We start from the raw sequence: 112,082 nt of genomic DNA, 5'->3' as shown, positions 1-112,082 counted from the left end.
GCGGGGTGGTCAGCTTCGCCAACTGCTGCCAGCCGATTCCCGGCGACGAGATCATGGGCTACCACACCGCCGGCAAGGGCGTGGTGGTGCACCGCATGGATTGCCCGAACCTGGCCGAGTTCCGCAAGTCGCCCGAGCGCTGGGTGCCGATCGACTGGGATCCGAACGTCACCGGCGACTACGACGCCTCGCTGATCGTCGACGTGGAGAACCATACCGGCGTGCTGGCGCAGCTGGCCGCGGCGGTGGCGCAGAGCCAGTCCAACATCGAACGGGTCGACTACCTGGACCGCGACGTGAACGCCGCGCAGCTGCGCTTCGCCATCCAGGTCCGCGACCGCAACCACCTGGCCGAGGTGATCCGCCGCCTGCGCCGGCTCAATGTCGTGCAGGGCGTGCGCCGGCAGTAGCGCGCTGCGGATGGTGCCCGGAAGTCGATGCCTGGCTTGCGCCTTTCCCCCCTCCCTTTCGTACGCAGTGCGACGGGGAGGGCCGGGGAGGGTGCTCTTGCTCAGCACCGCCACACCGATGCGACGCCACCACCCGGCCGCCGCAGCCGAACGACGCTAAAATCCCGCTCCAGCCTCCCGCTTCCCGGAACCACTCATGGCCCAGATCATCCAGACCGAACATGCCCCCGCCGCCATCGGCCCCTATTCCCAGGCCGTGCGCAGCGGCAACACCGTGTACTTCTCCGGGCAGATACCGCTGGTGCCGGCCACCGGCGAGGTGGTCGAGGGCGACATCAGCGCGCAGGCACGGCAGGTGTTCGACAACCTCAGGGCGGTGGCCGAGGCCGCCGGCGGCTCGCTGGACCGGATCGTGCGCCTGGGCCTGTACCTGACCGACCTGTCGCAGTTCGCCGCGGTCAACGCAGTGATGCAGGAATATTTCTCCGCGCCGTTCCCGGCGCGCTCGACCATCGGCGTCTCCGCGCTGCCCAAGGGCGTGGCGTTCGAGGCCGATGCGGTGATGGTGCTCGACTGATCCGGCTGGCGCGCGCGTGAGGGCGACCCGGCAGGCCGCGCCCGCACTGGCCGGTGGCGCCACGCCGGTGTCGGCGCTGCGCGGCGTCGGCGCCAGCGTTGCCGAGAAGCTGGCCGCGCGCGGCCTGGCCACGGTCCAGGACCTGTGGCTGCACCTGCCGCTGCGCTACGAGGACCGCACCCGGCTGACCCCGATCCGCGACCTGCGCGCGGGCATGCCGGCGCAGGTAGAGGGCACGGTCGAAGCGGTCGAGCGCGGTTTCCGCTACCGGCCGGTGCTCCGCGTCGCCGTCGGCGACGGCTCGCGCGCCACGCTGGTGCTGCGCTTCTTCCATTTCCGCGCCGCGCAGGTGGCGCAGTTCCGGCCCGGCGTGCGCCTGCGCTGCTTCGGCACGCCGCGTCCCGGCCAGCACGGGCTGGAGATCGTGCATCCCAACTACCGGGTGCTGGGCGAGGACGAGGCGGCGGCGCTGGGCGATTCGCTCGATCCGGTCTATCCGGCGATCGAGGGCGTGGGCCCGGCGACGCTGCGGCGGCTGATCGGGCAGGCGCTGGACCTGCTGCCCGACGCGGCTGCGCTGGAGCTGTTGCCGGCGTCGTTGCCGGGCCTCGCCGGCCTGCCGGGCCTGCGCGAGTCGCTGCTGGCCCTGCACCGGCCACCGCCCGACGCCGACCTGGCTGCGCTGGCCGCCGGCACCCACCCGGCGCAGCGTCGCCTGGCGCTGGAGGAACTGCTGGCCCACCACCTGAGCCTGCGCCGGCAGCGGCTGGCGCAGCAGCAACTCAGCGCGCGTGCGCTCGATGGACCCGGCAAGCTGGCGCGACGGCTGCAGCAGGGCCTTCCGTTCAAGCTCACCGGTGCCCAGCAGCGCGTATTCGCGCAGGTCCGCGCCGACCTGGCCCTGCCCGTGCCGATGCAGCGGCTGGTGCAGGGCGACGTCGGTTCCGGCAAGACCGTGGTCGCCGCGCTGGCGGCGACCCTGGCGGTGGAACGCGGCTGCCAGGTTGCGCTGGCCGCGCCGACCGAACTGCTGGCCGAGCAGCACCTGGCCAACCTGCGCACGTGGCTGGAGCCGCTGGGCATCCGCGTGGCCTGGCTGGCTGGCAAGGTCACCGGCAAGGCGCGCGCGGCGGCGCTGGCGGAGGTGGCCTCCGGCACGGCCCAGGTCGTGGTCGGCACCCATGCGCTGATGCAGGAGGGCGTGGCCTTCCACGACCTGGCCCTGGTGATCGTCGACGAGCAGCACCGCTTCGGCGTGCAGCAGCGCCTGGCGCTGCGCGACAAGGGACCCGCGCACGGCCACGTGCCGCACCAGCTGGTGATGACCGCCACGCCGATCCCGCGCACCCTGGCGATGACCGCCTATGCCGACCTGGACGTGTCGGCGATCGACGAGCTGCCGCCGGGACGCACGCCGGTGCAGACCGTGGCGGTGAGCGCCGAGCGCCGGCCCGAACTGGTCGAGCGCATCCGTGCCGCCTGTGCGGAGAGTCGGCAGGCGTACTGGGTATGCACCCTGATCGAGGAGCAGGAGGACGACGGCAAGCCGGGGCAGGGCATGCGCCTGCAGGCACAGGCGGCCGAACGCACCTTCGAGCAGCTCTCGCAGCAGTTGCCCGGGGTGCGCGTGGGCCTGGTCCACGGCCGGATGAAGGCGTCCGAGAAGCAGGCGACCATGCGTGCGTTCAAGGACGGTGCGCTCGGCCTGCTGGTCGCCACCACGGTGATCGAGGTCGGGGTGGACGTGCCCAACGCGTCGCTGATGATCGTGGAGAACGCCGAGCGCCTGGGCCTGGCGCAGCTGCACCAGCTGCGCGGGCGCGTCGGCCGCGGCGCGGCGGCGTCCAGCTGCGTGCTGCTGTACCAGCCGCCGCTGTCGCAGATGGCGCGGCAGCGGCTGGAGGTATTGCGCCAGACCAACGACGGTTTCGTCATCGCCGAGAAGGACCTGGAGTTGCGCGGCCCGGGCGAGCTGCTCGGTACCCGCCAGACCGGCCTGGCCGCGTTCCGCATCGCCGACCTGGCGCGCGACGCGGGCCTTCTGCCGCAGGTGCACGCGGCGGCCGACCGGCTGCTGGCGCAGGCGCCAGAACTGGCCGACCGGGTGGTCGCGCGCTGGGTCGGCGGCGCAACGCGTTACGCGGCGGCCTGACAGTTTTCCCACAACCAGGCGCGTAGAGCTTCCCGGCAACCGCAAGTCCCGCAAGCCTGCGATGGCAACGGCAACGGCAACCGCAACCGCAACCGCAACCGCAACCGCAACTGCAACTGCAACCGCCAAAGCGCCGGATGTGGTTGGCTTCGTGCTGAGCCGCGGCAGGCCGGGAGTATTGCGGTCGTCTCGGCGGCACATCCGTGTGCCGACTCGCCGACGCGGCCATCCCTGGCCGCTGCCGCAATACTCCCGGCCCGCCACGTCTCCGGGAGCTTTGGCGTCGTGGCTCCGTTCGCAGCCGACAGCCGCAAGCCTGGGCTTTTGTAGGAGCGGGCATGACCGCGACGCGACGCCGTCGGCCCAGGCGACGCCCTCGTGATTCCGACGCCCGTGTCGCGGTCATGCCCGCTCCTACAGAAGGCAGTGCCGTCTGGGTGGGCCTGGGAGGAGTGCTTTTGCCTTTGCCGTTGCTCTTCCGATCGAAGCCACATCCTCAAAGTTCCCGAGGCCGTCGTGCCCAGGGGGTCTGGCGCAAGCAGCACAGGGATGTGCTGCGTTCGCGACTCGGAGGCAGGACGCCGGAGCGGAGCGATGCGCCAGACCCCCTGGGCACGGCGGCCCCGTCCGAAGCCGATGCTTTTCGCTTCAAACCGCAACGGTCAGTTCCTCCGAAGCCGACACCCCGCCACCGTTTGCCGTACAGGCCCGGAATGGCGACACTGGCCGGCCGTTCGAGAGCGAGTGAGGCATGAGCGAGAAGATCCCGCTGCTGATCGATACCGACCCCGGCGTCGACGACGCGCTGGCGCTGCTGATGGCGTTCCACTCCGAGGCCCACGAGGTCGTCGGACTGACCATCGCCGCCGGCAACGTCGGCCTGGACCACACCGTGCGCAACGCGCTGAAGCTGCGCGAGGTGGTCGCCCGGCCCGACGTGCCGGTGTTCCCGGGTTGCGACGGCCCGCTGGTCCACGTCCAGCGCGAGGACGCTGCGCACGTGCACGGTCGCGACGGCTTCGGCGACATCGGCTACCCGGATCCGGCCGGCGCGGCCGCCGACGAGCATGCCGCGCTGGCGATCCTGCGCCTGTCGCACGAGCACGCCGGCCGCCTGCTGCTGGTCGCGCTCGGGCCGCTGACCAACCTGGCCCTGGCCCTGCGCCTGGACCCGACCCTGCCGCAGCGGGTGGCCCGGCTGGTGGTGATGGGCGGAGCGGTCACCGCCCACGGCAACATCACCCCGGTGGCCGAGTTCAACGTCGGCTTCGACCCGGAGGCGGCCCACGTGGTCCTGTCCGGCTTCCCGAAGTACGACCTGGCCGACTGGGAGGCGACCCTCGCCCACGGCCTCCACCATCGCCAGGCCGAGGAGTGGCTGGCGGCGGATTCGCCGCGGGCCCGGTTCTACGAGGCCATCTCCCGGCAGACCCGGCTGTGGTCGGAGGACCGCCGCGGCGAGCTGTGGCATTCGGCCGATGCCCTGGCCATGGCCTGGGCGCTGGAGCCGGAGGGGGCGCTGGAACTGGCCGAGCGGCCGCTGGCGGTGGAGACGGAGGGACGGCTGGCGCGGGGCCTGACCGCCGTGGACTGGAACCGGCAGACCGGGGCCGCCGACAACGCCCGGATCCTGTTGCGCTATGACCAGGCCCGGTTCGAGGCCCGGGTCCAGGCGGCGCTGGCCGCTGCCTGACCGGGCCAGGTCCCCGGCCTTGCGCCGGGATGGGGCGGCGGCTAGAATGCCGGGCTCTGTTCCGTCAACTACTTACGGTGTGCGCCATGAAGGCCGGCATCCATCCCGATTACCGCGAAGTCGTCTTCCACGACGTCACCTCCGATTTCAAGTTCCTGACCCGTTCGACCATGGCCGGCGGCAGCAAGGAAACCGTGAAGTGGGAAGACGGCAACGAATACCCGCTGGTGAAGATCGAAATCTCCTCGGCCTCGCACCCGTTCTACACGGGCAAGCACAAGGTCATGGACACCAGCGGCCGCATCGACAAGTTCCAGCGCCGCTACGCGCGCTGAGCCTCGCCTGATACGCCGTCCTCGCGGGCGGCGCAGCGAAGACGCCGGAACGGCCGCGCTTGCGCGGCCGTTCTTCTGTGCCGTTCTGTCATGCGCGTTGACCGCGAATCCGCGGTTGTTCTGTCGTGCACGCCGGCCGCGCTTTGCGCGGCCATTTCGTCGTGCGCGGCGCTCGCACGGCACTACGACTTCTGTCCGAGGGATTCTGGACGGTGGGGTATGCGATAATTCCGGGGCTTCGCGGCCACGGCCGCGGACTCCCTCGCAACCGCATCGAGCGCAACCGCGCGACGTGCGACGCCTACCCCACAGAGGAGCGCACACCGTGTCCAATCTCGACCAGGTCACGTTGAATGCCGGCGACAAGTCGGTGGCCCTGCCGGTGCTTAAACCGACCCTGGGCAACGACTGCATCGACATTTCGAAGCTGACCAAGGAAACCGGGCTTTTCACCTACGATTCCGGTTTCACCGCCACGGCCAGCTGCAAGTCGGCCATCACCTACATCGACGGCGACAACGGCGTGCTGCTGTACCGGGGCTACCCGATCGAGCAGCTGGCCAATCAGTCGACCTTCCTCGAGGTGGCCTACCTGCTGATGAACGGCGAGCTGCCGAGCAGGACCGAGTTCGACAAGTTCGAACACGAGGTCACGCACCACACGATGATGCACGAGTCGCTGAAGAACTTTCTTCAGGGCTTCAACTACGACGCGCACCCGATGGCCATGCTGGCCGGCACCGTGGCCTCGCTGTCGGCGTTCTACCACGACACCCTGGACCTCAACGATCCGGAACAGCGCCGCCAGGCCGCGATCCGCCTGATCGCCAAGGTGCCGACCCTGGCCGCCGCCTGCTACCGCTATTCGATCGGCTGGCCGTCGCGCTATCCGCGCAACAACCTGGACTACGTCAGCCGCTTCCTGCACATGATGTTCGAGGTGCCGAGCGAGCCGCTGGAACTGAACCCGGTGGTGGCCAAGGCGCTGGACCTGCTGTTCATCCTGCACGCCGACCACGAGCAGAACGCCTCGACCTCGACCGTGCGCCTGGTCGGCTCGACCGGCGCGAACCCGTACGCGTGTATTGCGGCCGGCATCACCGCGCTGTGGGGCCCGGCGCACGGCGGCGCCAACGAGGCGGTGCTGAAGATGCTCGAGGAGATCGGCACCCCGGACAAGGTCGAGTCTGCCATTGCCAAGGCCAAGGACAAGGAGTCGGGCTTCCGCCTGATGGGCTTCGGTCACCGGGTCTACAAGAACTTCGACCCGCGCGCCAAGATCATCCGCGAGATGACCCACAAGGTGCTGGGCGAGCTGGGGGTGAACGACCCGCTGCTGGAAGTGGCGATGAAGCTGGAAGAGGCGGCGCTGAAGGACGAGTACTTCATCCAGCGCAAGCTCTACCCGAACGTCGACTTCTACAGCGGCATCATCTACAAGGCGCTGAAGATCCCGACCGAGATGTTCACGGTGATGTTTGCCATCGGCCGCACCGCCGGCTGGGTGGCGCACTGGCTGGAGCAGCAGGTCGACCCGGAAGCCAAGATCGGCCGCCCGCGCCAGATCTACACCGGCTACGACGTGCGCGACTACCGCGGCATCGACCAGCGCTGAGGCGCGGTACCGCTGCCGATACGAAGGAAACGCCCCGCCTGCGCGGGGCGTTTCCTTTTTTGGTGCCCGTCCACTTCCCTTGCAGGAACCGGCCTTGCGGCGACAGGGCGCTGCCTGCACGGCGCGACGTCCCCATGTTTCCGGCACCGCGTCGCCGACTGCCGTCGGCTCCTGCAAGCAAGGCGTGAAAGCCGCGGGCGTGGTGCCGTTGCTGTTCTGTAGGAGCTGGCTTCAGCCGGCGACACGACGCCGTCGGCACAGGCGTCGTCCCCATGTTTCCGACGCCCGTGTCGCCGACTGAAGTCGGCTCCTACAAGGAGCCTTCGTAGCCGGCGATCTCGTCCTCGGCCAGCAGCTGCCGCAGCTGCGCCAGCGAGGCGCGGCGCATCGGCCGCTCGTCCACCGCCGACAGCGGCGCCTGGCGCAGCGCCTGCAGCGGCAGCACGGTCACGTCGAAGGCCAGGTCCTCGGCGCTGAACACCCATACCGGCAGGTCGGCCCGGCGCTCGCGGTCCAGGCGCAGCTGGCGCGTGCGCGACTCGGCCGGGATGCCGTGCCCGTCGAGGAAGCGCGCCACCGCCTCGGCGTCGTCGGTGTAGGCGTGCAGCAGCACCGGCGAGGTGGCGTCGGCGGTGCCTTCCAGCACCGGCCCGACCAGGCGCGGCTCGAAGCCGGCCAGGAACTCCAGCGCCCGCGCCGCGGCCTCGCGCCGCTGCCGCAGCGCACGCGACTGGCTGTCGCCCAGGAACAGGCGCTGGTACTCGCGCAGCGCCTCCTCGATCTCGCGGTTGCGCGGCAGCGAAGCGTCGTCGTGGATGCCCAGGCGGGCGGCGGCCTTGAGCTTGGCCTGGTGGAAGTCGCGGATGCCGCCCTCGGCCATCAGCCGGGCGGCCTCATGGGCCAGGCGCCGCCGCCTCTCCCGGGTCCGCGTCTCGGCATGCTGGCGGGCGCGGTGCATGGCGGCACTCCCGGGTGGACCCGGAAGCGAATGTAGCGCATCGGCGTGAGCGGTCAATCACCCCGCGCCGGGCCCGGAAACGGCCGGGCTCAGAAGATGTCGAACGCGCCCTCGTCGTCCTGCTCGGGGCCGAGGAAGTCGAGGTTGTTGCGCATGCGGTCCAGGTCTTCGACCTTCACGTACTCGGCCAGGCCGCCGCCTTCGGTGGACATGCGGCCGCTGCCGTCGACGTAGACCTTGACCATGCCGGCCGGTGGCTCGTTGGCCGCGATCGGCTGGCCCTCGAGCGCCACCCGCATGTAGTCGATCCAGATCGGCAGCGCGGCGCGGCCGCCGTACTCGCGGTAGCCCAGCGAGCGGAAGTCGTCGCGGCCGACCCAGACCGTGGTCGCCAGGGGGCCGCCGAAGCCGGAGAACCAGGCGTCGCGGTGGTCGTTGGTCGAGCCGGTCTTGCCGCCGACGTCCTCGCGCCCGAGCACCTTGGCCGCGGTGCCGGTGCCGCGCTGGACCACGTCGCGCATCATCGACACCAGCTGGTAGGCGGTGCGCTCGTCGATCGCGCGCGGCGCGACCTTGCCGGCCGGGACCGGCGCGGCCGGCAGGATGGCGGTGGTGGTCTCCGCCGGGGAGGCTGCCGGGGTTGCGGCCGGCGCGGGCGCCGGCGCGCCGAAGTTGAAGCCGTCCACGACCTGCGGAGTGGTCGCCGTGCCCGTGGAGCCGGCGAAGCCGCCGCAGCTGCGGCACGCCACCGCGGGGGTCTCCTTGAACAGCACCTGGCCGCTGCGGTCGCGCACCTCGTCGATGAACCAGGGATCCACCCGCGAGCCGCCGTTGGCGAACACCGCGTAGCCGCGGGCGACCGACAGCGGGGTCAGCGAGGCGGTGCCCAGCGACATCGACAGGTTGGGCGGCAGCTCGGCCTCGTCGAAGCCGAACTGGGCAATGTAGGTGCGGGCGAAGTTGACCCCGATCGCGTCCAGCATGCGCACCGACACCAGGTTGCGCGATTGCACCAGCGCCTCGCGCAGTCGCATCGGTCCGCGGAAGCCGCCGCCGTCGTTCTGCGGCGCCCAGGTGTTGCCGCGGCGGTCGCGGAACACGACCGGGGCGTCGAGCACGATCGAGGCCGGGTTGAAGCCCTTCTCGAACGATGCCGCATAGATGAAGGGCTTGAAGCTGGAGCCGGGCTGGCGCCGCGCCTGGGTGGCGCGGTTGAACATGTTGCCGGCGAAGCTGTAGCCGCCGACCAGCGCGCGCAACGCGCCGCTGTCGGCGTCCAGCGAGACCAGCGCGGCCTGGCCGCGCGGAACCTGGTCTAGCAGGTACTCGCCCTCCTTCTCGCCGCGCCGGACCCGGACCACGTCGCCGCGCTTGAGCAGGGCGGCCGGGCTCTTGCCGGTCCAGCGCGAGGCGGCCGCGGGCAGGGTGACGCTGGCGCCGTTGGCCAGCACGACCCGGGCGCTGCCGTCGGCGGCGGTACCGGCGACCAACGCCGGCAGCAGCGGGCCCTGCGACGAGGTCCCGGCCAGGGCCTTGGCCAGGGTGGCATCGTCGGCGTCGGCGGCCACCTCGGCCTGGCGCTCTACCCCGTGCCAGCCGTGGCGGTGGTCGTACAGGTGCAGGCCGTCGCGCACTGCCTTGTCCGCCGCCGCCTGCAGCTCCGACAGGATGGTGGTGGTCACGTGGTAGCCACGGGTGACCGCCTCGGGCCCGTAGCGGGCGATCATTTCCTGGCGGACCATTTCGGCCAGGTACGGCGCGGACACCTCGACCGGCGGCTCGTGCGGAGTGGCGTGCATCGGCACCGCCTTGGCCGCGGCGGCCTCGGCCGCGCTGACGAAGCGCAGCTCGGCCATGCGGTCGAGGATGTAGTCGCGGCGGATCTTGGCGCGCTCGGGGTTGCTGATCGGGTTGCCGCTGGATGGGAACTTGGGGATGCCGGCCAGCGAGGCCATCTCGTCCAGGCTCAGCTCGTCCAGCTTCTTGCCGTAGTAGTACTCGGCCGCGGCGGCCACGCCATAGGCGCGGTTGCCGAAGAAGCTCTTGTTGAGGTACAGGGCCAGGATCTCGTCCTTGCTCAGCGCCCGCTCCATCTTCATCGCCAGCAGCATCTCGGCCAGCTTGCGCTGGTAGCTGTACTCGGAGCTCAGGAAGAACTGGCGGGCGACCTGCTGGGTGATGGTCGAGCCGCCGGGGACGCGCTTGTCGTCGGTGGTGGCCAGCAGCCAGATCGCCCGGGACACACCCTTGTAGTCGACCCCGCCGTGCTCGTAGAAACGGGCGTCCTCGATGGCGATGAAGGCCTGGCGCAGGCGCTCGGGGACCTCCCCGATGGCGACCGGGTAACGGCGGTTCTCGCCGAAAACGGCCATCAGCCGGCCGTCGGCCGTATAGACGTACAGCGGCTCCTGCAGCTCGACCTCGCGCAGCGACTCGACCTCCGGCAGGCGCGAGGAAAGCACGACGTAGAGGGTTCCCAGGCCGATGGCGGCGAGCAGGGCCAGGCCTGCGGAGGCGATCAGCGCCCAGCGCAGCAGGCGGCGGAGACGGGGCATCGAGGAGGGGTCCGATTGCAGATTTCGCGGCCGCAGAGTATAGATGAGCCAAGGACATTGGCAGGGGGTGTCCGGGGGACAAGTAAGGGGGCGAAGGCCAAGGCCACCCGTGACAGGCATCCCAGCCTGCACATGGGGGTGTTGCCAAGCCTGAAAAAACCGTTATCTAATGCGCGGGCACAGGTAGTTCAGCCAAGTGCCCGTCGGCAGGGGAGAAACCGTGGGGCTCATCCCGAAAAGTACGTCGCCGCTGATCGGCGTCGACATCAGCTCGACTGCGGTCAAGCTGCTGCAGCTGTCGCGCAGCGGCAACCGCTACCGCGTGGAGCATTACGCGGTCGAGCCGTTGCCGCCCAACGCGGTGGTCGAGAAGAACATCGTCGAGGTCGAGGCGGTGGGCGAAGCCATTCGCCGCGCCGTCAACCGGTCCGGCACCAAGGCCAGGAACGCCGCCGCAGCGGTGGCCGGCTCGGCGGTGATCACCAAGATCATCCCGATGCCGTCCGAGCTGGACGAGAACGACATGGAAGCCCAGGTCGAGCTCGAGGCGGTCAACTACATCCCGTACCCGATCGAGGAAGTGAACCTCGACTTCGAGGTGCTCGGGCCGATGCCCAGCAACCCGGAGATGGTCCAGGTGCTGCTGGCGGCTTCGCGTTCGGAGAACGTGGAGCTGCGCGAGTCGGCGCTGGAGCTGGGCGGCCTGGCCGCCAAGGTGATGGACGTGGAGGCCTTCGCGGTCGAGAACGCCTTCGCCCTGATCGCCGACGAGCTGCCGGTGGGCCGCGACGGCGTGGTCGCCCTGGTCGACATCGGCGCGACCATGACCACCCTGAACGTCCTGCGTGGCGGCCGCAGCCTGTACAGCCGCGAGCAGGTGTTCGGCGGCAAGCAGCTCACCGACGAGGTCATGCGCCGCTATGGCCTGACCTACGAGGAAGCCGGCCAGGCCAAGCGCCAGGGCGGCCTGCCCGAGACCTACGAGGTCGAGGTGCTGGAGCCGTTCAAGGAAGCCACCGTCCAGCAGATCAGCCGCCTGCTGCAGTTCTTCTACGCCGGCAGCGAGTTCAACCGGGTCGACCACATCGTGCTCGCCGGCGGTTGCGCCTCCATCGCCGGCCTGCCGGAGATGGTGGAGGAACAGCTGGGCGTGCCGACCCAGGTCGCCAACCCGCTGGCGCAGATGACCCTCGGCCCGCGCGTGCAGGCGCACGCCCTGGCCCAGGACGCGCCGGCGCTGATGATCGCCACCGGCCTGGCCCTGAGGAGCTTCGACTGATGGCACGGATCAATCTTCTGCCGTGGCGCGCCGAACGCCGCAAGCAGCGCCAGCGCGAGTTCCAGGGGATGCTGGGCCTGGCCGCACTCGCGGGCGTGCTGCTTTCTTTCCTGGTCTGGTTCTACTTCGACCGGCAGATCAGTGGCCAGCACGAGCGCAACGCGTTCCTGCAGACCGAGATCGCCAAGGTCAAGCTGCAGAACGAGGAGATCAAGGAACTCGACGCCAAGAAGGACCGACTGCTGGCGCGCAAGAAGGTGATCGAGGAACTGCAGGCCAACCGCTCGCAGATGGTGCACCTGTTCGATTCGCTGGTGCGCACCATCCCCGATGGCGTGACCCTGAACTCGATCAAGCAGGAAGGCGACGTGCTGACCCTGCAGGGCAACGCGCAATCCAACGCCCGGGTCAGCGCCTACATGCGCAACCTGGAAGTGTCGGGCTGGATGACCAAGCCGGACCTGTCGATCATCGAGGTCAAGAGGGGCGACAGGAACGCGCCCGCGCCGACCAGCGCCAGCCGCGTGTTGCCCTATACCTTCAGCCTGAAGGTGCAGCTGGCCAATCCGAGCGCGGCCACCGCGGAAGGCGTGGTGCCGGCGATCGACCCTGCCGCAGCGGAGGCGGAAGCGGCAGCGGCTTCCGTACCGGAACAGGCCGCGCCGGAGGGGGCCCCGGCTGCCACGCCGGCGGTGGAATCGGCCGAACCTGCACCTTCCCAGCCTGAACAGCAGCAACCGGCCGCGCAGCAGACCGAGGGGAGGCCGGCGTCATGAGCCAGAAGAAGAAAGTCAAACTCAGCGACCTGGACTTCAACAACATCGGTGGCTGGCCGCAGCAGGCGAAGATCGTCTTCTGCGTGCTGCTGGCGGCGTTCATCCTGATCATGGCCTACCTGCTGTCGATCCGCGGCAAGGTCGATGAGCTGCGCGGGCTGGAGAGCCAGGAATCCACGCTGCGCAGGCAGTTCGAGGACGAACAGGGCAAGGCCGCCAACCTCGAGCCGCTGCGCCAGCAGCTGGCGCAGATGGAGCAGGTCCTGCAGCAGATGTTGCGGCAGCTGCCCAGCAAGACCGAGATGCCGGACCTGATCATCGACATCTCACAGACCGCGCTGTCCAGCGGCCTGGCCAACGAGCTGTTCCAGCCCGGTCCGGAAACGCCCAAGGAGTTCTACGCCGAGAAGCCGATCGCGCTGCGCATGGTCGGCAACTACCACCAGTTCGGCGCCTTCGTCAGCGGCGTGGCCTCGCTGCCACGCGTGGTGATCCTGACCATGCACGACATCCAGCTGCAGCCGAAGGGCGGCGGGCCCATCACCCGGGGCGGGGCGCTGGAACTGTCCGGTACGGTGAAGACCTACCGTTATCTGGACGAACTGGAGATCGCCGAGCAGGAGAAGGCGTCACAAGGTGGCGCGGGCACGGGAGGCGGCGCATGAGCATGGACCGGAACCGTAGCGCCCTCGCGGTGCGCTGGCTCGCAGCATCGTTCCTGGTGCTGGCACTGGGCGCGTGCGGACGCAGCGTGAGCAGCACGCCTGGCGACGCGCCGAACCTGGAGAAGTGGGTGGCGGATGTGCGCGCGCGTCCTGCGCCGCCGCTGGATCCGCTGCCGGTGATGCAGCAGTTCGAGACCTTCGAATACGCCGCCCAGGACATGCGCGATCCGTTCAGCGACGCCTGGAACAACCCGGACGGCGGCGCGGGCCTGCGCCCGGATCCCAACCGGCGCAAGGAACCGCTCGAGCAGTACCCGCTGGACAGCCTGGACATGGTCGGCACGATCGGTACCGGCAGCGGGCTGATCGCGCTGGTGATGGCGCCGGACCGCGTCACCCACCGGATCCGTCCCGGCGCCTACCTGGGGCAGAGCGACGGTCGCGTGACCTCGGTGCGGGAAGACAGGATCGAACTGGTTGAACTGGTGCCCGATGGTGCGGGCGGTTGGCTGGAACGTCCGGCCTCCATCGCGCTCGAAGATCAATGATTAGGGGATAGCACGATGACCTTTTCCAATGCCCAGAGCCTGCGCACCCAGCGGCGCCCGGCGATCATCCGGGCCTGCGGCCTGGGGCTCGCGCTGGCCCTGACCATGCCTTGCCTTGCCGCGAGCGCGGCACCGCCCGGAACGCAGTCCGCAGCGACCGCCCAGTCGAAGCTGTCGCATGTCGACTTCAAGCGCGGTGACGGCGGCGCGGGCCGGCTGGTCCTGCGCTTCGAGGGCGAGGGCGTGGCCCCCGACCTGCGCAACCAGGACGGCAGCGTGGTGGTGGACGTGGCCAACGCCACCCTGCCGGCCGAGCTGCAGCGTTCGCTCAACGTGGTCGACTTCGCCACGCCGGTGCAGCGCATCGACGCCAAGCCGTATGCCGGCGGCACCCAGCTGGTGCTGAGCACCCGCGGCGCCTACGAGTCGCTGGCCTACCAGACCGGCAACGAATACGTGGTCGAGATCTCGCCGCGCGCGACCGCGGCCCTCGGTGCGGTCAACGCCGGGACCGTCGCCCGCGCCCAGGCACAGGCCGGCAAGCAGGGCTATTCCGGGCGCCCGGTGACCTTCAACTTCCAGGACGTGCCGGTGCGCACGGTCCTGCAGCTGATCGCCGAAGAGTCCAACCTGAACATCGTCGCCTCGGACACGGTGCAGGGCAACGTGACCCTGCGCCTGGTCAACGTGCCCTGGGACCAGGCGATGGACATCGTCCTGCGCGCCAAGGGCCTGGACAAGCGTCGCGATGGCAGCGTGATCTGGGTCGCGCCGCAGCCGGAACTGGCCGCGTTCGAGAAGGCCAGGGAAGACGCGCGCATCGACCTGGAGAACCGCGTCGACCTGATTACCGACTACATCCAGGTGAACTACCACAGCGCCGCGGCCATCTTCAAGGCACTGACCGAGGCCAGGGGCATCGGTGGCCAGGGCGGCGGCGGCGGTGGTGGCGGTGAGCAGGAGAACGGCTTCCTCACGCAGCGTGGTCGTATCGTTGCCGACGAGCGCACCAACACCCTGATGATCAGCGACATTCCGAAGAAGGTCGCGCAGATGCGCGAACTGATCAACGTGATCGATCGCCCGGTCGACCAGGTGCTGATCGAGAGCCGCATTGTCATCGCCACCGACAGCTTCGCCCGCGATCTGGGCGCGCGCTTCGGCATCCAGGGTCGCGAGATCGGCAACAACTACCGGGTGATCAGCGGCTCGCTCGAGAACAACACCAACATCATCGAGAACAACGAGTACGAGATCCCGGGCGGCCTGAATTTCAACCTGCCGGCGACCACCGCCAACGGCGTCAATGTCGGCGCGCTGGCCTACACCCTGCTGGGCGCCAACTTCGCAATCGACATCGAGCTGTCCGCCCTGCAGCAGGAAGGCCGCGGCGAGGTGCTGTCCAATCCGCGCGTGGTCACCTCCAACCAGCGCGAAGCGGTCATCCGCCAGGGCCGCGAGGTCGGTTACGTGACCCTGACCGGTGGTGGCACCACGGGCGCGGTCACCCCGAACGTGCAGTTCAAGGACGTCGTCCTGGAGCTGAAGGTCACCCCGACGATCACCAGTGACGACCGTGTATTCATGGCCGTCCACGTCACCAAGGACGAGGTGCTGCGCTACATCGACACCAGCATCGGCCAGGTCCCGGAGATCGCCACCCGCGAGATCAATACCGCGGTGCTGGTCGACGACGGCCAGACCGTGGTGATCGGCGGTGTGTACGAGTTCACCGACGCCAACAGCGTGTCCAAGGTGCCGTTCCTGGGCGACGTGCCGTTCCTCGGCGCGCTGTTCAAGAAGAAGAGCCGCAGCAAGGAGAAGGCCGAGCTGCTGATCTTCCTGACCCCGAAGGTGATGCGGGTCGAGAAGCGGGCCTGAGCCCCGACCGGCGGCTGCAATCGCACGACAAACGACGGGGCCTGCGGGCCCCGTCGGCTTTTCCGGCCGCCGTTCATCCGGGCAGGGAACTCGGCATCCGCCCATGGGTCAGAATGCCGCCATGGATACCCAGCCTCCCCAGACCCCCACTGCCCCCGAGCCCGCCGCCGGCGACCTGCACGCCGCCTTCGGCGCCCTGCGCGAGAACCTCGCCGCCGCCATCGTCGGCCAGGCAGCGCTGGTCGAGCGTCTGCTCATCGCCCTGCTGGCCGACGGCCACCTGCTGGTCGAGGGCGCGCCCGGCCTGGCCAAGACCACCGCGATCCGCACCCTGGCCGCGCACCTGGAGGCGGATTTCGCCCGGGTCCAGTTCACCCCGGACCTGTTGCCGGCCGACCTGACCGGCACCGAGGTCTGGCGCCCGCAGGAAGGCCGCTTCGAGTTCCAGCCCGGCCCGGTGTTCCACCCGCTGCTGCTGGCCGACGAGATCAATCGCGCCCCGGCCAAGGTCCAGTCCGCGCTGCTGGAGGCGATGGGCGAGCGCCAGGTCACCGTCGGCCGCCACACCTACGCGCTGCCGCCGCTGTTTCTGGTGATGGCCACCCAGAACCCGATCGAGCAGGAAGGCACCTTCCCGCTGCCGGAGGCGCAACTGGACCGCTTCCTGATGCACGTGCGCATCGGCTATCCCGACGCGGGCGTGGAAACCGAGATCCTCAGGCTGGCGCGCGAGCGTGCGCGGCAGACCCTGCACGCGCCGTCGGTACCGGCCGAGCGGATGCCGCAGGCCCAGGTCTTCGCCGCGCGCGAACAGGTCCTGGACCTGCACGTGGCGCCGGCGCTGGAGCGCTACCTGGTCGAACTGGTGCTGGCCTCGCGCGAAGCCGGCCGCTACGACGCCGCGCTCGCGCGGCGCATCGCCTGGGGTGCCAGCCCGCGCGGCTCGATCGCGCTGGAGCGCTGCGCCCGCGCCCGTGCCTGGCTGGCCGGACGCGATTTCGTGACTCCCGACGACGTGCGCGCGGTGGCGCCCGATGTGCTCCGCCACCGCGTGCTGCCCAGCTATGAGGCACTGGCCGAGGGCTGGGACGGCGACCGCCTGGTCGCCGCGCTGCTGGACCGGGTGCCGCCGCCGTGACCGCGCGCGGCCCGGCGACCGCCGTGGCCGATGCCGCGCAGGAAGGCATCGTGCCGACCCTGGCCGAACTGGTCGCGTTGCGCGCCCAGGTGCAGCGCGCGCCGCAGCCGCGCCGCGGCCGGCATGGTGTGCATGGCCCGGCACCGTCCCACCTGCGCGGCCGTGGCATGGAATACGCCGAATCCCGCGAATACACGATTGGCGACGACGTGCGCCGGATGGACTGGCGGCTGACCGCGCGCAGCGGTCGCGCCCATACCAAGCTGTTCCAGGCCGAGCGCGAGCGGCTGACCCTGCTGGTCGCCGATACCGCGCCGGCGCTGTACTTCGGCACGCGCGTGCGCTTCAAGTCGGTGCAGGCGGCGCGCGCCGGCGCGGTGGCGGTGTGGTCGGCGCTGAAAGCCGGCGACCGGATCGCCGCACTGCGCGGCGGCGAGCCGGCGATCCCGCCGGCCACCGGGCTGCGCGGAGCGATGCGCGTGCTCGATGCGCTGGCGCGCTGGTACGCGAGGCCGCCGCAGGACGACGCCGGGCTGGAAGTCGCGCTCGAACATGCCCAGCGCCTGCTGCGCCCCGGCGCGCAGCTGCTGGTGCTGGCCGACGCGGCCAGCGCGGTGCAGGTGCCGGCGTTGCGCTGGACCGCGCTGGCGCGCCACCACCAGGCCACGCTGGTGCTGCTGCAGGATCCGCTGGAAACCGCGCCGCCGCGACACGAGCTCGCGTTCCGCGCTGGCGCGCGGCGCCTGCAGCTGGCGCTGGATCGCCCCCGTGTGCGCGAGCACTGGAACGACGCGTTCGTGGCCCCGGCGCAGGAACTGTCGCGCACGCTGCCCGCGCTGGGCTGGCAGGTGCGGCTGCTGTCGAGCGATGCCGATTCCAGCGACTGGCTGCGTCCGCAGGATGCGGCGACCGCCGCGGAAGACGCGGCCGGCGCCACCCGGTCGACGGCGGCGGGTTGAGGGAGCGCGCATGGATCCGACCCGCCTGCCGCTGCGCGACGTGCACCTGCCGTCGTCGCCGTCCTGGTGGCCCCCGGCGCCCGGCTGGTGGTGGCTGGGCGCGGCGGTCGCGCTGGCGCTGCTGGCCTGGGCGGGTTGGCGCGCATGGCGCCGCGCGCGCCGCCGCCGCTGGGCGCGCTGGTTCGATGCCGGCAGCGCGCACGGAACCTTGCCCGAGCGCCTGGCGGCGATGTCGGCCCTGCTGCGCCGGGCGGCGCGGCGGCGACAGGCCGGCGCCGAACTGTTGCAGGGCCCGGCATGGCTGCAGTTCCTGGACGGCGGCCGAGGCAGCGCCTTCAGCGCGGGTGCGGGCCGCGTGCTGCTCGAGGGCGGCTTCCGTCCGCAACTCGACCCGGACGAGTTCGCCGCCGCGCAGGCATTGGCGCGCGCGCGCTTCCTCGAACTGATGGAAGGGCGGCGATGAGCGCGTGGTGGACAGCGTGGCAGGAAGGCTTCGCCGGTTTCGCCTGGCCGTGGGCCTGGGCGCTGCTGCCGCTGCCACTGCTGGTGCGGCTGCTGCTGCCGGCACGGCGCAGCAGCGCGCCGGCCCTGCGCGTGCCCTGGGGTGCGCGCCTGGACGGCGTGGCCGATGGCGGCATCGACGGCATCCGCGGCGCATGGCTGCTGCCGGTGCTGGCCTGGGTGCTGCTGTGCGCCGCCGCCGCGCGCCCGCAGCAGCTGGGCCAGGCGCAGGTCCCGCCGCGCGAGGCGCGGCAGATGCTGCTGGCGGTCGACCTGTCCGGCAGCATGAGCGAGAACGACATGGAACTCGGCGGCCGGCCGGTGGACCGGCTGACCGCGGCCAAGGCGGTGATCGCCGACTTCCTCGGCCGCCGCGCCGGTGACCGCGTCGGCCTGCTGGTGTTCGGCCAGCGCGCCTACATGCTCACCCCGCTCACCCTGGACCGCGATTCGGTGCGCCTGCAGCTGCGCGACAGCGTCGCCGGCCTGGCCGGGCGCGAGACCGCGCTGGGCGATGCGATCGGCCTGGCGGTCAAGCGCCTGCGCGAACAACCCGAGGGCCAGCGCGTGCTGATCCTGCTCACCGACGGCGTCAACACCGCCGGCGTGCTCGATCCGGTCAAGGCCGCCGAACTGGCCGCCGCCGAAGGCGTCCGCGTGCACACCATCGCCTTCGGTGGCGGCGGTGCGGCGTTCTCGCTGTTCGGCATCCCGGTCCCGATCCAGGGCGGCGAAGAAGTGGACGAGGACACCCTGCGCAAGGTCGCGGAGATGACCGGCGGCCGCTTCTTCCGCGCCCGTGACACCGGCCAGCTGGCCGGCATCTATGCCGAACTCGACCGGCTGGAACCGGTGGCGGTGGCCGCCGCGCCGGTGCGGCCGCGGATCGAGCGCTATCCGTGGCCGCTGGCCGCTGCGCTGGTGCTGGCGATCGTGGCGTTTCCGCTGGCGCGGACCGGCGCGCGGAGGCAAGCCGCATGAGTGCCTGGCTGCCGCACTGGCTGCAGTGGCCGGAACTGCACTTCCTGCGTCCGCTCTGGCTGTGGGCGCTGCTGGCGTTGCCGCTGCTGTGGCTGCTGTGGCGCCGCCGGCGCCGGCAGGGCTGGCGCGACGCGGTCGATCCGCACCTGCTGCCGCACCTGCTCGAGCCCGCGCGCGGCCGCGGCGGACTGCGCCTGGCTGGCGTCGCGCTGGCCTGGACGCTGGCGGTCGTCGCCCTCGCCGGACCGGGCTGGCGCCAGGAGGAGCGTCCGCACTGGGAGTCGCGCGCACCGCTGGTGGTGGCGCTGGACCTGTCGTCCTCGATCCTCGCGCCGGACATGGCGCCCACGCGCCTGGCCCAGGCCCGGGCCAAGATCGCCACGCTGCTGCGCGAGCGCCAGGGTGGCGAGGTCGGGCTGGTCGCCTGGGCCGAGGACGCGTACACGGTCGCCCCGCTCACCGCCGATGCCGGCAACATCGCCCTGTTCCTCGACGCGCTAGCGCCGGACGTGATGCCGGTGGACGGCCACCGCCCGGAGCGCGCGATCACCCACGCGGCCACCCTGCTGCACCAGGCCGGCTTCGAGCGCGGCGACATCCTGCTGGTCACCGGCCACGCCGACGCGGCGGCAAGGAACATCGCCGCGGCGGTGGCCGGGCAGGGCTACCGCATCTCGGTGCTGGGGCTGGGCAGCGCGGCCGGTGCGGAGTACCAGGACCGCGCCGGCATGGCGCAGCCGGTCCGCCTCGACGAAGCCTCGCTGCGCGCGCTGGCCGGCGCCGGCGGTGGGCGTTACGTAAAACTGGGCGTGGACGATGCCGACCTGCGCGCGCTGGGCGTGCTCGATCCGGCAGCCGAGGTCGCCGCCGAACGCGGCGGCGGACAGCGCGTCTGGTTGGACCAGGGCTACTGGCTGCTGCCGCCCCTGCTGCTGCTGGCCGCGCTGGCGTTCCGCCGCGGCGCCGGCGTGCTGGCCGCGTTGCCGCTGGCGCTGCTGCTGTCGCTGCCCGCGCCGGCGCGGGCGGCCGACGCCGAGGGCGGCTGGTGGCGACGCGCCGACCAGCAGGCGCAGCAGCGCATCGAGCAGGGCGTGGATGCCTACCGCGAGGGCGATTTCGCCGCGGCCGAGCAGGCGTTCGCCGGTGCCGGCGCGCGCGGCGCCGAGGCCCAGTACAACCTCGGCAACGCGCTGGCCCGCCAGGGGCGCTACGACGAGGCGATCGAAGCCTACGACCGCGCGCTGCAGCAGGCGCCCGGCATGGAGGACGCCATCGCCAACCGCAAGGTGGTCGAAGCCGCGCGCCAGCGGCAACCGCCGCAGGGCGGGCAGGGCCCGCAGGACCCGCGGAACCGGGATGGAAGCGGCCAACAGGATTCGCAGGACGGCCAGGACACGCCATCCTCGCCGGCGCAGGACCCGTCCTCGTCGGGCGAAGGCGAAAATCCGCAGCAGGAGCCCGGTCGGCCGGATACGCGCCAGCCGTCGTCGCAGGCCGGCGATCCGCCGCAGCCCGAGGACGCGCAGGCGCGCGAGCGCCAGGAGCAGGCCGACCGCGAACAGCGCGAGCGCATGCAGCGTGCGCTGCAGGGCCAGGAGGAAGAGCAGCCGCAGGAACAGCAGGCGCGCGACGCCGGCGAGGATGCGCAGGCGCGGGAACAGCGGCAGGCGCGCGAAGCCTGGCTGCGGCGGGTGCCGGACGATCCGGGCGGGCTGCTGCGCGCCAAGTTCCGGCTCGAACACGAACGCCGCCAGCGGGAAGGACGATGAGCGCGAACGGCATGTTTTCCAGGGGTGGTGTGGATGAGTCGGTGCTTGCGTCGCCACGTCCGCACCGCCGTGCCCCCACTCACCCGTCGTCCCCGCGCAGGCGGGGATCCAGTGACTTCGATCCACCCCTGCCGCAGCCAACTCGAAGGCACCCGCTGACCAGCCATTCGGCTGTGGAAAAAACGCTTCCCGCGTCCGCGCGGATGGCGGGGTTTGTCCGGACCCTTCCTGGCGCGCGTCGTACACGTGGGGCGGCCGGGGAACGGATGGCGCGGGTGCTGTGGCTGCTGCTTGCCTGCCTGGCCGCTGCGCTGCCGGCGCACGCCGAGACCCGCGCCTGGCTGGACCGCAACGTGGTCGCGCCGGGCGAGGCGGTGACCCTCAACATCGAGACCGACCAGCCCGGCGCCGCACCGGACTACACGCCACTGCAGGCCGACTTCGAGCTCGGTCCGCCCTACCGCAGCAGCACCGGCGGCAACCGGACCCTGTTCGGCGTGGCCCTGACCCCGCGCCGTGAGGGCGCGCTGGACGTGCCGGCGGTCAGGGTCGGCAGCGAGCGCACCGCGCCGCTGAAGCTGAGCGTGTCGGCGCGCGCGCCGGCAGCGGTGCCGCGCGGCGACGTGTTCCTCGAATCGCGGGTGGACGATCCCTCGCCCTACGTGCAGCAGAGCGTCGGCCTCACCGTCCGGCTGCACTACGCCACGCCGCTGCTCTCGGGCGAACTGACCCAGGACGCGCCGGATGGCGCCTCGCTGCAGCGCACCGGCGAGGACGTGCAGAGCAGCCGCGAGATCGGCGGCCGCCGCTACCGGGTGGTCGAGCGCCGCTACCTGCTGGTGCCCGAGCGCAGCGGACCGCTGGAGGTGCCGGCGCCGCGTTTCCGCGGCCAGGGCGCAGGCGGCTTCTTCGACGATTTCTTCGGCACCGACCGCCGCCTGTCGGCCGATGGTGCGGCGCAGTTGCTGCAGGTGCGCGCCCAGCCCGATGGCGCGCCGCAGCCGTGGCTGCCGCTGCGCGACCTGCGCCTGCGCTACCAGGCCGAGCCCTCGCAGGCGCGCGCCGGCGCGGCGGTGGAGATCGTGGTGGAAGCGGTGGCGCAGGGCGCGACCGCGGCGCAGTTCCCGGAGATCCCGGCGCCGCAGGTGGACGGCGCGCAGGTGTTCGCAGAACGCGCCGAGAGCACCGAGCGGTTCGTCGACGGCGGCCCGCAGGTGACCGTGGTGCGCCGCTTCTCGGTGGTGCCGCTGCAGGCCGGCGCGCTGCGCGTGCCAGGGCCGCGGATGTGGTGGTGGGATACCGCCGCCGGCCGGCCGCAGGTGGCGGCCTTGCCCGACCTGCAGCTGGAGGTCGCCGCAGCCGCGGCCGATGCCGCGCCCGGCGTGGGGGACAATCCGTCGCCTGCTCCCGCATCGGCTTCCGCCGATGCGCTGGCGCCCGATCCGGTCCCGGTGCCCGGTGCGGCGTCGCCGCGACTGTGGCTGTGGCTGGCGGCGGTGTTCGCGCTGCTGTGGCTGGCCACCCTGGCCGGGCTGCTTTGGTCGCGGCGCGCGCGCCGGAGCGCGGCGGCGGCAGGTCCGTCCGCGTCGCATGCGGCGGCGCGGCCGACCGTGCCCGACCTGCGGCGCACGCTCGACGCGGGCACGTTCGACGAGGCGGTGCGCCTGCTGCAGCGGATGGCCTCGCCGCCGGCGGCGGACCTCGACGAGGTGATCGCGCGGTTGCAGGATCCGGCGCAGCGGCAGGCGCTGGAAGCCATGCGACGCGCGCTGTGGGCCGGCGAGGGCGAGCCGGCGGCCGCGCGCGCGGCACTGCGCGCCGCGTTCCGCGAAGGCCCGCGCTGGCAGGCGCCAGCACGCGGGGAGGCGTCGCCGCTGCCGCCACTGTATCCGCCGCGCTGAGGCGCCGCGCGCCGGTTTGCTAAGCTGCCGCCTGCTTCGAATCCGGGAAAACACCGCATGACCGCGACCGCACGCCGCCCCTGGCCGATGCCGTGGAAGATGGGCCTGGGCTTCGGCCTGGGCCTGGTGCTGGGGCTGCTGGTCCACCTGACGGCCGGCGCGGATGCAGCCTGGGTGCAGGCATTCACCAACTGGGTGACCACCCCGGCCTCGCGCCTGTTCCTCAACCTGATCTTCATGCTGATCGTGCCGCTGCTGTTCTCGGCGCTGGTGATGGGCATCGCCGAGATGGGCGACATCCGCGCGCTCGGCCGGATCGGCTGGAAGACCCTGGCCTACACCGTGGTCCTGTCCAGCATCGCGGTGCTGCTGGGCCTGGTGCTGGTGAACCTGCTCGAGCCGGGCGCCGGCGTGGACCCGGCGCTGGCGCAGCAGCTGCTGGTGCAGAACGCCGACCGCAGCCGCGAGATCGTGGCCAGCGTCGACTCCCAGCCGCGCGGCATGGACATGCTGCTGTCGATCGTGCCCAGCAACGTGGTCGACGCCGCCTCGAGCAATGCGTCGATCCTGGCGCTGATGTTCTTCGCGGTGATGTTCGGCGTTGGCATGGTGATGACTGCCGATGCGAAGGTGGCCACGCTCAAGCGCGGCATCGAGGGCATTTTCGAGATCTCGATGACCCTGATCGGCCTGGTGATCCGCCTGGCGCCGTACGCGGTGTTCTGCTTCATGTTCAACCTGGCGGCGATCTTCGGCTTCGACCTGCTGCTGCGGCTGGGGGCGTACGTGGGCGTGGTGGTGCTGGCGCTGGCGCTGCACATGTTCGGCACCTATTCGATCGCGGTGCGGATGGTCGGGCGTTCGCCGCTGAAGTTCTTCCGCGACATCCAGGAAGCGGCGGTGATGGCGTTCTCCACCGCCTCCAGCAACGCGACCCTGCCGACGGCGTTGCGTGTGGCCGACCAGATGGGCCTGCCGCAGAAGGTCTCGCGCTTCGTGCTGACCGTGGGCGCCACCGCCAACCAGAACGGCACTGCGCTGTTCGAGGGCGTGACGGTGATCTTCCTGGCCCAGTTCTTCGGCGTGGACCTGACCCTGGGCCAGCAGTTCATGGTGATGCTGGTGTGCATCCTCGGCGGCATCGGCACTGCCGGTGTGCCATCGGGCTCGCTGCCGGTGGTGGCGCTGATCTGCGCGATGGTCGGTGTCGACCCGATCGGCATCGGCCTGATCCTGGGCGTGAACCATTTCCTGGACATGTGCCGGACCACGCTCAACGTCAGCGGCGACCTGACCCTGGCCACGCTGGTGGCGCACCGGGAAATGGACGACGTGCCGGGCGAGAAGCCGGTGGCTGCACCGGTTTAGTCCAGCCTGGGTCGCGGCAGCGTCGCCACGGCGCTGCATGGTGCGTTCTTCGTCGAGCATTGACCGCAACCGCAACCGCAACCGCAACCGCAACCGCAACCGCAACCGCAACCGCAACCGCAACCGCAAGGTCAAAAGCGCCGGGTGTAGTCGGCTTCGGGCTGAGCCGCGGCGAGCCGGGAGTATTGCGGTCGTCTCGACGGCACATCCATGTGCCGACTCGCCGACGCGGCCATCCATGGCCGCTGCCGCAATACTCCCGGCCCGCCACGTCTTCCGGGAGCTTCCGGGTCGTGGCTCCGTTCACAGGCGATGAGCAGGGCAAAGCTTTTTGTAGGAGCGGGCATGACCGCGACCCGACGCCGTCGGCCCAGGCGACACCCTCGTGATTCCGACGCCCGTGTCGCGGTCATGCCCGCTCCTACAGAAGGCAGCGCCGTCGTGGGTTTACCCCCTTCCTTTCGCCGCAGGCGAAGGGGAGGGTCGGGGAGGGGTGCTTTTGCCGTTGCTCGTCCGATCGAAGCCACGACCTACAAGCCACCCGAGGCCGTCGTGCCCAAGGGGTCTGGCGCAAGCAGCACAGGGATGTGCTGCGGTCGCGACTCGGAGGCAGGACGCCGCAGCGGAGCGATGCGCCAGACCCCCTGGGCACGACGGGCCCTTCCGAAGCCGCCCACCCCCGCCGCCTTGCTTCTGCCGTTGCCTCGCTTCCGGAATCAGGAACCAGCCCCAAACCGTTACATCCAAAACCTAGAGACGGACATTCCCGGGGAAAATGGCGCCTGGAACGGCACAGGAGGCATTTTTCCGTCCGTCCGGCGGGACAGGAGCGGACAAGGGATGGGACAATGGGCGGCCCGCAGCGCCGCGGGTGCCCTGAAGACCACGCCGACCGCACATGACGACGCCTACCCGCCGCCAGCTGGCCAACGCCATCCGTTTCCTCGCCGCCGACGCGGTCGAAGCCGCCAAGTCCGGCCATCCCGGCATGCCGATGGGCATGGCCGACATCGCCGAAGTGCTGTGGAACGACTACCTGCGGCACAACCCGTCCGATCCGCACTGGGCCGACCGCGACCGCTTCGTGCTGTCCAACGGCCACGGTTCGATGCTGCACTACGCGCTGCTGCACCTGAGCGGCTACGACCTGCCGATCGAGGAGCTCAAGCGCTTCCGCCAGCTGCACAGCAAGACCGCCGGCCATCCCGAGCGCTACGAGACCCCGGGCGTGGAGACCACCACCGGACCGCTGGGCCAGGGCCTGGCCAACGCGGTGGGCTTCGCCCTGGCCGAGAAGCTGCTGGCGCAGCGCTACAACCGTCCCGATTTCGATGTCGTCGACCACCGCACCTGGGTGTTCATGGGCGACGGCTGCCTGATGGAGGGCGTCTCCCACGAGGCCGCTTCGCTGGCCGGCACCTGGGGCCTGGGCAAGCTGACCGCGTTCTGGGACGACAACGGCATCTCCATCGACGGCGAGGTGCACGACTGGTTCACCGACGACACCCCGGCGCGCTTCGAGGCCTACGGCTGGCACGTGGTACGTGGTGTCGACGGCCACGATCCGGAGGCGATCAAGGCCGCGATCGACGCGGCGCTGGCGGTGGACGACAAGCCCAGCCTGATCTGCTGCAAGACCATCATCGGCTTCGGCGCCCCGCACAAGGCCGGCAAGGAGGAGTCGCACGGCTCGCCGCTGGGCAAGGACGAACTGGAAGGCGCGCGCCAGGCGCTGGATTGGCCGTACCCGGCGTTCGAGGTGCCGCAGGCGATCTACGACGGCTGGCGCGGCAACGCCGGCCAGCAGCGCCAGGCGCAGTGGCAGCAGCAGTTCGACCGCTACGCGGCACAGCATCCGGAGGCGGCGGCCGAGCTGTCGCGCCGGCTGCGTGGCGAACTGCCGGAAGGGTTCGTGGAGCAGGCCGATGCGTTCGTCGCCAAGGTCCAGGCCGAGGCTCCGACCATCGCCTCGCGCAAGGCCTCGCAGAACACGATCCAGGCCTTTGCCCCGCTGTTGCCGGAACTGGTCGGCGGTTCGGCCGACCTGGCCCCGTCCAACCTCACCCAGTGGAAGGCCAGCAAGTCGGTCACCGCGGCCGACCCGGACGCCAACTACGTGCACTATGGCGTGCGCGAGTTCGGCATGAGCGCGATCGCCAACGGCATCGCCCTGCACGGCGGCTTCCTGCCGTTCGACGCGACCTTCCTGGTGTTCTCCGACTACGCGCGCAACGCGGTGCGGATGAGCGCGCTGATCCCGGCGCACGTGATCCACGTCTACACCCACGACTCCATCGGCCTGGGCGAGGACGGCCCGACCCACCAGCCGGTCGAGCACCTGGCCACGCTGCGCTACATCCCCAACAACGACGTGTGGCGTCCCTGCGACGCGGTCGAGTCGGCGGTGGCGTGGAAGGCGGCGGTGGTGCGCCAGGACGGCCCGAGCTGCCTGGTGTTCAGCCGCCAGAACCTGCCGCACCAGCCGCGCAGCGAGGAGCAGGTCAAGCTGATCGAGCGCGGCGGCTACGTGCTGGCCGACGCCGAGGGCGGCGCGCCGGACGTGATCCTGATCGGCACCGGTTCGGAACTGTCGCTGGCGGTGGAGGCCAAGCAGGTGCTGGACGCGGCTGGCCTGCGCACGCGCGTGGTGTCGATGCCGTCGACCGACGTGTTCGACCGCCAGGACGCGGCCTACCGCGAGTCGGTGCTGCCGAAGTCCGTGCGCAAGCGCGTGGCGGTGGAGGCGGGCGTGACCGGCTTCTGGCACAAGTACGTCGGCCTGGACGGGGCGGTGGTCGGCCTGGACCGCTTCGGCGCCTCGGCCCCGGCCGGCGACCTGTACAAGTACTTCGGCATCACCGCCGACAAGGTGGTGGAGGCGGCGAAGGCGCTTTGAAGGCCGGTCCGGGTTCATCGGCCAGCCCGTCGTCCCGCCGAACGACGGGACCCAAGGCCTTTAAGCCTTCAGCGACTTCGAAAGACACCGGGTCCCGGCGTTCGCCGGGACGACGGTGCTATCCGGGCCCCTGCGCGAGCCGGCATTCGGCAAGGGCGAAGCGCTTCACCGGGCGACGGGGTGATTGCCGTCGCACCGGCACCGTTGGTCGCGTCACCAGCCGCCCGTACGACCGGCAAGGCGTGACAGCGGAGCAAGGCTCCTTGCGCGCGGGCAGTTGCGACCGCGCTCACTCCCTGCCGTAGCGCGCGACCAGTTCGGCGTCGATCGGCGAGATGTCCTCGGGCAGTTCGTCGGCCGCCCAGAAGCCGACGGCCGAGATCTCCGTCGTCGGCATGAACGCGACCGGCTCATGGACGGATGCGGCGAAGAGCAGGCCGGCAAGCACCTGCACGCCGCCTTCCGGCCGCGGGCGTTCGAGAAGCAGGTGGGCCAGCGGGCGCAGTCCATGGCCGGCCTGGCCGGACTCTTCGCGCAGTTCGCGCAACGCGCATTCCTCCGCGCGCTCGCCCGCGTCGATCCAGCCGCCGGGGAGTTCCCACACCGCGCGGCGCGCGTTGCGGACCAGCAGCACGCGCGTTTCGTGGCGGGCGATGACCAGTGCGAACGCGGCGGCCTGCGCCGCGGCGTCGCCAGGCGGGTGCACGGCCACCAGCCGCTCTCCGCGCTCGTTCACCACCGGGAGGCGGTGAGTGCCGCGGCGTTCCACCGTCCCGGCCGGCTCAGCGGACGCCGTTGGCGTCGTGCTTGCTGCCGCCGCGGCAGCGCGGCGAGTCGGGTACGTCCGCGCCCGTGTCCCATTCGGCCGGCGTGTAGGTGTGCAGGCCCAGCGCATGGACCTGCTGCATCAGCCCCCCCAGCGCCGCATAGGCGGCCTGGTGCCGCTGCAGCGCGCGCTTGCCCTCGAACGCGGCGCTGACGATCACCGCCTTGTAGTGGGTCTCGGTGCCGCGGCTGTGCATGTGGCTCTCGTCGAGCACTTCGAGGTGGAGCGGCTCCAGGACGGACAGGGCGTCGCGGATCTGGTCGGCGCGGGTGGCCATGGCGGCGGCATGCCTGTGTTCGGGACTTCGAAGGACATGGTAGCGCCGGCGGCCGGATTCAATGCGACGGTCCATGCGCGCAGCCTGTTCTGGGTCAGGGCAGGGGCGCGTCGCCGCGCAGCACCGGATACGGATTGACCGCGGTGCCTTCCCACCAGCGCCGCTCCGGGCCGAGCACGAAGATCGCGAAGTGCAGGTGCGGCGCATCGGCGCTGGCGTTGCCGGTGGCGCCCACGTAGCCGATCACCTGGCCGCGGCGCAGGGCCTGGCCTTCGTGCAGGCCTTCGGCGTAGCGCTGCAGGTGTGCGTAGTAGTAGGCCAGGCGTCCGCTCGGCTCGAACTGGTAGACGGTCAGGCCGCCGCGCTCGCTGTCGAACAGCTTCTCGACGGTGCCGTCGGCCACGGCCAGGACGGGGGTGCCGGCCGGCGCCATGATGTCGATCGCATCATGGAGGCGGCCCTGGCTGCGCGCGTCGGTGAAGGTGTCCTGCAGCTGTTCGATGGCGACACCCTGCACCGGCAGCAGCAGCGGCGGGGCGTGCGCCTGGGTGCCGGGCGCGGGCATGGCCGGCGCTGGAGGGACGATGGCCGGCGCCGCGCGGACGGCGGCGGGCGGCGGCGTGGCGTGCTGCGCCGCTTCGACCGGCTCGCGCCCGTCCACCGGCGGCGGATCCGCGTCGACCCCGCTCGGCACAACCCGGACCAGCGCCAGCGACTCGCCGTCGGCGCCGAAGAACACCAGCACGCCCAGCGCCGCGAGCACGCACAGCATCAGGGCCAGCAGCAGCTTCATCCATCCGCTCCTTTGCGCATCTCGGCGGCGCGGCTCATTCCTGCAGGATCACCGGCACGCTCGCATCCACCGCCGCGGCCACGTCCAGCGCGTCCCAGTTGGTCAGGCGGATGCAGCCGTGGGACTGCCGCTTGCCCACTCCGCGCGGCTCCGGCGTGCCGTGGATGCCGTAGTGCGGCTTGGACAGGTCGATCCACACCGGCCCGACCGGGTTGTTAGGTCCCGGGGCCAGCGTGGCCTTGCCATGGGTAGGGTCGGCGTCCCAGAACAGGTCCGGGTTGTAGTGGAAGGTGGGATCGCGCACCACCGCCAGGATCTTCCACTCGCCCACCGGAAGTGGATCGCGTTCGCTGCCGGTGGAGGCGGGATACTGGGCCAGGATCCGGCCGTCGCCGTCGAGCAGGCGCAGCACCGATTCGGTGCGGTCGACCACCAGTTGCGCCGCCTTGCCCTCCGGCGGCGCGGCGCGCACCGCCGGCACCTTGAGCACGCTGCCGGCGCGTCCGAAATCCGCGTCCGGATTGAGCCGGCGCAGCAGTTCCGGACTGGCGTGGAAGCGTTCGCCGAGCGCTTCGGCCAGCGACGCGTAGCCGAGCGCGTCGAGCCGCGCCTTCTCCAGCATGTCGTTTGGCAATTCGGCATACGGGCCGGCGATGTCGGCCTCGGTAAGCGTGTGCTCGTCCAGGACCGGCGCGGTGTCGCGTTCCAGCGCTTCCCAGGTCGCCTCGTCCGGCTCGCCGGTGACGGGCAGGTCGTGCGCGGCCTGGAAGCCGCGCAACGCGCGCCGCTGGTTGGAGCCGGCCATCGCGTCGATCTCGCCGGGGGAGAAGCGCGCACGATCCAGCAGCACCTGCAGGCGCAGCAGGGCGCCTTCGCCCTCGCGCACGCTGCGGTCGTCCGCGGCGGCGGCCAGTGTCGGCGCCGCGGAGGGAGCCGGCGGTGGAGGTGCGGCCCAGGCTGCCGCCGCGGCGAAAGACAAGAACAGGACGAAGGCGTACCGGCAGAGTGGCATGGCGGACTCCGGATGAACGTGCCGCCAAGCTGCGCAGGCGCGCGCCGACCCGGCGTGAAGACGCGCCGGCGCCATTCAGCGGAATCGGTGTGGCGTGACGCGCCGCTGGCGCTTTCCCCTGACCCCAGCCCTCTGCCCCGAAAGCGGAGGAGAGGGGGCAAAAGCTTCGCCGCAGGCAAAGGGTAGGGCTGGGGAGGGGTGCCTTAGTCTTTGCTGGTTCGATCGAAGTTGCGATCCCAAAGCATCCGAGGCCGCCGTGTCCTGGGGTTCTGGCGCAAGCAGCACATGGATGTGCTGCGTTCGCGACTCGGAGGCAGGACGCCGGAGTGGAGCGATGCGCCAGAACCCCAGGACACGGCGGCCCCCTCCGGAGCCAGCGCTCTTGCTCCAAGCCGCAAAAGCCAGGTAGTAGTCCCGACGCGGTGTCGCCCGCAAGGCGGACTCCTGGAAGCAAAGTCACTGGATTCCCGCCTGCGCGGGAATGACGGCTATAGGAGGATGCGAGGTGAGAGCTGTCCGTCGCGAAGCGGGTCGAAGTCGCAGGTTCCGGCACAATTCCGATGAAGCCCAAGTCGCCCCGCCTGCGCCGCGGGATTCCCGCCGGCCGCCGTTTCAGCCGGTTTCGCGGCGGCTGCCGGCCAGCGCCAGTCGCAGCAGCCGCGCCTGCAGCCAGTCGTCCGCGCCGCGCGGCGCCTGCAGCTGCATGCGCTGCATGGCCTCGGGGTCGGCGGCCGGCGGCGCGGCCAGGGCCTGCAGCACCGTGCGCAGTTTCGCCGCGCGCGAGCCGGTGCGCGCCTGCAGCCACGCCAGCGCGCGCACCAGCCGCTGCTCGACCGGAGTGAAATCGCTGCCCAGCGGATAGTCGGGCAAGGTGCCGTCGGCGCGGAACGGCGCTAGCGACTCGGCCAGCCGCTGCGGCGTGTTCCGTTCCCAGTGCGCGGGCGCGGCGAAGTCCTTGCGGAGCTTGCCGTTGGCGGTGGCCTCGTCGAGCAGCTGCCGGCGGAAGCGCGCGTCGGCGATGCCGGCCATCGCCACCACGCAGTCCTCGTCGCTGCGGTGGCGCAGGTCGGCGATACCGTATTCGTTCACGTACAGGTCGCGCAGGTGGCGCGGGATGGTGGCGTGGCCGTAGTTCCAGCGCACGTTGGATTCCGTCCGGCCGCCCGACTCGCGCACCGCGCGGAACATCAGCGCAGAGCGCGCGTCCGGCAGCGCATGGGCCATGGCCACGAAGTTGTACTGGCCGCCGACGCCGGAGACCACGCGCCCGTCCTCCAGCGCGTCGGACACCGCCGCGCCCAGCGCGGTGGCCATCATGCAGCTGTTGAAGAAGCGCGCCTCGCGGCGCTGCAGGCGCTCCAGGCCTTCGTCGTTGCCGTACAGCTGGTTGATCTCGCGGATCCGGCGCATGCCGATGGCGCGGCACTGCTCCTCCGGCAGGCCGCGCAGCCAGGCATAGAAGTCAGGCGAGCCCAGGTAGAACGCGCCATGCAGGTATTCGCCGTCGCGCTGCAGCCGTGCCTGGTCACCGAGGTTGGCGGTGCCGTCGGCCAGCCGCTGCATCAGCGCCGGGTCGTCGACCACCTTGCGCCGGATCACGCCGGCCTCGACCAGGTGCTTGAAGCCCTCGTTGATCATCTCGCTGCAGCCGTACAGGCCGGTCTCGAAAGGGTCCAGGCCGCCGCTCTCCAGTACCGCAGGATGTCGTTCCAGTTCAGGGTCCAGCGCCGCCAGCGCCCGGCGGTAGCGCGCGTTGTCGGCGTGCCGCAGCACCAGCGCGTGGCACAGCGCGTCGGCCAGCGCGCCGATGCCGATCTGCAGGGTGCCGCCGTCGCGCACCAGCGCGCTGGCGTACAGGCCGATGGCGTAGTCGGCGTCGGCCACCGGCTGCCGCGGCAGGCCGAACAGGCGCGGGTGCGGGCCAGGCGGCTCGACCACCACGTCGAAGAAGCCGTCCGGCGCCAGCGCGGTGCCGCCCAGCCAGGGCAGCCGCGGGTCGATCTCGGCCACCAGCAGCGGCCGCGGCAGGCCGCGCGCCCGGTGCGCGTCGACGGTGTCCTGGGTGATGTCGTTGTTGCAGGAGAACGACAGCCGTTCGCCGTCGGGCTCGCGCGCCATCTTCTGCACGATCAGGTTGAGTTCGCGGTGGGCCAGCGCGTCGGCGACGTGGGTGTAGTTGAGGCTGGCGTAGCGCTGCTGGATCTGCGCCGAGCCGAGCAGCGCGCCGGACTGCAGGTAGAACTCCTCGACCTCGACGTGGCCCGGCAGCGCATCGCGCTTCATCGCCTGCACGTAGGCCAGGCGCGGGAAGTCGTCGCCGAAGTGGCGCTGCAGGAACGGCTCCAGGAAGCGCGCCTGCAGGCCCTTGCCCGGCACGGGCGGGTCCAGCGACAGCGCGGTGTACAGGCGCAGCGGCCGCGCCGGGTCGTCCTCGATGCGCGCGTACAGCGCGTTGAGCAGGCGGTGCGGCTTGCCCAGCCCCAGCGGCGCGCCGACGCGCAGGTCCGGCGGCAACCGGGCGAGCACGTGCTCCAGGGCCGCCTCCAAGTCGGTGAAGTGCCTGGCCATGGCGGCAGCTTAAGCCATGGCGTGGCCGCGGCCGTGAGGGGATGTTGACAGGAGCGTGGGAGGCGAGGTGACGGGGGATGCGCGGTGCGGGGATCGGAAACGAGGGTGTTGCCGCGGATGGGCGTGGTCTGTGGGTGGATGGCTGCGTCATGCGCGCCGCCCACGGGGCGTCACCGCAGAGGCGGCGTATCCCAATCGCGGTGATCCTCCAGCCGGACGGAGTCCGTATCGCTGGCGATGATCGACAGATCGTCGGCACCGGCCTGGCGCAGGTGCCGGCGAATCGCGTCACGTGCCGGCGCGTCCCATTCGCCGCGCCATGCGCAATGCTTCGGATCCGCGACCGCGGAGTGGTAGCCGAGGTTGCCGGCGGCGCCGAGCGCCCGGTAGATCTCGGCGCCCGCCAGCGCGCCGAGGTGGCCGGCGCGTGCGCCGAGCCAGTCGATGTGCGGATTGTCCAGGACCAGCAGGCCGCGTGGCGCGACCAGGCCCACGACCTGGTGCTGGTCGGTCGCCAGCGTGTCCACCGCTTCGGCGAAAGCGCCGAACGCGTCGCCCAGCCAGGGCTGTTCGCCATAGGCGCTGTGCGGGGGCTGCGCGCCGGTGCCGGCCACCCCGCGCCAGACCGGCACGCCGCCGGATCCGGATTCGATGGGCATGGTCAGCGCCACCCGCTGGTCGAACGCCCCGGCCGCGAGCGCGCCCTTGCCGAATCGCGAACATCCGGCGACCGCGACCGCATCGGCGCGCAGCAGGCGCTGGTCCGATTGCGCGATGACGTCGAGCAGGCGGCTGATGCCCCAGGCCCAGGCCATCAGCGTGCCCGTCGACCGCACCTCGTCTCCGTACAGGTCGAAGAACGCGCCTCGTCTTGCGCGTCCGCTGCCGGTCTCGGCGCCGATCGCGGTCGGCAGGTAGTCGATCCGCGCCACGCCTTCGCTGGCCAGCAGCCGCGGGTCGATGCCGCCGATCCCACCCACTACCACGATCGCCGGATGCGGCCCGGGGCCGTCAGGCAGGTGCAGCACGGCGCTGAAGGTCTCGCGCCTGCCACGGTAGTCCACGGTCACGTCGATGCGATCGGGGTATACGTTGCCGGTCACGCTGTCCGGAGCCGTTCCCTTCCGCCCGTATACCTGATCTTCCAGCGTCCGCAGCGTTTGCTGGCGCTGGCAGCGCCACTGCTCGCGGGCCGCGATCCGGGTGCCGTCGGGGCCGGCGAACGGGTCCGGCAGGTTCGCCTGCACCGCCGTGGCGGGAGGCGAGGTCGCGCAGTCCATGCCCTCGTTCTCGTGGGCGGAGGCGTAAGGCGCACGCGCGTCTTCCAGGCCGTCGCCACCGGCCGCCATGGTCGCGTGCGGGGCTGCGCCGCACGCCATCGCCAACAGGCACAACAGGGCCGGGTACCGTCTGCGCGCGCCGCTCTCGACAACCATGTGCCTGCTCCATCGAAATCCGCGGCGCGATCATGCCAGCGGCGGCGGCCGTCGCCCACCGGGGGGCGGCCGGATGCGGTGTGCCGCTCACTGCTCCAGCATGTCCCGGGCAGAATAGCCGTCGCCGCGACACTTCCCTTGCCGGCGACCATGAAGCGGCCTTCGCCGCGATAGTGCACGTCCGAGCGGAACTTCCAGCCTGCGCCGGTGGCAGGCAAGGCCACGTCAATCCAGTACGTGCACCACGTCGGCCAGCCGCCGCACCTCGTCGGGATGATGGCTGACATAGAGCATCGGCAGGCGCACCTCGTCGCGCACGCGCTGCAGGTAGGGGATCAGTTCCTCGCGGCGCGCCGGGTCCAGCGCGGTGAGCGGTTCGTCGAACAGCAGGATCGCCGGCTGCGACAGAAGCGCGCGGCCGATCGCCACGCGCTGCGCCTCGCCGCCGGACAGGTTGGCGGTGCGCCGCGCCAGCAGGTGGCCGATGCCGAGCAGTTCCACCACCGCGTCGAAGCCGAAGCGGGCCTGGGCGTCGCCATGGCGGCCGTAGCGCAGGTTGCGGCGCACGTCCAGGTGCGGGAACAGGCGCGCGTCCTGGAACACGTAGCCGATCCGGCGGCGGTGGGCGGGCACGTCGATGCCGCGTGCACTGTCGTACAACACACGGTCGTCGATGCGGATGTGCCCGGATTCCGGCCGCACCAGGCCGGCGATGGCGTTGAGCACGGTGGTCTTGCCCGCTCCCGAGGGTCCGGCCAGCGCGACCACGCGCGCCTGCTCCTCGATGCGCACGTGGCGGCGGAAACCGCCGCGGCGCAGCTGCAGGTCCAGGCTCAGCACGCGCCGACTCCGCTGGCGGTCATGCCCGATCCCGAAGCACCGCGACCGGCGACGATCCGACGGACGCCGGCAGGCGCAACGACGCATCGGGCGCGGCGGTGCCCGGACATGGGAAGCAGCGGCCTCATTCCTCCTCCTCCGCGCTGCGCTGCCGCCGCACCAGCCATTCCGACAGCAGCAACGCGCCGAGCGAGATGAACAACGACACCACCGCCAGCCGCCAGATGCCGGCCTCGCCGCCGGGCACCTGCAGCAGGCCGTAGATCGCCGCCGACAGGGTCTGGGTTTCGCCGGGGATGGCGGAGACGAAGGTGATGGTCGCGCCGAACTCGCCCAGCGCCTTGGCGAAGGCCAGCGCCGCGCCGGCGACCAGGCCGGGCCAGGCCAGCGGCAGGGTGATGGTGAGGAACACGCGCCACGGCGCGGCGCCGAGCGTGGCGGCGGCCTGCTCGAGCCGGCGGTCCACGTTCTCGATCGACAGCCGGATCGCCCGCACCATCAGCGGGAAGCCCATCACCGCGCAGGCCAGCGCGGCGCCGGTCCAGCGGAAGGCGAGGGTGATCCCCAGGGTGTCATACAGCCAGCGCCCGATCGGTCCCTGGTTGCCGAACAGCACCAGCAGGGCGAAGCCCATCACCACCGGCGGCAGCACCAGCGGCAGGTGCACCAGCGCGTCGAGCAGCGCCTTGCCGGGAAAGCGGCGCCGCGCCAGCAACCAGGCCACGGCCACGCCGAACGGCAGGCTGGCCAGCGCGGCGACCGTGGCCACCTTCAGGCTGAGCCCGATGGCGGTCAGTTCCTCGGGCGAGAACCACGTCGTCGCCACGCCGCCGCCTCAGTCGAGCACGTCGAAGCCGCGCTGGGTGAAGATCGCGCGCGCCGGCGGCGAGGCCAGCCAGCGCACGAAGTCGCGCGCCGGCTCCGGCGCACCGCGCAGCGCCGCCACCGGGTAGACGATCGGCGGATGGCTGTCCTCGGAGAACGTGGCGACCACGCGCACGCGCGGTTCGGCCTTGGCATCGGAGGCGTAGACGATGCCCAGCGGCGTCTCGCCGCGCGCCACCAGCATCAGCGCGGCGCGCACGCTTTCCGATTCGGCGAGGCGGGTCTTCACGCCATCCCACTGCCCGAGCGATTCGAGCGCGGCGCGGGCGTACTTGCCGGCCGGCACCGTCGCGGTCTGGCCTACGGCCAGGCGGCCATCTCCCAGCGCCGACGCGATCGATCCCGGCTTCGCCGGATCGACTTTCGCGGTGCTCGCCTGCGGCGCGACCAGCACCAGCCGGTTGCCGAGCAGGTTGCGGCGGCTGCCGGTGTCGACGAGGTTGCGTTGCTGCAGGTAGTCCATCCAGTCCAGGTCGGCCGAGATGAACACCTGCGCCGGTGCGCCCTGTTCGATCTGCCGCGCCAGTGCCGAACTGGCCGCGTAGGAAATCCGCACCGGCGTGCCGGTGGCCTGCTGGTAGGCGGCAGCCGCCTCGTCCAGCGACTCCTTGAGGCTGGCGGCGGCGAACACAGTCAGCGGCGCGTCGTCCGCGGCGCGGGCGGCGGCGGGCAACAGCGCCGCGCCGGCGAGCAGGAGGGGGATCGAGAGGCGAAGCAGGATCGCGGTGAAGGTGGGCATGTCGTCGTTCTCCGGTGGGGCGGCGTTACGGCGAAAGCACGGTGATGCGTTCGATCTGGCGGATCCCGCGCGCCGGCCGGCTGTCCTCGGGTACGACCAGGCGCAGCGGACCGGCGGCGGCGTCCAGCGGTTGTCCATCGCAGCGGTCGACCAGGAACACCTGGCGGTTGCCCAGGCTCGGGTCGAGTTCGCCCAGCGAGAACGTCACCCGGTAGCCGTCGCGCGCGACCACCTCGACCCGGCGGCCCAGCTGCGCACCGCCGCGCAGCGGCGCGTCCGGCATGGCGCCGGCCTGGCGCAGCAGGTCGACCAGGGCCACGCCGGTGCAGTCCAGGGCCTGGCCATGGGCGGTCGCCTCGACGCGGGCCTGGGCCAGCCCCGCACGCGCCTGCGCTTCCAGCGGGATCTCCACCGAGGGTGGCGGCGCAGGCGTGTCGGCGCCGGGCGCGTGCGCATGCTGCGCGGCCACGGGTCCGGCAGCCAACGACGCCAGCAGCAGCAGGCGAGCGCGGCGCCGCAGCGTGGCGGACGGGTGGAATGGTTGAGCGGGATGGACAGGCATGGGCGATCCTCCGTGGTTATCCATTGCCGCCCAACGCGGCGTTGAGCGTGGCCGCCAGGTGCGCGCCGGCCAGGCGCAGTTGCCGTTCGGCAATCGGCAGGTGCGCATCGACGTACGCCTCGTCGATCACGTGGCCGCGCGGATAGAAGCCCGGCGCGGCCACCACGCGGCAGGACTGCTCGGCCCACAGCCGCGGCGCGTCGGCCGGCATCGGCGAGACCGGTGGCGGCGCCGGCAGCGCGCGCAGCCGCGCCAGCCAGGCATCCTCGTCCAGGCGCCGGGCGTTGAGCAGGCCGCTGTCCCACAGCGAGTGCATGTTGCTGCCCTTGTTGCGGTAGTTGACCTGGTAGTCGTTGCCGCCGCGGTCATGGGCGTGGCCGGCGTGCAGCGGCTGGTGCACGTCGCCGACGAAGTGGACCACGAACTTCAGCGCTTGGCGGCGCTCGGCATCGGTGCGCCCGGGGTCGGCCAGGATCGCGGTCTGTTTCTCCAGCGCGGCGACCACGCAGTCGCCGCGTGGGCAGTCGCGTGCGGCGTCGTAGCCGCAGCCGTCGCCGTCGAGGTTGACGTAATGCCAGCGCGCCGAGCGCCTGCCCAGGCCGGGATCGCTGCTGCGCAGTTCGTCGGCCCAGTTGGCGATGCCGGGCAGGGTGGGTTCGGGTTCGCCCGCGAGCAGGCGGGCGACGGTGGCGCGTGCCTGCGGGGTCAGGTCGGGTTCGGCCAGGCGCGCGACCAGGCGATGGCCCAGCGGTCCCCAGGCCTGCGCGGGCAACGCCAGTGCCAGGGCGAGGGGCAGCGACAGCAGGATGGCCAGGCGGCGCCGGCGCGCGCCTGCGTGCCGTGTCGTGCCGCCGGACGCGGGGGTGGGAGTGGAAGCGGTCATGCCGGCACTGTAACCGACGCGCCGCGGCCACTCCCGCGCCGGCTCAGAACTTCAGGACGTAGGCGGCGCCGTACACCAGCGGGTCGATGTTGGCGGTGCCCAGGTGGGCGCCGTCGACGCGGACCCGGCTGTCGATGTCGATCCAGCGCAGGTCGACCCGGATCGCGCCGCGCGCGTTGATGCGGAAGTCCAGGCCGGCGTGCGCGGCCAGGCCCCACGACGAGCCGAGCGACAGGTCGGTGCCGGCCAGCGCGCCGCGCGTTTCCTCGCTGAAGAAGGTGGTGTAGTTCAGGCCCAGGCCCAGCACCGGCGAGACCACGCCTGCGTCGTTGAAGTGGTATTGCAGGCTGACCGTCGGCGGCAGATGTTTGGTGCTGCCGACCCGGCCGATGCCGTCGACCGAGATGTCGTGCTCGAACGGCCAGGCGGCCAGCACTTCCAGGCCGAGGTTGTCGCGCAGGAAGTACTCGAAGGTCAGGCTCGGGCGGGCGTTGCTGCCGATCGACAGCGGCAGGGTGCCGCCGGCCAGGGCGCCGTTGTCGGACTTCGGATCGACCTGGTGCAGGCCGAAGCCGAGGGTCCAGTCGCCGGCGGACTGGGCCGCGGCGGGCAGGGCGGTGCCCGCCGCGACGGCGGCCAGGAGGGCGATCAGGTGCTTCCGTTTCATTGGCAACTCGCTTGCGTGTGGGGAGTGGCGCCAGTGTCCGGCGACGCCGCGACACGCGCCTTGATTGCAGTCAAGGCCGCTGCGCCCGGCCCGTGGCCGCGGGTGGGCCGGTGCTAGAATGGCGGCCCCTTTCCATCCACCACGGGCCGCGCCGGATGCGGCCGTCAGGAGTCAGGATTCATGGCGATCAAGGTTGGCATCAACGGTTTCGGCCGCATCGGCCGCAACGTGCTGCGCTCGGCGGTGCAGAACTTCGGCGACGACATCGAGATCGTCGCGATCAACGACCTGCTCGAGCCGGACTATCTGGCCTACATGCTGCAGTACGATTCCGTGCACGGCCGCTTCAAGGGCGAGGTGCAGGTCGAGGGCAACACGCTGGTGGTCAACGGCAAGAAGATCCGCCTGACCCAGGAACGCGATCCGGCCAACCTGAAGTGGGACGAGGTCGGCGCCGAAGTCGTCATCGAGTCCACCGGCCTGTTCCTGGACAAGGCCACCGCGCAGAAGCACCTGGACGCCGGCGCCAAGAAGGTGATCCTGTCGGCCCCGTCCAAGGACGACACGCCGATGTTCGTCTACGGCGTCAACGACAAGACCTACAACGGCGAGGCGATCGTCTCCAACGCCTCGTGCACCACCAACTGCCTGGCGCCGCTGGCCAAGGTGATCCACGACAAGTGGGGCATCAAGCGCGGCCTGATGACCACCGTGCACGCCGCCACCGCCACCCAGAAGACCGTCGACGGCCCGTCCAACAAGGACTGGCGCGGCGGCCGCGGCATCCTCGAGAACATCATCCCGTCCAGCACCGGCGCGGCCAAGGCGGTCGGCGTGGTGATCCCGTCGCTGAACAAGAAGCTGACCGGCATGAGCTTCCGCGTGCCGACCTCGGACGTGTCGGTGGTCGACCTGACCGCGGAACTCGAAAACCCGGCGACCTACGAGGAGATCAAGGCCGAGATCAAGGCGCAGAGCGAAGGCGCGCTGAAGGGCATCCTCGGCTACACCGAGGACAAGGTGGTGGCCACCGATTTCGTCGGCGACACCCGCACCTCGATCTTCGACGCCGACGCCGGCATCCAGCTGGACCCGACCTTCGTCAAGCTGGTGGCCTGGTACGACAACGAGTGGGGCTACTCCAACAAGTGCCTGGAGATGGTCCGCGTGGTTGCCGGCAAGTAAGCGGCGGCAAACAGGCATCGGACAGTCGTGACGGAAAGGGCGCCCCACGGGCGCCCTTTTCTGTAGGAGCCGACTTCAGTCGGCGACACGGGCGTCGGGGTTGCGGGGGCGTCGCCTGTGCCGACGGCGTCGGGTCGCCGACTGAAGTCGGCTCCTACAACGACCCCGGGCGCCGGGACCCCGCGCCGAACTGCGAGTGCCGCACGCCGCACGCGGCCGCCGACACCTTGCAACCCGGCCATGCATCGCCGACGCTGCCGACGCCAAGCCGTTGCCGGGCACGACCGGCGACCGCTGCGGAAACGGACGGACGGGGGGCGGGATGGACGGACTGGTGGGGTTCCTGGTGCTGGTCGGGCTGGCGCTGCTGGCGATGCCGGTGCTGCTGGTCGTCGCTCTGGTGTCGCTGTCTTCGCTGAAGGGGCGGGTGGCGGCGCTGGAGGGCGCACTCGCCGAACTCCGCCTTGCCACCGCACGCCCGGCGCCGGCACGTGCCCGGGACGAGGCGGCCCGGCCTCCGGCCGATGCCCCCGCGGCCGGCGTCGGCCCGGCGCAGGACGATGCGGCGCCGACGCTGTCCGAGTTGATGCGGACGCAACCGCCGGCACGACCCGTCTCCGCCGCATCGTCGCCTGCCTCCTCGGTGCACGCTCCTGCAATGCACGAACCCGCAGTGCACCAGCCCGCGGCATCCTCCGCCGGTCAGCCGTCCGATACCGGGTCCGCCCCGCCTGCGGGCGGCGCCGCGACCGGTGCGGCCGCTTCCACGCCGCCGCCGCTGCCGCCGCCGCCAAACGCACGGCCGTGGCGCGAGGATGCCCCCGGTACGCCCGACACGGGCGCCGCCCTGCTGCGCACGGTCAAGCGCTGGTTCACCGTCGGCAACGTGCCGGTCAAGATCGGCATGCTGGTGCTGCTGGCCGGCGTCGCGGCGCTGCTCAAGTACGCCAGCGACCAGGGCCTGTTCTCGCTGCCGCTGGAACTGCGCCTGGCCGGCGTGGCCGCCGTCGCGCTGGCCGCGCTCGCCTTCGCCTGGCGCCGGCGCCAGAGCAACCGGGTGTTCGCGCTGAGCCTGCAGGGTGGCGCGATCGGCGTGCTGCTGCTGACCGTGTATGCGGCGTTCAAGCTGTACGGCGTGCTGCCCGCCGGCGCGGCGTTCGCGCTGAGCGGGCTGCTGGTGGCCGGGATGGGCCTGCTGGCGGTGCTGCAGGACGCCAAGGCGCTGGCGGTGTTCGCGCTGCTGGCCGGCTTCCTCGCCCCGCTGTGGCTGTCGACCGGCAGCGGCAACCACGTGGCGCTGTTCTCGTACTACGCGCTGCTCAACGCGGCGATCGTGGCGATCGCCTGGTTCCGCGCCTGGCGCATCCTCAACCTGCTCGGTTTCGTGTTCACCTTCGGCATCGGCACGCTGTGGGGCGTATACGACTACCGGCCGGAGCAGTATGCGAGCACCCAGCCGTTCCTGGCGTTGTTCTTCGCCTTCTACCTGCTGGTGCCGATCCTGTTCGCGCGGCGCCAGCCGGAAGGACGGCGCGACTTCATCGACGGCTGCCTGGTGTTCGGCACGCCGCTGGTCGCGTTCGCATTGCAGGCGGGGCTGATGGAGGGCGTGCTGGCCGACGGCGACCGCCTGCCGCTGGCGCTGTGCGCGCTGGGCCTGGGCGTGCTGTATGCGGGACTGGCCTGGGCGTTGCTGCGCCGCGCCGGCTACGCGGTGCTGGGCCAATCGCACGCGATCCTGGCCGTGGGCTTCGCCACCCTGGCTGTGCCGCTGGCGCTGTCGGCGCGCGCCACTGCCAGCGCGTTCGCGCTGGAGGGTGCCGGCCTGTTCTGGCTGGGCCTGCGCCAGGGCCGCGGGTTGCCGCAGTTCGCCGGCGCCGCGCTGCAGCTGCTGGCGGCGTGCGCGCTGCTGGCCGGGCTGCTCGACCACGCCGGCGGCGATGCGCGTCCGCTGTTCAACCCGACCGCGATGGGTGCGCTGCTGATCGCGCTGGCCGGCCTGGCCAGCGCCTGGGCCGCACGCGCGCATGGCATGACTGGCAGCGCGCTGGCGTTCTACCTGTGGGGCCTGGCCTGGTGGAGCGGCAACGGCGTTCACGAGATCGACCGCTTCGTCGCCGCCGATGCACGTCCGGATGCGCTGCTCGCCTTCGCCGCGGCCAGCGGCTGGATCGCGGCAGAGGTGCACCGCTGGCGTCCGGCGCGCGCACTGGCGGCAACGGTGTTCGCCGCGTTTGCGTTGGCGATGCCGCTGGCGCTGTGGCAGGACGCCGTGCACGCGCATCCGTTCGGCGGCGGCTGGGGGGCGGCCGCGTGGGCGCTGTTCGCGGTGCTGGGCCTGCGCAGCCTGTGGTGCCTGCGCGACGACGACGACGGCGGCACGGCCGGCCTGGCGCAGTTCGCCTGGTGGCTGCTGTGGCCGCTGTCGCTGTCGCTGTGGGCCTCCTGGCTGGCGACCGACGCCGGCCTCGCGCAGGGCTGGCGCGTGGCCCTGCTGGCGTTGCCGTGGCTGGCGCTGGCCGCGCTGGCGCTGCGGCGCTGGCCGTGGCTCGCGTTCCCGCGCGACGCCGGCGCCGTCGCCGGCCTGCGCACGCCGCTGCTGGGCGTGGTCTTCGCATTGATCGCGACCGGCTGGCTGCTGGCATTGGCGCTGGCGGCGTCGCCGGCGCCGCTGCCGTGGTTGCCGCTGCTCAATCCGGCCGAACTGGCGCAGCTGATCGCGCTGGCGCTCGCCGCCGTCTGGCTGTGGTCGGCGCACTCGCCCGCGACGCTGTCGCAGTTGCGCACCGGCGTGGTCGCGCTGGGCGGCTTCCTGCTGCTGAGCGCGAGCACGCTGCGCAGCGTGCATCACTGGGGTGGCATCGACTGGAACCCGGAGCTGCTCTCCACCAGCCTGGCCCAGACCAGCCTGACCGTGGTCTGGAGCGTGCTCGGCGTGATCGGCTGGATCGTCGGCTCGCGCCGCGGCCGGCGCGGGCTGTGGCTGGCCGGCGCGGTGCTGATGGGCGTGGTCCTGGCCAAGCTGCTGCTGGTCGACCGCCAGCACCTGGGCGGCGTACTCGGTATCGTCTCGTTCATCGCCTATGGCGTGTTGTGCACCATCGTCGGCTACCTGGCGCCGGCGCCGCCGCGCACGCACGACGACCCACTGGAGGAAGGACGGACATGAAGCCAGCGGACATGAGACCGGCGCACATGAGGCTGGAACGATGGCTGGGTCTGCTGCTGGTGTTGCTGGCGCTGCCGTCGATGGCGGCGCTGGCCGGCAGCCGCGACGACTACGCGCGGCAGTGGCCGCTGGTACTGGGCCAGGACGAGAGCGGCGCCTACCGGGTGGAGCTGGGCGAGGCGGTGTACCGCAGTGCCAGCCAGGCCGCGTTGGGCGACATCGAGGTGTTCAACGCCGACGGCCAGCCGTTGCCGGCGGCGCTGCTGTCGCCGGCGCAGCCGCTGGCGCAACCGCCGCGCACGCTGGCACTGCCGTGGTTCCCGCTGCCCGCGGTCGATCCGGCCGCCGGTGGCGGCGACCTGCGCCTGGTCGCCGAGCGCGACCAGGACGGCGGCATCGTCCGCATCGAGGCCGGGATCGAGCCGCGCGACGGCGCGGTCGCGGCGCCGGGGCAGTGGCTGGTCGACGCCAGCCGCCTGCGCGAGCCGGTGCGCGCGCTGCTGCTGGAATGGGAGCGGCCGCAGCAGTCGCTGCAGGTGCGCTACCGGGTCGAGGGCAGCAACGACCTGCGCCGGTGGCGCACGCTCAATGAAGGCACCACGTTGCTGGACCTGGAGCGCGGCGGCGAACGCCTGGTCCAGGGCCGGATCGTGCTGGACGGGCAGGCGCGCTACCTGCGCCTGCTGCCATTGCGCCCGGGCCTGGTGCCGGCGCTCACCGGGGTGATCGCCGAGCTGGCACCGCCGCCGCCCGATGCCCGCTGGGAATGGGTGGAGATCGCCGGGCAGCGGCGCAGCGAGGGCGGCCGCGACTATTTCGAATATGTCCTGCCCGGGCGCTTCCCGGTGGAGCGCGCCGACGTGCGCCTGCCCGGCAACAGCGCGGTGCAGTGGACCCTGCACAGCCGCGAGGATGCGCGCGGGTCGTGGCTGTGGCGCGCCGGGCCGTGGATGGCGTTCCAGGTCGGCGGTAGCGGCGACGGGGGCGCGGACCATTCCGAGCCGAAGCCGTTGGCTTCGATGGTGCGCGACCGCCACTGGCGGCTGAGCGCGGGCAGTCCGGTCGGCGACGTGGTGCCGGTGCTGCGCCTGGGCTACCGCCCGGAGGTGGTGGTGTTCCTGGCGCAGGGATCGCCGCCGTTCGCGCTGGCAGCCGGCAGTGCCAACGCCAGCCGCGCCGAGGCGCCGATCCCGGCGCTGCTGGAAGCGCTGCGCCGCCAGCGCGGCGCCGGCTGGCAGCCAGCACCCGCCTATCTGGCCGACGCGGTGGAGGAACTGGCCGGCGAGCGCGCGCTGCAGCCGCAGCGGCAGGTCGACTGGAAGAGCCTGCTGCTGTGGGGCCTGCTGATCGGCGGCGCGGTGCTGGTCGCCGCGCTGGGCCTGAGCCTGCTGCGCCAGCGTCCTTCCGCGGACTGAGCCACCGGCGGGTTTGCCGCGCCGGCGCATGGGCGGGACAATGCCGGTCCGCGCCGTCGCGGCCGCTGGCCGCGCAGCCACGCCCCTTCCCCAACGCAACGAGCCAGAACCATGTCCATCGTCCGCATGACCGACCTCGACCTTGCCGGCAAGCGCGTGCTGATCCGGCAGGACCTCAACGTCCCGATCGAAGGCGGAAAAATCACCTCCGAACAGCGCATCACCGCCTCGGTGCCGACGCTGAAGCTGGCCCTGGAGAAGGGCGCGGCGGTGATGGTCACCTCGCATCTGGGCCGGCCGAAGGAAGGCGTGTGGAGCGAGGCCGATTCGCTGGCGCCGGTGGCCGCGCGCCTGTCCGAACTGCTGGGCGTTGAGGTGCCGCTGGTCAAGGACTGGGTGGACGGCGTGGAGGTGCAGCCAGGCCGGATCGTGCTGCTCGAGAACTGCCGCATGAACCTCGGCGAGGGCAAGGACGACGAGGCGCTCTCGCGGAAGTACGCGGCGCTGTGCGACGTGTTCGTGATGGACGCGTTCGGCACCGCGCACCGCGCCCAGGCTTCGACCCACGGCGTGATCCGTTTCGCTCCGGTCGCCGCCGGCGGCCCGCTGCTGATGGCCGAGCTCGACGCGCTGGACAAGGCGCTGGCCAACCCGGCGCGCCCGCTGCTGGCGATCGTGGCCGGAAGCAAGGTCTCGACCAAGCTGGAACTGCTCACCAGCCTGGTCGGCAAGGTCGACCAGCTGATCGTCGGCGGCGGCATCGCCAACACCTTCATCGCCGCGGCCGGGCACGGCGTGGGCAAGTCGCTGTACGAGGCCGATCTGCTCGACACCGCGCGCGAGATCGACGCCGATGCGAAGGTGCGCGGCGCGCAGATCCCGCTGCCGGTGGACGTGGTGGTGGCCAGGGAGTTCAAGGCCGATTCCCCGGCCGAGGTGAAGCCGGTCGACGCGGTCGGCGCCGACGACCTGGTCCTGGACATCGGTCCGCGCACCGCGGCGCAGTATGCCGAGCTGATCGCGGCCGCCGGCACGGTGGTGTGGAACGGTCCGGTCGGCGTGTTCGAGTTCGACGCGTTCGGCAAGGGCACCGAGACCCTGGCCCGCGCGATCGCCGGCTCGAAGGCGTTCTCCATCGCCGGCGGCGGCGACACGCTGGCGGCGGTGGACAAGTACGGCATCGCCGACCAGGTCAGTTACATCTCCACCGGCGGCGGTGCGTTCCTCGAGTTCCTCGAGGGCAAGACCCTGCCGGCGGTGGCGGCGCTGGAAGCACGCGGCATGTAGGAGCGGGCATGACCGCGACCCGGGCGTCGGAACCATTGGGGGCGTCGCCTGTGCCGACGGCGTCGGTGTCGCGGACTGAAGTCCGCTCCTACAAGAGCAACAGCGCGACGGCTTTCTTGTGTGTGTAGGAGCGGGCATGACCGCGACCCGGGCGTCGGAACCATGGGGGAGTCGCCTGTGCCGACGTCGTCGGTGTCGCGGACTCAAGTCCGCTCCTACAACCGCAAGGATCGCGGCCGGCGCGCACTGCGCCGGCCTGCGCTCAGCGGTGCAGGTCGCCCGCCGCTTCGGGCTGGTAGCGGACCGACTTCACCCGCAGCTTCAGGGTGCGGCCGCCAGGGACCTCCCAGTCGATCGACTGGCCGACCGACAGGCCGAGCAGGGCGCTGCCGACCGGCGCCAGGACCGAGACGCGTCCGCGCTCGACGTCGGCCTCGTTCGGATACACCAGGGTCAGCACGTGGTTCTCGCCGCTGGCGATGTCCTCGCACTCGACCTGCGAATGCATGGTCACCACGTCGGCGGGGATGCGCTCGGGTGGCAGCACCTCGGCGCGGTTGAGTTCGTCCATCAGCGCGAGCGCCGCCGGGTGGCGGCTCAGCACCGGGGAGTCGAGCAGGGCTTCGAGCCGGGCCAGGTCGCGGCTGGAGATGATCAGGGACGGCGGCAGGCCGCTGGCGGGTTGGGTGGGCATGGTGCTCCTCTCACGGGTGGGTGCGCGCCGGGCGCGCATGAAGAAAAAGGCGGCGCGTTTCCGCGTCCGCCCCGGGTCGACTGGTTGTGGGAACACCGTAGCCCGTAACGGGCGGGGGTTCAACCGCATCGGGCCGCCGCGTTCAGGCCCAGTCGCCGCGCGGCGGTGGCGGTGTGGCGGCCGGCTGCACCGGGGCGCCGGGCCTGCCCTCGTCGGGCGAGGCGACCGGCGAGAGCAGCCCCGGCGGCAGGTCGCGGAACACCTGCGCCAGCCGCGCCAGGAAGCCGGCCATGGCCGAGCTGCGCCGCCAGACCATGGCGATGCTGCGGCTGGGGTGCGAGTCGGCAAAGCGCAGCAGGTGGATGTTGTCCGAGCGCGCCACCGGCGGCTTCACTGCCAGGGTCGGCAGCAGGGTCACGCCGACGTTGGCGGCGACCATCTGCCGCAGCGTCTCCAGGCTGGTGGCGCGGAACTCGGTCTTCTCGTGCGCGCCGGACAGGCGGCACACGTCCAGCGCCTGCTCGCGCAGGCAGTGGCCGTCCTCCAGCAGCAGCAGGCGCTGTTCGGACAGCTCGTCCAGGGTCAGCGTGGCGCGCCGCGCCAGCGGATGGTTCTCCGGGACCGCCAGCACGAACGGCTCCTCGAACAGGAACTCGGCGTGCAACTGCTCGTCGTGGACGGGCAGGGCCAGTACCGCCGCGTCGAGCTTGCCGTCGCGCAGGCGGGTAAGCAGTTCGTCGCTCTTCTCCTCCACCAGCAGCAGTTCCAGCTGCGGGAAGCGGGCGCGCACCCGCGGCACCACGTGCGGCAGCAGATAGGGAGCGAGCGTGGGGAAGATGCCCAGCCGCACCGTGCCGGCCTCCGGATCCTGGCTGCGGCGCGCGGCCTCCTTCATCTGCTCGACCTCGGCCACGATCCGGCGCGCGCGCTCGGCGGCCTCGCGGCCGGCGGGGGTCAGCATCACCCTGCGCGGCGCGCGTTCGACCAGCGGCACCCCCAGCTCGTCCTCCAGCTTGCGGATCTGGGTGGAGAGCGTGGGCTGGCTGACATAGCAGGCCGCGGCGGCGCGGCCGAAATGCTTGTGGTCGGCCAGGGCCACCAGGTACTTGAGGTCGCGCAGGTTCATCGCATTCCCTCCCGCCGGATCGCGCCGCCTCCCGGAACGCCGAAAGGCGGACGCGGGTCCACCCTAGCGCTTTCAGGCGGCTTCCGCGACCGGCTCGGCTTCCGGCGCCGAAGCGCGGATCAGGTGGTCGAACGCGGCCAGCGCGGCCTTGGAGCCCTCGCCCATCGCGATCACGATCTGCTTGTACGGCACGGTGGTGCAGTCGCCGGCGGCGAACACGCCCGGCACGCTGGTCTGGCCGCGGTCGTCGACCACGATCTCGCCGCGCGGGCTCAGTTCCACGGTGCCCTTGAGCCATTCGGTGTTGGGCAGCAGGCCGATCTGCACGAACACGCCTTCCAGCTCGAGCCGGTGCGCGTCGTGGCCGACGCGGTCGGTGTAGACCAGGCCGGTGACCTTGTGCCCGTCGCCCAGCACTTCGGTGGTCTGCGCGCTGGTGACGATGCGCACGTTCGGCAGGCTGCGCAGCTTGCGCTGCAGGACCTCGTCGGCGCGCAGCTTCGCATCGAACTCGACCAGGGTGACGTGGGCGACGATGCCGGCCAGGTCGATCGCCGCCTCCACGCCGGAGTTGCCGCCGCCGATCACCGCCACCCGCTTGCCCTTGAACAGCGGGCCGTCGCAGTGCGGGCAGTAGGCCACGCCCTTGTTGCGGTATTCGTTCTCGCCGGGCACGCCCATCTGCCGCCAGCGCGCGCCGGTGGACAGGACCACGGTCTTCGACTTCAGCGAGGCGCCATTGGCCAGCCTGATTTCGACCAGGCCGTCGGCGCCGGCCGGCACCAGCGCGGTGGCGCGCTGCAGGTTCATCACGTCCACGTCGTATTCGCGCACGTGCTGCTCCAGCGCCGCGGCCAGTTTCGGGCCCTCGGTGTGCGGCACCGAGATGAAGTTCTCGATCGCCATCGTGTCCAGCACCTGGCCGCCGAAGCGCTCGGCCGCCACGCCGGTGCGGATGCCCTTGCGCGCGGCGTAGACCGCCGCCGCGGCGCCGGCCGGGCCGCCGCCGACCACCAGCACGTCGAACATGGCCTTCCTGGCGATCTTCTCCGCCTCGCGCTTCTCCGCGCCGCTGTCGAGCCTGGCCACGATCTCCTCCAGGCCCATGCGCCCGGCGCCGAACATCCGGCCGTTGAGGAACACGGTCGGCACCGACATCACCTGGCGTGCCTCGACCTCGTCCTGGAACAGCGCGCCGTCGATGGCCACGTGCCTGACCTTCGGGTTGAGCACCGCCATCAGGTTCAGCGCCTGGACCACATCCGGGCAGTTCTGGCAGGACAGCGAGAAGTAGCTCTCGAACACGAACTCGCCGTCGAGCGACTTCACCTGCTCGATCACCTCGGCTGCGGCCTTGGACGGATGCCCGCCGGCCTGCAGCAGGGCCAGCACCAGCGAGGTGAACTCGTGGCCCATCGGCAGGCCGGCGAAACGCAGCGAGATGTCGTGGCCGGGGCTGGTCACGGCGAACGACGGCTTGCGCTCGGCATCGTCGCGGCGCGCTTCCAGGGTGATCTTCGCCGACAGGGCCTCGATGTCCTGCAGCAGGGCGAGCATCTGCGCCGAGGCGTCGCCGTCGTCGAGCGAGGCGACCAGGTGCACCGGGCGGGTCAGGCGTTCCAGGTAGGCCTGGAGCTGGGTCTTGAGGCTGTCGTCCAACATGGCGGGAACTCCTGGGGGAGGGTACTAGCGGAAATCAGCACTTTCCCAGTCGTTCCCGCGAAGGCCGGAACCCAGCGCCTTTGACTTTCGATGGCTTGAAGTCACTGGGTTCCCGCCTTCGCGGGAACGACGGCGGCTGTTCAGGCGTTTCTCGATGGCGTCGCTGCCGCAACGGCCGGCAAGCCGGTCCCGCTGCGCCCTGCGGGCAGGGCACCGTGCTGCATGGGAGTGGATGGAAGCCGACGCGGCCTGCGTGGCGTGCCGCATGGCGCGGCGGCTGCGTGGGAGCGATGGCTTCCAGCCACTCCCATCCCCGTCCGGGGATGGGAGTGCCGTCCTTCCCGGCGGGCCGGGAGGGCGGGGCGGAACTCAGATCTTGCCGACCAGGTCCAGCGACGGGGCGATGGTCTGGGCGCCTTCCTTCCACTTGGCCGGGCACACCTGGCCCGGGTTGGCGGCGACGAACTGGGCGGCCTTGAGCTTGCGCAGGGTCTCGCTGACGTCGCGGGCAATGGCGTTGTCGTGGATTTCCAGGGTCTTGACCACGCCTTCCGGGTTGATGATGAAGGTGCCGCGCAGGGCCAGGCCCTCTTCGTCGATGTGCACGCCGAAGGCGCGGGTCAGCTGATGGGTCGGGTCGCCGACCAGCGGGAACTGGGCCTTGCCGACCGCCGGGGAGGTCTCGTGCCACACCTTGTGCGAGAAGTGGGTGTCGGTGGTCACGATGTAGACCTCGGCACCGGCCTGCTGGAACTCGGCGTAGTTGTTGGCGGCGTCCTCGACCTCGGTCGGGCAGTTGAAGGTGAAGGCGGCCGGCATGAAGATCACGACCGACCACTTGCCCTTCAGGCTGGCGTCGGTGACTTCGATGAACTCGCCGTTCTGGAAGGCGGTGGCCTTGAACGGCTTGACCGTGGTGTTGATCAGGGACATGGGGAAGGTCCTCTTGGGGTGGTGGAAGCGAGGCCGCCATCCTAGGCGGTCACGATAGACAGATCAAATCGATTAAAGGGATTAAATAGATAGTCATTGACTATCGATAATCAAGGTTCAATCTTTGGTGCAGCGCCGCAGCAGTGGCACCCGCCACTGGTTTGGTCCATCGTCCAGCCCGCATGAGCATCTCCGCCGACTCCGATTCCCGCCTCGACGCGCTGCTGCGCGAAGCCGCCGCCCGGATCGGGCGCGGCGATGCCGAGCCGTTGCTGGTCCACGCGCTGGGCGTGGACCGCGCCTGGCTGTTCGCCCACGCCACCGATCCGGTCGACGCCGGGGCCGCAGGCCGCTTCCGGGCCCTGGTCGAGCGCCGCGCCGCCGGCGAGCCGGTGGCCTACCTGACCGGGCGGCGCGGGTTCTGGACCCTGGACCTGGAAGTCACGCCCGACACCCTGATCCCGCGCCCGGAGACCGAACTGCTGGTGGAACTGGCGTTGGCGCGGGTCGGGCCGGACCAGCCGGTGCGGATCGCCGACCTGGGCACCGGCAGCGGCGCCATCGCCCTGGCCCTGGCCAGCGAGCGGCCAGCGGCGGCGGTGGTCGCCACCGACGTGAGCAAGGCGACCCTGGCGGTGGCGGTGCGCAACGCGCAGGCGCACGCGCTGGACAACGTATGGTTCCGCCGTGGCGACTGGACCGAAGCCTTGGGCAACGACCGTTTCGACCTGATCGCCAGCAACCCGCCCTACATCGCCGAGGGCGACCCGCACCTGGCCGAGGGCGACCTGCGCCACGAGCCGCCGCGCGCGCTGTCCTCAGGGGCCGACGGGCTGGACGCGATCCGCACGATCGCCCTTGCCGCACCGCGGCACCTGGTTCCCGGCGGCTGGCTGCTGCTCGAGCACGGCCTGGAGCAGGGGCCGGCGGTGCGCGCGCTGCTGGAGCAGGCGGGGCTGGTCGAGGTGGAAACCGTGCGCGACCTCGAGCTGCGCGACCGCGTCACCCTCGGCCGCCTGCCGCTGTAGGAGCCGGGCTTGTCTTCGATCCGGCGTTGACGGCACAGGCGACGCCCTCAGGATCCCGACGCCCGTGTCGCCGACTGAAGTCGGCTCCTACAGGAGCGGTCGCGCTGCGGCTGTTGTAGGAGCCGGGTTCAGCCGGCGACACGACGCCGCCGGCCCAGGCGACGCCCTCGTATTCCCGACGCCCGTGTCACCAGCCATCTGGGCATCGGCACCGGTGCGGTGGCTTTCCCGGGCAGGTGCCTCCCGCGGGCCAGGCTGCGGTCGGATCATCGAGGCGGCGGTGCCGGCGGATCTGCGCCGGCAAATTCGCGCATCCGGCCGTCCGTGGCGCCTGCGCTAGAATCGGCCGTTCATCCGCAGCGAGCCCCGGCATGCGCACGCTCTATCCCGAGATCGAACCGTTCGACACCGGCACCCTCAAGGTCGACGGCCGCCACGAGCTCTACTACGAACAGTGCGGCAACCCGGACGGCAAGCCGGTGGTGCTGCTGCACGGCGGCCCGGGCGGCGGCTGCAGCGCGAAGATGCGCCGCTTCCACGATCCGGCGAAGTACCGGATCGTGCTGTTCGACCAGCGCGGCGCCGGCCGCTCGACTCCGCACGCGGACCTGGTCGACAACACCACCTGGGACCTGGTCGCCGACATCGAGAAGCTGCGCGGCAAGCTCGGCATCGAGCGCTGGCAGGTGTTCGGCGGCAGCTGGGGCTCGACCCTGGCGCTGGCCTACGCCGAAACCCATCCGCAGCGGGTGGCCGAACTGGTCCTGCGCGGCATCTTCATGCTGCGCCGCTGGGAGCTGGAGTGGTTCTACCAGGAAGGCGCCAACCGCCTGTTCCCGGATGCGTGGGAGCACTACCTCGCGGCGATCCCGCCGGTGGAGCGCCACGACCTGATCTCGGCCTTCCACCGCCGCCTGACCAGCGAGGACGAGGCCACCCGGCTGGCCGCGGCCAAGGCCTGGAGCGTGTGGGAGGGGGCGACCAGTTTCCTGCACGTGGACGCCGACTTCGTCGACAGCCACCAGGACCCGCACTTCGCCCTGGCCTTCGCCCGGATCGAGAACCACTACTTCGTCAACGGCGGTTTCTTCGAGGTCGAGGACCAGCTGCTGCGCGACGTGCACCGCATCGCCGGCATTCCCGGCGTGATCGTGCACGGCCGCTACGACGTGGTCTGCCCGCTGCAGAACGCCTGGGAACTGCACAAGGCCTGGCCGGCCTCGAAGCTGGAAATCAGCCCGGCATCGGGGCATTCGGCGTTCGAACCGGAGAACGTCGACGCCCTGGTGCGCGCCACCGACGCCTTCGCGCTGTAGGAGCCGGGTTCAGCCGGCGACACGGGCGTCGGGACCATGAAGGAGTCGCCTGTGCCTGCGTGGCGTGTCGCCGGCTGAAGCCAGCTCCTACAAAAGCGCAGGCCGTCCCTGTAGGAGCCCACTTCAGTGGGCGACACGGGCGTCGGGATCATGCAGAAGTCGCCTGCACCGACGGCATCGATCGTCGGCCGGAGCACGTCTCCTACAACGGCGGCGTGGGCAGCGGCGCCTGTTCCGGCGGCAACTCGGCCGGCACCGGCTGCGGGTACTGCAGCATCGGAAACAGCGTGGGCTGCGCCTGCGGCGATGCCGCAGGCTTGCCCGGGCGCTCGATCTGCTCGGGCAGGAAGCGGTCGAGCACGGCGAAGAAGCGCTTGTAGAAGTTCGGGTCCTGCAGCGTCGCACTGCCGACCTTGACCAGCGAGTCCTCGCTGGAGCCGATTGGCAGCGACACCGAGCCCAGCGCGCTCACGCCGAGGCTGGCGTTGGTGTTGCTCCGGCGCAGCGCGTAGCGGTCCTGCACCGCGTTGACGAAGACCAGAGTCTGCTGGTCGCCGCGCGTCTGCGGCATGCACACCGCGCGGAATTCGACCTGCTCGTGGCTCTCGTCCTGCTGGAAATACTTGCGCGCCTCGACCACGTCGGCTTCGGCGCGTCCGACCACGAAGCCCTGGCTCAGCAGTGCGCGGCGCGCGGCCTCGCAGGCCTGCCGCGGCGAATGGTCGAGGCTGCGCGAGTACGTATTGGAGGAATCGAACGCCTCGTACACGCTGGGGGTGGACTTGCTGCCGCCGCCGAACGAGCAGCCGCCCAGGGTGGCGACCAGCAGCAGGGGCAGGAGGATCGGGCGCGTGGCGGGCATCGGGAGGGGGGAGCGAGGCATCCGGTCGAGTATGCCGGATCGCGCCGGACCTGCACGACCGGGACTGGTACCGGTTACAGTGCGGCCGGTCACGGATTCATTCGCCGCTCAGGCAACGGCGAAGCCCGGCTCCAGCATTTGCAGCAGCCGCGCCAGGCGCCGCGCCCAGGCGAGCTGCCCGGCTTCGTCGGCGATCAGGTCCTGGCGGATCTCCAGTTCCACGTGCGGCAGGCCGCGCGATTCGCCGTGCACCGGGATCGCGTAGTCGCTGGTATCGCTGACCGAATAGGGCTGGTTGTCGCCGACCACCAGGTCGCCCTCGGCCTGCAGCGCGTCGCGCAGGGCGTGCGCCAGGCGCGCGTCGCGGTGGTAGAGCACGCCGCAGTGCCAGGGCCGCGCCATCCCGCTCATTTTCGGGGTGAAGCTGTGCAGGGTGACGAGCAGGGTCGGGCGCCGCGTCGCGCTGCGCAGGTCCAGCGCCTCGACGATCTTGGCGTGGTAGGGCAGGAATATCTCCAGCACGCGCGCGGTGCGCGCCTCCGGCGCGAGCCCGGCATTGGCCGGCACGGCGGTGCCGTCGCTGGCGATGACTATGGAGGTCGGCGAATCCAGCGGCCGGTTGCAGTCGATCACCAGCCGCGAGTAGGTCTGCAGGATGGTCCAGGCGTCGAGCAGTCGCGCCAGCTGCCGGGCGGTGCCGGCGACGCCGATGTCCCAGCCGATGTGGCGGTCGATCGCGCCCGGCGGCAGGCCCAGGTCGCCGAGCGCGCGCGGGACCGCCTGGCCGGCGTGGTCGGCGGTGAACAGCCAGGGCGATGCGCCCTCGGGGTTCAGCAGCTCGAACGGCGGCGGATCGCCGGCCTGCAGCAGCGGCGCGGCGGCGGCGTGGCTGTCAGCGCCCACGCGGGCTGCCGTCCAGGTTGTGGTCGATCATCCACAGGCCGGCCCAGAGCTTGGCGTCCAGCTCGTAGCCCTGCTCCAGCTTGCGCGCCAGCCAGGCGGCGGCCTCGGCGCGCGGCACCTCGTGCACGGTGATGTCCTCGCTGGCGTCGCCGCCGCCGGCGCCGACCTTGCGCAGGCCGGTGGCGCGGACGAAGGCGATCTTCTCGCTGCTGGCGCCGGAGGAGGTGGGGCCGGTCATCAGCACCTCGGCGTGCCCGGCGGTCCAGCCGGTTTCCTCTTCCAGCTCGCGGATCGAGGACTGCTCGATCGACTCGCCGGCGTCGATGTCGCCGACCAGCCCGGCCGGCATCTCGATCGTGCGCGCCTGCAGCGGAATGCGGAACTGCTCGACGAACAGCACGCGGTCATCCGGGGTGACGGCGATGATGATCGCGGCCAGTCCGCCGGGATGGGTGCGCTCGGAGTACTCCCAGGTGCCGCGCACCACCATGCGCTGGTAGCGGCCTTCGTAGACGGTGCGGGGTGGATTGGAATCGGGGTCGTCGGCCATGGGCCAATGCTAAGCGGGAAACGGTGACGGAGGCGCGTCGGCGGCGCCGTCGGCGTCCAGCCCGGCCGCGGTGCGCAGGCGGCGCCGGGTCATCGGGCCGAAGCGCAGGGTCGCGGCCAGCGCGTCGAGCATCTCCGGGTCGGCCTCGGCGCGCGCGGCGACCGGGTCGTCGTAGCCGAGCGGGGCGTCGCAGGCGATCGTGGTCAGCTGCCGCCACAGCAGCGCGTGCTCGCGCTGCTCGCGCAGGCGGACGGCGACCTGGGCGGCGCCGCGCAGGCGCAGGAACGCGACCTCGTCGACCCGCTCCAGCAGCGCGTCGAGGCTGCCGAAGTGGGCCAGCAGCACCGCCGCGGTCTTGGCGCCGACGCCGCCGACGCCGGGGATGTTGTCGACCGCGTCGCCGGTCAGCGCCAGGTAGTCGGCGATCTGGTGGGCGTGCACGCCGTGCCGCGCCTTGACCCCGGCCGCGTTCCAGCGCTGGGCGCGGGCGTAGTCCCACTGCTCGTCGTGCTCGCCCAGCAGCTGCGACAGGTCCTTGTCGGCGGAGACGATGATCCCGCGGTAGCCGGCCGGCCGGGCCCGGTACAGGGCGCTGCCGATCAGGTCGTCGGCCTCGTAGTCGGGGTCGGCCAGCACCGCCAGCCCGAGTGCGGCGCACAGTGCCTTGCAGTGCGCGAACTGGCGCTTGAGCTCCTCCGGCGCCGGCTCGCGGTTGGCCTTGTAGGCCGGATAGATGCGGTTGCGGAAACAGCTGTCCAGCGCCTCGTCGAAGGCGATGGCGATGTGCCGTGGCCGCTCGCGCTCGAGCAGGTCGAGCAGGAAGCGGGCGAAGCCGTGCACGGCGTTGGTCGGCCAGCCGTGGGCGTCGCGGAACTCGTCGGGCATCGAGTGCCAGGCGCGGAACACGTACAGGCTGGCGTCGACCAGGTGCAGCGACGGTTGCGCCGCCGCCGGGCCGGGCGCGACGGCGGCGTCGCCGGCGGTCACGGCGCCCAGTCCGCCAGCAGCGTGCGTGGGTCCGGGCGCTCGCGCTCGGGCACGTCCTGCAGCGGCGTGCCGATGTGGACGAAGCCGACCACCCGCTCGTGGCCGGCCAGCCCCAGCACGCGCGCGACCTCCGGGTCGTAGGCCATCCACGCGGTCAGCCATTGCGCGCCGAAGCCCAGCGCCTGCGCGGCCTGGAGCAGGGCGAAGCAGACGCAGCCGGCGCTCAGCAGCTGCTCCTGCTCGGGCACCTTGTGCCCGGCCTGCAGGCGGGCGACCACCGCCACCACCAGCGGCGCGTGCGAAAAGCGCTGGCGGTCCTTGTCGATCTGGTGGGGAGCCGCTTGCGGATCGCGCTGCAGCGCCCGCTCGGCGAGGAATGCGCCGAGCGCGTGGCGGGCATCGCCGGCGATGCGCAGGAAGCGGAACGGCACCAGCTTGCCGTGGTCGGGCACGCGCACTGCCGAGGCCAGCATGCGCAGCAGCGTGGCCTCGTCCGGGCCGGGTTCGCCCAGCTGCATCGAGGGCACCGAGCGCCGCTGGTCGAGGGCTTGCAGGGCCGAAAGTGTGCGCATAATCTCAAATCGCTCAAGTCCGGCCGCGGCGTGCCGACAGGTGGGAAGTATAGGCGCCCACCCCCCGCACGCTCCGGGACAGGGACGGACCTGGCCTGCACACGCGGTTCATGTGCGCGCCTTAAATTCACAGGCCGATGCAGACACCGCCCTTCGTAGACGAACTGCCCAGCCGCAACCTGGACCTGCTCAACCAGGTCCGGGAGAGCATCCTGTTGCCGCTGGCCGATGTGTTCGCCGCCGAACTGGACGGGGTGGGCGCCGGCCTGTTCCAGCTGGCCGACAAGGCGCCGCCGGCGCTGCAGAAGGACTACCTGGACGCGATCCAGGAACTGCGCCGCGAGCGTGAGTCGCTGATCGCCCGCTTCCGCGCGCACCTGGCGAAGGCCTGGCAGGCGCTGGAGGCCGGACGCCCGCTGTCGGTCGAGCGCACCCTGTCGCGCGGCAATGACCTGACCCTGGTCGCCGACGCCGAGCTGGAAGTGCGGCTGGCGGTGCGCAACCTGGCCGGCGCGATCCAGCAGCAGTGGCGGCCGGAGCTGATGCGGCTGGACCGCTACCTGGGCTTCATCGCTGGCGGCCTGCGCCTGGACGGCGACAGCAACCCGATCGGCCCCGAGCACCTGGGCGTGGCGGTATACGCCGCCGTCTCCGCGACCCGGCTGGCGCCGCGCGCGCAGCTGGCCGCCGTGCGCGTGTGCGAGCCGGGCATGGTCGAACGGGTGGGCGTGCTCTACGAGGCGCTGGAACAGCAGCTGCAGGCCATCGCCCGCACCACCGAGCTGGCCGAAGGTCGCGCGCGCCGGCGCGCGATCCCCGGCCTGGCCGGTCCCGGGCGCGAGGACACGCCGGACTGGATCACCCGCTTCTTCAGCCAGTGGCAGGGCGGCCAGCGCGCAGCGCAGGCGGCCAGCGCGATCGACGTGCACGCCCGCGCCGACCACGAACTGCTGCCGGCCGAACTGCACCGCCTGCTGCAGGGCGCGCGCGACGATGGGAACGCCGCCGCGGCCGGCGAGCTCCGCGCCCTGTCGCCGCGCGAACTGGCGTCGGCGCTGTCACTGCTGCAGACCACCGCGCAGGCCGGCTTCGACGAGATAGAACGCGGCGGCGACCTGCGCGCCGGCCTGCGCCGCGAGATCCTGGCCCACGCGGCGATGCTCGGCGTCGGTCCGGGGTCGGCGCGCATCGACCCGGCCGACGCCGACACCCTGGACCTGGTGGCGATGCTGTTCCAGGCCATGCTGGGCGAATCGCAGCTGCGGGCCGACCTGCGCCCGGTGCTCGGCCAGCTGCTGGTGCCGGTGGCCAAGGTCGCGCTGCAGGATCCGCGCCTGTTCGTGCGCGACAGCCATCCGGTGCGGCGCCTGCTGAACATGCTGGCCGACGCCTGCGACGGCAACCCGGGCGAGACCGCCGCCGAGCTGGCGCTGCTGGCCCAGGTGCAGGCAACCGCGACGCGCGTGGTGCGCGACTTCGACGAGCACCTGGGCGTGTTCCTGCAGGCCGAGTCGGAATTCGGCGCCTACTTCGAGCAGTACCGGCGCCGGGTGGAGATCGCCGAGCGCCGCGCGGCCGAACTGCAGCGGGCCGAGGAACGGCGCCTGGCGGCGCGTGCCTGCGCCGGCGAGGGGGTGGCCTCGCGCCTGGACGGACGCGAACTGCCGGCGGTGATCGAAGGATTCCTGCGGCGGCCGTGGGCAAGGCACGTGGAGCGCATCGCCCTGCGCGAAGGCGTCGCCGGGAGCTCGGGGGTGGCCGCAGCGATGGCCCTGGCCGACGGTCTGCTGGCCGCCATCGACGCCTCGCCGCGCATTGCCGAGCCGTGGCTCGAGGCGCACCGGCCGGCGCTGCAGCGGCTCTACGCCGAGGCGGGACTGTCCCCGGCGGCGGCGGAAGCGGCCGCCGCGACCCTGGTCGACGTGCTGCGTGGCCGCCAGGCCGCCGACGCGCCGGCACCGGAGCTTCCGCCGGAGCCGGCGCCGCCCGCGGTCGAGCCGGAGGCGGCGTCGCTGCTGCCCGAAGAGCCCGCCGAGCAGATCGGGTTCGACATCGATACGGCCGAGTATTTCCAGGCCCTGCCGCTGGGCACCTGGCTGGACTTCATCGACCGCTACGGCCAGGTGCAGCCGGGCAAGCTGGCCTGGGTCAGCCCGATCTCCGGCCGGCGCATGTTCGTCAACCGGCGCGGCTCGCGCTTCTGCGTGGCCTCGCCCGAGCAGCTGGCGGCGATGGTCCGGCTCGGGCGGCTGCGCCTGCATCGCGACGAGGACGCCTTCTACAGCGCGATGCAGTCGGTGGTCGACTTCCTCGACATGCCGGCGGCCGCGGCCTGAACCCCAAGTGGTGGGTGATGGGGCTAAAGTTTTCCGGGTCGACGGAAATGCCCACTGGATCACGGATGCCTGACCGGCGGCACCGTAGGATGCCTGTGCGGCATGGGGGGCCGCAGCCCTGTTTCCCTCTGCCCGCGCGGGAGTTGCGCGCATGAGCATGACCCAGCAAGACCCGAACATCCCACACCCCCACGCCCGCGACCCCCGGTTGCTGGCGATGGCGCGCGATGCGTTCCTGCCGCAACTCGGCGATGCCTTCGCCGTCGCGGTGGCGCGCTACGACGACGTCATGTTCGACCGCGCCGAGCGTGCCGGCGCCTCGCAGCTGCTGTTCCTGGACGGCATGCGCGAGCTGCGCCGCCGTCGCGAGGAGATCGCCGCCCGCTTCCGCGCGCAGCTGTCGCAGGCGTGGCAGGCGCTGGAGACCGGCGCACCGCTGTCGGCCGAGGCCGCCCTGTCCAGCCAGGCCGGTGGCCTGAGCCTGGTGGCCGAGCACGAACTGGAATCGCGCCTGGCCGTGCGCAACCTGGCCAGCGTGGTGCTGCGCGACTGCAAGCCGGTGCTGCTGCGCCTGGACCGCCGCCTGGGCTGGATCGCCGGCGGGCTGGAACTGGACGCCGACAGCAACCCGATCGGCCCGGAGCACATCGGCGTGGCCGTGCACGAGGCCTTCGCCACCTCGGAACTGGCGCCGGAAGTGCGCCTGGTCCTGATCAAGCTGTGCGAGCGCGACCTGGCCGCAACCGTGGCCAAGCTGTACGAGACCCTGGACCTGCGCCTGGTGCGCGAAGGCGTGCTGCCCGGCGCACCCGCCGCGCGGACCCAGGCGCAGCCGGCGCGCGCGAACGACCCGCAGGCGCCCGACTACGGCGCATGGGGCGAGGCGGCGGGCGAGGAGTACTCGCCGGCGTGGGCGTCGCGCTTCATGCAGCGCTGGCAGGAAACCCGCGGTGCGATGCAGCAGCACGGCTTCGACCCGGCCGACGGCGCTGGCGCGCCCGGCGCGGGCGGGTCGGGCATGCTGCTGGACGCGCTGCACCAGTTGCTGCAGCAGAGCCGCGAAATGCGTGGTGGCGCCGAACAGGTCGCCGGCGGCGTGCAGGCGGCGCAGTCGGCCCAGCGCCCGCTCAGCCAGCGCGAGATGCTGTCGGTGCTGTCGCTGCTGCAGGCCACGCCCAGCGCGACCCTGAGCGCGGCGATCGGCGATGAGCAGGAGTCGCTGTCGCAGCGGCTCAAGAGCGAGGTGTTGTCCAACGCCAGCCAGCTCGGCATGGACCCATCCAGCACAAGCCTGGACCCGAAGGACGAGGATGCGATCGACCTGGTCGGCATGCTGTTCGACGTGCTGCTGGACGAACGCGACCTGGCCGGCCGCCCGCGCGAGCTGATCGGCCGGCTGGTGGTGCCGTTCGTCAAGGTGGCGCTGCTGGACCGGCGCATGTTCGTGCAGAAGACCCACCCGGCGCGGCGCCTGCTCAACGCGCTGGCCGAGGCCTGCGAGGGCAACCAGGGCGAGAGCGCGGCCGAGCGCACGCTGCTGGCCAAGGTCGAGGAGATCATCCACCGGCTGGTGGCCGAGTTCAACGAGAACCTGGCCATCTTCATGACCCTGGAGGAAGAGTTCCGCGACTTCCTCGAGCAGCACCGCCGCCGGATCGAGATCACCGAGCGCCGCGCCGCCGAGATCCAGCGCGGCCAGGAGCGCCTGGAGCTGGCCCGCAGCCGCGCCGAGTTCGAGCTGGCCTCGCGCCTGGAAGACCGGCAACTGCCGCAGGCGGTGGCCGAGTTCCTGCGCAACCCGTGGCAGCACCACCTCACCCTGGCGCTGCTGCGCGAGGGCGAGGTCGGCGACGCGTTCGTCGAGTCGCTGGAGCTGGCCGACGGCATCCTCGAGGAGATGGGCGAGGCGCAGCGCCACATCGTCGGCAAGCTGTGGCTGCAGAACTGGCAGCCGGGCCTGCGCAAGGTCTTCTCCAGCGTCGGCCTGCACGGCGACGCGGCCGACGCGGCGATCGGCGCCCTGCACGACACCCTGCAGGCAGTGGCCGACGCGCGCCCGGAACTGGAGAAGCCGCTGCCGGAACTGCCGGCCGTGGCCCTGCCGCAGCCGGTCCCGGTCGAGCAGGGCGCGATCGAACTGGTCGCCGGCACCGACACCCTGGATTTCGACAACGCCGACGCCGAGCGCATCCGCACGCTGCCGGTCGGCACCTGGCTGGACTTCATCGACAAGGATGGCCGAGTGCAGCCGGGCAAGCTGTCGTGGGTCAGCCCGATCTCCTCGCGCCTGCTGTTCGTCAACCGCCGCGGCGTGCGCTTCTGCGTCGCGTCCGCCGAGGAGCTGGCGGTGATGGTGCGCCTCGGCCGCCTGCGCATGCACGTGGCCGACGATGGCGCCTTCGACAGTGCCATGCAGGGCGTGATCGAGCGCCTGGACATGAGGGCGGCGGCGCCGGAATCGGCGACCCTGCACTGACGGCGCCCCCCTGCAGGGGGCGGTGCATTCTTGTAGGAGCTGGCTTCAGCCGGCGACACGACGCCTCGGCACAGGCGACTTCTTCGTGGTCCCGACGCCCGTGTCGCCCACTGAAGTGGGCTCCTACAGGGAAAGCACCGGTCTGACCGGGGGCAGGCCACGGCACGCCGCCTGCGATACGCATGAAACCATTGCCCGGGCGCCGGCCGGCGCCCGCGTTTTGCTAGCATCGCCGCTCGATCCGGTTCAGGGCGAGGGGACGCGATGGCGGTGGAAGTGCTGGTGCTGAGGGAAGCCGCGGCGGGCGAGAAGCGCGTGGCGGCCACGCCGGAAACGGTGAAGAAGCTGCTCGCCGCCGGTGCGCGGGTGCAGGTCGAGCCAGGTGCAGGCCTGGCCGCGGGAATCACCGACCAGGCCTATCTCGATGCCGGCGCGCAGGCCGCTGGCGCGGCCGCGCGTGCCGCCGCCGAGCTGGTGCTGTGCGTGCAGCCGCCGCCGGCCGAGGCGATCGCCGGGCTCAGGCAGGGCGCGACCCTGGTCGGCGTGCTGCAACCGCAGGCCGACGAGGCGCGTGCCGCGGCGCTGCAGGCGCGCGGCATCCGCGCCTTCCCGCTGGAGCGGCTGCCGCGCACTACGCGCGCGCAGGCGATGGACGTGCTCAGCTCGCAGGCCGGCATGGCAGGCTACAAGGCGGTACTGATTGCCGCGCAGCTGGCGCCGCGCTTCTTCCCGATGCTCACCACCGCGGCCGGCACGATCCGGCCGTCGAAGGTGCTGATCGTTGGCGCCGGCGTGGCGGGACTGCAGGCGATCGCCACCGCGCGCCGGCTCGGCGCGCAGGTAGAGGGCTTCGACGTGCGCCCGGAGACGCGCGAGCAGATCGAATCGCTCGGCGGCAAGTTCCTCGACCTGGGCGTGAGCGCGGCCGGCGAAGGCGGCTACGCGCGCCAGCTCACCGACGAGGAGCGCGCCGAACAGCAGCGCCGGCTCGCAGACCATCTGAAGGGCATCGACGTGGTGGTCTGCACCGCGGCGGTGCCGGGTCGCCCGGCACCGAAGATCGTGACCGCGGCGATGGTCGCCGGGATGAAGCCCGGCAGCGTGATCGTGGACCTGGCCGCCGAGACCGGCGGCAACTGCGAGGCGACCCGCCCGGGCGAAACGGTGGAGCAGGGCGGGGTGACCGTCGCCGGTCCGCTCAACCTGGCCAGCATGGGCGCGGTGCACGCCAGCGAGATGTACGCGCGCAACGTGTACAACTTCGTCGCGCTGTTCCTGAAGGACGGCGCGCTGGCCTTCGACTGGAACGACGAGCTGCTGGCGAAGACGGCGTGGCCGGCAGCGCCGGAGGTTGCGGCTGCCGAGGCGGGTTGACGGCAGCGGTTACCGGGCTCGCCCGCCCAAATGGGGTCAGGTTCATTTTTTTCGGGGAAATTGAACCTGATCCATTTCGGGCGCAGGGGCGGTCCTGCGTTTTTGTAGGAGCTGGCTTCAGCCGGCGACACGACGCCTCGGCACAGGCGACTCCTTCATGCTTTCGACGCCCGTGTCGCCGGCTGAAGCCAGCTCCTACAAAAGGCGGACTAGGGCTGCGCCGGTGCGGGATGCTCGTGCAGCCACTGCTGGCGCTGCTCGGGGCTCATCTTCTTCCAGCGCTCGCGGAACGCCTGGCGCTGCTCCGGGGTCATGTCCCGGGTCTGCTCGAAGATGGCGCGCGCCTGCTGCTTCTGCTCCGGGCTCATCTGCTCGAAGCGGTGCATGCCGCGGCGGGCGCGCTCGCGCTCCTCCGGCGGCATCGACTTCCAGCGGCGCGCGTGCTCGAGCATGCGCCCGCGCTCCTGCGGCGAATCGTTCCAGCGCTCGCGCACCGGCGCGATCAAGGTCTCGCGCTGCTCGGCGCTGAGCTGTTCCCAGGCGGGCAGCGGGGCGGTGGCCGGCGCCGTTTCCTGCTTCGCGGGCGGCGTGGCCTGCGCCGTGGCCAGCGCGGGCAGCGCGAGCGCGAACAGGCAGATGGCGATGCGGAGGGACTTCATGGGTTACTCCATTGCGAGGGCGATGGCGTCGGCCGAATCCAGCCACAGATAGAAACCGGGATCCTCCTGCAGCGGTTCGGCCGGGTCGGCGGTCGCGGCCGCCAGCGCCGGCTGGTCGGGCGCGCCGGGCGTCGGCACGCCCGGATGCAGCAGCACCGCCAGCGCCACGGCCGCGGCCACCGCGCCGCCAGCCAGCCACGGCGCGAACAGCGGCCGCCGGCGCGGCGCGGCGTCCGCAGCCGCGCGGCGCGCCTGGCGCAGCCGCGCCAGGGTCGGCGCGGAGACATCGGCCAGTGCGGCGGCGTGCAGCTGCCGGGCCCGGCTGTCGATGGGGTCGAAGTCGACGGGGTCGGGTGCGGTCGTCATCGGACGTCCTCCAGTTGCGATTGCAGTGCCTGCCGCGCACGCGACAGGTGGGTCTTCACCGAGCCTTCCGAACAGCCCATCGCCCGCGCGGTGGTGGCCACGTCCAGCTCCTCGAACACGCGCAGGGTGAACGCCTCACGCTGCCGGGCCGGCAGCGCGCGCAGCGCCTGGACCAGGCGCGCGTAGGCTTCGCGCTGCTCGTGGGCCTGGGCCGGACCCACGCCCGGGTCGGCCCAGTCGATGCTGGCGTCGTCGGCGTCCACCATGTCGCCGGCTGGACGCAGCCAGCGCAGGCGGAAGCGCGCGCGCCGCTGCAGGTCGATGATCCGGCGGCGCAGGATGCTCCAGAACAGCGGCGTCCACTCGCCGGCCGGGCGCTCGCGGTAGGCCAGCATCTTCATCATCGCGTCCTGGACCGCGTCCAGGGCGTCGTCGCGGTGGCGCAGGCCGGCCTCGGCGAAGCGGAACGCGCGCGGCCCGACCTCGGCCAGGAACGCGTCCAGCGACGCCCAGACGGGCGTCGCCTGCGTCTCCCAGCCGGGATCGAGGGGCGTGGTCACCAGCACAGCTTAGCTGCGCACGGCCCGGCGCTGGCCGGCCAGGAAGGCGACGCCCCGGGAAACGCGCGGCGACGGGAAGGAAGACAGGGAAGCGTTGCGGCGGTCCAAGGCGGTCTCCTGCGAGGGAACACCCAGGGAAACGCATGCATGTGCAACTGGTTGACCGGCCTCCCAACCGTTCATGCTGCGGTTATCATCCCGGCGGGCGCCGTGCCCGGGGAGCGAGGCGGTAATGAACGACGGTTTCGTTGCGCTGTACATCTTCATGCTGGCGGCGATCGCCGGCCACGTGATCATCTCGCGGGTGCCGGTGATCCTGCACACGCCGCTGATGTCAGGCTCCAACTTCATCCACGGCATCGTCCTGATCGGTGCAATGGTCGTGCTCGGCCACGCCGACACCACCCTGGAGAAGGCGATCGGTTTCATCGCCGTGGTCCTGGGCGCGGGCAACGCGGCCGGCGGCTACGTGGTCACCGAGCGCATGCTGGAGATGTTCAAGTCGTCGAAGAAGCCGGAGCGCAAGGCATGAGCGGCGGCGAATTCGACTTCCGCACCTGGCTGGTCGGGGTCAGCTACCTGGTCGCGGCGACCCTGTTCCTGCTCGGCCTGCAGCGCATGGCCTCGCCGGCCACCGCGCGCAGCGGCATCCACTGGGCCGGCTGGGGCATGCTGATCGCCACCGCGGCGACCTTCCTGCTGCCGGGCCTGCACAACATGCCGCTGATCGTCACCGCGCTGGTGCTGGGCACGGTCACCGCCTGGATCTCCGGCAAGAAGGTGGCCATCACCGACATGCCGCAGATGGTGGCGCTGTACAACGGCATGGGCGGCGGTTCGGCCGCGGCGATCGGCGCGGTGGAACTGTTGCGCTTCTCGGCGCTGGCGCACGGCGATGTGCTGCCGCTCGATGGCGCGGGCACGCACCCGGGCACGGTGGTGCTGACCCTGGCGCTGCTGGGTTCGGCGATCGGCGCGGTGGCGCTGTCCGGCTCGATCATCGCCTGGGCCAAACTCGACGGGCGCCTGGACCGGCGCGTGGTGTTCCCCGGCCAGCAGGCCTTCAACCTGCTGGTGGCGGTGGCCATGGTGGTGCTGGGCGTGTGGGCCGGTGTGACCCTGGAGATGTGGGCGATCGCCGCGTTCTTCGTCGTCGCCCTGGCGCTGGGCGTGCTGATGACCCTGCCCATCGGCGGCGCCGACATGCCGGTGGTGATCTCGCTGTACAACGCCTTCACCGGACTGGCGGTGGCATTCGAAGGCTACGTGCTGGGCAACGAGGCGCTGATCATCGCCGGCATGATGGTCGGCGCGGCCGGCATCCTGCTCACCCGGCTGATGGCCAAGGCGATGAACCGGCCGATCACCGGCGTGCTGTTCGGCAGCTTCGGCGGCGGCGGCCAGGCGCAGGAGATCAGCGGTTCGCAGAAGCCGATCGAGGCCGGCGACGTGGCGGCGATGATGGCCTACGCCGAGCGCGTGGTGATCGTGCCCGGCTACGGCCTGGCCGTGGCCCAGGCCCAGCACAAGATCTGGGAACTGGCGCAGCGGCTGATCGACCGCGGCGTGAAGGTCAAGTTCGCGATCCATCCGGTCGCCGGGCGCATGCCCGGGCACATGAACGTGTTGCTGGCCGAGGCCGGCGTGCCCTACGACCTGATTGCCGACATGGACGACATCAATCCGGAGTTCCCGAACACCGACGTGTCGCTGGTGATCGGTGCCAACGACGTGGTCAACCCGGTGGCCAAGACCGATCCCGCATCGCCGATCTACGGCATGCCGATCCTGGACGTGGTCGAGTCGAAGAACGCGATCGTGATCAAGCGCGGCAAGGGCACGGGTTTCGCCGGCATCGAGAACGCGCTGTTCTACGCCGACAATACCCGCATGCTGTACGGCGACGGCGCCGAGATGGCCAGCGCCCTGGTCAGCGAGCTCAAGGCGCTGGACGGTGGCGGGCACTGAGCCTCGGCCGAGGCGCCCCTAATGGGGTCAGGTTCAATTTCCCAGCGCCAATGCCCGGTCCAACGGGTCAGGTCATTTCCCCAAGAAAATGAACCTGACCCCATTTGGGCGCCTTGCCGGCTCCCCTTGTAGGAGCCCACTTCAGTGGGCGACACGGGCGTCGGAACCATGAAGGTGTCGCCTGTGCCGAGGCGTCGCGTCGCCGGCTGAACCCGGCTCCTACAGAAGCGGGGCCAGGCCACGCCCGCAGCGGGGCGACCTAGCGCGCGGCCCGCAGCGCCAGCAGCGGGGCCAGTGCCAGGCAGAGCACATCGAACCAGGTGTTGGCCAGCCGGGCCAGGATCCAGACGTGGAACGCACCCATCTTCGGCGCCGCTTCCCACGGCGCCATGCCCATCTGCCCGCCGATGTGGCCGGCCACCACGAACCACTGCACGGCCACGGCCATGGCCACGGTGGTGGCCGCGGCCAGCAGGCGCCGCGGCCAGCCGGCCGGCATGCCGCCCAGGCGCAGCATCCAGGCCGCCTCCAGCGCCGCCAGCAGCGCAAGCCAGCCGTGCTGGCGGCCGGTGGCCAGGGCCAGCGAGCTCCACGCCACGACCATCGTCGCGCTGCCCAGCAGGAGCATGAACGGCCACAGCCAGCGCGGGGCGCGGTGAGTGGCGGGTGGCTGGGCGTTCGGGGCGGGCGGCATCGGGGCGTCCGGGCAGGGGCGCCAAGGATACGCGTTGCCCGCATCGGCTAGAATGCCCGCCTTGTCCTTCCCGGCAGCGGCTTGCATGTGCGGCCAGCGCGCCCCATATCGACCGCATGTACTCCCGCAGCAGTGAACCCGTCCGTTTCGAGCGCGACTGCGCCGCCGTCATGGTGCCGCAGGGCGAGGCCGTGACCCTGCCGGCCGGCAGCGTCGGCTACATCACCCAGGGCCTGGGCGGCAGTTACACGGTGTTCGTCGAGGGCAACCTGTTCCGGATCGCCGGCAAGGACGCGGACGCGATCGGCAAGGAGCCGCCGCCGGAGCTGGAGTTGCCGGCCGGTGCCGGCGACGAGGAAGTCGAGGCGATGGTCTGGCGCCAGCTGCGCACCTGCTTCGACCCGGAGATCCCGTTCAACATCGTCGATCTGGGGCTGGTGTACGAGGCCAGCCTCAAGCCGTGCGAGGACGGCCGGCGTATGGTCGAGGTGAAGATGACCCTGACCGCGCCCGGTTGCGGCATGGGCGAGATCCTGGTCGACGACGTGCGCAGCAAGCTCGAGCAGATCCCGACCATCGCCGAGGCCGATGTGGAGCTGGTGTTCGACCCGCCGTGGGGCCGGCACATGATGTCCGAGGCCGCGCGGCTGGAAACCGGGATGTTCTGAGGGCGGCGACGCTCGCCGGCCTGCCGGCTCCGGAAATCGGCGCGCCGATTCCCCGCATGCCACCTCAATCTCCCGTCGTCCCGGCGAAACGCTTCACAGCAGCCGAATGGCTGATCTAGCCGGGACCCAGCGTCTTTGCTTTTGCTCCATCCGAGCGCGCGGACTTGCCTGCGTGCGCGAAAGTCACTGGGTCCCGGCGTGCGCCGGGACGACGGGCGCTCAGACCGCTTCGAACCGGTTCGCCGCCACATTCTTGCGCACCTTCGCCGGATCCCAGACCAGCCCGTTCATGGCGATGTACACGCCGTGCGGCAGCGACTGCACCGCGCCGATCGCGCAGCCGATGTTGAACTCGGCGTCCGAACCACGGAACCGCGCCGGGCTCAGCGCGCCGGTCATGACGATGGTCTTGTCCGCGATCGACTTCAGCACCAGGCCGGTCTGGACCATGCTGTCGGTGCCATGGGTGACCAGCACGTGGCGGGTCGGCTGGGCGGCGATGGTGGCGCGGACCAGCTCGCGGTCCTCGTCGGTGATGTGCAGCGAGTCCTTGCGCAGGATCGGGATCACGCTGAAGCGGAAGCTCACGCCCAGCTCGCGCAGGATCGTGCCGATCTGCGGCTCGCCGATCTGGTAGTCGGACTTGTCGTCGAAGTAGATCTTGTCGATGGTGCCGCCGGTGGTGACGATCAGCAGTTCTTCCATGTCGGTGCCCTGTGCCCGGCGTCGGGCGCCGGGTTGAAAGAAGAGGGGGGCGCGGGTGAAAAAGGCCGCGCGCCGCGGAGTGCGGCCATTATCGGCGATGGCGGGTCGGCGACGGGACGCGCAGCGGCATCCGGGCCGCCCGCGGCCACGCGGGCCGTTCAGCCGCGGCGCGAACCGAAGCGGGCGCGCAGGCCCGGCCAGCTGCTCGCGCCGATCACCAGCAGCGAGAGCAGGATCTCCAGCCAGGCGAACAGCAGTTCGCCGGGGCGGGTCCAGGCGACCATCACCCCGTGGCTGAACCAGAACAGCGCCAGTACCCCGGCCCAGAACGCCGCGCGGCGGCCGCCGCGCCAGGCCGGCACGGCCAGCAGCAGCGGCGGCAGTGCGAACACCAGCAGCGCCGCCACGGCATGGCGGTCGTCGTGGAACCAGAGCGCGTAGAGCGCCGCCAGCGCCAGTAGCGCGGCACCGGTCAGGCGCGGTGAAGTGGGCCCGGCCATCAGCGCGCCAGCCTCGAGGCGATGTCGGCCAGGCGCCGGCCGAGCGCGCGCGCCAGCGTCGCCTCCTCGTCGGTCGGCTGCGGGTCGTCCTGCGCGCCGGCGACGTGGCTGGCGCCGTAGGGTGTGCCGCCGCCGCGGGTGCTGCTCAGCAGCGGCTCGGTGAAGGGAATGCCAACGATCAGGCAGCCGTGGTGCAGCAACGGCACGTGCATCGACAGCAGGGTCGATTCCTGGCCGCCGTGCTGGGTGGCGGTGGAGGTGAACACCGCCGCCGGCTTGCCGACCAGGGTGCCGCTGGCCCATTCGGCGCCGAGGCCGTCGATGAAGTGCTTCACCGGCGCGGCCATGTTGCCGAAGCGGGTCGGACTGCCCAGCGCCAGGCCGGCGCATTCGGCCAGGTCGGCGGCCTGCACGTAGGGCGCGCCGTCCTCCGGTACCGGCGGCGCGGCCTGCTGGGTCACCGCCGCCACCGGCGGCACCGTGCGCAGGCGCGCCTGCATGCCGGGCACTTCCTCCACGCCGCGCGCGATGTGCCGCGCCAGGCGCGCGACCGAGCCGCCGCGGCTGTAGTACAGGACCAGGATCTCCGGCATCGGGCTGCCATGTCGGTGCAAGGGGCGCCCAGTATCAACCATCGGGCCGGCCATGCGGCCGGTGCCGCGCATCGGGTAGGCTTGCGTGGATGGCGATCGCCCGGATCACCGCAGGCTGGCGCGAACGCGTGGGCGACCGCGCGCGCGCGGCCACGTTCGCCCGTTTCCTGTGGCGGCGCTTCCTCGACGACGACCTGTTCCAGGCCGCCGCCTCGCTGGCCTACACCACCGCCTTCGCGCTGGTGCCGCTGGCGGTGGTGGTGCTGGGCGTACTGTCGGCGTTCCCGGTGTTCCAGTCGCTGAGCGGCCAGCTGATCGACTACGTGCTCTCCAACTTCGTGCCCAGCGCGGCGCAGGCGATCGAGGAGCGGCTGGACAAGCTCACCGAGAACGTCAAGCAGCTCACCGCCGCCGGCGTCGTCGCGCTGGTGATCTCGTTGCTGGTCACGCTCAACAGCGTGGAGTCGACCTTCAACCGGATCTGGCGGGTGGCCACCACGCGGCCGCGCCTGTCGCGCTACCTGGTGTACTGGACGGTGCTGACCCTGGGCGCGCTCCTGGCAGCCGCGTCGCTGTCGGTGTCCGCGCGCTTCTTCGCCCTGCCGCTGTTCGTCGAGACGCCGCAGGGCCAGTGGCTGGCCGACCTGAGCCTGGGCATGACCCCGGTGCTGATCGAGCTGGCGGTGGTGCTGTTGGCCTACCGGGTGGTGCCGCACCACACGGTGAAGTGGCGGCACGCGTTCGCCGGCGCGGTACTGGCGGTGGTGCTGCTGGAGGCGGTGAAGGCGGCGCTGAGCCTGTACCTGGGCAGCTTCGAGGGCTACCAGCGGCTGTACGGCGCGATGGCCTTCATCCCGGTGCTGATGCTGTGGATCTTCCTGGGCTGGGTGGCGATCCTGCTGGGCGCATCGCTGGCCTCGTCGATGGCCGCGTTCCGCTACCAGCCGGCCTCGATGCGGCTGCCGCCGGGCTACGAGGGCTACGCGCTGCTGCGCCTGATCGGCCGCTTCCAGCAGGCGCGGCGCGATGGCCGCGGCCTGCACACCGAGCAGATGCTGGCGCTGGAGCCGATGCTCACCGACTCGCTGCTGCAGGAGTTCCTGACCCGGCTCGACGCGATCCGCCTGGTGCGCCGCGACGAGCAGGGCGAGTGGCTGTTGGCGCGCGACCTGGACAGCCTGACCCTGGCCGAGCTCTACGAAGCCTGCCAACTGCGCGTGCCGGTCGACGAGGCCTGGCTACCCTGCCGCGACGACGCGCTGGGGGTGGCCGTGCACGCCGTGCTCGACGACCTGCGGCTGCCGTTGCGCGACGCGCTCAAGCGCCGCGTCGGCGACCTCTTCCCGCAGACCGATGAACGAACCGGAGCCTGACCATGCGCCTTCCGATCCTGTGCCTGTCCATCCTGCTGCTGGCCTTGCCGGCGTGCCGCCAGGAACAGGCGCCGGTGCCCGAGCCCGCCGCCGTGCCCGCGGAACAGACGCCAGCACAACCCGAGCCGCCGCTGGCGCAACCGGGCGTGGTCGAACGCACCGCCGAAGTGCCGCGCTTCGCCGCCACGGCGGTCGACGGCACGCTCTACGATCTGGCCGCGCACCGCGGCCGCTGGGTGGTGGTGAACTTCTGGGCCACCTGGTGCAAGCCGTGCATCAAGGAGATGCCCGAACTGGCGGCGCTGCACACCATGCGCCAGCAGATCGAGGTGGTCGGGCTGGCCTACGAGGACATCACCGTGGAGGAGATGCGCGCGTTCCTGCAGGAGCGCCCGGTGTCGTATCCGATCGTGATCCTCGATCCGATGAGCCCGCCGCAGGACTTCGCCACCCCGCGCGGGCTGCCCACCACCTACCTGCTGGCGCCCGACGGCACGGTCGCCCGGCATTTCCTCGGCCCGGTCACCGCGTACGACATCGAGAACGCGGTGAAGGCCGGCGGCGGCCGGATCGAATGAGCGGTGCCGCGCGCCAGGCGCTGCGCTGGCGGGTGAGCGGCCGGGTGCAGGGCGTGTTCTTCCGCGCCTCTGCCCGCGAGCAGGCGCTGCGGCTGGGCCTGGATGGCAGCGCGGTCAACCGCGAAGACGGCGCGGTCGAGGTCGTCGCGGCGGGAGCGCCGCAGGCGCTGGCGGAACTGGAGGACTGGCTGCGGCAGGGACCGCCGCGGGCGCGGGTCGAGGCGCTGGAGCGGCTGCCGGCGCCGGACGCCGGCGCGGTGCCGGCGGGGTTCGCGATCGGCTGAAGTCAGCCGTCGCCGCGGGGCGCGTACGCCGGGATCGGTTCGAGCACGCCGTAGCGCTCACGCCTGGGCTTGCCGCGCAGCGGGGTCAGTGCGGGCCGGTCGTTGGGCACCGTCACGTCGGGCAGGCGGTCGAGCAGGTCGCGGATCAGGGTCAGCCGGCCGCGGCGCTGGTCGTTGAAGTCCACCAGGGTCCACGGTGCATGCGGGGTGTGGGTGGCGGCGAGCATCTCCTCGCGGGCGCGGGTGTACTCGGGGTAGCGTCGGCGCGCCTCCAGGTCCACGGGCGAGAGCTTCCAGCCCTTGAGCGGGTTCTCGTGGCGCTCGGCGAAGCGCTTCTCCTGTTCGACCTGGTCCACGCACAGCCAGTACTTGAACAGGAGGATGCCGTCGTCGACCAGCATCCGCTCGAACTGCGGCGCCTGGTGCAGGAACGCGGTGTACTCGGTGTGGGTGCAGTAACCCATCACCCGCTCGACCCCGGCGCGGTTGTACCAGCTGCGGTCGAACAGGGTCATCTCGCCGGCCGCGGGCAGGTGGGCGACGTAGCGCTGGAAGTACCACTGGGTGGTCTCGCGCTCGGTCGGCCGCGGCAGCGCCGTGACGCGGCACTGGCGCGGGTTGAGGTGTTCGGACAGGGCCTTGATCGCGCCGCCCTTGCCGGCGGTGTCGCGGCCCTCGAACAGGACCACCAGGCGCAGGCCGGTGGCCTGCAGCCATTCGGCCATGCGGGTGAGCTCCAGCTGCATGGGGGCGACCAGGTCCTTGTAGTCGCCCTTGCGCAGCGCCTTGGGCTTGCCGCGCTTGCGCGCGTCACCGCTGTCGGCCATGCCGGTGTCCTCGGTCCTATTCGCGCAGCCGCGGGCGCAGCGTGGCGAGGTTGCAGGGTCTGGTGCGGGCGTCGAGCTGGTGCCGGATGATCTTCTCCCAGGCCGTGCGGCAGGCCGAGGTGGAGCCGGGCAGGGCGAACAGGAAGGTGGCGTTGGCCAGGCCGGCGAAGGCGCGCGACTGCAGCGAGGAGGTGCCGATCTCCTCGACACTGACCGCGCGGAACAGTTCGCCGAAGCCGGGCATCTGCTTGTCGAGCAGCGGCAGCAGCGCTTCGGGGGTGGAGTCGCGGCCGGTGAAGCCGGTGCCGCCGGTGACGAGGATGCCGTCGACCTGCGGGTCGGCGATCCACTGCGACACGGTCGCGCGCAGGCGGTAGCGGTCGTCGGGCAGCAGGGCGCGGGCGTGGACGCGGTGGCCGGCCTCGGCCAGCGCCGCGGCGAGCCAGTCGCCGGAGGTGTCGTTGTCGGCGGTGCGCGTGTCCGACACGGTCAGCACGCAGACGTCGAGCGGGATGAAGTCGGAGCCGGCGGTCATGGGCATAGCCTATACCCGGCGACGGGGAGATGCTGGACCGGCAACGGCAACGGCAACGGCAACGGCAACGGCAACGGCAACGGCAACGGCAACGGCAACGGCAACGGCAACGGCAACGGCAAGAGCGCCGGGTGTGGTCGGCTTCGGTCTGAGCCGCGGCAGGCCGGGAGTATTGCGGTCGTCTCGACGGCACATCCCTGTGCCGACTCGCCGACGCGGCCATCCATGGCCGCTGCCGCAATACTCCCGGCCCGCCACGTCTTCGGGGAGCTTTGGGGTCGTGGCTTCGTTCACCGGCGACGACCAGCGCACGGCTTTTGTAGGAGCGGGCATCACCGCGACACGGGCGTTGCAATCAGGAGGGCGTCGCCTGGGCCGACGGCGTCGGGTCGCGGTGATGCCCGCTCCTACAGAGAGCGGCGCCTTCGCGGGTTTGCCCCCTCCCTTTCGCCGCAGGCGAAGGGGAGGGCCGGGGAGGGGTGCCTTTGTTGTTGCTCGTCTGATCGAAGCCACGCCCCCAAAGCTCCCGAGGCCGTCGTGCCCAGGGGGTCTGGCGCAAGCAGCACAGGGATGTGCTGCGGTCGCGACTCGGAGGCAGGACGCCGCAGCGGAGCGATGCGCCAGACCCCCTGGGCACGGCGGACCCCTCCAAAGCAGGCGCTTCAGCTTAGCTGTTGCTGTTGCTGTTGCTCAGGCTGGTGCCTTTCACGCCCGAACACCAAACACAGCCCGAGCGCAAAACTCACTCCGCCGTCAGCCGCGCCAGTTCGTCGGCCTGGTGTTCCTGTTGCAGGCGGGTGACCAGTGGGTCGAGGTCGCCTTCGAGGATGTCCGGCAGGTCGTACAGGGTCAGGCCCTCGACCCGGTGGTCGGTGATCCGGCCCTGCGGGAAGTTGTAGGTGCGGATGCGCTGGCTGCGGTCGCCGCTGCCGACCTGCAGCCGCCGCGACTCGGCCTGCGCGGCCTGCTGCCGGCCGCGCTCGGCGTCGAGCAGCTGCGCCTTCAGCCGCTTCATCGCCTTGTCGCGGTTGGCGTGCTGGCTGCGCTCGGTCTGGCTCTCCACCACCACGCCGGTCGGCAGGTGGGTGATGCGGATCGCCGAATCGGTCTTGTTGACATGCTGGCCGCCGGCGCCGGAGGAGCGGAAGGTGTCGACCTTCAGGTCAGCCGGGTTGATCGCGATCTCCTCGATCTCGTCGGCCTCGGGGATGATCGCCACGGTCGCCGCCGAGGTGTGGATGCGGCCCTGCGACTCGGTCGCCGGCACCCGCTGTACGCGATGGGTGCCGGACTCGAACTTCAGCCGCGAATAGGCGCCGCGGCCGACGATGCGGGCCACGATCTCCTTGTGCCCGCCGTGTTCGCCCGGGTTCTCCGACTCGACCTCGACCTTCCAGCCCTGGCGCTCGGCGTAGCGCGCGTACATCCGGAACAGGTCGCCGGCGAACAGCGCCGCCTCGTCGCCGCCGGTGCCGGCGCGCACCTCCAGGAACAGGTTGCCGTCGTCGCGCGGGTCCTTCGGCACCAGCAGCAGGGCCAGCTCGCCGTCCAGGAATTCCAGCCGTTCGCGCGCGGCGGTGATCTCCTCGCCGGCCAGCTCGGCCAGCTCCGGGTCGTCGCGCATCGCCTCGGCCGAGGCGAGGTCGGCCTTGGCTTTCGCTTCGGCGGCCAGCGCGGCGGCGACCGGCTCCAACTGGGCGAATTCGCGCGACAGGTCGCGGAAGCGCGCGTTGTCGGCGACCACGCCGGGGTCGGCGAGCAGGCGTTCGAGTTCTTCGCGGCGCTCGGCCAGCGCTTCCAGCTTACGGCGCAGGCTCGGGGTCATCGGGCAGTCGCGGCGGAGGGAGGTGGGGGTGGGTGTAGGGCGCCTTTTCCGGGAACAGGCGCTCGGCCGCGCGCGCCAGCTCGGCGTCGCCGCTGAGCGCGGCCTCGCGCAGCGCGGCAGTCGGCGGGTGCAGCAGGCGGTTGGTCAGGGTGTGGGCGAGGAGCTGCAGCACTTCGTCCGGTTCGCGGCCGCCGGCCAGCTGCTGGCGGGCGCGGGCCAGGAGTTCGTCGCGGGTGCTGTCGCCCAGCGCTCGCAGGCGCTTGAGCGTGTCCTGGCGCTCGCCGGCGCGCAGGGTCTCCATGTAACGGGCGACCTGCAGGTCGATGATCGCCTCGGCCGCCTCGGCGGCTTCGTGGCGGCTGCGGCGATTGTCCTCGACCGCGCGCTCGAGGTCGTCGACGGTATAGAGGTAGGCGTCGGACAGGCCGGCCACGCCCGGCTCGATGTCGCGAGGCACGGCCAGGTCGAACAGCAGCACCGGCTTGCGCCGGCGGGCGGCCAGCGCGGCCTCGACCTGGGTCTGGCGCAGCACCGGCTCGCGGCTGGCGGTGGCCGAGAACACCACGTCGGCCTCGGCCAGGTGGCGGTCCAGCTCGGCCAGCGGCAGGGCGTAGCCGCCGTGGCGGCTGGCCAGGTCCTGGGCGTGGGCGAGGGTGCGGTTGGCGACCAGCAGCCGGCCCACGCCGCCCTTGGCCAGGTGGCGGGCGGCCAGTTCGATGGTCTCGCCGGCGCCGACCAGCAGCACGGTGGAATCGGGCAGGCGGGCAAAGGAGTCCTGCGCCAGGCGCACCGCGGTGGAGGCGACCGACACCGGGTTGGCGCCGATCCGGGTGTCGGTGCGGGCGCGCTTGGCCACCGCGAAGGTCTGCTGGAACAGCCGGTCCAGGCGCCCGCCGAGGGCGCCGTGCTGGCGCGCCAGCGACCAGGCGTCCTTCACCTGGCCCAGGATCTGCGGCTCGCCCAGCACCATCGAGTCCAGCCCGGTGGCGACCCGGAACAGGTGGCGCACGGCGTCGGCGTCGCGGTGCAGGTACAGGTAGGCGCCCAGGCCCTGGGCGTGGCCGTCCAGCCAGGCCGCCAGCGCCTCGCCGTCGGAGGCGACCGCATAGACCTCGGTGCGGTTGCAGGTCGACAGCAGCGCGGCCTCGGAGACTTCCGGCAGGGCGCGCAGCGCGGCCAGCGCCTGGCCTGCCGTTTCGCCGGCAAACGCCACCCGTTCGCGCAGGTCGACCGGCGCGGTCTGGTGGTTGAGGCCGAGGAGCCACAGCGTCATGTTCAGGTGCTTGCGATAATCTGCTGGCTTGTTTGGGCCGCCATTTTACGGCCCGGTGGGTGCCAATGCCCGAACCTGAGCTTTCCGTCGCCGCATCCGGACGCCCGCGTCCGCATTCCCGTCGCCCGAGCCGGCTGCCCTGGCTGCTGCTGGCCCTGTCCGCCGCTGGCCCCGCCACCGCCGCACCCGCCGCGCCGCCGGTCCCCGCCGCGGTCCCGCTCGAACAGCTGATGGCCGGCGAATACGCCTTCCAGGCCGGCCAGCTGGCCGATGCCGCGCGCTGGTACCTGGAGGCGGCGCGGGCGGCCGAGGGCGACGTGCTGCTGGCCGAGCGGGCCACGCGCATCGCCATGCTCGCCAACGACGACGCGCGCGCCGGGCAGGCGCTGAAGCTCTGGCGCCAGCGCGCCCCCGATTCGCTGGCGCTGCAGACGGCCACCGCCTCGCTGGCCCTGCGCCAGGGCCAGGTGCGCCAGGCACGCCGCGAACTGCTGCGGATCCTGGCCACGCCGGATCCGCGCGCCTGGCGCTTCGCGCTGGTGGCGCTGGCCGGTGGCCGCGACCCGGACGTGGTCGCGCGGGTCCTGGGCGACCTGGTCGACCGCGGCGCGATCCCGGAACAGCTGCAGGCCTGGCAGGAGTTCGGGCGGCTGTCGCTGCGCCTGGATGCGCCGAAGCTGTCCGCGCGCATCATCGACGAGATGGTCAGGCGCTTCCCCGACGAACCGCGGGTGGCGGTGCTGCGCGCCGGCCAGCTGCACCAGGCCGGGCAGACCGACCGGGCGCGGGCGATGCTGGCCGTGGCCGAACCGCGCGCGGCCGCCGATCCGGAGGTCCGCGGCATGCTCGCGGCCGCCTACGAATCGCTGGGCGACTTCGCCGCCGCCGCGCGGGTCATGGCGCTGGGGCTGCAGGACACCCAGAGCTACGGGATCCGCGCCTCGCTGCTGGCCCGAGGCGACGACGGCCCGACGCTGGCGACGCTCTACGACGAGCTTTCCGCCGCGGACGGCGGCCGGCCCGACCCGGCCCGGCGCATGCTGCTCGGGCGGATCGCCGAGTTCCTCAAGCGTCCGGCCGAGGCGGTGGACTGGTACCGCGGCGTGCCCGGCGGGCCGCAGCGGGCCGAGGCCCGGATCCGCATCGCCGCGGCGCTGTACGAGCAGGGGAAGGTGGCCGAGGCCTATGCCGAGGCCCACGCCTTGCAGAACGATGCCGGCAGCGACGACGAGGCGCGCCGCAACGCCTACCTGCTGGAAGGCGAACTGCGGCAGCGCGCCGGCGATACCGGCGGCGAGATCGAGGCGCTCGGCCGCGGCCTGGCCGCGTATCCCGACGATTCGGCGCTGCTGTACGCGCGCGCGCTGGCCTGGGAGCGGCAGGACCGGATCGACCGCACCGAGGCCGACCTGCGCAAGGTGCTGGTCGCCGAGCCGGAGAACGTGGCCGCGCTCAACGCGCTCGGCTACACCCTGGCCGACCGCACCCACCGCTACCAGGAGGCGCTGGAGCTGATCGACCGTGCCCGCACCGCCGAGCCGGACAACGCCGCCATCGTCGACAGCTATGGCTGGGTCCTGTACCGGCTGGGCCGCAACGAGGAGGCGCTGGTCGAGTTGCGCCGTGCCTGGGGCATGCTGAAGGACCCAGAGATCGGCGCGCACGTCGGCGAGGTGTTGTGGGTGCTGGGCCGCCGGGAAGAGGCCAGGCGCTACTTCGAGGAGTCGCGCCGGCTCGACCCGGACAACCGCTCGCTGCGCCGCGCGCTGGACAAGCTGCAGGTGACCCTGCCGCCGCCGGTCCCCGAGCCGGAGCCGGCCCGGTGAGCCGCCGCTTCCGCCTGGCCGGCGCGGCGCTGGCCACGGTCCTGCTCGCCGCCTGCACCTCCGCGCCGGTGCGGCCGCCGGCGCCGGCGGTCGACGCCGCCGAGGCCCAGGCCCGCCAGCAGGAACGCCAGCAACGGCTGGAGGTGATCCCGGCCTGGTCGATGCAGGGCCGGATCGCGGTCAGCGTCGGCGACAAGGGCGGCAGCGGCCGCCTGGACTGGCAGCAGCAGGGGCCGGCTTACCGCGTCTCGCTCGGCGCGCCGGTAACCCGGCAGAGCTGGCGGCTGTCCGGTGAGCCGGGCGGGGCCACCCTGGAAGGCCTGGAGGGCGGCCCGTACTCGGGTCCCGATGCCGAGGCCCTGCTGTGGCAGGCCACCGGCTGGCCGATCCCGGTCGAGGCCATGGCCTGGTGGGTGCGCGGGCTGCCGGCGCCGGCCGGCGCCGGGCAGGAATTCGGCGACGACGGGCGGCTGCGGCGGCTGGTCGCCGACGGCTGGACCGTGGACTACCAGGAATGGCAGCCGGCGGCGGACGGCTGGCCGGAAATGCCGCGCCGGCTGCAGGCCAGCCGCGACGGCGCCCGGGTCCGCCTGGTGGTCGACCGCTGGGAAGCGGCGCCGTGAGTGTGGGCTGGAGCGAGTGGCCGGCGCCGGCCAAGCTGAACCTGTTCCTGCGCATCACCGGCCGCCGCGCCGACGGCTACCACGAACTGCAGACCGTGTTCCGCCTGCTGGACTGGGGCGACCGGATCCGGCTGCGGGTGCGCGCCGATGGCCGGATCGTGCGCCAGGGCGACCGCCTGCCCGGGGTCGACGACCCGGCCGACCTGGCGGTGCGCGCGGCGGCTCTCCTGAAAAACGAGGCCAACTGCGCTCAAGGTGTCGACATCCACGTCGAAAAGCGCATTCCGGCCGGCGGCGGCTTCGGTGGTGGCTCGTCCGATGCGGCCACCGTGCTGTGCGCCCTGGACCGGCTCTGGGGGCTGGGGCTGGGCGAGGGCCGGCTGGCCGCATTGGGCGTGCGGCTCGGCGCGGACGTACCGGTGTTCGTGCGCGGCCGCAGCGCCTGGGCCGAAGGGGTGGGCGAGCGCCTGCAGCCGGTCGACCTGCCGCCGGCCTGGTACGTCCTGGTCGACCCCGGGATCCACGTGCCGACCGCCGCGCTGTTCCAGTCCCCGGATTTGACGCGGGATTCCCCGCCCGCGAAAATAGCCGACTTCGCTGCCGGAACGGTGCTCGACAATGCGTTCGAGCCGGTCCTGCGCCGCCGCGAACCGGCCATCGAGGCCGTGTTCGCCGGATTGGCGCGGATCGGGCTGCCGCGCCTGACCGGCACCGGCAGCGGATGCTTCGTCGAGTTCGCCGACCCGGACGTGGCGCAGGATGCACTGGCGCGGTTGCCGCGGCAGTGGAATGCCTGGGTCGCGGCCGGCGTGTCGGATTCGCCATTGCGGGATGCGTTGGCGCGCCCGCGACCGGATTGACACAGGGGCGTCGCCAAGAGGTCCAAGGCACCGGGTTTTGATCCCGGCATCCGCAGGTTCGAATCCTGCCGCCCCTGCCACTGATGCGAGTCATGGACGCGAGTCCCTCGCAAGAGCCCGCACATGCGGGAATGCGAGTCCCTCGCAAAAGCCCGCACATCCATGTGCGGGTAATCAACGGAAAACCGCAGGGATTGCGGTGTTCCATCACGTTCACCTTGATCCGAGCCGCCGCCGGGATGACGAAGATGCAAGACGACCGCAATCTGCTTGTCTTCTCCGGCAACGCCAACAAGCTGCTGGCCGAGAGCATTTGCCGCGAGCTGGGCGTGCGCCCGGGCAAGGCGCTGGTGTCGACCTTCTCCGACGGCGAGGTGCAGGTCGAGATCGAGGAGAACGTGCGCCGCCAGGAAGTGTTCGTGGTCCAGCCGACCTGCGCGCCGGCCGCCGAGAACCTGATGGAGCTGCTGGTGCTGATCGACGCGCTCAAGCGCGCCAGCGCCGCGTCCGTCACCGCGGTGGTGCCGTACTTCGGCTATTCGCGCCAGGACCGCCGGCTGCGTTCCTCGCGGGTGCCGATCACGGCCAAGGTCGCGGCCAAGATGTTCACCGCGGTGGGCACCGACCGGGTGCTGACCGTGGACCTGCACGCCGACCAGATCCAGGGCTTCTTCGACATCCCGGTCGACAACGTCTACGCCTCGCCGCTGCTGCTGGCCGACATCTGGCGCGCCTACGGCACCGAGAACCTGATCGTGGTCTCGCCGGACGTGGGCGGCGTGGTCCGCGCCCGCGCGGTGGCCAAGCGCCTGGACGACGCCGACCTGGCGATCATCGACAAGCGCCGGCCGCGCGCCAACGTGTCGACGGTGATGAACATCATCGGCGACGTGGCCGGCAAGACCTGCGTGCTGGTGGACGACATCGTCGACACCGCCGGCACGCTGTGCGCGGCGGCCGCGGCGCTGAAGGCGCAGGGCGCGCAGAAGGTGGCCGCGTACTGCACCCACCCGGTGCTCTCGGGCCCGGCGGTGGACAACATCAGCGGCTCGCAGCTGGACGAGCTGGTGGTCACCGACACCATCCCGCTGTCGCCGGCGGCCCGGGCCTGCGGCCGGATCCGCCAGGTCAGCGTCGCCGAACTGCTGGCCGAGACGATCCGCCGGATCGCGTTCGGCGAGTCGGTCAGCTCGCTCTACGTCGACTGAGCGGGTCGACCGCGGCATCCGGCCGGCAGGACGCCGGCCGCCGGGGGACGGCAATGCGGAATCGCGGCGATGCGATTCCGGATTCCCGATCCCCGGGAACCACAAGGCTCGTCTGGTCGCGGACGAGTCGCGACGACCGCTGCGAAGCGGTCCCTACAACCTGAAGAGTGATAGAAAAATGGCAACTCATACGATCAACGTCGAGCGTCGCGAGGACGAGGGCAAGGGTGCGAGCCGCCGCCTGCGTCGCGATGGCAAGATTCCGGCCATCGTCTACGGTGGCGACCTGAAGCCGGTCAACATCCAGCTGGACCACGAGAAGCTGTGGCTGGCCAGCCAGAACGAGTGGTTCTACTCCTCGATTCTGGACCTGAGCCTCAATGGCGACGTGCAGCGCGTGCTGCTGCGTGACATGCAGCGCCATCCGTACAAGCAGCTGATCATGCACCTGGACTTCCAGCGCGTGAACGAGAACGAGGTCCTGCGCGCCGCCGTGCCACTGCACTTCGTCAACGTCGAGAAGTCGCCGGCGGGCAAGTCGGCCGGCGTGGTCGTCACCCACGAGCTGAACGAAGTCACCGTGTCGTGCCTGCCGAAGGACCTGCCGGAGGCCATCGAGGTCGATCTGTCGGCGCTGGCCGTGGGCGACGTGGTCCACCTGTCGGAGCTGAAGCTGCCGGCCGGCGTGGAGATCCCGGAGCTGAAGCTGGGTGCCGACCACGACCTGGCGGTGGTGATCGCCAAGCACGCCCGGGTCGAGGAAGAGACCCCGGCCGAAGGCGGCGAAGAGAAGAAGTAAGCCGTTGCCGTCCCGCCCGGTCCGCCGGGCGGGACCCCGGCTGCCGGCGCGATGGCGGAACTTCGACTCATCGTCGGGCTGGGCAATCCCGGCCCGGAACACGCGAACACCCGGCACAACGCCGGGTTTCGTTTTGTCGACGCGCTGGCCGCGCAGGCCGGCGTGCGCTTCGGCCTGGAGTCCAAGCTGTTCGGCGAGACCGCGAAGGTCGACATCGCCGGTCGCAGCGTCTGGCTGCTCAGGCCGGCGACCTACATGAACCTGTCCGGCAAGTCGGTCACCGCGGCGCTGCGCTACTGGAAGATCGCGCCGGAAGAGGCGCTGCTGGCGCACGACGAACTCGACCTGCCGCCGGGCGCGGCGCGGCTGAAGTTCGATGGCGGCCACGGCGGCCAGAACGGGCTGCGCGACACGATGCAGCTCCTGGGCCACGGCCGGTTCCACCGCCTGCGGATCGGCATCGGCCATCCCGGGCACAAGGACCGGGTGACCGGCTGGGTGCTGGGCAGGCCCGGCAAGGACGACGCGGTGCTGATCGACCGCTCGATCGACGACGCGCTGGCGGTGCTGCCGCTGGCGGTGGCCGGCGATTTCAGCGAGGCAATGAAGCGGCTGCATACCCCCAGGGCCTAGGTGGCTGCGGGCTGGGCTCCGGTGGCGCCGGTACCCAGCCCCCAACCTCCCGATTCCTGGAACCGAAGCATCATGGGCATCAAATGCGGCATCGTCGGCCTGCCGAACGTCGGCAAGTCGACCCTGTTCAACGCACTGACCAAGGCCGGCATCGCCGCGGCCAACTTCCCGTTCTGCACGATCGAGCCGAACGTGGGCGTGGTGCCGGTGCCCGACCCGCGGCTGGGCCAGCTGGCCGAGATCGTCAAGCCGGAGAAGGTGGTGCCGACCGCGGTCGAGTTCGTCGACATCGCCGGCCTGGTCGCCGGCGCGGCCAGCGGCGAAGGCCTGGGCAACAAGTTCCTGGCCCACATCCGCGAGGTCGACGCCATCGCCCACGTGGTCCGCTGCTTCGACCACCCGGACATCGTCCACGTCGCCGGCAAGGTCGACCCGCTGTCGGACATCGAGACGATCGACACCGAGCTCGCCCTGGCCGACCTGGACAGTGTCGAAAAGGCGCTCAACCGCGCCGAACGTTCGGCCAAGGCCGGTGAAAAGGATGCCATCGCGCGCAAGCCGGTGTTGCAGAAGCTGCATGCCGGCCTGGGTGAAGGCCGCCCGGGCCGCGCACTGGGCCTGGACGAGGAGGAGCGGGCGCTGGTCCGCGACCTGTTCCTGCTGACCCTCAAGCCGGTCATGTACGTGGCCAACGTGCTCGAGGACGGTTTCCACGACAACCCGCTGCTGGAGGCGGTGCGTGCCCGCGCGGTGGCCGAGGGCGCCGAGGTGGTGCCGGTGTCGGCGGCGATCGAGGAGGAGCTGGCCCAGCTCGAGGACGAGGACCGCGACACCTTCCTGGCCGACCTGGGCCTGGAGGAGCCGGGCCTGAACCGGGTGATCCGGGCCGCCTACCGGCTGCTGGGCCTGCAGACCTATTTCACCGCCGGGGTGAAGGAGGTTCGCGCCTGGACGGTCAAGGCCGGAGCCACCGCGCCGCAGGCCGCGGCGGTCATCCACACCGACTTCGAAAAGGGCTTCATCCGCGCCGAGACCATCGCCTTCGACGACTTCCTCCGCTACCGCGGCGAGGCCGGGGCGCGCGAGGTCGGGCGGATGCGCCTGGAGGGCAAGGAGTACCGGGTGCAGGAGGGCGACGTCCTGCATTTCCGCTTCAACGTCTGACCGGAAAAAGACCGCCGGGGTGCGTTGACAGCGGCGCTGGGGATGGTCAGAATTGCGGGCTGTTTCACCCCGGTCGTCTTGGTCGCGGTGGCAGAATCCCGGAGGGATACCCAAGCGGCCAACGGGGGCAGACTGTAAATCTGCTGGCTTACGCCTTCGGTGGTTCGAATCCACCTCCCTCCACCAGTTTCAAGATGCGGTACCGGAACAACGAGGCAAGGCCCGGAGCGGTAGGCCGGGAAGCGGTTCCCCTCGCGGGAGTAGTTCAATGGTAGAACCTCAGCCTTCCAAGCTGATGGTGCGGGTTCGATTCCCGTCTCCCGCTCCATTGCGCCGCCCAAGTCGTTCCGGTTCCGCGCTGCAAGAAGTTCCAAGCTCACGTAGCTCAGTCGGTAGAGCACCTCCTTGGTAAGGAGGAGGTCGAAGGTTCGATTCCTTTCGTGAGCACCATATATGCGGGTCTCCCGCAAGAGCCCGGCCATCCATGGCCGGACTTTTCAACAAGAGCAGTTGTTCACCACACCAACCGTCAGCGAGATAGGCAGCCATGGCCAAGGGTAAGTTCGAGCGCACCAAGCCCCACGTGAACGTGGGCACGATCGGTCACGTGGACCACGGCAAGACGACGCTGACGGCGGCGCTGACGAAGATCGGCGCGGAGCGTTTTGGCGGCGAGTTCAAGGCGTACGACGCGATCGACGCGGCGCCGGAAGAGAAGGCGCGCGGCATTACGATTTCGACGGCGCACGTGGAATACGAATCGGCCACGCGCCACTACGCGCACGTGGACTGCCCGGGCCACGCCGACTACGTGAAGAACATGATCACCGGTGCGGCGCAGATGGACGGCGCGATCCTGGTGTGCTCGGCCGCTGACGGCCCGATGCCGCAGACGCGCGAGCACATCCTGCTGTCGCGCCAGGTGGGCGTGCCGTACATCGTGGTGTTCCTGAACAAGGCCGACATGGTGGACGACGCCGAGCTGCTGGAGCTGGTGGAGATGGAAGTCCGCGAGCTGCTGAGCAAGTACGAGTTCCCGGGCGACGACACCCCGATCATTGCCGGTTCGGCGCGCCTGGCGCTGGAAGGCGACCAGTCGGACATTGGTGTGCCGTCGATCCTGAAGCTGGTGGAAGCGCTGGACAGCTGGATCCCGCTGCCGGAGCGCGACGTGGACAAGCCGTTCCTGATGCCGGTGGAAGACGTGTTCTCGATCTCGGGCCGCGGCACCGTGGTGACCGGCCGTATCGAGCGCGGCATCATCAAGGTGGGCGACGAAATCGAGATCGTGGGCATCCGTCCGACGCAGAAGACCACGGTCACCGGCGTGGAGATGTTCCGCAAGCTGCTGGACCAGGGCCAGGCGGGCGACAATGCGGGCCTGCTGCTGCGCGGCACCAAGCGTGACGACGTGGAGCGCGGCCAGGTGCTGGCCAAGCCCGGTTCGATCACCCCGCACACCGAGTTCGAGGCCGAGGTGTACGTGCTGTCGAAGGAAGAGGGCGGCCGTCACACCCCGTTCTTCAAGGGTTACCGTCCGCAGTTCTACTTCCGCACCACCGACATCACCGGCGCGGTTCAGCTGCCGGAGGGTGTGGAGATGGTGATGCCGGGCGACAACGTGAAGATGGTGGTCACGCTGATCAACCCGGTGGCGATGGACGAGGGCCTGCGCTTCGCGATCCGCGAGGGCGGCCGCACCGTCGGCGCCGGCGTGGTGGCCAAGATCATCAAGTAAGCCCCCTGCGGATCCCGGCGACGGGTTCGCCGGAAAGCGCGAAGGGCGGGCCGGAACCTCGGTCCGCCTTCGCCGTCTAAGGGAAGTCACAGGTTTTCGACGTACGCCAGTAGCTCAATTGGCAGAGCAGCGGTCTCCAAAACCGCAGGTTGGGGGTTCGAGTCCCTCCTGGCGTGCCACTTCCCCAACGCCCGCGCGACGGGCCGGTCCGGCCGGCCCCAGAGCAACGGAAACGAGAGCTAAAGCGTCTTGAACAGCAAGATCGACCCGGCACAGTCCGCCTCCGGCGGCGACATCGCCAAGTACGCCATTTCCACACTGCTGGTGCTGGCTGGCCTGTTCGTATGGTTCTGGTTCTCCGCGCCGGATCGCGCGGCCCAGCTGGGCGACTGGGCACCGCAGTTGCGCGGCCTGGCGGTCGCGGCGGGCCTGGTGGCCGGCACCCTGGTGTTCCTGACCAGCAGCAAGGGGCGCGATACTCGCGAATTCCTGTCCGAGTCGCGCTTCGAGCTGCGCAAGGTGGTCTGGCCGACCCGGCAGGAGACCACCCGCATGACCTGGGTCGTGATCATCGTGGTGATCATCCTGAGCCTGATCCTTGCCGGTTTCGACTTCGTCGTGAAGTGGGCGATCGAGCTGTTCCTGAACTTCGGCCGCTGAGGAGAATGTCGCAGTGAAGCGTTGGTACGTGGTTCACGCCTATTCCGGTTTCGAGAAGAGCGTCGCCCAGGCGCTGCGCGACCGCATCGTCCGCGACGGCATGGAGGAGCGCTTCGGCGACGTCCTGGTCCCGACCGAGGAGGTCGTGGAGATGCGCGCCGGCCAGAAGCGCCGCTCCGAGCGCAAGTTCTTCCCGGGCTACGTGCTGGTCCAGATCGAGACCCACGAGGAGGCCGGCATCCCGCGCATCGACAGCGAGAGCTGGCACCTGGTCAAGGAGACCTCCAAGGTCATGGGCTTCATCGGCGGCACCGCCGACCGCCCGCTGCCGATCCGCGACGATGAGGCCGACGCGATCCTGCAGCGCGTGCAGGAGGGCGTGGAGAAGCCGCGTCCGAAGGTCCTGTTCGAGCCGGGCCAGATGGTCCGGGTCACCGATGGCCCGTTCAACGACTTCAACGGCGTGGTCGAAGAGGTCAACTACGAGAAGAGCCGCCTGCGCGTGGCGGTGCTGATCTTCGGCCGCTCCACCCCGGTGGAGCTGGAATTCGGCCAGGTCGAGAAGGCCTGACCGGGCGGCCCCCCGGGGGCTTGCCCCGGGACGCCGAAAACCCTGCTATACTGCGCGGCTCCCTGTCCGGGTCAGCCGGGCATCCGCACTGGCCGCCGCCCTGGCGGCCTTTGTCGCGAACGGGATTTCAGGTTTCAACGCGATGCCGGGACGCGTGATTTTCCCGGAACGATGGGGAGCCTGCGATGCAGGCGCTAGCACCCGGAGAGCACTGAAATGGCAAAGAAAGTCGTCGGTTACATCAAGCTGCAGGTGAAGGCCGGCCAGGCCAACCCCTCGCCGCCGGTCGGTCCCGCGCTGGGCCAGCGCGGCCTGAACATCATGGAGTTCTGCAAGGCGTTCAACGCGGCGACCTCCAAGCTCGAGCCGGGTCTGCCGACCCCGGTCATCATCACGGCCTACTCGGACCGTACCTTCACCTTCATCACCAAGAGCACCCCGGCTTCCGTGCTGCTCAAGAAGGCCGTCGGTATCACCTCCGGCTCCAAGCGCCCGAACACCGACAAGGTGGGCAAGGTCACCCGCAAGCAGCTCGAGGAAATCGCCAAGGCGAAGGAAGGCGATCTGACGGCGGCCGACCTGGACGCGGCTGTGCGCACCATCGCGGGCTCGGCCCGTTCGATGGGCCTTGTGGTGGAGGGCTGAGAACATGGCACTGAACAAGCGACAGAAGGCGATCAAGGCGGCAGTGGAGCCGGGCAAGGCTTACTCCATCGATGAGGCGCTGAAGATCATCAAGGGTTTCACCAAGGCCAAGTTCGTCGAGGCCGTCGACGTGTCCGTGCGTCTGGGCGTGGACGCCAAGAAGTCCGACCAGCAGGTGCGCGGCTCGACCGTGCTGCCGGCCGGTACCGGCAAGAGCGTGCGCGTGGCCGTGTTCGCCCCGGCCGGCGCCAAGGCCGACGAGGCCACCGCCGCCGGTGCCGAAGCCGTGGGCATGGATGACCTGGCCGAGAAGATGCTGGCCGGCGACCTGAACTACGACGTGGTCATCGCCACCCCGGACGCCATGCGCGTGGTCGGCAAGCTCGGCCAGGTGCTGGGCCCGCGCGGCCTGATGCCGAACCCGAAGGTCGGCACCGTGTCGCCGAACCCGGCCGAGGCGGTGAAGAACGCCAAGTCGGGCCAGGTCCGTTACCGCACCGACAAGGCCGGCATCATCCACGCCACCATCGGCAAGGCCGAGTTCAGCGATGAAGCGCTGAAGTCGAACCTGCAGGCGCTGCTGCTGGACCTGATCAAGGCGAAGCCGGCGACCTCCAAGGGCACCTACCTGCAGAAGATCTCGCTCAGCTCGACCATGGGCCCGGGCGTGACCGTCGACCAGGCTTCGCTGACGTTGAAGTGACGATTTGACCCGCGCGCACCGCGCGCGGCTTTGTCAAATCGTCATCCCCGCGCAGGCGGGGATCCAGCGACTTGAAGCACGCTTCAGGTCGCCGGAAAGCAATAGTCACTGGGTTCCCGCCTACGCGGGAACGACGGTGAAAGAAGTAACGCTGCTGTCGTAGGCCCCGCGGCCGAATACAGCAGCGAATTTTGAGGGCAGTCGCCGGCTCACCCCGGCGACAGCCGTCAAAGACCGCAGGCGCGGTCGGCGCACATCGACGACGGGCACGGAAGCTCGCACTGGCAGGGATTCGCCGTCGATGCAGCGGGATCGCTTAATCGAAGGTCCGCGAGGACCCGACGCCTGCGCAGATGGTGCCGCCTTCTGGAAGTTTCACCGGCAGACCGACCCGTTCGGGACGCCGGATCAGATAGGCCAGCACCGGGATGCCCGAGGCATCCCCGGCGCGCACGGAAGGGCGCCGCCCAGGACCGCAAGCGGCAGGAGCCGCGAGCGGAGTTCATACGGAGGAGTGTTATGGCTCTCAATCTGTCCCAGAAGAAGGAAGTCGTCGCCGAACTGGCCGACGTCGCCGCCAAGGCGCACTCCCTGATCGCCGCCGAATACGCAGGCACCTCGGTCTCCCAGATGACCGCGATGCGCAAGAAGGCCCGCGAGAACGGCGTGTACTTGAAAGTCGTCAAGAACACGCTGGCCGCGCGCGCCGTCGAAGGCACGGAATTCGAGTGCACCAAGGATGCGCTCGTGGGTCCGCTGCTGTATGCGTTCTCGACCGAGGAGCCCGGCGCCGCCGGTCGCCTGATCAAGGAGTTCGCCAAGGCCAACGACAAGCTGCAGCCGAAGGTGGTCGCCGTGGGCGGCCAGCTGTACCCGGCCAGCCACGTCGAGGTCCTGGCCTCGCTGCCGACGCTCGAGCAGGCCCTGGCCATGCTGGCCCGCGTCCTGGCCGAGCCGGCCACCATGTTCGCCCGCGCGGTCAAGGCCGTCGGCGAGCAGCAGGGTGGCGGCGAGTCCGCGCCGGCCGAAGAGACCGCGGCCGAGACGGCCTGAGTCGCGTCGACGATTCCAACTTTCCCTTTTTAGATAAACATCCAGAAGGTAATCACAATGTCCCTTTCCAACGAGCAGATCGTCGAAGCCATCGCCGGCAAGACCCTGATGGAAGTGATGGAGCTGGTCAAGGCCATCGAAGAGAAGTTCGGCGTCTCCGCCGCCGCCCCGGTCGCCGTGGCCGCCGGCCCGGCCGCTGCCGCCGCCCCGGTCGAAGAGCAGACCGAGTTCACCGTGGTGCTGAAGGCCACCGGCGAGAAGAAGGTCGAGGTCATCAAGGCCGTCCGTGCCATCACCGGCCTGGGCCTGAAGGAAGCCAAGGACCTGGTCGAAGGCGCGCCGAAGGACGTCAAGGACGGCGTGTCGAAGGAAGATGCCGAGAAGTTCAAGAAGGACCTCGAGGCCGCCGGCGCCACCGTCGAGCTGAAGTAAGCGGCATCTTGCGTCGCCGGTCCACACGGGCGATGCGCGAAGGCTGGGGGCGAAAGCCCCCGGCCTTTGGTCGTTCCGGAGCCCCATGCTCCGGAACGGCTCCGAAGTACTGAGCAACACTGCAAACCCAGTTCCATACAGGGGAGCTGGTAGTCGGAAGTAGCGGGAGATGGCGTGCTGGTGCCGGCAATACCAGCGACTTCCAACTGACAGCTTCATGTTCCCCCGGGTCGCGGACGCGCGGCCCGCACTGCCAAAGGTGGTACACCCAATGACGACGTATTCGTTCACCGAGAAGAAGCGCATCCGCAAGGATTTCGGCAAGCAGCGCTCGATCCTCGAAGTGCCGTTCCTGCTGGCCATCCAGGTCGATTCCTACCGCGAGTTCCTGCAGGCCGACACCGATGCGGCCAAGCGCCGCGACACCGGCCTGCACGCCGCCCTGAAGTCGGTGTTCCCGATCTCCAGCTACAGCGGCAACGCCGCCCTCGAATACGTCGGCTACAAGCTTGGCGAGCCGGTGTTCGACGAGCGCGAGTGCCGCAACCGCGGCCTGTCCTACGGCGCGCCGCTGCGCGTGACCGTGCGCCTGGTGATCTACGACCGCGAGTCCTCGACCAAGGCGATCAAGTACGTCAAGGAGCAGGAGGTCTACCTCGGCGAGATCCCGCTGATGACCGAGCACGGCACGTTCATCGTGAACGGCACCGAGCGCGTCATCGTCTCGCAGCTGCACCGCAGCCCGGGCGTGTTCTTCGACCACGACCGCGGCAAGACCCACAGCTCGGGCAAGCTGCTGTACAGCGCCCGCATCATTCCCTACCGCGGCTCCTGGCTGGACTTCGAGTTCGACCCGAAGGACGCGCTGTACACCCGCATCGACCGCCGCCGCAAGCTGCCGGTGACGATCCTGCTGCGCGCGCTGGGCTACAACAACGAAGAGATGCTGCGTGCGTTCTTCGAGATCAACACCTTCCACATCGACCCGTCCGAGGGCGTGCAGCTGGAGCTGGTGCCCGAGCGCCTGCGCGGCGAGACCCTGAACTTCGACCTGGCCGATGGCGAGAAGGTCATCGTGGAAGCCGGCAAGCGCATCACCGCGCGCCACGTGCGCCAGCTGGAGCAGTCGCAGATCGCCGCGCTGGCGGTGCCGGACGAGTATCTGCTCGGCCGCATCCTGGCCCACGACGTGGTCGACGCCAACACCGGCGAGCTGCTGGCCAGCGCCAACGACGAGATCAGCGACGAGCAGCTGGCCGCGTTCCGCAAGGCCGGCGTCGCCGCCGTGGGCACGCTGTGGGTCAACGACCTGGACCGTGGCCCGTACCTGTCCAACACCCTGCGCATCGACCCGAGCCGCACCCAGCTGGAAGCGCTGGTCGAGATCTACCGGATGATGCGTCCGGGCGAGCCGCCGACCAAGGAGGCCGCGCAGAACCTGTTCCACAACCTGTTCTTCACCTTCGAGCGCTACGACCTGTCGGCCGTGGGCCGGATGAAGTTCAACCGCCGCGTCGGCCGCAAGGACGTGCTCGGCCCGGCCGTGCTGTTCGACAGGAAGTACTTCGGCGAGCGCAACGACGAGGATTCCAAGGCGCTGGTGGCCGCCCAGGGCGACACCTCCGATATCCTCGATGTGCTGCGCGTGCTGACCGAGATCCGCAACGGCCGCGGCACCGTGGACGACATCGACCACCTGGGCAACCGCCGCGTGCGTTCGGTCGGCGAGATGGCCGAGAACGTGTTCCGCGTGGGCCTGGTCCGCGTCGAGCGCGCGGTCAAGGAACGGCTGTCGATGGCGGAGTCGGAAGGCCTGACCCCGCAGGAGCTGATCAACGCGAAACCCGTCGCCGCCGCGATCAAGGAGTTCTTCGGCTCCTCGCAGCTGTCGCAGTTCATGGACCAGAACAACCCGCTGTCGGAAGTCACCCACAAGCGCCGCGTCTCGGCGCTGGGCCCGGGCGGCCTGACCCGCGAGCGCGCCGGCTTCGAAGTGCGCGACGTGCACCCGACCCACTACGGCCGCGTCTGCACCATCGAGACCCCGGAAGGCCCGAACATCGGCCTGATCAACTCGCTGGCGGTGTTCGCCCGCACCAACCAGTACGGCTTCCTGGAGACGCCGTACCGCAAGGTCGTGGACGGCCGCATCACCGACGAGGTCGACTACCTGTCGGCGATCGAGGAGAACGAGTACGTCATCGCCCAGGTCAACGCCACCCATGACGGCAAGGGCAAGCTGACCGAGCTGTTCGTGCCCTGCCGCCATCAGGGCGAGTCGCTGCTCAAGCCGCCGGCCGAGATCCACTACATGGACGTCTCGCCGATGCAGACCGTGTCGGTCGCCGCCGCGCTGGTCCCGTTCCTGGAGCACGACGACGCCAACCGCGCGCTGATGGGCGCGAACATGCAGCGCCAGGCGGTGCCGACGCTGCGTTCGCAGACCCCGCTGGTGGGCACCGGCATCGAGCGCGCCGTGGCGCGCGATTCGGGTGTGACCGTGAACGCCCGCCGCGGCGGTGTGATCGAGCAGGTCGACGCCGGCCGCATCGTGGTCAAGGTCAACGAGTCGGAGATCTCCGGCGAGCACGATGCCGGCGTGGACATCTACACCCTGACCAAGTACACCCGCTCCAACCAGAACACCTGCATCAACCAGACCCCGCTGGTGCACGTGGGCGACGTGGTGGCGCGCGGCGACGTGCTGGCCGATGGCCCGTCCACCGACATCGGCGAACTGGCCCTGGGCCAGAACATGCTGATCGCGTTCATGCCCTGGAACGGCTACAACTTCGAGGACTCGATCCTGCTGTCGGAGCGTGTGGTCCAGGAAGACCGCTACACCACGATCCACATCGAGGAGCTGACCTGCGCGGCCCGCGACACCAAGCTGGGTCCGGAGGAGATCACCGCCGACATCCCGAACGTCTCCGAGCAGGCGCTCAACCGCCTGGACGAGTCGGGCGTGGTGTACATCGGCGCCGAGGTCCGCGCCGGCGACATCCTGGTCGGCAAGGTCACGCCGAAGGGCGAGAGCCAGCTGACCCCGGAAGAGAAGCTGCTGCGCGCGATCTTCGGCGAGAAGGCTTCGGACGTTAAGGACAGCTCGCTGCGCGTGCCGCCGGGCATGGACGGCACCGTCATCGACGTGCAGGTCTTCACCCGCGACGGCATCGAGAAGGACAAGCGCGCCAAGCAGATCGAGGAAAGCGAGATCAAGCGCGTCAAGAAGGACTTCGACGACCAGTTCCGCATCCTGGAAGCGGCGATCTACGCGCGCCTGCGCTCGCAGATCGTGGGCAAGGTCGCCAACGGCGGCCCGGGCCTGAAGAAGGGCGACACCCTCAACGACGCCTACCTGGACGGCCTGAAGAAGGCCGACTGGTTCCTGCTGCGGATGAAGGACGAGGACGCCTCCGAGGCGATCGAGCGCGCGCAGAAGCAGATCGCCGCGCACGAGAAGGAGTTCGAGCGCCGCTTCGACGACAAGCGCGGCAAGATCACCCAGGGCGACGACCTCGCCCCGGGCGTGCTGAAGATGGTCAAGGTGTTCCTGGCGGTGAAGCGCCGGATCCAGCCGGGTGACAAGATGGCCGGCCGCCACGGCAACAAGGGCGTGGTGTCGAACGTGGTTCCGGTCGAGGACATGCCGTACATGGCCTCGGGCGAGTCGGTGGACATCGTGCTCAACCCGCTGGGCGTGCCTTCGCGCATGAACATCGGCCAGATCCTGGAAGTGCACCTGGGCTGGGCGGCCAAGGGCCTGGGTCGCAAGATCCAGCGCATGCTCGATGCCCAGAACGCCGTCTCCGAGCTGCGCAAGTTCCTGGAGGACATCTACAACCACGACCGCACCACGGTCGGCGAGCGTGTGGACCTGTCCCAGTTCAGCGACGAGGAACTGCTGGGCATGGCCAAGAACCTGACCAGCGGCGTGCCGATGGCCACTCCGGTGTTCGACGGCGCCAGCGAGGCCGAGATCAAGCGCATGCTCGAGCTGGCCGAACTGCCGAGCAGCGGCCAGACCGTGCTGCACGACGGCCGCACCGGCGAAGCGTTCGAGCGCCCGGTCACGGTCGGCTACATGCACTACCTGAAGCTGAACCACCTGGTCGACGACAAGATGCACGCGCGTTCGACCGGCCCGTACTCGCTCGTCACCCAGCAGCCGCTGGGCGGCAAGGCGCAGTTCGGCGGCCAGCGCTTCGGCGAGATGGAAGTCTGGGCGCTGGAAGCCTACGGCGCGGCCTACACCCTGCAGGAAATGCTGACGGTGAAGTCCGACGACGTGCAGGGCCGCAACCAGATGTACAAGAACATCGTCGACGGCAACCACGAGATGGTCGCCGGCATGCCGGAATCCTTCAACGTCCTGGTGAAGGAAATCCGCTCGCTGGCCATCAACATGGAGTTGGAGGACGAGTAAGGCGCGTGGCGGCCCTGACCGGCCGCCGCGATCCCGCATCGAACCGCCAAACACGCCTTCACTCCTGACGGAGACAAGAAATGAAAGACCTGCTCAACCTCTTCAACCAGCAGCGCCAGACGCTGGACTTCGACGCGATCAAGATCGCGCTGGCTTCGCCGGACCTGATCCGTTCGTGGTCCTTCGGCGAGGTGAAGAAGCCGGAGACGATCAACTACCGCACCTTCAAGCCCGAGCGCGACGGCCTGTTCTGCGCCGCCATCTTCGGCCCGATCAAGGACTACGAGTGCCTGTGCGGCAAGTACAAGCGCATGAAGCACCGTGGCGTGGTCTGCGAGAAGTGCGGCACCGAGGTCACCCTGGCCAAGGTGCGCCGTGAGCGCATGGGCCACATCGACCTGGCCTCGCCGGTGGCGCATATCTGGTTCCTGAAGTCGCTGCCGTCGCGCATCGGCTTGATGCTGGACATGACCCTGCGCGACATCGAGCGCATCCTGTACTTCGAAGCCTACGTGGTGACCGAGCCGGGCCTGACCCCGCTCGAGCGCCGCCAGCTGCTGAACGAAGAGCAGTACCTTACCGCGCGCCAGGAGCATGGCGATGACTTCGACGCCGCGATGGGTGCCGAGGCCGTGTACGAGCTGCTGCGCACGATCGACCTGCAGGCCGAGATGGCCCGCCTGCGCGAGGAAATCGCGGCGACCGGTTCGGAGACCAAGCTCAAGCGCCTGACCAAGCGGATCAAGCTGATCGAGGCGTTCATCGAGTCCGGCAACCGCCCGGAGTGGATGGTCATGACCGTGCTGCCGGTGCTGCCGCCGGACCTGCGCCCGCTCGTCCCGCTGGACGGCGGCCGCTTCGCGACCTCCGACCTGAACGACCTGTACCGCCGCGTCATCAACCGCAACAACCGCCTGCGCCGCCTGCTGGAGCTCAATGCGCCCGACATCATCGTGCGCAACGAGAAGCGCATGCTGCAGGAGTCCGTTGACGCCCTGATGGACAACGGCCGCCGCGGCCGCGCCATCACCGGCACCAACAAGCGCCCGCTCAAGTCGCTGGCCGACATGATCAAGGGCAAGCAGGGCCGCTTCCGCCAGAACCTGCTGGGCAAGCGCGTCGACTACTCGGGCCGTTCGGTCATCGTGGTCGGCCCGTACCTGCGCCTGCACCAGTGCGGCCTGCCGAAGAAGATGGCGCTGGAGCTGTTCAAGCCGTTCGTGTTCGCCAAGCTGCAGCGTCGCGGCCTGGCCACCACGATCAAGGCCGCCAAGAAGCTGGTCGAGCGCGAAGAGGCCGAGGTGTGGGACATCCTCGAAGAGGTGATCCGCGAGCACCCGGTGCTGCTGAACCGCGCCCCGACCCTGCACCGCCTGGGCATCCAGGCGTTCGAGCCGGTGCTGATCGAGGGCAAGGCGATCCAGCTGCACCCGCTGGTCTGCACCGCGTTCAACGCCGACTTCGACGGTGACCAGATGGCCGTGCACGTCCCGCTGAGCCTCGAGGCCCAGCTGGAAGCGCGCGCGCTGATGATGTCGACCAACAACATCCTCTCGCCCGCCAACGGCGAGCCGATCATCGTGCCGTCGCAGGACGTGGTGCTCGGCCTGTACTACATGACCCGCGCCCTGGAGAACAAGAAGGGCGAGGGCATGGCGTTCGCCAACGTCGCCGAGGTCAAGCGCGCCTACGACAACCGCGTGGTCGAGCTGCACGCCAAGGTCAAGGTCCGCATCGCCGAGACCGTGACCGACGAGGAAGGCAACCGGGAGAAGAAGGTCTCGATCGTGGACACCACGGTCGGCCGCGCGCTGCTGGCCGAGATCCTGCCGGAGGGCCTGCCGTTCGCGCTGGCCAACACCGAGCTGAACAAGAAGGCGATCTCGCGCCTGATCAACTCCTGCTACCGCCAGCTGGGCCTGAAGGACACCGTGGTGTTCGCCGACCAGCTGATGTACACCGGCTTCGCCTACGCGACCCGCGCCGGCGTGTCGATCGGCATCGACGACATGCTGATCCCGCAGGAGAAGAAGGGCATCCTGACCGAGGCCGAGGCCGAGGTGCTGGAGATCCAGGAGCAGTACCAGAGCGGCCTGGTCACCGCCGGCGAACGCTACAACAAGGTGGTCGACATCTGGTCGCGCACCAACGAGCGCATCGCCAAGGCGATGATGGACACCATCGGCACCGACAAGGTGGTCAACGCCAAGGGCGAGGCCATCGCCCAGAAGTCGATGAACTCGCTGTACATCATGGCCGACTCCGGCGCCCGTGGTTCGCAGGCGCAGATCCGCCAGCTGGCCGGCATGCGCGGCCTGATGGCGCGTCCGGACGGCTCGATCATCGAGACGCCGATCAAGGCCAACTTCCGCGAAGGCCTGAACGTGCAGGAGTACTTCAACTCCACCCACGGCGCGCGAAAGGGCCTGGCCGATACCGCGCTGAAGACCGCCAACTCCGGTTACCTGACCCGTCGCCTGGTCGACGTGGCCCAGGACGTGGTGATCACCGAGCCGGATTGCGGAACCTCGCAGGGCCTGACCATGACCCCGATCGTGGAAGGCGGCGACGTGGTCGAGCCGCTGCGTGACCGCGTGTTGGGTCGCGTCGTGACCGAGGACGTGTTCCTGCCGGGCAACGACGAGGATCCGATCGTCACCCGCAACACCCTGCTGGACGAAGGCTGGGTGCAGAAGCTGGAAGACGCCGGCGTGCAGTCGATCAAGGTGCGTTCCACCATCACCTGTGAATCGTCCTTCGGCGTGTGCTCGCAGTGCTACGGCCGCGACCTGGCCCGTGGCCACATCGTCAACATCGGCGAAGCGGTCGGCGTGATCGCCGCGCAGTCGATCGGCGAGCCCGGTACCCAGCTGACCATGCGTACCTTCCACATCGGCGGCGCGGCTTCGCGTGCGGCGGCGGTGGACAACATCACGGTCAAGACCACCGGCTCGGTGAAGTTCAGCAACCTCAAGTCGGTCGAGCACTCGGCCGGCCACCTGGTCGCGGTGTCGCGTTCGGGCGAGATCTCCGTGCTCGACCCGCACGGCCGCGAGCGCGAGCGCTACAAGCTGCCGTACGGCGCGACCATCACCGTCAAGGACGGCGCCGAGGTCAAGGCCGGCCAGTCGGTCGCCAACTGGGATCCGCACAACCACCCGATCGTCTCGGAAGTGGCCGGCTCCATCCGCTTCATCGACTTCATCGACGGCGTCACCGTCATCGAGAAGACCGACGAGCTCACCGGCCTGGCCTCGCGCGAGATCACCGATCCCAAGCGTCGCGGCACCCAGGGCAAGGACCTGCGTCCGCTGGTCCGCATCGTCGACAAGGACGGCAAGGACCTGACCATCCCGGGTACCGACCTGCCGGCGCAGTACCTGCTGCCGCCGCGCTCGCTGGTCAACCTGCAGGACGGCGCGCCGGTCGGCGTGGGCGACGTGGTCGCCAAGATCCCGCAGGAAGCCTCCAAGACCCGCGACATCACCGGCGGCCTGCCGCGCGTGGCCGACCTGTTCGAGGCGCGCAAGCCGAAGGATCCGGCGATCCTGGCCGAGCGCTCGGGCGTGGTCAGCTTCGGCAAGGACACCAAGGGCAAGCAGCGCCTGATCATCAAGGACAACGAGGGCGGCGAGCACGAGGAGCTGATCCCGAAGTACCGCCAGATCATCGTGTTCGAGGGCGAGCACGTGACCAAGGGCGAGACCGTGGTGGACGGCGAGCCGAGCCCGCAGGACATCCTGCGCCTGCTGGGCATCGAGCCGCTGGCCGCGTACCTGGTCAAGGAGATCCAGGACGTGTACCGCCTGCAGGGCGTGAAGATCAACGACAAGCACATCGAGGTCATCACCCGGCAGATGCTGCGCAAGGTCGAGATCGCCGACCAGGGCGACAGCAAGTTCCTCAACGGCGAGCAGGTCGAACGCCAGCGCGTCATCGAGGAGAACGCCCGCCTGGTCGGTCGCAAGGAGCTGCCGGCGAAGTTCGATCCGGTGCTGCTGGGCATCACCAAGGCCTCGCTGGCGACCGAGTCGTTCATCTCCGCGGCCTCCTTCCAGGAGACCACCCGCGTGCTGACCGAGGCGGCCGTCCGCGGCACCCGCGACAGCCTGCGCGGCCTGAAGGAGAACGTGATCGTCGGCCGCCTGATCCCGGCCGGTACCGGCCTGGCGTACCACAGCCAGCGCCGCCGCACGTCCACTGGTCTCACCGAGGCTGAGATGGACGCGCTGTCCGGCGGTTCCGAGCCGGCCGCGGCCGAGGTGGCTGCCGAGGGCGCGTCCGAGGAGTAACAGGCGTGACAGCCGGGCCGAAAGGCCCGGCTGGCGGGGAAGGACCCCCGCCATGCCGTTCCCGGTACCGGCCCTGCCGGCCACCGTGAACGGCGCCAGGGACGGGGTCGGTTGACGTGATTTTCAGCCGACCGCTATAATTCCGCTTCTCGGCAGGCCGTCCTTCGGCCTGCCGTCGTTTTCATGTTCCTACCGGCCCCTCCTGTGCGGGGCCCCAAGCAGAAGAACCTTACCAATGGCGACAATCAACCAGCTGGTCCGCAAGCCGCGGCAGGCAGAGACCTACAAGAGTGCCTCGCCGGCGCTCGAGAAGTGCCCGCAGCGCCGTGGCGTCTGCACGCGCGTCTACACCACCACCCCGAAGAAGCCGAACTCGGCCCTGCGCAAGGTTGCCAAGGTGCGCCTGACCAACGGTTACGAGGTCATCTCGTACATCGGTGGCGAAGGCCACAACCTGCAGGAGCACTCGGTCGTCCTGATCCGCGGTGGCCGAGTCAAGGACCTGCCGGGTGTGCGTTACCACACCGTCCGTGGCTCGCTGGATGCCGCTGGCGTGACCAAGCGTCGCCAGGGCCGTTCGAAGTACGGCGCCAAGCGCCCGAAGAGCTAATCGAGGAAGCCCGACATGTCCCGTAAAGGTTCCACCCCCCAGCGCGCCGTCCTTCCCGATCCGAAGCACGGGAGCGAGACCATCGCCCGCTTCATCAACATGGTGATGAAGAGCGGCAAGAAGTCGATCGCCGAGAACATCGTGTACGACGCGATGGACGTCATCGGCGAGAAGAACCCCAACGCCATCGAGCTGGTACAGAAGGCGCTGGACAACGTTTCTCCGTCGGTCGAGGTCAAGTCGCGTCGCGTCGGCGGCGCCACCTACCAGGTGCCGGTCGAAGTGCGTTCGTCCCGCCGTCTGGCCCTGTCCATGCGCTGGCTGATCGACTCGGCCCGCAAGCGCGGCGAGAACACGATGGCCCGCAAGCTGGCCGCCGAGCTGATCGACGCCTCGGAGAACCGCGGCGGCGCCATCAAGAAGCGCGAAGAGACGCACCGCATGGCCGAGGCCAACAAGGCCTTCGCCCACTACCGCTGGTGATCCGGCCGGGCCCGTGACCGGGCCCGTACCGCGACCAGCCCGGGCGGCGCGGCGTCTCCGCGCCCCCGTCCCACGGAAGCCGGCGCCGTGCGCCGCTCCGTCATCCGAAAAGCCAAAAGCAAACGAGAGGCTCCCGTGGCCCGCACCACTCCCATCGAGCGTTACCGCAACTTCGGCATCATGGCCCACATCGATGCCGGCAAGACCACGACGTCCGAGCGCATCCTGTTCTACACCGGCAAGAGCCACAAGATCGGTGAAGTGCACGACGGCGCCGCGACCATGGACTGGATGGAGCAGGAGCAGGAGCGTGGCATCACGATCCAGTCCGCCGCCACGACCGCGTTCTGGAAGGGCATGGACAAGTCCCTGCCGGAGCACCGCTTCAACATCATCGACACCCCCGGGCACGTCGACTTCACCATCGAGGTCGAGCGTTCGCTGCGCGTGCTCGACGGCGCGGTGTTCGTGCTGTGCGCGGTCGGCGGCGTGCAGCCGCAGTCGGAGACCGTGTGGCGCCAGGCCAACAAGTACCACGTGCCGCGCATCGCGTTCGTCAACAAGATGGACCGCACCGGCGCCAACTTCTACAAGGTCCGCGACCAGCTGAAGTCGCGCCTGGGCGCCGTGCCGGTGCCGATGCAGGTGCCGATCGGCGCCGAGGACGGCTTCGAGGGCGTGGTCGACCTGCTCAAGATGAAGGCCATCCACTGGGATGTCGCCTCGCAGGGCCTGAACTTCGAATACCGCGAGATCCCGGCCGAGCTGCAGGCCCAGGCCGAGGAAGAGCGCGCGTTCATGGTCGAGTCCGCGGCCGAGGCCAACGAAGAGCTGATGAACAAGTACCTCGAGGAGGGCGACCTCACCGAGGAGGAGATCATCGGCGGCCTGCGCGCGCGCACCCTGGCCACCGAGATCGTGCCGATGTTCTGCGGCTCGGCGTTCAAGAACAAGGGCGTGCAGGCCATGCTGGACGGCGTGGTCAGCCTGCTGCCGTCGCCGGTGGACGTGCCGGCGGTGAAGGGCGTGGACGTCGACGACGAGACCAAGGAGCTGACCCGCGAGTCCAGCGACAAGGCCCCGTTCTCGGCGCTGGCGTTCAAGATCATGACCGACCCGTTCGTCGGCTCGCTGACCTTCTTCCGCGTCTACTCGGGCACCCTGAACGCCGGTGATGCCGTGCTGAACTCGGTCAAGGGCAAGAAGGAGCGCATCGGCCGCCTGCTGCAGATGCACTCCAACAACCGCGATGAGATCAAGGAAGTGCTGGCCGGCGACATCGCCGCCGCGGTGGGCCTGAAGGACGTCACCACCGGCGACACCCTGTGCTCGCAGGATGCGCCGATCGTCCTGGAGCGCATGGCGTTCCCGGAGCCGGTGATCTCGATGGCGGTCGAGCCGAAGACCAAGTCCGACCAGGAGAAGATGGGCAACGCCCTGAGCCGCCTGGCCCAGGAAGATCCCTCGTTCCGCGTCAAGACCGACGAGGAGTCGGGCCAGACGATCATCTCGGGCATGGGCGAGCTGCACCTGGACATCATCGTTGACCGCATGAAGCGCGAGTTCAACGTCGAGGCCAACGTCGGCAAGCCGCAGGTCGCCTACCGCGAGACCATCCGCCTGAGCGACGTCAAGTCGGACTACAAGCACGCCAAGCAGTCGGGCGGCAAGGGCCAGTACGGCCATGTCGTGATCGAGCTGTCGCCGATCAGCGATGCGGACCGCGAGAAGTACGCGGCCGACATCAAGGACGACTTCCTGTTCGTCAACGAGATCAGCGGTGGCGTGATCCCGAAGGAATTCATCCCGTCGGTCGAGAAGGGCATGCGCGAGACCATCACCAGCGGCCCACTGGCCGGCTTCCCGGTGGTGGGCGTGAAGGCCAAGCTGGTGTTCGGCTCGTACCACGACGTCGACTCCTCGGAAATGGCGTTCAAGCTGGCCGCCTCGATGGCGTTCAAGCAGGGCTTCGCCAAGGCCAAGCCGGTGCTGCTGGAGCCGATCATGAAGGTCGAGATCGTCAGCCCGGAGGACTACCTGGGCGACGTGATGGGCGACGTGAGCCGCCGCCGCGGCGTGCTGCAGGGCCAGGACGACAGCCCGTCGGGCAAGATCATCAACGCGATGATCCCGCTGGGCGAGATGTTCGGCTACGCGACCTCGCTGCGCTCGATGAGCCAGGGCCGCGCGACCTTCTCGATGGAGTTCGACCACTACGAGGAAGCGCCGAACAACATCGCCGAGACGGTGGTCAAGAAGGCGTGACTTGTGCGCCCATCCGTGGGCGCAAAAGCAAATCAAGAAGCGGCCATCCGTGGCCGCACTTCTCAAGAAAATCCAGTTAAAGAGGCATAGACAATGGCCAAGGGTAAGTTCGAGCGCACCAAGCCCCACGTGAACGTGGGCACGATCGGTCACGTGGACCACGGCAAGACGACGCTGACGGCGGCGCTGACGAAGATCGGCGCGGAGCGTTTTGGCGGCGAGTTCAAGGCGTACGACGCGATCGACGCGGCGCCGGAAGAGAAGGCGCGCGGCATTACGATTTCGACGGCGCACGTGGAATACGAATCGGCCACGCGCCACTACGCGCACGTGGACTGCCCGGGCCACGCCGACTACGTGAAGAACATGATCACCGGTGCGGCGCAGATGGACGGCGCGATCCTGGTGTGCTCGGCCGCTGACGGCCCGATGCCGCAGACGCGCGAGCACATCCTGCTGTCGCGCCAGGTGGGCGTGCCGTACATCGTGGTGTTCCTGAACAAGGCCGACATGGTGGACGACGCCGAGCTGCTGGAGCTGGTGGAGATGGAAGTCCGCGAGCTGCTGAGCAAGTACGAGTTCCCGGGCGACGACACCCCGATCATTGCCGGTTCGGCGCGCCTGGCGCTGGAAGGCGACCAGTCGGACATTGGTGTGCCGTCGATCCTGAAGCTGGTGGAAGCGCTGGACAGCTGGATCCCGCTGCCGGAGCGCGACGTGGACAAGCCGTTCCTGATGCCGGTGGAAGACGTGTTCTCGATCTCGGGCCGCGGCACCGTGGTGACCGGCCGTATCGAGCGCGGCATCATCAAGGTGGGCGACGAAATCGAGATCGTGGGCATCCGTCCGACGCAGAAGACCACGGTCACCGGCGTGGAGATGTTCCGCAAGCTGCTGGACCAGGGCCAGGCGGGCGACAATGCGGGCCTGCTGCTGCGCGGCACCAAGCGTGACGACGTGGAGCGCGGCCAGGTGCTGGCCAAGCCCGGTTCGATCACCCCGCACACCGAGTTCGAGGCCGAGGTGTACGTGCTGTCGAAGGAAGAGGGCGGCCGTCACACCCCGTTCTTCAAGGGTTACCGTCCGCAGTTCTACTTCCGCACCACCGACATCACCGGCGCGGTTCAGCTGCCGGAGGGTGTGGAGATGGTGATGCCGGGCGACAACGTGAAGATGGTGGTCACGCTGATCAACCCGGTGGCGATGGACGAGGGCCTGCGCTTCGCGATCCGCGAGGGCGGCCGTACCGTCGGCGCCGGCGTGGTGGCCAAGATCATCAAGTAATTCAGTAGTTTACGGTCGCCACTCCCTGGGTGGGTGGCGGCCCTACAGCGAAAAGAGGCACAGGACGTGCCTCGTGTTCGCCGGACAGGGAAGGGTCGCGTGACGTACCGCGCGTGGCAGCCTCACAGGCTGTTGACGCGCCTGTTTACGCGTTCTATACTTTTCCGTCTGGGCAGACCGGCTTGCTGGTCTGCCCGCGCTTTTGGGGTTGGCCGCCGGCCAGCACCCGCCCGCCGACAACCTCGGCCGGGCGAGCCAGGAACCTATACCGGGGCAGGCATCCCAGAGGCCGCGCCCGTCGCTCTTTTAACGAAGGAACTCCGTCATGGCGGACCAAAAGATCCGGATTCGGCTCAAGGCGTTCGATCACCGTTTGATCGACCGTTCGGCCAGCGAGATCGTCGAGACGGCCAAGAGGACCGGCGCGCAGGTGCGTGGCCCGATCCCGCTGCCGACCAAGATCGAACGTTACACCGTTCTCGTCTCCCCGCATGCCGACAAGGATGCGCGCGACCAGTACGAGACCCGCACGCACAAGCGCGTGCTCGACATCGTCGACCCCAACGACAAGACCGTGGACGCGCTGATGAAGCTCGAACTCGCGGCTGGCGTCGACGTCCAGATCAAGCTCGCCTGAGGACTGCCGACATGACGAAGAAGTATTCGTTGGGTCTGGTCGGCCGCAAGGCCGGCATGAGCCGCGTGTTCACCGACGATGGCCGTTCCATCCCGGTGACGCTGATCGAGGCCACCCCGAACCGCATCACCCAGATCAAGACCGTCGAGGCCGATGGCTACAGCGCCGTCCAGGTGACGGCCGGTACCCGCCGCGCCGCGCTGGTCAACAAGCCGCTGGCCGGGCACTACGCCAAGGCCAAGGTCGAGGCCGGCCGTGGCCTGTGGGAGTTCCGCGTCGCCGACGACAAGCTCGGTGACTTCGCCGTTGGTGGCGAGATCAAGGCCGACATCTTCGAGGTCGGCCAGATCGTCGACGTCCAGGGCGTGACCAAGGGCAAGGGCTTCCAGGGCACGATCAAGCGCCACAACTTCACCATGGGCGACGCCACCCACGGCAACTCGCTGTCGCACCGCTCGCCGGGCTCCATCGGTCAGCGCCAGACGCCGGGTCGCGTGTTCCCGGGCAAGAAGATGTCCGGCCACATGGGTGCCGAGGTCCAGAGCGCGCAGAACCTGGAAGTGGTTCGCGTCGATGCCGAGCGCGGCCTGATCGCCGTCCGCGGCGCCGTCCCGGGTGCCCCGGGTGGCGACGTGGTCGTGCGCCCGGCGAGCAAGGCGTAAGGAGAAACACGATGGAACTCACCATTACGGGTAGCGCCAACACCCTGTCGGTCTCCGACGAAGTGTTCGGCCGCGAATTCAGCCAGGACCTGGTCCACCAGGTCGTGGTCGCCTACCGCAACGCCGGTCGCGCCGGCACCAAGGCGCAGAAGACCCGCGCCGAGGTCGCCGGCACCACCAAGAAGTCGAAGAAGCAGAAGGGCGGCGGCGCGCGTCATGGCGCGCTGACGGCTCCGATCTTCGTCGGCGGCGGCGTGACCTTCGCGGCCAAGCCGCGCAGCTTCGCGCAGAAGGTCAACCGCAAGATGTACCGCGCGGCGATCAGCTCGATCCTGTCCGAGCTCAACCGCCAGGGCCGGCTGAAGGTCGTCGATTCGTTCGACGTCGAGGCGGTCAAGACCAGCGCGCTGGTCGAGAAGCTGGCCGGTTTCGAGCTGGGCAAGCGCCCGCTGATCGTCACCGAGGACGCCTCGGAGAACCTGTTCCTGTCGGCCCGCAACCTGCCGTACGTGCAGGTCCGCGACGTGCAGGGCCTGGATCCGGTCGCCCTGGTCGGCGCCGATTCCGTGCTGATCACCGCCGATGCGGTCAAGAAGGTCGAGGAGTGGCTGGCATGAGCACCAACGAGAAAGTTTTCAGCGTGCTGCTTGCACCGCGCGTCTCCGAGAAGACCGCGCGCCTGCAGGAAGTCAGCAACCAGTACGTGTTCGAAGTTTCGAACGACGCCACCAAGGCCGACGTCAAGGCCGCCGTGGAGCAGCTGTTCGACGTCAAGGTCGAGTCGGTCAACGTCGTCAACGTGAAGGGCAAGAACAAGTCCTTCCGCTTCCGTTCCGGTCGCCGCGGCGACTGGCGTAAGGCGTACGTGCGCCTGGCCGACGGCCAGAGCATCGACGTGTCCGCCAAGGCCTGAGGGTAAACCCATGCCATTGATGAAGTTCAAGCCCACCTCTGCCGGCCGCCGTTCCGCGGTCCGCGTGGTCACGCCCGACCTGCACAAGGGTGCTCCGCACGCCGCGCTGATCGAGAAGCAGAGCAAGTCCGGTGGTCGCAACCACCACGGCCGCATCACCACCCGCCACGTCGGCGGCGGCCACAAGCAGCACTACCGCCTGATCGACTTCAAGCGGAACAAGGAAGGCATCGTCGCGCGCGTCGAGCGGATCGAGTACGACCCGAACCGCACCGCGCACATCGCCCTGCTGTGCTACGCCGACGGCGAGCGCCGCTACATCATCGCGCCGAAGGGCCTGAAGGCCGGCGACCAGGTTATCGCGGGTTCGGATGCGCCGATCAAGGCCGGCAACACCCTGCCGCTGCGCAACATCCCGGTCGGCACCACGGTGCATTGCATCGAGCTCAAGCCGGGCAAGGGCGCGCAGATCGCCCGCGCCGCCGGCGCCGGCGTGCAGCTGGTCGCCCGCGAGGGTACCTACGCGCTGCTGCGCCTGCGTTCGGGCGAGATGCGCAAGGTGCCGGCCGAGTGCCGCGCCACCATCGGCGAGGTCGGCAACGACGAGCACAACCTGGAGAAGCTGGGCAAGGCCGGCGCCAAGCGCTGGCGCGGCGTCAAGCCGACCGTCCGCGGCGCGGCCATGAACCCGGTCGACCACCCGCACGGTGGCGGCGAGGCCAAGGCCGGCCAGGGCAACCCGCATCCGGTCACCCCGTGGGGCGTGCCGACCAAGGGTTACAAGACGCGCAGCAACAAGCGCACCCAGCAGTTCATCGTCCGTGATCGTAGGGGCTAATCGACCATGCCACGTTCCCTCAAGAAAGGCCCGTTCGTCGATCACCACCTGGTCAAGAAGGTGGAGGCTGCGGGCGGTACAAAAAAGCCGATCAAGACCTGGTCGCGCCGTTCCATGATCCTGCCTGAAATGGTGGGTTTCACCATCGCCGTGCACAACGGCAAGAACCATGTCCCGGTCCTCGTGAACGAGAACATGGTCGGCCACAAGCTCGGCGAGTTCGCCGTCACCCGGACCTTCAAGGGTCACGGCGGCGACAAGAAGTCGAAGTAAGGAGAGATGACCATGGAAGCGAAAGCCATCCTGCGCACCGCGCGCATCTCCCCGCAGAAGGCCCGCCTGGTCGCCGACCAGGTGCGTGGCCTGCCGGCCGAACGCGCCGTCAACCTGCTGAAGTTCTCCGACAAGAAGGCCGCCGCCCTGATCAAGAAGGTGGTGGAGTCGGCGATCGCCAACGCCGAGAACAACCAGGGCGCCGACGTCGACGCGCTCAAGGTCAAGACCATCATGGTCGACGAAGGTCCGACGCTGAAGCGCTTCATGGCGCGTGCGAAGGGCCGCGGCACCCGCATCCTGAAGCGGACCAGCCACATCACCGTCGTCGTGGGAGAGGGCAAGTAATATGGGTCACAAAGTTCACCCCATCGGCATCCGTCTTGGCATCGCCAAGGACTGGAACTCCAAGTGGTACGCCGACAAGGGCGAGTACGCCCAATACCTGGCGGCCGACCTGAAGGTGCGCGAGATGCTGCGCAAGAAGCTGGCGCAGGCCGGGATCAGCAAGATCCTGATCGAGCGTCCGGCCAAGACCGCGCGCGTCACGATCCACACCGCCCGCCCGGGCGTGGTGATCGGCAAGCGCGGCGAGGACATCGAGAAGCTGCGCAAGGAAGTCAGCGCGCTGATGGGCGTCCCGGCGCACATCAACGTGACCGAGGTCCGCAAGCCGGAGCTTGACGCGCAGCTGGTCGCCGAGTCGATCGCGCAGCAGCTCGAGCGCCGCATCATGTTCCGCCGCGCGATGAAGCGCGCCGTCGGCAACGCGATGCGCCTGGGCGCGCTGGGCATCAAGGTCAACGTCGCCGGTCGCCTCAACGGCGCCGAGATCGCCCGCTCGGAGTGGTACCGCGAAGGCCGCGTGCCGCTGCACACCCTGCGCGCGGACATCGACTACGGCTTCGCCGAGGCGCACACCACCTACGGCGTGATCGGCATCAAGGTATGGGTCTACAAGGGCGAGATCTTCGACTTCGCCCAGGTCGGACAGGAGAAGCAGGAAGAAGCCAGCAGCCCGCGCCCCGAGCGTGGTGACCGCGAGCGTCCCTCCCGTCCCGCACGTGAAGCGAGGTAACGGCGATGTTGCAACCCAAGCGAACCAAGTACCGCAAGCAGTTCAAGGGCCGTAACGACGGCCTGAGCTGGAGCGCCAACGCCGTTTCCTTCGGCGAGTACGGCCTGAAGGCCACCGCCCACGGCCGCCTGACCGCGCGCCAGATCGAGGCGGCCCGCCGCACGATCAGCCGTTACGTCAAGCGTGGCGGCAAGATGTGGATCCGCGTGTTCCCGGACAAGCCGATCACCCAGAAGCCGATCGAAGTCCGCATGGGCTCGGGCAAGGGCAACGTCGAGTACTGGGTGGCCCAGATCCAGCCCGGCCGCATGATCTATGAAATCGAGGGTGTGCCGGAGGAGCAGGCGCGCGAGGCGTTCCGCCTGGCGGCGGCCAAGCTCTCGGTCACCACCACCTTCGTGACCCGTACGGTGCGCTAATGGCTACGATCAACGAACTCCGCGAAAAGTCGGCCGACGAGCTGAAGGCCCACCTGCTGGACCTGCGCAAGGAGCAGTTCTCCCTGCGCATGCAGCGGGCGACCGGTCAGCAGTCGAAGACCCACGAAACCCGCCAGGTGCGCCGCGAGATCGCTCGCGTGAAGACCCTGCTCGGCAGCAACCAGTAAGGGATCGCAGCGATGAGCGACAACAACGAAAAGACGCTGCGCACGGTCGAAGGCCGCGTGGTCAGCAACAAGATGGACAAGACGGTGACCGTCCTGGTCGAGCGTCAGGTCAAGCACGCCCTGTACGGCAAGTACATCAAGCGCTCGACCAAGCTCCACGCCCACGATGCGGACAACAGCTGCAACGAGGGCGACGTGGTGCGCGTGACCGAAATCGCGCCGCTGTCCAAGACCAAGAACTGGCGGGTGGTGGAAATCGTCACCCGCTCGGCCGAATAAGGGAGATCTGAATCATGATCCAGATGCAGAGCTACCTCGACGTGGCCGACAACTCCGGCGCCAAGGAACTGATGTGCATCAAGGTGCTCGGCGGCTCCAAGCGTCGCTATGCGGGCATCGGTGACATCATCAAGGTGACCGTCAAGGACGCGATCCCGCGCGGCAAGGTCAAGAAGGGCGAGGTCTACGACGCCGTCGTGGTCCGCACCCGCAAGGGCGTCCGTCGTGCTGACGGTTCGCTGATCCGCTTCGATGGCAACGCTGCCGTCCTGCTGAACAACAAGCAGGAGCCGATCGGTACCCGTATCTTCGGACCGGTGACCCGCGAGCTGCGTTCCGAGAAGTTCATGAAGATCGTCTCGCTCGCACCCGAAGTGCTGTGAGCGGAGGAAGCAGACATGGCTAACCGTATCAAGAAGGGCGACCAGGTGGTCGTCACGACCGGCAAGGACAAGGGCAAGCAGGGCGAGGTGGTGCGCGTGGACGGCGACCGTGTGGTCGTGTCCAACATCAACCTGGTCAAGCGGCACACCAAGCCGAATCCGCAGGCGGGCGTCGCCGGCGGCGTGGTCGAGCGCGAAGCTTCGATCCACATTTCCAACGTCATGCCGCTCAACCCCGCCACCGGCAAGGGCGAGCGCATCGGTTTCAAGGTCCTGGAGGATGGACGCAAACTGCGTGTGTTCCGCTCCAGTGGTGAGGCGCTCGACGCCTGAGGAATGAAGCAATGACCACGCGGCTCGAAAAGATCTACAAGGAACAGGTGGTGCCGGCTCTCATGGAGAAGTTCGGCTACACCAATCCGATGCAAGTCCCCAAGCTCGTCAAGATCACGCTGAACATGGGCGTGGGCGAAGCGGCTGCCAACAAGAAGGTGCTGGAGAACGCGGTCGCCGACCTGGCCAAGGTCGCCGGCCAGAAGCCGGTGACCACCAAGGCCCGCGTCTCGGTGGCGTCGTTCAAGATCCGCGACGGCTGGCCGATCGGCTGCAAGGTCACCCTGCGCCGCCGCCAGATGTTCGAGTTCCTGGACCGCCTGATCAGCGTCTCGCTGCCGCGCGTGCGCGACTTCCGTGGCGTGTCCGGCCGTTCGTTCGATGGCCGCGGCAACTTCAACATGGGCGTGAAGGAGCAGATCATCTTCCCGGAGATCGACTTCGACGCCGTCGACGCGATCCGCGGCATGGATATCGCCATCACCACGACCGCCAAGACCGACGCAGAAGCCAAGGCGCTGCTCGAGGCGTTCAAGTTCCCGTTCCGTAACTAAGGGTTAGAGACATGGCAAAGACCTCCATGGTCAACCGCGACGTGAAGCGGGAAAAGCTGGCCAAGAAGTACGCGGCCAAGCGCGACGCCCTGAAGAAGGTCATCGCGAGCCCGACCGCGTCGTACGACGAGAAGGCCGACGCGGTGACCAAGCTGCAGAAGCTGCCGCGCGACTCCTCGCCGAGCCGCCAGCGCAACCGCTGCGAGCTGTCCGGCCGTCCGCGCGGCGTCTACAGCAAGTTCGGCCTGGGCCGCAACAAGCTGCGCGAGGCCACCATGCGCGGCGACGTGCCGGGCCTGCGCAAGGCCAGCTGGTAAGGCGAAGGGCAGGGCGGCCCGGCCGCCCCGTCCCGGTACTACCCGGAGGAACCGGCCCACAAGGCCGGTTTTATCCGCTATAATTTTCTGCTTCACCCGGCCCGCCCGGGCTGAGGCAAGGCCCCGGCCTCTCCCGGGACACAATCCAGATTTCGCGAAAGCGGATATCGGTGCACTCAAGGAACCACTCATGAGCATGACTGATCCCATCGCCGACATGCTGGTCCGCATCAAGAATGCGGCCGCTGTAGGCAAGCCGACGGTGAAGCTGCCGTCCTCCAAGATCAAGGTCGCCATCGCCACCGTCCTGAAGGACGAGGGCTACATCGCCGACCTGCGCGTCGTCCCGGCCGAGAACAACAAGGCCGAACTCGAGATCGTGCTGAAGTACTTCGAGGGCCGTCCGGTCATCGAGCAGCTCAAGCGCGCCTCGCGCTCGGGCCTGCGCCTGTACCGCGGCAAGAGCGACCTGCCGAAGGTCCTCGGCGGCCTCGGCGTGGCCATCATCTCCACCTCCCAGGGCATCATGACCGACAAGCAGGCGCGCAATGCCGGCGTGGGCGGCGAAGTCCTGTGCTACGTGGCCTAATCGAAGGAGTACGACGACCATGTCCCGCGTAGCCAAGAAGCCGGTCGCCCTGCCCAAGGGCGTCGAACTGAACATCCAGGACACCAGCGTCAGCGCCAAGGGTCCGAAGGGCACGCTGTCGCTGGCCAAGCCGGCCGGCGTGCAGATCGCCGTCGAGGACGGCAACGCCGTGCTGTCGGCCAACGACCCGTCGCTGGTCCCGCTGACCGGCACCGTCCGCGCCATCCTGGCCAACATGGTCAAGGGCGTGTCCGAGGGCTTCGAGCGCAAGCTCGAGCTGGTCGGCGTGGGTTACCGCGCCGCCATGCAGGGCAAGGACCTGAGCCTGTCGCTGGGCTTCTCGCACCCGGTCGTGTTCCAGGCGCCGGAAGGCATCACCCTGGTCACCCCGACCCAGACCGAGATCCTGGTGCAGGGCGCCGACAAGCAGCGCGTCGGTGAAGTCGCGGCCAAGATCCGCGGTTTCCGTCCGCCGGAGCCCTACAAGGGCAAGGGCGTGAAGTACTCCGACGAAGTCATCATCCGCAAGGAAGCCAAGAAGGCGTAAGTGTTCGCGGGTCCATCCGCAGGAGCCCGGCCATGCATGGCCGGACTTTCCAATGCAAAGGCCCGCACCATCCTTCAGCTTCCACGAGGTAAACACACATGAGCATCAAGAACGACGCCCGTCTGCGCCGCGCCAAGTCCACCCGGGCCCACATCCGCAAGCTCGGCGTGCCGCGCCTGTCGGTGCTGCGCACCGGCCAGCACCTGTATGCGCAGCTGTTCACCGCCGATGGCGCCAAGGTCATCGCGGCCGCCAACACCCTGCAGGCCGACGTCAAGGAAGGCCTGAAGAGCGGCAAGAACACCGACGCCGCCGCCAAGGTCGGCAAGCTGATCGCCGAGCGCGCCAAGGCGGCGGGCATCGAGAAGGTCGCCTTCGACCGCTCGGGCTACCGCTTCCACGGCCGCATCAAGGCGCTGGCCGACGCCGCCCGCGAAGGCGGCCTGCAGTTCTGATCCAGCGGGCCCGCTGCGGCGGGCCCCGTCCTGCCGGCACAGGTAGTGCCGGGCGCCGTCCTCCTTCTGCGGGGGCGTGACGCGACACCGCGACAGCCCACAACCATAAGCGGCCCGAGCCGTACATATCCAGACAACCAAGGAATACAGAAATGGCAGAAGAGCGTCAGCCGCGGGGCCGCGATCGCGACCGCAACCGCGAAGAGAAAGTCGACGACGGCATGATCGAGAAGCTGGTCGCGGTCAACCGCGTCAGCAAGACCGTCAAGGGCGGCCGCCAGTTCACCTTCACCGCGCTGACCGTGGTCGGCGACGGCGACGGCAAGGTCGGTTTCGGCTACGGCAAGGCCCGCGAGGTCCCGGTCGCCATCCAGAAGTCGATGGAGTACGCGCGCAAGGGCATGCTCAACGTCGACCTGAACAACGGCACCCTGTGGCACCCGGTCAAGGCCGGCCACGGCGCGGCGCGCGTGTTCATGCAGCCGGCGTCCGAGGGTACCGGCGTGATCGCCGGTGGTGCGATGCGCGCCGTCCTGGAAGCGGTCGGCGTCAAGAACGTGCTGGCCAAGGCCGTCGGTTCGCGCAACCCGATCAACCTGGTCCGCGCCACCCTGAAGGGCCTGGAAGCCATGCAGTCGCCGACCCGCATTGCGGCCAAGCGCGGCAAGAAGGCGGAGGAACTCCTCAATGGCTAACGAGTCCAACAAGACCGTCAAGGTGCGCCTGGTGCGCGGCCTGCGCGGCACCCAGTCCCGCCACCGCCTGTCGGTAAAGGCCCTGGGCCTGAACAAGCTCAACGACGTGCGCGAGCTGAAGGACAGCCCGCAGGTCCGCGGGCTCATCAACCAGCTGCACTATCTGGTGCGGGTCGAGGAGTAAGGAGAATCCCATGCGTCTGAATACTCTCAAGCCCGCCGACGGCGCCCGCCAGGAGCGGACCCGCGTCGGCCGCGGCATCGGTTCGGGCCTCGGCAAGACCGCTGGCCGCGGTCACAAGGGTTCGTTCGCGCGCGCCGGCAAGGGCAAGATCAAGGCCGGCTTCGAAGGCGGCCAGACCCCGATGCAGCGTCGTCTGCCGAAGGTCGGCTTCCGCTCGATGTCGGCCAAGGACACCGCCGAGGTGCTGCTGTACAAGCTGGCGCTGGTCGAGGGCGACACCGTCGACTTCGCCGCGCTGAAGGCGGCCAAGCTGGTGCCGTCCACCGCCAAGCGCGCCAAGATCGTCAAGAAGGGTGAACTGTCGCGCAAGCTGACCATCAAGGGCGTGCAGGTGACCGCGGGTGCCAAGACCGCGATCGAAGCCGCCGGCGGCAGCATCGAGGAGTAAGGAACACATGGCGCAAGCTGGCATCGGCAATCTCGGCAGCGGCCTGGGCAAGTTCACGGAACTGCGCCAGCGCCTGCTGTTCGTGCTGGGTGCGTTGGTCGTCTACCGGATCGGCTGCTTCGTGCCGGTGCCGGGCGTCAACCCCGATGCCATGCTCGCCATGATGCAGGCGCAGGGCGGCGGCATCGTGGACATGTTCAACATGTTCTCGGGCGGCGCCCTGCACCGGTTCAGCATCTTTGCGCTGAACGTGATGCCGTACATCTCGGCGTCGATCGTGATGCAGC

General features: G+C 70.2%; 110 protein-coding genes and 5 tRNA genes (2 of these 115 only partly in view). 81 read left to right on the top strand and 34 right to left on the bottom strand.

Features of this window, described 5'->3' with window-relative positions:
- The 6 genes from WQ53_RS04215 to WQ53_RS04190 all read left to right on the top strand — a co-directional run.
- Positions 1-410 carry the 3' end of a RelA/SpoT family protein gene (locus tag WQ53_RS04215; RefSeq protein WP_052630718.1) on the top strand. Its footprint begins 1,762 nt before the window's first position, so 410 of the gene's 2,172 nt are visible here — the last part of the coding sequence; the start codon falls outside the window, past its left edge; it ends in the stop codon at positions 408-410.
- A gap of 196 nt (positions 411-606) precedes the next feature.
- A complete protein-coding gene (locus WQ53_RS04210; RefSeq protein WP_052630716.1) occupies positions 607-987 on the top strand; it encodes a RidA family protein in 381 nt (126 codons plus the stop codon).
- 16 nt (positions 988-1,003) lie between these two features.
- A complete protein-coding gene (gene recG / locus WQ53_RS04205; RefSeq protein WP_052630714.1) occupies positions 1,004-3,139 on the top strand; it encodes an ATP-dependent DNA helicase RecG in 2,136 nt (711 codons plus the stop codon).
- A gap of 751 nt (positions 3,140-3,890) precedes the next feature.
- On the top strand, positions 3,891-4,832 hold the full coding sequence (locus tag WQ53_RS04200) for a nucleoside hydrolase (protein ID WP_052630711.1): 942 nt from the start codon (positions 3,891-3,893) through the stop codon (positions 4,830-4,832).
- An 86-nt stretch (positions 4,833-4,918) separates the two neighbouring features.
- Positions 4,919-5,167, top strand: coding sequence for a type B 50S ribosomal protein L31 (locus tag WQ53_RS04195; protein WP_052630709.1), 249 nt, complete (start codon positions 4,919-4,921; stop codon positions 5,165-5,167).
- A 325-nt stretch (positions 5,168-5,492) separates the two neighbouring features.
- Positions 5,493-6,782 carry a citrate synthase gene (locus WQ53_RS04190; RefSeq protein ID WP_052630707.1) on the top strand — a complete coding sequence of 430 codons (1,290 nt, stop codon included), beginning with the start codon at positions 5,493-5,495 and terminating at the stop codon, positions 6,780-6,782.
- Between the two features lie 310 nt (positions 6,783-7,092).
- Here the strand turns inward: WQ53_RS04190 and WQ53_RS04185 are convergent, their stop codons facing one another.
- Together WQ53_RS04185 and WQ53_RS04180 are read right to left on the bottom strand one after the other, a co-directional pair.
- On the bottom strand, positions 7,093-7,740 hold the full coding sequence (locus WQ53_RS04185; protein ID WP_052630705.1) for a hypothetical protein: 648 nt from the start codon (positions 7,738-7,740) through the stop codon (positions 7,093-7,095).
- A gap of 89 nt (positions 7,741-7,829) precedes the next feature.
- A complete protein-coding gene (locus tag WQ53_RS04180; protein ID WP_052630703.1) occupies positions 7,830-10,295 on the bottom strand; it encodes a penicillin-binding protein 1A in 2,466 nt (821 codons plus the stop codon).
- A gap of 220 nt (positions 10,296-10,515) precedes the next feature.
- Here WQ53_RS04180 and WQ53_RS04175 point away from each other — a divergent pair, with 220 nt between their 5' ends.
- The 13 genes from WQ53_RS04175 to tkt all read left to right on the top strand — a co-directional run bounded on the left by WQ53_RS04175 (position 10,516) and on the right by tkt (position 26,957).
- Entirely contained in the window at positions 10,516-11,574 is a 1,059-nt protein-coding gene (locus WQ53_RS04175) for a pilus assembly protein PilM (protein ID WP_052630701.1), read from the top strand.
- A complete protein-coding gene (locus WQ53_RS04170) occupies positions 11,574-12,350 on the top strand; it encodes a PilN domain-containing protein (protein ID WP_052630699.1) in 777 nt (258 codons plus the stop codon). The genes WQ53_RS04175 and WQ53_RS04170 overlap by 1 nt, the downstream gene beginning before the upstream one ends.
- The gene (locus WQ53_RS04165) at positions 12,347-13,015 is read left to right on the top strand and encodes a type 4a pilus biogenesis protein PilO (protein WP_052630697.1); all 669 of its coding nucleotides are present in this window, start codon (positions 12,347-12,349) and stop codon (positions 13,013-13,015) included. Before WQ53_RS04170 ends, WQ53_RS04165 begins: the two co-directional genes overlap by 4 nt.
- A gap of 2 nt (positions 13,016-13,017) precedes the next feature.
- Positions 13,018-13,563 (top strand): pilus assembly protein PilP, encoded by a 546-nt coding sequence (locus WQ53_RS04160; RefSeq protein ID WP_052630695.1) that lies wholly within the window; start codon positions 13,018-13,020, stop codon positions 13,561-13,563.
- 15 nt (positions 13,564-13,578) lie between these two features.
- The gene (locus WQ53_RS04155; RefSeq protein ID WP_052630693.1) at positions 13,579-15,444 is read left to right on the top strand and encodes a type IV pilus secretin PilQ; all 1,866 of its coding nucleotides are present in this window, start codon (positions 13,579-13,581) and stop codon (positions 15,442-15,444) included.
- Positions 15,445-15,565: 121 nt separating this feature from the next.
- Entirely contained in the window at positions 15,566-16,582 is a 1,017-nt protein-coding gene (locus WQ53_RS04150) for an AAA family ATPase (RefSeq protein ID WP_052630690.1), read from the top strand.
- A complete protein-coding gene (locus WQ53_RS04145) occupies positions 16,579-17,541 on the top strand; it encodes a DUF58 domain-containing protein (protein WP_052630688.1) in 963 nt (320 codons plus the stop codon). Before WQ53_RS04150 ends, WQ53_RS04145 begins: the two co-directional genes overlap by 4 nt.
- A 10-nt stretch (positions 17,542-17,551) precedes the next feature.
- On the top strand, positions 17,552-18,004 hold the full coding sequence (locus WQ53_RS04140) for a DUF4381 family protein (RefSeq protein ID WP_052630686.1): 453 nt from the start codon (positions 17,552-17,554) through the stop codon (positions 18,002-18,004).
- Positions 18,001-19,023, top strand: a complete 1,023-nt coding sequence (locus WQ53_RS04135) for a vWA domain-containing protein (protein ID WP_052630684.1) — start codon at positions 18,001-18,003, stop codon at positions 19,021-19,023. Before WQ53_RS04140 ends, WQ53_RS04135 begins: the two co-directional genes overlap by 4 nt.
- A complete protein-coding gene (locus WQ53_RS04130) occupies positions 19,020-20,792 on the top strand; it encodes a VWA domain-containing protein (RefSeq protein ID WP_052630679.1) in 1,773 nt (590 codons plus the stop codon). Before WQ53_RS04135 ends, WQ53_RS04130 begins: the two co-directional genes overlap by 4 nt.
- 266 nt (positions 20,793-21,058) lie before the next feature.
- On the top strand, positions 21,059-22,693 hold the full coding sequence (locus WQ53_RS04125) for a BatD family protein (protein WP_236685901.1): 1,635 nt from the start codon (positions 21,059-21,061) through the stop codon (positions 22,691-22,693).
- A gap of 57 nt (positions 22,694-22,750) precedes the next feature.
- A complete protein-coding gene (locus WQ53_RS04120; RefSeq protein ID WP_052630675.1) occupies positions 22,751-24,061 on the top strand; it encodes a dicarboxylate/amino acid:cation symporter in 1,311 nt (436 codons plus the stop codon).
- A gap of 898 nt (positions 24,062-24,959) precedes the next feature.
- Positions 24,960-26,957, top strand: coding sequence for a transketolase (gene tkt / locus WQ53_RS04115; protein WP_052630674.1), 1,998 nt, complete (start codon positions 24,960-24,962; stop codon positions 26,955-26,957).
- Positions 26,958-27,246: 289 nt separating this feature from the next.
- Here tkt and WQ53_RS04110 read toward each other — a convergent pair whose 3' ends face one another.
- The 12 genes from WQ53_RS04110 to WQ53_RS04055 form a co-directional block, all read right to left on the bottom strand.
- Entirely contained in the window at positions 27,247-27,693 is a 447-nt protein-coding gene (locus WQ53_RS04110) for an NUDIX domain-containing protein (protein WP_158497807.1), read from the bottom strand.
- A gap of 46 nt (positions 27,694-27,739) precedes the next feature.
- Entirely contained in the window at positions 27,740-28,060 is a 321-nt protein-coding gene (locus tag WQ53_RS04105; RefSeq protein WP_052630670.1) for a BolA family protein, read from the bottom strand.
- 94 nt (positions 28,061-28,154) lie between these two features.
- The gene (locus WQ53_RS04100) at positions 28,155-28,853 is read right to left on the bottom strand and encodes a M23 family metallopeptidase (RefSeq protein ID WP_052630668.1); all 699 of its coding nucleotides are present in this window, start codon (positions 28,851-28,853) and stop codon (positions 28,155-28,157) included.
- Between the two features lie 34 nt (positions 28,854-28,887).
- The gene (locus WQ53_RS04095; protein WP_052630666.1) at positions 28,888-29,865 is read right to left on the bottom strand and encodes a L,D-transpeptidase family protein; all 978 of its coding nucleotides are present in this window, start codon (positions 29,863-29,865) and stop codon (positions 28,888-28,890) included.
- 612 nt (positions 29,866-30,477) lie between these two features.
- Positions 30,478-32,433, bottom strand: coding sequence for an acetyl-CoA hydrolase/transferase C-terminal domain-containing protein (locus WQ53_RS04090; protein ID WP_052630664.1), 1,956 nt, complete (start codon positions 32,431-32,433; stop codon positions 30,478-30,480).
- 170 nt (positions 32,434-32,603) lie between these two features.
- Entirely contained in the window at positions 32,604-33,869 is a 1,266-nt protein-coding gene (locus WQ53_RS04085; protein ID WP_144409215.1) for a topoisomerase, read from the bottom strand.
- A gap of 225 nt (positions 33,870-34,094) precedes the next feature.
- A complete protein-coding gene (gene modC, locus WQ53_RS04080) occupies positions 34,095-34,709 on the bottom strand; it encodes a molybdenum ABC transporter ATP-binding protein (RefSeq protein ID WP_052630662.1) in 615 nt (204 codons plus the stop codon).
- A gap of 124 nt (positions 34,710-34,833) precedes the next feature.
- Complete coding sequence (gene modB / locus WQ53_RS04075; protein ID WP_052630660.1) at positions 34,834-35,535, bottom strand: molybdate ABC transporter permease subunit; 702 nt, start codon at positions 35,533-35,535, stop codon at positions 34,834-34,836.
- Positions 35,536-35,544: 9 nt separating this feature from the next.
- Positions 35,545-36,333, bottom strand: a complete 789-nt coding sequence (gene modA, locus WQ53_RS04070; protein ID WP_052630658.1) for a molybdate ABC transporter substrate-binding protein — start codon at positions 36,331-36,333, stop codon at positions 35,545-35,547.
- Positions 36,334-36,358: 25 nt separating this feature from the next.
- Entirely contained in the window at positions 36,359-36,895 is a 537-nt protein-coding gene (locus WQ53_RS04065) for a hypothetical protein (protein ID WP_144409214.1), read from the bottom strand.
- A 16-nt stretch (positions 36,896-36,911) separates the two neighbouring features.
- Positions 36,912-37,778 carry a S1/P1 nuclease gene (locus WQ53_RS04060; RefSeq protein ID WP_082112832.1) on the bottom strand — a complete coding sequence of 289 codons (867 nt, stop codon included), beginning with the start codon at positions 37,776-37,778 and terminating at the stop codon, positions 36,912-36,914.
- A gap of 43 nt (positions 37,779-37,821) precedes the next feature.
- Positions 37,822-38,445 (bottom strand): OmpW/AlkL family protein, encoded by a 624-nt coding sequence (locus tag WQ53_RS04055; RefSeq protein WP_052630654.1) that lies wholly within the window; start codon positions 38,443-38,445, stop codon positions 37,822-37,824.
- A gap of 180 nt (positions 38,446-38,625) precedes the next feature.
- On the opposite strand from WQ53_RS04055, the gene gap reads away from it, so the two are divergent.
- From gap to WQ53_RS04035, 4 genes are all read left to right on the top strand, one after another.
- Positions 38,626-39,630, top strand: coding sequence for a type I glyceraldehyde-3-phosphate dehydrogenase (gap, locus tag WQ53_RS04050; RefSeq protein ID WP_052630652.1), 1,005 nt, complete (start codon positions 38,626-38,628; stop codon positions 39,628-39,630).
- A gap of 322 nt (positions 39,631-39,952) precedes the next feature.
- Positions 39,953-42,799, top strand: coding sequence for a DUF2339 domain-containing protein (locus WQ53_RS04045; RefSeq protein ID WP_082112831.1), 2,847 nt, complete (start codon positions 39,953-39,955; stop codon positions 42,797-42,799).
- 26 nt (positions 42,800-42,825) lie between these two features.
- On the top strand, positions 42,826-44,214 hold the full coding sequence (locus tag WQ53_RS04040) for a DUF3999 domain-containing protein (protein WP_082112830.1): 1,389 nt from the start codon (positions 42,826-42,828) through the stop codon (positions 44,212-44,214).
- A gap of 111 nt (positions 44,215-44,325) precedes the next feature.
- Positions 44,326-45,501: a phosphoglycerate kinase gene (locus tag WQ53_RS04035; RefSeq protein ID WP_052630649.1), complete on the top strand. Its 1,176-nt coding sequence runs from the start codon at positions 44,326-44,328 to the stop codon at positions 45,499-45,501.
- 262 nt (positions 45,502-45,763) lie between these two features.
- Here the strand turns inward: WQ53_RS04035 and rnk are convergent, their stop codons facing one another.
- The 4 genes from rnk to ahpC form a co-directional block, all read right to left on the bottom strand.
- Positions 45,764-46,195: a nucleoside diphosphate kinase regulator gene (rnk, locus tag WQ53_RS04030; RefSeq protein WP_052630647.1), complete on the bottom strand. Its 432-nt coding sequence runs from the start codon at positions 46,193-46,195 to the stop codon at positions 45,764-45,766.
- A gap of 142 nt (positions 46,196-46,337) precedes the next feature.
- Complete coding sequence (gene oxyR, locus WQ53_RS04025; protein WP_052630644.1) at positions 46,338-47,321, bottom strand: DNA-binding transcriptional regulator OxyR; 984 nt, start codon at positions 47,319-47,321, stop codon at positions 46,338-46,340.
- 72 nt (positions 47,322-47,393) lie between these two features.
- Positions 47,394-48,983: an alkyl hydroperoxide reductase subunit F gene (ahpF, locus tag WQ53_RS04020; RefSeq protein ID WP_052630641.1), complete on the bottom strand. Its 1,590-nt coding sequence runs from the start codon at positions 48,981-48,983 to the stop codon at positions 47,394-47,396.
- 369 nt (positions 48,984-49,352) lie between these two features.
- Entirely contained in the window at positions 49,353-49,916 is a 564-nt protein-coding gene (gene ahpC, locus WQ53_RS04015) for an alkyl hydroperoxide reductase subunit C (protein ID WP_052630638.1), read from the bottom strand.
- Positions 49,917-50,098: 182 nt separating this feature from the next.
- Between ahpC and prmC the strand changes: the two genes are divergently transcribed.
- Both prmC and pip read left to right on the top strand, forming a co-directional pair.
- Positions 50,099-50,944, top strand: a complete 846-nt coding sequence (gene prmC / locus WQ53_RS04010; protein WP_144409213.1) for a peptide chain release factor N(5)-glutamine methyltransferase — start codon at positions 50,099-50,101, stop codon at positions 50,942-50,944.
- 371 nt (positions 50,945-51,315) lie between these two features.
- Complete coding sequence (pip, locus tag WQ53_RS04005) at positions 51,316-52,260, top strand: prolyl aminopeptidase (protein ID WP_052630635.1); 945 nt, start codon at positions 51,316-51,318, stop codon at positions 52,258-52,260.
- A 202-nt stretch (positions 52,261-52,462) separates the two neighbouring features.
- Here pip and WQ53_RS04000 read toward each other — a convergent pair whose 3' ends face one another.
- The 5 genes from WQ53_RS04000 to WQ53_RS03980 form a co-directional block, all read right to left on the bottom strand.
- The gene (locus WQ53_RS04000) at positions 52,463-53,122 is read right to left on the bottom strand and encodes a DUF2242 domain-containing protein (protein WP_052630632.1); all 660 of its coding nucleotides are present in this window, start codon (positions 53,120-53,122) and stop codon (positions 52,463-52,465) included.
- A gap of 108 nt (positions 53,123-53,230) precedes the next feature.
- Positions 53,231-54,025 (bottom strand): N-formylglutamate amidohydrolase, encoded by a 795-nt coding sequence (locus WQ53_RS03995; RefSeq protein ID WP_052630630.1) that lies wholly within the window; start codon positions 54,023-54,025, stop codon positions 53,231-53,233.
- A complete protein-coding gene (locus WQ53_RS03990; protein WP_052630629.1) occupies positions 54,015-54,575 on the bottom strand; it encodes an NUDIX hydrolase in 561 nt (186 codons plus the stop codon). The genes WQ53_RS03995 and WQ53_RS03990 overlap by 11 nt, the downstream gene beginning before the upstream one ends.
- 9 nt (positions 54,576-54,584) lie before the next feature.
- Entirely contained in the window at positions 54,585-55,571 is a 987-nt protein-coding gene (locus tag WQ53_RS03985) for a 5'-3' exonuclease (protein ID WP_428992280.1), read from the bottom strand.
- Positions 55,559-56,134: a nitroreductase family protein gene (locus tag WQ53_RS03980; RefSeq protein WP_052630625.1), complete on the bottom strand. Its 576-nt coding sequence runs from the start codon at positions 56,132-56,134 to the stop codon at positions 55,559-55,561. The genes WQ53_RS03985 and WQ53_RS03980 overlap by 13 nt, the downstream gene beginning before the upstream one ends.
- A 137-nt stretch (positions 56,135-56,271) precedes the next feature.
- On the opposite strand from WQ53_RS03980, the gene WQ53_RS03975 reads away from it, so the two are divergent.
- The 3 genes from WQ53_RS03975 to WQ53_RS03965 all read left to right on the top strand — a co-directional run bounded on the left by WQ53_RS03975 (position 56,272) and on the right by WQ53_RS03965 (position 62,320).
- Positions 56,272-58,470 (top strand): DUF1631 family protein, encoded by a 2,199-nt coding sequence (locus tag WQ53_RS03975; RefSeq protein WP_052630623.1) that lies wholly within the window; start codon positions 56,272-56,274, stop codon positions 58,468-58,470.
- 157 nt (positions 58,471-58,627) lie between these two features.
- Positions 58,628-60,946, top strand: coding sequence for a DUF1631 domain-containing protein (locus WQ53_RS03970; RefSeq protein ID WP_428992279.1), 2,319 nt, complete (start codon positions 58,628-58,630; stop codon positions 60,944-60,946).
- 264 nt (positions 60,947-61,210) lie between these two features.
- Positions 61,211-62,320, top strand: coding sequence for an NAD(P) transhydrogenase subunit alpha (locus tag WQ53_RS03965; protein ID WP_052630619.1), 1,110 nt, complete (start codon positions 61,211-61,213; stop codon positions 62,318-62,320).
- Between the two features lie 209 nt (positions 62,321-62,529).
- Here the strand turns inward: WQ53_RS03965 and WQ53_RS03960 are convergent, their stop codons facing one another.
- Genes WQ53_RS03960 through WQ53_RS03950 form a run of 3 tightly spaced genes read right to left on the bottom strand, consistent with a single transcriptional unit; the run spans position 62,530 to position 63,911 of the window.
- Positions 62,530-62,979 carry a DUF3106 domain-containing protein gene (locus WQ53_RS03960; RefSeq protein WP_052630617.1) on the bottom strand — a complete coding sequence of 150 codons (450 nt, stop codon included), beginning with the start codon at positions 62,977-62,979 and terminating at the stop codon, positions 62,530-62,532.
- Positions 62,980-62,982: 3 nt separating this feature from the next.
- On the bottom strand, positions 62,983-63,345 hold the full coding sequence (locus tag WQ53_RS03955; protein WP_052630615.1) for a hypothetical protein: 363 nt from the start codon (positions 63,343-63,345) through the stop codon (positions 62,983-62,985).
- Positions 63,342-63,911 carry an RNA polymerase sigma factor gene (locus WQ53_RS03950; protein WP_052630613.1) on the bottom strand — a complete coding sequence of 190 codons (570 nt, stop codon included), beginning with the start codon at positions 63,909-63,911 and terminating at the stop codon, positions 63,342-63,344. Before WQ53_RS03950 ends, WQ53_RS03955 begins: the two co-directional genes overlap by 4 nt.
- A gap of 226 nt (positions 63,912-64,137) precedes the next feature.
- Between WQ53_RS03950 and WQ53_RS03945 the strand changes: the two genes are divergently transcribed.
- Complete coding sequence (locus tag WQ53_RS03945) at positions 64,138-64,437, top strand: NAD(P) transhydrogenase subunit alpha (RefSeq protein WP_052630611.1); 300 nt, start codon at positions 64,138-64,140, stop codon at positions 64,435-64,437.
- Positions 64,434-65,873, top strand: a complete 1,440-nt coding sequence (locus WQ53_RS03940) for an NAD(P)(+) transhydrogenase (Re/Si-specific) subunit beta (protein ID WP_052630609.1) — start codon at positions 64,434-64,436, stop codon at positions 65,871-65,873. Before WQ53_RS03945 ends, WQ53_RS03940 begins: the two co-directional genes overlap by 4 nt.
- A gap of 259 nt (positions 65,874-66,132) precedes the next feature.
- Here WQ53_RS03940 and WQ53_RS03935 read toward each other — a convergent pair whose 3' ends face one another.
- Complete coding sequence (locus WQ53_RS03935) at positions 66,133-66,567, bottom strand: hypothetical protein (protein WP_052630607.1); 435 nt, start codon at positions 66,565-66,567, stop codon at positions 66,133-66,135.
- Between the two features lie 116 nt (positions 66,568-66,683).
- Between WQ53_RS03935 and sufT the strand changes: the two genes are divergently transcribed.
- A complete protein-coding gene (gene sufT, locus WQ53_RS03930; protein ID WP_052630605.1) occupies positions 66,684-67,235 on the top strand; it encodes a putative Fe-S cluster assembly protein SufT in 552 nt (183 codons plus the stop codon).
- Positions 67,236-67,454: 219 nt separating this feature from the next.
- On the opposite strand, the gene WQ53_RS03925 is transcribed toward sufT, so the two are convergent.
- From WQ53_RS03925 to wrbA, 3 genes are all read right to left on the bottom strand, one after another.
- Positions 67,455-67,940, bottom strand: coding sequence for an asparaginase domain-containing protein (locus WQ53_RS03925; RefSeq protein ID WP_052630603.1), 486 nt, complete (start codon positions 67,938-67,940; stop codon positions 67,455-67,457).
- A 158-nt stretch (positions 67,941-68,098) separates the two neighbouring features.
- Positions 68,099-68,440, bottom strand: a complete 342-nt coding sequence (locus WQ53_RS03920) for a DUF2069 domain-containing protein (RefSeq protein ID WP_052630601.1) — start codon at positions 68,438-68,440, stop codon at positions 68,099-68,101.
- Positions 68,440-69,033: an NAD(P)H:quinone oxidoreductase gene (gene wrbA, locus WQ53_RS03915; protein ID WP_052630599.1), complete on the bottom strand. Its 594-nt coding sequence runs from the start codon at positions 69,031-69,033 to the stop codon at positions 68,440-68,442. The genes WQ53_RS03920 and wrbA overlap by 1 nt, the downstream gene beginning before the upstream one ends.
- An 89-nt stretch (positions 69,034-69,122) precedes the next feature.
- On the opposite strand from wrbA, the gene WQ53_RS03910 reads away from it, so the two are divergent.
- The 3 genes from WQ53_RS03910 to WQ53_RS03900 are packed head-to-tail and all read left to right on the top strand — an operon-like array spanning position 69,123 to position 71,268.
- The gene (locus tag WQ53_RS03910) at positions 69,123-70,406 is read left to right on the top strand and encodes a YihY family inner membrane protein (RefSeq protein ID WP_052630597.1); all 1,284 of its coding nucleotides are present in this window, start codon (positions 69,123-69,125) and stop codon (positions 70,404-70,406) included.
- A complete protein-coding gene (locus WQ53_RS03905) occupies positions 70,403-70,984 on the top strand; it encodes a TlpA family protein disulfide reductase (protein WP_052630595.1) in 582 nt (193 codons plus the stop codon). Before WQ53_RS03910 ends, WQ53_RS03905 begins: the two co-directional genes overlap by 4 nt.
- Positions 70,981-71,268: an acylphosphatase gene (locus tag WQ53_RS03900; protein ID WP_052630593.1), complete on the top strand. Its 288-nt coding sequence runs from the start codon at positions 70,981-70,983 to the stop codon at positions 71,266-71,268. Before WQ53_RS03905 ends, WQ53_RS03900 begins: the two co-directional genes overlap by 4 nt.
- A gap of 2 nt (positions 71,269-71,270) precedes the next feature.
- Here the strand turns inward: WQ53_RS03900 and ppk2 are convergent, their stop codons facing one another.
- The 4 genes from ppk2 to hemA form a co-directional block, all read right to left on the bottom strand.
- Entirely contained in the window at positions 71,271-72,095 is an 825-nt protein-coding gene (gene ppk2 / locus WQ53_RS03895; RefSeq protein WP_052630591.1) for a polyphosphate kinase 2, read from the bottom strand.
- 16 nt (positions 72,096-72,111) lie between these two features.
- Complete coding sequence (moaB, locus tag WQ53_RS03890) at positions 72,112-72,630, bottom strand: molybdenum cofactor biosynthesis protein B (protein WP_052630589.1); 519 nt, start codon at positions 72,628-72,630, stop codon at positions 72,112-72,114.
- Between the two features lie 742 nt (positions 72,631-73,372).
- Positions 73,373-74,455: a peptide chain release factor 1 gene (prfA, locus tag WQ53_RS03885; RefSeq protein WP_052630587.1), complete on the bottom strand. Its 1,083-nt coding sequence runs from the start codon at positions 74,453-74,455 to the stop codon at positions 73,373-73,375.
- Positions 74,433-75,728 carry a glutamyl-tRNA reductase gene (gene hemA / locus WQ53_RS03880; RefSeq protein ID WP_052630585.1) on the bottom strand — a complete coding sequence of 432 codons (1,296 nt, stop codon included), beginning with the start codon at positions 75,726-75,728 and terminating at the stop codon, positions 74,433-74,435. The genes prfA and hemA overlap by 23 nt, the downstream gene beginning before the upstream one ends.
- A gap of 65 nt (positions 75,729-75,793) precedes the next feature.
- On the opposite strand from hemA, the gene WQ53_RS03875 reads away from it, so the two are divergent.
- The 47 genes from WQ53_RS03875 to secY all read left to right on the top strand — a co-directional run.
- Positions 75,794-77,554, top strand: coding sequence for a tetratricopeptide repeat protein (locus WQ53_RS03875; RefSeq protein ID WP_052630583.1), 1,761 nt, complete (start codon positions 75,794-75,796; stop codon positions 77,552-77,554).
- Positions 77,551-78,177 (top strand): lipoprotein insertase outer membrane protein LolB, encoded by a 627-nt coding sequence (gene lolB, locus WQ53_RS03870; RefSeq protein ID WP_052630580.1) that lies wholly within the window; start codon positions 77,551-77,553, stop codon positions 78,175-78,177. Before WQ53_RS03875 ends, lolB begins: the two co-directional genes overlap by 4 nt.
- The gene (gene ispE, locus WQ53_RS03865) at positions 78,174-79,037 is read left to right on the top strand and encodes a 4-(cytidine 5'-diphospho)-2-C-methyl-D-erythritol kinase (protein WP_236685900.1); all 864 of its coding nucleotides are present in this window, start codon (positions 78,174-78,176) and stop codon (positions 79,035-79,037) included. Before lolB ends, ispE begins: the two co-directional genes overlap by 4 nt.
- Before the next feature lie 3 nt (positions 79,038-79,040).
- Positions 79,041-79,117 (top strand) — tRNA-Gln (locus WQ53_RS03860).
- Between the two features lie 168 nt (positions 79,118-79,285).
- Positions 79,286-80,245: a ribose-phosphate diphosphokinase gene (locus WQ53_RS03855; RefSeq protein WP_052633908.1), complete on the top strand. Its 960-nt coding sequence runs from the start codon at positions 79,286-79,288 to the stop codon at positions 80,243-80,245.
- A 178-nt stretch (positions 80,246-80,423) separates the two neighbouring features.
- A complete protein-coding gene (locus WQ53_RS03850; RefSeq protein ID WP_052630577.1) occupies positions 80,424-81,044 on the top strand; it encodes a 50S ribosomal protein L25/general stress protein Ctc in 621 nt (206 codons plus the stop codon).
- A 51-nt stretch (positions 81,045-81,095) separates the two neighbouring features.
- Entirely contained in the window at positions 81,096-81,677 is a 582-nt protein-coding gene (gene pth / locus WQ53_RS03845; RefSeq protein WP_052630575.1) for an aminoacyl-tRNA hydrolase, read from the top strand.
- A 72-nt stretch (positions 81,678-81,749) separates the two neighbouring features.
- Positions 81,750-82,841: a redox-regulated ATPase YchF gene (gene ychF, locus WQ53_RS03840; protein ID WP_052630573.1), complete on the top strand. Its 1,092-nt coding sequence runs from the start codon at positions 81,750-81,752 to the stop codon at positions 82,839-82,841.
- 100 nt (positions 82,842-82,941) lie between these two features.
- Positions 82,942-83,027 (top strand) — tRNA-Tyr (locus WQ53_RS03835).
- Between the two features lie 68 nt (positions 83,028-83,095).
- Positions 83,096-83,169 (top strand) — tRNA-Gly (locus WQ53_RS03830).
- Between the two features lie 46 nt (positions 83,170-83,215).
- Positions 83,216-83,291 (top strand) — tRNA-Thr (locus WQ53_RS03825).
- A gap of 97 nt (positions 83,292-83,388) precedes the next feature.
- The gene (tuf, locus tag WQ53_RS03820; RefSeq protein WP_052630558.1) at positions 83,389-84,579 is read left to right on the top strand and encodes an elongation factor Tu; all 1,191 of its coding nucleotides are present in this window, start codon (positions 83,389-83,391) and stop codon (positions 84,577-84,579) included.
- A 103-nt stretch (positions 84,580-84,682) separates the two neighbouring features.
- Positions 84,683-84,758 (top strand) — tRNA-Trp (locus WQ53_RS03815).
- Positions 84,759-84,828: 70 nt separating this feature from the next.
- The gene (gene secE / locus WQ53_RS03810; RefSeq protein WP_052630571.1) at positions 84,829-85,239 is read left to right on the top strand and encodes a preprotein translocase subunit SecE; all 411 of its coding nucleotides are present in this window, start codon (positions 84,829-84,831) and stop codon (positions 85,237-85,239) included.
- Positions 85,240-85,252: 13 nt separating this feature from the next.
- Positions 85,253-85,810: a transcription termination/antitermination protein NusG gene (gene nusG, locus WQ53_RS03805; RefSeq protein WP_052630569.1), complete on the top strand. Its 558-nt coding sequence runs from the start codon at positions 85,253-85,255 to the stop codon at positions 85,808-85,810.
- 216 nt (positions 85,811-86,026) lie between these two features.
- Complete coding sequence (gene rplK / locus WQ53_RS03800; RefSeq protein WP_052630568.1) at positions 86,027-86,455, top strand: 50S ribosomal protein L11; 429 nt, start codon at positions 86,027-86,029, stop codon at positions 86,453-86,455.
- A 4-nt stretch (positions 86,456-86,459) separates the two neighbouring features.
- The gene (gene rplA, locus WQ53_RS03795; protein ID WP_052630567.1) at positions 86,460-87,158 is read left to right on the top strand and encodes a 50S ribosomal protein L1; all 699 of its coding nucleotides are present in this window, start codon (positions 86,460-86,462) and stop codon (positions 87,156-87,158) included.
- Between the two features lie 519 nt (positions 87,159-87,677).
- Positions 87,678-88,211, top strand: a complete 534-nt coding sequence (gene rplJ, locus WQ53_RS03790) for a 50S ribosomal protein L10 (RefSeq protein WP_052630566.1) — start codon at positions 87,678-87,680, stop codon at positions 88,209-88,211.
- 57 nt (positions 88,212-88,268) lie between these two features.
- Positions 88,269-88,643, top strand: a complete 375-nt coding sequence (rplL, locus tag WQ53_RS03785; RefSeq protein ID WP_052630565.1) for a 50S ribosomal protein L7/L12 — start codon at positions 88,269-88,271, stop codon at positions 88,641-88,643.
- Positions 88,644-88,914: 271 nt separating this feature from the next.
- A complete protein-coding gene (gene rpoB, locus WQ53_RS03780; protein WP_052630563.1) occupies positions 88,915-93,069 on the top strand; it encodes a DNA-directed RNA polymerase subunit beta in 4,155 nt (1,384 codons plus the stop codon).
- Positions 93,070-93,149: 80 nt separating this feature from the next.
- Positions 93,150-97,361 (top strand): DNA-directed RNA polymerase subunit beta', encoded by a 4,212-nt coding sequence (gene rpoC, locus WQ53_RS03775; RefSeq protein WP_052630562.1) that lies wholly within the window; start codon positions 93,150-93,152, stop codon positions 97,359-97,361.
- 235 nt (positions 97,362-97,596) lie between these two features.
- Positions 97,597-97,971 (top strand): 30S ribosomal protein S12, encoded by a 375-nt coding sequence (rpsL, locus tag WQ53_RS03770; protein ID WP_013536001.1) that lies wholly within the window; start codon positions 97,597-97,599, stop codon positions 97,969-97,971.
- Between the two features lie 15 nt (positions 97,972-97,986).
- Positions 97,987-98,454: a 30S ribosomal protein S7 gene (gene rpsG, locus WQ53_RS03765; RefSeq protein ID WP_052630561.1), complete on the top strand. Its 468-nt coding sequence runs from the start codon at positions 97,987-97,989 to the stop codon at positions 98,452-98,454.
- Positions 98,455-98,589: 135 nt separating this feature from the next.
- The gene (gene fusA, locus WQ53_RS03760) at positions 98,590-100,719 is read left to right on the top strand and encodes an elongation factor G (protein WP_052630560.1); all 2,130 of its coding nucleotides are present in this window, start codon (positions 98,590-98,592) and stop codon (positions 100,717-100,719) included.
- Positions 100,720-100,812: 93 nt separating this feature from the next.
- Positions 100,813-102,003, top strand: coding sequence for an elongation factor Tu (gene tuf, locus WQ53_RS03755; protein ID WP_052630558.1), 1,191 nt, complete (start codon positions 100,813-100,815; stop codon positions 102,001-102,003).
- 325 nt (positions 102,004-102,328) lie between these two features.
- Positions 102,329-102,640 (top strand): 30S ribosomal protein S10, encoded by a 312-nt coding sequence (gene rpsJ, locus WQ53_RS03750; RefSeq protein WP_052630556.1) that lies wholly within the window; start codon positions 102,329-102,331, stop codon positions 102,638-102,640.
- A gap of 11 nt (positions 102,641-102,651) precedes the next feature.
- Complete coding sequence (gene rplC / locus WQ53_RS03745; protein ID WP_052630554.1) at positions 102,652-103,302, top strand: 50S ribosomal protein L3; 651 nt, start codon at positions 102,652-102,654, stop codon at positions 103,300-103,302.
- 11 nt (positions 103,303-103,313) lie between these two features.
- Complete coding sequence (gene rplD, locus WQ53_RS03740; RefSeq protein ID WP_052630552.1) at positions 103,314-103,919, top strand: 50S ribosomal protein L4; 606 nt, start codon at positions 103,314-103,316, stop codon at positions 103,917-103,919.
- Positions 103,916-104,215 carry a 50S ribosomal protein L23 gene (rplW, locus tag WQ53_RS03735; RefSeq protein WP_013535994.1) on the top strand — a complete coding sequence of 100 codons (300 nt, stop codon included), beginning with the start codon at positions 103,916-103,918 and terminating at the stop codon, positions 104,213-104,215. The genes rplD and rplW overlap by 4 nt, the downstream gene beginning before the upstream one ends.
- 10 nt (positions 104,216-104,225) lie before the next feature.
- On the top strand, positions 104,226-105,053 hold the full coding sequence (gene rplB / locus WQ53_RS03730) for a 50S ribosomal protein L2 (RefSeq protein ID WP_052630550.1): 828 nt from the start codon (positions 104,226-104,228) through the stop codon (positions 105,051-105,053).
- 6 nt (positions 105,054-105,059) lie between these two features.
- Positions 105,060-105,326: a 30S ribosomal protein S19 gene (rpsS, locus tag WQ53_RS03725; RefSeq protein WP_052630548.1), complete on the top strand. Its 267-nt coding sequence runs from the start codon at positions 105,060-105,062 to the stop codon at positions 105,324-105,326.
- A gap of 12 nt (positions 105,327-105,338) precedes the next feature.
- A complete protein-coding gene (gene rplV, locus WQ53_RS03720; RefSeq protein ID WP_028918209.1) occupies positions 105,339-105,674 on the top strand; it encodes a 50S ribosomal protein L22 in 336 nt (111 codons plus the stop codon).
- A gap of 1 nt (position 105,675) precedes the next feature.
- The gene (gene rpsC / locus WQ53_RS03715; RefSeq protein WP_052630546.1) at positions 105,676-106,404 is read left to right on the top strand and encodes a 30S ribosomal protein S3; all 729 of its coding nucleotides are present in this window, start codon (positions 105,676-105,678) and stop codon (positions 106,402-106,404) included.
- Positions 106,405-106,409: 5 nt separating this feature from the next.
- Positions 106,410-106,823: a 50S ribosomal protein L16 gene (gene rplP / locus WQ53_RS03710; RefSeq protein WP_052630544.1), complete on the top strand. Its 414-nt coding sequence runs from the start codon at positions 106,410-106,412 to the stop codon at positions 106,821-106,823.
- On the top strand, positions 106,823-107,011 hold the full coding sequence (rpmC, locus tag WQ53_RS03705) for a 50S ribosomal protein L29 (protein WP_052630541.1): 189 nt from the start codon (positions 106,823-106,825) through the stop codon (positions 107,009-107,011). Before rplP ends, rpmC begins: the two co-directional genes overlap by 1 nt.
- A gap of 12 nt (positions 107,012-107,023) precedes the next feature.
- The gene (gene rpsQ / locus WQ53_RS03700; RefSeq protein WP_052630539.1) at positions 107,024-107,290 is read left to right on the top strand and encodes a 30S ribosomal protein S17; all 267 of its coding nucleotides are present in this window, start codon (positions 107,024-107,026) and stop codon (positions 107,288-107,290) included.
- 14 nt (positions 107,291-107,304) lie between these two features.
- The gene (gene rplN / locus WQ53_RS03695; protein ID WP_052630536.1) at positions 107,305-107,673 is read left to right on the top strand and encodes a 50S ribosomal protein L14; all 369 of its coding nucleotides are present in this window, start codon (positions 107,305-107,307) and stop codon (positions 107,671-107,673) included.
- Between the two features lie 15 nt (positions 107,674-107,688).
- A complete protein-coding gene (gene rplX, locus WQ53_RS03690; RefSeq protein ID WP_052630534.1) occupies positions 107,689-108,006 on the top strand; it encodes a 50S ribosomal protein L24 in 318 nt (105 codons plus the stop codon).
- 11 nt (positions 108,007-108,017) lie between these two features.
- Entirely contained in the window at positions 108,018-108,560 is a 543-nt protein-coding gene (rplE, locus tag WQ53_RS03685; protein ID WP_052630532.1) for a 50S ribosomal protein L5, read from the top strand.
- Between the two features lie 11 nt (positions 108,561-108,571).
- Positions 108,572-108,877 carry a 30S ribosomal protein S14 gene (gene rpsN / locus WQ53_RS03680; RefSeq protein ID WP_052630529.1) on the top strand — a complete coding sequence of 102 codons (306 nt, stop codon included), beginning with the start codon at positions 108,572-108,574 and terminating at the stop codon, positions 108,875-108,877.
- Between the two features lie 190 nt (positions 108,878-109,067).
- Positions 109,068-109,466: a 30S ribosomal protein S8 gene (gene rpsH / locus WQ53_RS03675; RefSeq protein ID WP_052630528.1), complete on the top strand. Its 399-nt coding sequence runs from the start codon at positions 109,068-109,070 to the stop codon at positions 109,464-109,466.
- Between the two features lie 19 nt (positions 109,467-109,485).
- Positions 109,486-110,013 (top strand): 50S ribosomal protein L6, encoded by a 528-nt coding sequence (gene rplF, locus WQ53_RS03670; RefSeq protein WP_052630527.1) that lies wholly within the window; start codon positions 109,486-109,488, stop codon positions 110,011-110,013.
- A gap of 98 nt (positions 110,014-110,111) precedes the next feature.
- On the top strand, positions 110,112-110,468 hold the full coding sequence (rplR, locus tag WQ53_RS03665; protein WP_052630525.1) for a 50S ribosomal protein L18: 357 nt from the start codon (positions 110,112-110,114) through the stop codon (positions 110,466-110,468).
- A gap of 152 nt (positions 110,469-110,620) precedes the next feature.
- On the top strand, positions 110,621-111,163 hold the full coding sequence (rpsE, locus tag WQ53_RS03660; RefSeq protein WP_052630523.1) for a 30S ribosomal protein S5: 543 nt from the start codon (positions 110,621-110,623) through the stop codon (positions 111,161-111,163).
- Positions 111,156-111,347, top strand: coding sequence for a 50S ribosomal protein L30 (gene rpmD / locus WQ53_RS03655; protein ID WP_052630521.1), 192 nt, complete (start codon positions 111,156-111,158; stop codon positions 111,345-111,347). The genes rpsE and rpmD overlap by 8 nt, the downstream gene beginning before the upstream one ends.
- 10 nt (positions 111,348-111,357) lie before the next feature.
- Positions 111,358-111,795, top strand: coding sequence for a 50S ribosomal protein L15 (gene rplO / locus WQ53_RS03650; protein WP_052630519.1), 438 nt, complete (start codon positions 111,358-111,360; stop codon positions 111,793-111,795).
- Positions 111,796-111,802: 7 nt separating this feature from the next.
- On the top strand, positions 111,803-112,082 hold the beginning of the coding sequence (gene secY, locus WQ53_RS03645; protein WP_052630517.1) for a preprotein translocase subunit SecY. The gene runs 1,076 nt beyond the window's last position; only the first 280 of its 1,356 coding nucleotides appear in the window; the start codon lies at positions 111,803-111,805; its stop codon lies off the right edge, out of view.

Source organism: Pseudoxanthomonas suwonensis (genome assembly GCF_000972865.1).
In the GTDB taxonomy this organism is placed as follows: Bacteria; Pseudomonadota; Gammaproteobacteria; order Xanthomonadales; family Xanthomonadaceae; genus Pseudoxanthomonas; species Pseudoxanthomonas suwonensis_B.
Note: the sequence above shows the minus strand (reverse complement) of the source record. Positions and strands in the feature narration are given on the sequence as shown.

Bases quoted from the DNA above. Each gene is read 5' to 3' on its own strand.
- WQ53_RS04210 (WP_052630716.1), top strand. From the start codon at position 607: ATGGCCCAGATCATCCAGACCGAACATGCCCCCGCCGCCATCGGCCCC.
- WQ53_RS04200 (WP_052630711.1), top strand. From the start codon at position 3,891: ATGAGCGAGAAGATCCCGCTGCTGATCGATACCGACCCCGGCGTCGAC.
- WQ53_RS04195 (WP_052630709.1), top strand. From the start codon at position 4,919: ATGAAGGCCGGCATCCATCCCGATTACCGCGAAGTCGTCTTCCACGAC.
- WQ53_RS04185 (WP_052630705.1), bottom strand. From the start codon at position 7,740: ATGCACCGCGCCCGCCAGCATGCCGAGACGCGGACCCGGGAGAGGCGG.
- WQ53_RS04180 (WP_052630703.1), bottom strand. From the start codon at position 10,295: ATGCCCCGTCTCCGCCGCCTGCTGCGCTGGGCGCTGATCGCCTCCGCA.
- WQ53_RS04170 (WP_052630699.1), top strand. From the start codon at position 11,574: ATGGCACGGATCAATCTTCTGCCGTGGCGCGCCGAACGCCGCAAGCAG.
- WQ53_RS04165 (WP_052630697.1), top strand. From the start codon at position 12,347: ATGAGCCAGAAGAAGAAAGTCAAACTCAGCGACCTGGACTTCAACAAC.
- WQ53_RS04160 (WP_052630695.1), top strand. From the start codon at position 13,018: ATGGACCGGAACCGTAGCGCCCTCGCGGTGCGCTGGCTCGCAGCATCG.
- WQ53_RS04155 (WP_052630693.1), top strand. From the start codon at position 13,579: ATGACCTTTTCCAATGCCCAGAGCCTGCGCACCCAGCGGCGCCCGGCG.
- WQ53_RS04150 (WP_052630690.1), top strand. From the start codon at position 15,566: ATGGATACCCAGCCTCCCCAGACCCCCACTGCCCCCGAGCCCGCCGCC.
- WQ53_RS04140 (WP_052630686.1), top strand. From the start codon at position 17,552: ATGGATCCGACCCGCCTGCCGCTGCGCGACGTGCACCTGCCGTCGTCG.
- WQ53_RS04135 (WP_052630684.1), top strand. From the start codon at position 18,001: ATGAGCGCGTGGTGGACAGCGTGGCAGGAAGGCTTCGCCGGTTTCGCC.
- WQ53_RS04130 (WP_052630679.1), top strand. From the start codon at position 19,020: ATGAGTGCCTGGCTGCCGCACTGGCTGCAGTGGCCGGAACTGCACTTC.
- WQ53_RS04125 (WP_236685901.1), top strand. From the start codon at position 21,059: ATGGCGCGGGTGCTGTGGCTGCTGCTTGCCTGCCTGGCCGCTGCGCTG.
- WQ53_RS04120 (WP_052630675.1), top strand. From the start codon at position 22,751: ATGACCGCGACCGCACGCCGCCCCTGGCCGATGCCGTGGAAGATGGGC.
- tkt (WP_052630674.1), top strand. From the start codon at position 24,960: ATGACGACGCCTACCCGCCGCCAGCTGGCCAACGCCATCCGTTTCCTC.
- WQ53_RS04105 (WP_052630670.1), bottom strand. From the start codon at position 28,060: ATGGCCACCCGCGCCGACCAGATCCGCGACGCCCTGTCCGTCCTGGAG.
- WQ53_RS04100 (WP_052630668.1), bottom strand. From the start codon at position 28,853: ATGAAGCTGCTGCTGGCCCTGATGCTGTGCGTGCTCGCGGCGCTGGGC.
- WQ53_RS04095 (WP_052630666.1), bottom strand. From the start codon at position 29,865: ATGCCACTCTGCCGGTACGCCTTCGTCCTGTTCTTGTCTTTCGCCGCG.
- WQ53_RS04090 (WP_052630664.1), bottom strand. From the start codon at position 32,433: ATGGCCAGGCACTTCACCGACTTGGAGGCGGCCCTGGAGCACGTGCTC.
- WQ53_RS04085 (WP_144409215.1), bottom strand. From the start codon at position 33,869: ATGGTTGTCGAGAGCGGCGCGCGCAGACGGTACCCGGCCCTGTTGTGC.
- modA (WP_052630658.1), bottom strand. From the start codon at position 36,333: ATGCCCACCTTCACCGCGATCCTGCTTCGCCTCTCGATCCCCCTCCTG.
- WQ53_RS04065 (WP_144409214.1), bottom strand. From the start codon at position 36,895: ATGCCTGTCCATCCCGCTCAACCATTCCACCCGTCCGCCACGCTGCGG.
- WQ53_RS04060 (WP_082112832.1), bottom strand. From the start codon at position 37,778: ATGACCGCTTCCACTCCCACCCCCGCGTCCGGCGGCACGACACGGCAC.
- WQ53_RS04055 (WP_052630654.1), bottom strand. From the start codon at position 38,445: ATGAAACGGAAGCACCTGATCGCCCTCCTGGCCGCCGTCGCGGCGGGC.
- gap (WP_052630652.1), top strand. From the start codon at position 38,626: ATGGCGATCAAGGTTGGCATCAACGGTTTCGGCCGCATCGGCCGCAAC.
- WQ53_RS04045 (WP_082112831.1), top strand. From the start codon at position 39,953: ATGGACGGACTGGTGGGGTTCCTGGTGCTGGTCGGGCTGGCGCTGCTG.
- WQ53_RS04040 (WP_082112830.1), top strand. From the start codon at position 42,826: ATGAGGCTGGAACGATGGCTGGGTCTGCTGCTGGTGTTGCTGGCGCTG.
- WQ53_RS04035 (WP_052630649.1), top strand. From the start codon at position 44,326: ATGTCCATCGTCCGCATGACCGACCTCGACCTTGCCGGCAAGCGCGTG.
- rnk (WP_052630647.1), bottom strand. From the start codon at position 46,195: ATGCCCACCCAACCCGCCAGCGGCCTGCCGCCGTCCCTGATCATCTCC.
- oxyR (WP_052630644.1), bottom strand. From the start codon at position 47,321: ATGAACCTGCGCGACCTCAAGTACCTGGTGGCCCTGGCCGACCACAAG.
- ahpF (WP_052630641.1), bottom strand. From the start codon at position 48,983: ATGTTGGACGACAGCCTCAAGACCCAGCTCCAGGCCTACCTGGAACGC.
- ahpC (WP_052630638.1), bottom strand. From the start codon at position 49,916: ATGTCCCTGATCAACACCACGGTCAAGCCGTTCAAGGCCACCGCCTTC.
- prmC (WP_144409213.1), top strand. From the start codon at position 50,099: ATGAGCATCTCCGCCGACTCCGATTCCCGCCTCGACGCGCTGCTGCGC.
- pip (WP_052630635.1), top strand. From the start codon at position 51,316: ATGCGCACGCTCTATCCCGAGATCGAACCGTTCGACACCGGCACCCTC.
- WQ53_RS04000 (WP_052630632.1), bottom strand. From the start codon at position 53,122: ATGCCCGCCACGCGCCCGATCCTCCTGCCCCTGCTGCTGGTCGCCACC.
- WQ53_RS03990 (WP_052630629.1), bottom strand. From the start codon at position 54,575: ATGGCCGACGACCCCGATTCCAATCCACCCCGCACCGTCTACGAAGGC.
- WQ53_RS03980 (WP_052630625.1), bottom strand. From the start codon at position 56,134: ATGCGCACACTTTCGGCCCTGCAAGCCCTCGACCAGCGGCGCTCGGTG.
- WQ53_RS03975 (WP_052630623.1), top strand. From the start codon at position 56,272: ATGCAGACACCGCCCTTCGTAGACGAACTGCCCAGCCGCAACCTGGAC.
- WQ53_RS03970 (WP_428992279.1), top strand. From the start codon at position 58,628: ATGACCCAGCAAGACCCGAACATCCCACACCCCCACGCCCGCGACCCC.
- WQ53_RS03965 (WP_052630619.1), top strand. From the start codon at position 61,211: ATGGCGGTGGAAGTGCTGGTGCTGAGGGAAGCCGCGGCGGGCGAGAAG.
- WQ53_RS03960 (WP_052630617.1), bottom strand. From the start codon at position 62,979: ATGAAGTCCCTCCGCATCGCCATCTGCCTGTTCGCGCTCGCGCTGCCC.
- WQ53_RS03955 (WP_052630615.1), bottom strand. From the start codon at position 63,345: ATGACGACCGCACCCGACCCCGTCGACTTCGACCCCATCGACAGCCGG.
- WQ53_RS03945 (WP_052630611.1), top strand. From the start codon at position 64,138: ATGAACGACGGTTTCGTTGCGCTGTACATCTTCATGCTGGCGGCGATC.
- WQ53_RS03940 (WP_052630609.1), top strand. From the start codon at position 64,434: ATGAGCGGCGGCGAATTCGACTTCCGCACCTGGCTGGTCGGGGTCAGC.
- WQ53_RS03935 (WP_052630607.1), bottom strand. From the start codon at position 66,567: ATGCCGCCCGCCCCGAACGCCCAGCCACCCGCCACTCACCGCGCCCCG.
- sufT (WP_052630605.1), top strand. From the start codon at position 66,684: ATGTACTCCCGCAGCAGTGAACCCGTCCGTTTCGAGCGCGACTGCGCC.
- WQ53_RS03925 (WP_052630603.1), bottom strand. From the start codon at position 67,940: ATGGAAGAACTGCTGATCGTCACCACCGGCGGCACCATCGACAAGATC.
- WQ53_RS03920 (WP_052630601.1), bottom strand. From the start codon at position 68,440: ATGGCCGGGCCCACTTCACCGCGCCTGACCGGTGCCGCGCTACTGGCG.
- wrbA (WP_052630599.1), bottom strand. From the start codon at position 69,033: ATGCCGGAGATCCTGGTCCTGTACTACAGCCGCGGCGGCTCGGTCGCG.
- WQ53_RS03910 (WP_052630597.1), top strand. From the start codon at position 69,123: ATGGCGATCGCCCGGATCACCGCAGGCTGGCGCGAACGCGTGGGCGAC.
- WQ53_RS03900 (WP_052630593.1), top strand. From the start codon at position 70,981: ATGAGCGGTGCCGCGCGCCAGGCGCTGCGCTGGCGGGTGAGCGGCCGG.
- ppk2 (WP_052630591.1), bottom strand. From the start codon at position 72,095: ATGGCCGACAGCGGTGACGCGCGCAAGCGCGGCAAGCCCAAGGCGCTG.
- moaB (WP_052630589.1), bottom strand. From the start codon at position 72,630: ATGACCGCCGGCTCCGACTTCATCCCGCTCGACGTCTGCGTGCTGACC.
- prfA (WP_052630587.1), bottom strand. From the start codon at position 74,455: ATGACCCCGAGCCTGCGCCGTAAGCTGGAAGCGCTGGCCGAGCGCCGC.
- hemA (WP_052630585.1), bottom strand. From the start codon at position 75,728: ATGACGCTGTGGCTCCTCGGCCTCAACCACCAGACCGCGCCGGTCGAC.
- WQ53_RS03875 (WP_052630583.1), top strand. From the start codon at position 75,794: ATGCCCGAACCTGAGCTTTCCGTCGCCGCATCCGGACGCCCGCGTCCG.
- WQ53_RS03855 (WP_052633908.1), top strand. From the start codon at position 79,286: ATGCAAGACGACCGCAATCTGCTTGTCTTCTCCGGCAACGCCAACAAG.
- WQ53_RS03850 (WP_052630577.1), top strand. From the start codon at position 80,424: ATGGCAACTCATACGATCAACGTCGAGCGTCGCGAGGACGAGGGCAAG.
- pth (WP_052630575.1), top strand. From the start codon at position 81,096: ATGGCGGAACTTCGACTCATCGTCGGGCTGGGCAATCCCGGCCCGGAA.
- ychF (WP_052630573.1), top strand. From the start codon at position 81,750: ATGGGCATCAAATGCGGCATCGTCGGCCTGCCGAACGTCGGCAAGTCG.
- tuf (WP_052630558.1), top strand. From the start codon at position 83,389: ATGGCCAAGGGTAAGTTCGAGCGCACCAAGCCCCACGTGAACGTGGGC.
- rplK (WP_052630568.1), top strand. From the start codon at position 86,027: ATGGCAAAGAAAGTCGTCGGTTACATCAAGCTGCAGGTGAAGGCCGGC.
- rplA (WP_052630567.1), top strand. From the start codon at position 86,460: ATGGCACTGAACAAGCGACAGAAGGCGATCAAGGCGGCAGTGGAGCCG.
- rplJ (WP_052630566.1), top strand. From the start codon at position 87,678: ATGGCTCTCAATCTGTCCCAGAAGAAGGAAGTCGTCGCCGAACTGGCC.
- rplL (WP_052630565.1), top strand. From the start codon at position 88,269: ATGTCCCTTTCCAACGAGCAGATCGTCGAAGCCATCGCCGGCAAGACC.
- rpoB (WP_052630563.1), top strand. From the start codon at position 88,915: ATGACGACGTATTCGTTCACCGAGAAGAAGCGCATCCGCAAGGATTTC.
- rpoC (WP_052630562.1), top strand. From the start codon at position 93,150: ATGAAAGACCTGCTCAACCTCTTCAACCAGCAGCGCCAGACGCTGGAC.
- rpsL (WP_013536001.1), top strand. From the start codon at position 97,597: ATGGCGACAATCAACCAGCTGGTCCGCAAGCCGCGGCAGGCAGAGACC.
- rpsG (WP_052630561.1), top strand. From the start codon at position 97,987: ATGTCCCGTAAAGGTTCCACCCCCCAGCGCGCCGTCCTTCCCGATCCG.
- tuf (WP_052630558.1), top strand. From the start codon at position 100,813: ATGGCCAAGGGTAAGTTCGAGCGCACCAAGCCCCACGTGAACGTGGGC.
- rpsJ (WP_052630556.1), top strand. From the start codon at position 102,329: ATGGCGGACCAAAAGATCCGGATTCGGCTCAAGGCGTTCGATCACCGT.
- rplC (WP_052630554.1), top strand. From the start codon at position 102,652: ATGACGAAGAAGTATTCGTTGGGTCTGGTCGGCCGCAAGGCCGGCATG.
- rplD (WP_052630552.1), top strand. From the start codon at position 103,314: ATGGAACTCACCATTACGGGTAGCGCCAACACCCTGTCGGTCTCCGAC.
- rplW (WP_013535994.1), top strand. From the start codon at position 103,916: ATGAGCACCAACGAGAAAGTTTTCAGCGTGCTGCTTGCACCGCGCGTC.
- rplB (WP_052630550.1), top strand. From the start codon at position 104,226: ATGCCATTGATGAAGTTCAAGCCCACCTCTGCCGGCCGCCGTTCCGCG.
- rpsS (WP_052630548.1), top strand. From the start codon at position 105,060: ATGCCACGTTCCCTCAAGAAAGGCCCGTTCGTCGATCACCACCTGGTC.
- rplV (WP_028918209.1), top strand. From the start codon at position 105,339: ATGGAAGCGAAAGCCATCCTGCGCACCGCGCGCATCTCCCCGCAGAAG.
- rpsC (WP_052630546.1), top strand. From the start codon at position 105,676: ATGGGTCACAAAGTTCACCCCATCGGCATCCGTCTTGGCATCGCCAAG.
- rplP (WP_052630544.1), top strand. From the start codon at position 106,410: ATGTTGCAACCCAAGCGAACCAAGTACCGCAAGCAGTTCAAGGGCCGT.
- rpmC (WP_052630541.1), top strand. From the start codon at position 106,823: ATGGCTACGATCAACGAACTCCGCGAAAAGTCGGCCGACGAGCTGAAG.
- rpsQ (WP_052630539.1), top strand. From the start codon at position 107,024: ATGAGCGACAACAACGAAAAGACGCTGCGCACGGTCGAAGGCCGCGTG.
- rplN (WP_052630536.1), top strand. From the start codon at position 107,305: ATGATCCAGATGCAGAGCTACCTCGACGTGGCCGACAACTCCGGCGCC.
- rplX (WP_052630534.1), top strand. From the start codon at position 107,689: ATGGCTAACCGTATCAAGAAGGGCGACCAGGTGGTCGTCACGACCGGC.
- rplE (WP_052630532.1), top strand. From the start codon at position 108,018: ATGACCACGCGGCTCGAAAAGATCTACAAGGAACAGGTGGTGCCGGCT.
- rpsN (WP_052630529.1), top strand. From the start codon at position 108,572: ATGGCAAAGACCTCCATGGTCAACCGCGACGTGAAGCGGGAAAAGCTG.
- rpsH (WP_052630528.1), top strand. From the start codon at position 109,068: ATGAGCATGACTGATCCCATCGCCGACATGCTGGTCCGCATCAAGAAT.
- rplF (WP_052630527.1), top strand. From the start codon at position 109,486: ATGTCCCGCGTAGCCAAGAAGCCGGTCGCCCTGCCCAAGGGCGTCGAA.
- rplR (WP_052630525.1), top strand. From the start codon at position 110,112: ATGAGCATCAAGAACGACGCCCGTCTGCGCCGCGCCAAGTCCACCCGG.
- rpsE (WP_052630523.1), top strand. From the start codon at position 110,621: ATGGCAGAAGAGCGTCAGCCGCGGGGCCGCGATCGCGACCGCAACCGC.
- rpmD (WP_052630521.1), top strand. From the start codon at position 111,156: ATGGCTAACGAGTCCAACAAGACCGTCAAGGTGCGCCTGGTGCGCGGC.
- rplO (WP_052630519.1), top strand. From the start codon at position 111,358: ATGCGTCTGAATACTCTCAAGCCCGCCGACGGCGCCCGCCAGGAGCGG.